Source organism: Paenibacillus sp. JT31N17 (assembly GCF_056269255.1).
This window is the reverse complement of sequence record NZ_JBWDNP010000024.1, coordinates 1-91,139: the sequence shown is the minus strand read 5'-3', so window position 1 is coordinate 91,139 and position 91,139 is coordinate 1. Positions and strand designations below refer to the sequence as shown.

The window sequence follows — 91,139 nt, the reverse complement described above, 5'->3', positions numbered from 1 at the left end:
CTACCCGATTATCTTCCTGCCGTTTATCAGCTCGGCGTTTGTGCCGACCGAGTCGATGCCGAAGGTCGTCCGCGCCTTTGCCGAGAACCAGCCGGTGACCTCGATCGTGGAAGCCATCCGTGCGCTGCTGTCAGGGCAGCCGGTGGGCAATGACATATGGGTCGCGCTTGCGTGGTGCGTCGGAATCATGCTCGTGGCTTATATCTTTGCGATGAGGGCGTATAAGAAGCGGGTGTGAGCCATTCATCATTTAATCGGAACCTTGAATATGATCAGTATTGCAATAGCAAGCGGTATGGAGATCGTGTACGCCAGCAATGGCCGGGAAAAATGCAATCGAAGCAACGGGAACATGATCATATTGAATAAAACGGAAAAAAGCATGGTCCAACCGTTAAAATGTTTAATCGCCTCACAAAACAAATAAAATACCTCGATTAACGAATAAACGATTACCCAAAATCCAATCCATAATACTGACTTGCCGAGTCCGTTTGGGAATAAACCAAGGTATATCAGCGTGGTAGATGCAAAGCACACCAAACAGCATAGTTCGACACCTAAATAACTATGAATTGGCGGCCAGGGCTGATGCTGCCATAGCGGATAATTGCTTGTCAGCACCATATAAATAACGTCCCCAAGCAAGAAATACAAAATGGTCGAATGATATTTTTGCCAATGTCTCCAATCTCCCCAGCGCCATGCCGCAAGTATGAATATTATGTCCAAAGCAATGAAAGGCATTTGAGATCATACTCCATATTTCTGAAATTTAAGTTTAACGTTATAGTAGTTCTCTAATCAATCTGTATGTATACTTCGTTAGTGACACCGCCAAAGATTAAGTTGTAGAGGAGACTTGGTGCTATTAATATAGCTCTGAAAAAAAGCCATGTGTCAGGCTGATGCGCGGCCGTGGCCGTTGCTGCAGGATTTACCATGGGATGCCTTTTTCATGGAATTTTGAGGGTATACAATTCCGAATCATATGATGTATATTATAATTATCTAAATAGATCATATGATTAAAAAGGAGCCAAATGCCATGAAAATTCATTCCATGGAATTATTTAAGGTGCCGCCGCGGTGGCTGTTTCTCAAAATCACGACCGATGACGGAACTACGGGATGGGGAGAGCCCATTGTTGAAGGGCGCGCTGAGACCGTGCGTGCGGCGGTGGAGGAGCTGAGCGAGTATCTGATCGGTAAGGAAGCCGGAAATATTGAGGATTTGTGGCAGGTCATGTACCGCGGGGGCTTTTACCGGGGCGGGCCGATTCTGACCAGCGCGATGTCGGGCATCGAGCAGGCGTTGTGGGATATTAAAGGCAAACGGTTGGGCGTGCCGGTGTATGAGCTCCTCGGCGGTGCGGTGCGCGAGAAGATGAAGGTGTACGCCTGGATCGGCGGCGATCGCCCGGCGGATACGGCGTTGGCCGCCCGGGCCAAAATGGATGAAGGCTATACCGCCATCAAGATGAACGGTACCTCCGATATGGAATGGATCGACTCCTATGACAAGGTGGAGGAAGCGGTTAGCCGTATCGCGGCCATCCGCGAGGCTGTCGGCTACAAGCTGGGGGTAGGCATCGATTTTCACGGCAGGGTGCACAAGGGAATGGCGAAGATCCTGGTGAAGGAGCTGGAGCCGTTCAAGCCGATGTTTATTGAAGAGCCCGTGCTTCCGGAGAATAACGAAGCGCTGCTTGAAATCGCCAAATACAGCAGCATTCCGATAGCAACCGGAGAGCGGATGTATACGCGTTGGGGCTTCAAGCAGCTGCTGGCTTCCGGCGGGGTGGATATCATCCAGCCCGATCTGAGCCATGCCGGTGGGATATGGGAGACACGCAAAATCGCCGCTATGGCGGAAGCCTACGATGTGGCTGTGGCACCGCATTGTCCGCTCGGTCCGATTGCGCTGGCCGCATCGCTGCAGCTTGATTTTTGTACGCCCAATGCGTTCATTCAGGAGCAAAGCCTCGGCATCCACTATAACGAAGGCTCTGACCTGCTCGATTATTTGGCGGATCCGGCTGTGTTCGAATATAAGGACGGTTACGTATCCAGGCTGGATCAGCCGGGACTTGGCATCGAGGTGAATGAGGAGAAGGTCAGAGAAATGGCCAAGGTCGGCCATAATTGGAAAAATCCCGTCTGGCGCAGCGCGGATGGCGTTATTGCGGAGTGGTAAAGCTTTGACAAGCCCGCTTGGAAAATCCGGCCGCGCATGCAAAAATGCCTTAGCTGGTGGCAACCCAAAAAACATTTGTCCTATTAATATTTAATGTTATGGAACACAAGCCTGTTTATGATGATTTTTCAGCTTTCGCCTGGAGCTATATTTCGTCTATGCCAAAGAACCTCCCTCCACTTGTGCAGTGGATTCGGAGGTTCTTTTGTTGTGAAATATGGCATAATTCGTAAGCTGTGTATATCCGGTGAACGGAAGAAACGTTAAACAGGAATCGTAAACAGGATTGAAGTGCACCCTTTAGAACAGACATTGGACAAAACCCCCTAGGAATCCGATGAATTCTAGGGGGTGTATTTGTATGGCTTATAAAAGCTGCAGACATTGCAGAGTCAAGGTTAACGCTGGTCAAGTCAGCTCCCCGTTTTGGGGGCCGGCATGCACCAACTGGGAAAAATTTTTTTTAAAGATACCCCATAATTGCTGCGCCATTATTTCCGGAGAGAGCGGCATTTTATTTTTAATCCACCATTCCACGACTCCGACGAAAGCAGATGCCATATATTGAATGACAACCTCTTTGTTATCCCCATGGTTCACTTCCCCGGTCTCCAATCGCTCGGTTATTCCATTTTTGACCATCAGGATCAACTGCTCCTGAAAACAAGTTATACCTTTATTGCTTAGCATGGAGGAATAGAATAAATAATGTTGTTCAAAATACTGAAACATCGGCAGCGGGGAATTAATAACATCCAATCTTTCCTCGCCAGGCTTCGATAACGTGCAAAACTCCAGCATATGGCTCAAATGATCCTTTATACATTTGTCGAGCAAATCATATTTGTCCGTATAGTGGAGATAAAGTGTCCCCCTGTTAAGATTCGCTTTTTCCGAGATGTCGTTGATCGTAATGTTTTCGAAGCTCTTCTCGGACATTAACTCAATTAGAGCGTTACTGATGGCTTCCCTCGTTTTCATTATTCTTCTGTCTACTTTAGGCATGATGGCGGATCACCTTCCTTTGAATGATTATGAACAGAAACAAATCATATGTTGATTAGTTGACAAAAGCCGGGTTTTTAACGATTGAGATTTTGTTGCGACTCTTTATAATATAAATCAATACATGTTAATTAATCAATTGTTGTTAATTAATCGATGACTGTTGATTAAATGATTCGGCAGCATCTTACATGTAGAGTTATTCCAAATCACAGGAGAGAGGCGAAGGAATGATGAAAATAGAGGTCTGGTCAGATGTCATGTGCCCGTTGTGCTATATAGGCAAGACAAATTTGGAAACAGCCCTTGAACAATTTGAACATAAGGCTGAAGTAGAAATCGTCTACAGACCGTTCCAGCTGTTCCCGAATGCTCCGAGCAACACCGGCAAAGATTATTACACCTGGACAGCCGAAATTCATGGCGGAGGGATGTCCACTGATTATGTAAGAGAAGGAAATAAAACGGTGGTCAAGATGGGCAAAGATGTTGGCCTTACCTATAATCTCGACACATTGATTCCATCAAATACGTCAGATGCTCTCCGCGTGGCCGTTTATGCGCAGGAACAGGGTAAAGCAGGAGAGTGGATGGCTCAGGTTTATAAAGCCTATTTTACCGATTCGCTGGATATCGGCGATCACGAAACACTTGCCAGGCTTGCGGGCGAGAGCGGCCTTGATGCCCAGGAGGTTCTTGATATGCTGTCCAGCGATAAATACAAGGATACGGTAAAGAAAGAGCGGCAGCATGGGTCCGGGATAGGGATTACAGGCACGCCTTTCTATATCATTAACGATAAGTATGCTTTATCCGGAGTAAGGCCAAGCGGCGTATTCCTGGAGCTGCTTGAACAAGTGTGGAGAGAAGAACATCCTTTGCAGATGCTTGACTCAGGTCCAGATGGCGATTCCGAGGGCGGCCTCTGCGGGGACGGAGTTTGCAAGATTTAACTCTGAAACAGAGTCATCTGATGGGGAGGCTCCAGCATCCGTCAGAACTAATTTAACGAAAAGGAGACAACAAAACATGAATCCGGCTTATAAACCCATAGTTGAACCATTTACTTTCCCTTCGGGAGTACAGCTTAAGAACCGCGTATTAATGGCGCCGATGACAAACTCTTCCTCTCTGGAGGATGGAGGCGTGTCAGAGCAAGAATTGGATTATTATCGTGTGCGGTCAGGCGGAGTAGGTGCGGTTATTACAGCGAGCAGCCATGTTTCGCCAGAAGGGAAGGCTTTTATTAACGAAATTGGCGTATATGATGACTCTTTAATCCCTGGACTGAAGAAATTGTCAAGTACGATTCAAGAACAAGGGGCTAAAGCGATTTTACAGATTTACCATGCGGGGAGAATGGCCTCGCCTGAGCTTACAGGCGGCCAACAGCCGATAAGTCCGAGCGCTGTAGCCTCAGAACGTCCGGGTTCGGTTGTTCCAAGAGAAATGACGGAAGAAAATATCAAGGATATGATTAAAGCCTTTGGAGAAGCAACCCGTAGAGCAATCGAGGCAGGTTTTGACGGCGTGGAGATTCAAGGCTCAAATACGTACCTGGTTCAGCAATTCTTCTCCCCTCATTCCAACCGCCGGTCTGACCAGTGGGGAGGTACGATTGAAAAAAGAATGACATTTCCGCTTGCCATAATCGACAGCGTAAAACAGGCAGTTGCCGTTCATGCGAAAAACCCGTTCATTGTCGGATATAGATTGTCGCCTGAAGAAAGAGAAAACCCGGGTATAACCATGGAAGACACGCTTCAATTGGTTGACGTTTTGGCTCAGCAAAAGCTGGACTACCTTCATGTCTCCGTACGAGGCTTTTGGGATGGATCAATGCGGGATGAGACGGATACGAAATCACGTGTTCTGCTCATCCAGGAACAGGCAGGCAGCCGTGTACCCGTAATCGGGGTTGGCGAATTATCTTCGCCGGAAGACGTTAATAAGGCACTGAACGCCGGGGTACCTCTATTAGCTTTAGCGCATGCCATCATTATGGAACCGAAATGGGTTGAAAAGGTTCTGAACGATCAAGAAAACGAGATTAGAACGACCCTGCCTAGAACGGATCAAAAAGACCTGACCATACCGGACGCATTATGGAACATGCTTATTAACGTTCCCGGATGGTTTCCGGTTGTTTAAGGGTTCTGACTGAGCCGGCCTCGGGCAGAAACAGTTTCCAAGCATGTTTTATAAGGACAAGGCCATCCTGCAAAGGATGGCCTTTTTTGAGTGATAAGAAAGCATAAAATTTGACCCGTACTTGCTTATATATTGAGGGAAGCAACTTACTGCGCCACAAAAGGAAGGTGGCTGCCCTTTCTTCTTCATTGCTGTCTATAAAGGAATTAAGCGTCAGACCGCTTTGCCAAGCTGGGTTCTGGACTGTACACGGTGGTGAAGCACATAGTAGACAACGCCCGACAGAATAACCAGAAGTCCGGCGATGTGATACATGGTTTCATAATGGGTATGCTGGGCAACCACGCCAAGGACATAGGAACCGATCCCGTAGCCCAGGTCGAACATGAGGAAGAAGGTACCCGTCGCAAGTCCGCTGCGGCCGCTTGGAGCCGAGCGGAGCGCCACGGTCTGGAAGCAGGGAATAATGGCGCCGTGGCCAAGCCCGATTACAGCTCCCGATAACAGGAAGACGGCCGGAGAATGCGCACTGCCCAGGATCAGCATGCCGATAACGAACAAGGCAATGCCGGGATAAGCCAGCACATGCTCGCCGTAGCGGTCGAATATTTTGCCGATAATGGGGCGGGGAAGCACAATCATAACGGCAAAGACGACGAAAAAGTAACTCGCGACCTCGGTCAGATCAATTTCTTTGGCATAGACGGAAATGAAAGAAGTCAGCGAGCTGTAAGAGAAAGCGAGGACGAATCCTGCAAGCGATACCGGCAGCGCCTTGGCTTCCACAATGGAGGACCAGCTCAAGCTGAAGGGCTTGTTCTTGACTGACGCCTCCTTCGGAGCTTCTTTCGTCAGGAAGCCGAAAAGCAGCGAGAAGGCGGTCAGACATATGCACACGATGAACAGCACCGTGTAATTGGCCTGATGAACCAGCGTCAGCCCAAGGAATGGTCCGATAACCATCGCCAGGCTCATGAACATGCTGAAGTACCCGATGCCTTCCCCTTTGCGTGCGGCGGGAATCAGTTCTGCGGCCATCGCCCCGGTCATGGTGGAGGACATGCCGTAGCTTCCCCCATGTATGGCTCTGAGCGCGAGCAGAAGAAGCAGGCTGTGGATAGCGGGATACAGCAGGGTGCTTGCGAAAAATAAAGCGAGCGAAAGAACAGCGGCAATCTTGCCGTAGCGGTCCACCCATTGGCCGGCGAGTGGCCGCATAATAACAGCCGCAAGAACATATACGGTAATGACCAGCCCCATCTGCTGGCCGCTTGCGGACAGGCGCTCCGACACGTACTGGGGCAGCGTGGTTGCAAGCATGTAGAAATTCAAAAAAATAAAAAAGCTGCTGAGGCAGATGGCTACGAAATCCCTGGTCCATATTTTGTGATGATTCATGCTGTTCATACTCCTTCTTAAGGCTTCATCTATTCAAGATAACTTGGCAACAAGGGCGTCATCATTTTATCTTAACACAGGATCGGGATCGCCTGCCTGATGATTGTGGAGGAAATAAAAACAAACATCCCGCCGCTGCCTGGTGGGCAGTGACGGGATGCCTTGTTTTATTGAACTAGAAGAAAGTATTAAATTCATCATACTTTGCCTATGTTTCTGAGGGAGGAAACTTGCTGTGCCGCCAAAGGACGGCTCCAACCGTCTTTTCTTACAGGAGAATGTTTATTTGAAATCGTCACCCTTCAGGTAACTGTAGAACGGTCTGTCCACCCAGAAGGTCGAGGTAGTGATGTCAATGGCCGGATCAATCGCCTTGAATCCTTGGACAATCGCTGCGGACTGCTCGTTCAGGGAGAAGGACTGCGCATAATAGAAGCCGCTGCCGGTAATTTTGTTGTTGGTGATGAGATCGTAATCTTTCAGCTTGGTTTGGGTATAATAGAGCGGCTGCCACCAGGAAGCGGCAATCAGTCCAGGCTCGTCGTCGCTGTCTTTCTTGGCATAAGCAAGCACGACTGGCTGGAAGCGCTGCTTGTCGGCGGCTGTTGCGAATTCGAACGAAATATCATATTCCTTGGCAGACGCGATATAGTTGCCGTTCTCCAGCTTCTTGTAGTGGTTATCGTGATCCGGCGCAGGCTCGCCCCATTCCAGCAAATGAACAAAGGCGGAGGTTTTAGGCTCGAACTGGACCTTGGCCTGCAGTCCTTCGCTGCGCAGCAGTCCGATCAGCTGCACAGCATGCTGAATATCGGAATGGCCGTATGTAATCGTCAGCGAGTCAATGAAATTCGGATCGTATCGGGAGTCCTTCAGATTGTAGCCGGTTACGAGACCCTTCTCCAGCGCACCGTTAACGATCGTTTCCAGTTCGGGAGCCTCGATTACATCGGAGGTCGAGTAAGCGTCAATCAGCTTCGCATAAATATCCGAATCGCCGGTCAGGCCAATATAGTGTTCATAGAGGCCCTTGCTTACCAGCACTTGACCCAGAAGCTGTTCAAGGAATGTCTTCGATGCCAGTGCGCCGGGCTTGAGCTGGCCATAAAGCGAAGGAGCCACGAGACCGGTGTCCACAGCAGCAGCGATTTCCTGTGCAGCGGTTTCTGACTGGAAAGCATCCGGCTTCAAATGAAGCTTGTTCAGCGCGGCAGCGGTCTTCACTTCCGGATAGGTATAGGCCAACTCCTTCAATCCGGCTGCTTTCAAGGCGATGAATACGGCCTGGAAAACACCGACCGGTTCATCCGGATGAATGGCCGGGCCGCTTACAATTCCTTGCTGGCTAAGCGCAGCTGCAGCTTCATAATACGGGCTCGACGGGTTCAAGTCGCTGAAGGTGACAGCGTCAGCTGTGGGCTTGTAGTTCAAAATCAAGGCGAGATCTTGAAGCAATTCACCCTTCGTCGTTGAATCTCCAATCGTGAGATCGAATTTTTCCTGCAAAAATAATGAATAATTGCCGGTCTGGTCAACCGCTGAAGCCAGAGGGCCGGCAGCAGCTCCGGCTGCGGCGGAGCTTAGCGGAACTGCCAATAATAATGACATGGATAAAGCGGCAGCGGACAACCATTTTGGATGCGAGATTTTTCTGTACATGAATAATTCCCCCCGAGTGTAGTGGCCAATAACCTTAATTCCGATTGATAAGATTGGAATTATTTTTTTCGATTCTATCATTAGAAAAAAACGCTTGTCAACAGAAATTAAATTTTGTGTTTTCCCACAGAAAAAAGCCCCCTTCATGAAAAGGGGGAGATCAATCATTCTGCAGCTGGAAGGAGGCTACGGCTGCTGTTGATTCAATGACATTTTTGCACATTCTGAAGCGATGTCTGCGATCGTCACAGCAGCAAGCTCCGACTCCAGGGCAATCTGCGCTCTTCCGAATGTGTCCTCTAAAGCATGTTCAATATTGTTTCCTACCGGGCAGTTGGGATTGGGGTTCTCATGCAGGGAGAACAGCCCTTCCTGACTGGAATGCTCCACCGCGCAGTATACATCAGCCAGACTGATGTCCTTGGCAGGCCTTAACAGGGTGGCGCCGGGAATGCCCGGCGTGGTGGCAATGATGCCCGCTTTGTTCAATACGCCCATAAGCCGTCTTACGACAACGGGGTTCGTATTGACGCTGCCTGCAATATAGTCGGATGTGATCCGCTTGCCCTCATGCGTTTCGATTAATACTAATATATGCACCGCCACAGCGAGCCGGCTGCTGATTGCCATAAGAAGCACCTCATTTCGTCCTCTATCATCGTCTAACAACGGACATGAATTGTCAACGGGGATACGGGAGCAATAAAGTATTTGACAAAAGTAACCTGTAACAATTATAGTTACAACTATATCAGATATTCTGATAATCATCAACCTGCGAGAGGAGCTTGATTATGAAGATTGCCGTAATCGGAGCAAGCGGCAAGGCGGGCAATGCCATCCTGCTGGAGGCGTTGGACAGGGGCCATGAAGGTACCGCGATTGTAAGAAATCCGTTTAAAATAACCGACAAGCGCGCAGCTGTCGTTCAGAAGGATATTTTCGACCTCACGGCAGATGACCTCAAGGGACATGACGTCATTGTTAATGCTTTCTCGGCTCCGGCAGGCGAGGAGCATCTGCATGTGGATGCCGGAAATGCGCTTATTGAGGCGCTTAAAGACGCGGCGGGCACGAGGTTGATCGTTGTCGGGGGTGCGGGGAGTCTGTTCGTGGATGAAGAGAAGACGACACGTGTGATGGAAGCGCCCGGATTTCCTGAGGAATATTTTCCTACAGCCTCGAATCAGGGCAAGAACCTGGAGATTCTCAAGCAGACAGAGGGCATACAGTGGACTTTTGTCAGTCCGTCGGCTATTTTTGCACTCGGCCGCAGAACCGGGGCCTATCAATCCGGGAAAGATAATCTGCTTGTGAATTCCGCCGGTGAAAGCTATGTGAGCTACGAGGATTTTGCAGTCGCCGTCGTGGATGAAATCGAGAATCCGCAGCATAAGAACGAACGTTTTACCGTTGTTTCCGAATCCAAATAAGCGCGATATGAGAAAAACGCGAAAGAGGTGATTGTAATGTCGAACGCGATTCACCCGGAAACAGGCATCAAGCTTGTCAAGCTGAGGGTCAGCGATCTGAAACGCTCAATCGGGTTCTATCAGGATGTAGTGGGATTAAAGCTGATCAAGGAAGAGAACGGAACGGCCGAGCTTTCGGTGGAGGGCGCGGCTCCCTTGCTGCTCCTGGAGGAAATAGAAGGAGCCGTTCAGCGTCCCAGAAGATCAGGAGCGGGCTTGTACCATTTTGCCATCCTGCTGCCGGACCGCAAATCGCTGGGATTATCCTTGCGCAATCTCATCCGTACAGGCATTCATATCGGCCAGTCCGACCATCTTGTGAGCGAGGCTCTCTACATTGCGGATCCCGACAATAACGGTATTGAGATCTATCGCGACCGTCCGCGGGAAGAGTGGCAGCGCGACGCAGCAGGCCATTATATCATGGCGGTTGATCCGATCGACTGGGATGGCCTGCTTGCGGAAGCGGGCGATGATCCCTGGAACGGTCTGCCCGCAGGGACCACGGTCGGGCATATCCACCTGCATGTATCCGATTTGGCCGCGGCTGAGCGTTTTTATATCGATGTGCTCGGGTTTGCTGTTATGGCGCGGATGGGCAATGCGGCTTTGTTTATATCTGCCGGCGGCTATCATCATCATATCGGACTCAATACCTGGGCTGGCGTGGGAGCTCCGCTAACACCTAAGGATGCGGCGGGACTCGCCTATTATGTGATCGGTCTGCCGGACCAGGCTGCGCTCTCTGCCGTTCTTGGACGCTTGCAGGAAGAAGGAGTTCCTGTGGCGCATCACGGGGATGGGACAGTTGTTGTTCTGGATCCCAGCGGCATTGAAATCCATTTATCGGCTGCAGGGGTTGTTCAACATGTTTAGTCATGATAATCAGCTGGAAACTCCTGTGCGCCAAGCCTTGGGTTCAGCCGGATTTTTAGTATAATTTGGCAGCTCTCCTGTTATCCGTTACTATGAACAAAGGGGGAGTGGAAAATGAAACGGATCGTTCTTGCGCTGCTCATGATATTGGCTGTGGCGACAGCCTGCACCACCGAGGCGGATCTCAATCTGGATGATCTAAAGACCGTATTCGCGGACAAAGGGATAATACTGCTGAATGAGGACGGGACAAAAAATCATTTTGTGCTGAAAGGCCTGAAAGCTACTACCTACAAGCTGGAGAATGACGAATCGGTTTCCTTCTATTTATTCCCCACCGAGAAGAAGCGCGAAGAGGGACTCACGGATTTCAATCAGCAAAAAGCGAAATTTGATATGCAAATCCCGGCCATTTATGAAGTGAAGAATGTTCTTATTCTTTATTGGTACGGCGGGCAGACAGGCTCCCCTACCCGGCATGATACGGATATCAAAGAAGCCGTCAAGGCGCTAAGCGCATTGGCGACGGATAATATTTGAACCTGGGCCACTTCCGGGGTTTACATACGCGCGCGGCTTGTCTCCTGCAACGGGAGCAGGCTGCGTTTATTTTTTTATAAGGCTGTTTGGAGAAATGGGAAAGCGACTTAAATAGAAATTTGATACGAATTGTATATAGAGGACTTTAAAATGATAAGGGATGTGGTGGAATGCAGGATCGGTCCTTAATCACAATGGAAGAAATGATCCTGGAGGCGGAGCTGTTTCAATCCGTTTATCCGGATTTAATAGGAGAGATTGACCGGGGTGAGGTCGCGCATGGCAAGCTGAATGATTTTCAGCTTATGCAGGCGGTGGCGCATGCCAAGAACGGATTGGGGGTTCTGAGCTTCGAGCGCCGCCAGGTGATCAACGCGGTTTTTGATGCGTTCACAACCATTTACCGCAAGGATGGCCGGGGCTCGGCGGAGCGGTGGGCGAAGCAGTCATTTGGATGCTTCAGCAGCAGCTTGTCGGTGAAGGAGAAGGATATCGCCGATATCGTGATGAAAATCGACGAGCTGTCCCGGCTTATACTGGGGAAGGAGTCCGAGCTGCTTCAGCTGTACCGGGAGCTGAATATGCTGCAGAGGTATTTGGCGCAGGAGGAAGGCGTTCAGCCGAATCCTTCCTGACAGCTTTCCCACAGCGGCATATCATGGGCAGCGCGGCTTGGGCTACGGCCCTCCACAAGCGGGCTGTACGCCGCTTGCTGCGCTTGTAAGGATCAAAACCCCGTCCACGCGGCCATGCCGGGGGATGGGGTTTTGATTATTTTTTATTTTCCCGCACCGGTGTAGATGTGGATCGCATCTCTCAGAAATTCTGCCGTTCCCGGCTGAGCGACGTCATAATGGGCCTTGAACCGCTCGTCGTCGACGTACATTTGCGCGAGCCCGGCATGGGCTTCCTTGCTGTAATTGCTCCAATAAAAGGTGAGCCACTGTTTGTGCAGGCCGGCTGCCTTCTGGGCGAGCTCGCCCGCCGGATCGCCTTCTTTGAATGCTTCTGCGAGTGTGACCGTTAATTCTTCCGCCAGGCGGGTCACCTCGGCATGCTCCTCCTGCGTCATGTTCATGAATTTCTGATTGGACTTGTCGATTGCCTCGTTTCCGTATTTCCGGCGAATCTCTTCTCCGTACTTGTCTTCATTGTCTTCAACCATCTTCTGTTTGAAGCCTTCAAATTTCTGCTGATCGGTCATGGTCGTTCTCCCTTCTGCCGCTGAAATGGTTTGTTCCACATTGGCGATGAGCGTATCAAGCTGCCTGCGTCTGTCAAGGAGCTGTGCGTAATGCGTCCGGAGCGCCTCGGCACTGTCGAAGGATGGAGCGGTCACGATCTCCCTGACCCGTTCCAGCGGGAACCCAAGCTCTCTGAAAAACAAAATTTGCTGAAGCCGGTCGACTTCCTCCTGACCGTAGATCCGGTAACCGGACGAATTGATCCGGGCCGGCTTGAGAATGCCGATCTGATCGTAGTAGCGGAGCGTTCTTGTGCTGATTCCAGCGAGCCTGCCAAGCTTCTGTACGGTATATTCCATGCCTTCGCCTCCTGACAGTTCTAAATGTACACCTTTACGCCGCGTCAATGTCAATGCCGTCTTCGCGGATTTATTTCGCAGCAGACTGTTTCTACAAATGGATATTATTGGAGCATAAATAAGCACATATGTTTGCTGCCATCCCGGCTTTTATGGTAAATTAAATTCAATATGAAGAGCATCGCTGGCAAGCCTTCATGCTAGCACTATCATATACCTGTCGGGACCTCCTGATTCATAACATGCATATGCAATAGAACAGACCATGATCCATTATGGGAGGCGCATATATGATAAACCAAGTTAGACTGGTCGAACCATCCCTGGAGTACCGCGATGTATATATGGACTTTTATGAGGACTGGCTTGAGAGCGGTGAGGACATGGTGCCCTGGGTGATTGAGAGGGATCCCTCTGATTTTGAGGCGTATGTTGCATTCTTATATGCGGAAGATAGCGAGGACAAGTTGACAAGAGAGAGCTGGGTGCCCCACTCCACCTATTGGCTGATCAATGAAGCGGATAAGCTTGTTGGCGCAGTCAATATCCGGCACCGGCTGAATCAGAAATTATCCGAAAGCGGCGGGAATATTGGTTATGGCATCCGTCCTTCCGAGAGGCGCAAGGGTTACGCCGGAGCCTTATTGGCCAAGTCCCTGATCATAACCAGAGAGCTTGGCCTGAACCGGGTGCTGGTTGTTTGCGACAAAGGGAATATCGGCTCTGAGAAAACCATTCTCAAAAATGGCGGCATATTTGAATCGGAGTTCATCGAAGCGAATGGGAATATTATCAGGAGATTCTGGATTGAGCTGTAGAGACCGGCGCGAACAGTCATTTGAAAATAGTTGGTGGAGGCTATGAAGGCAAGAATGTATTACATCATAGCGGTATTGATCGCTATGGTGCTGGGCTTCGGCTCCAGAGCATATTCCGAAACGCTGCCCGTTTTCGTGTCCGAGCATTTCGGAGATGCACTTTGGGCGGGTATGATCTATTTTGGCGTTCGTTTCTTTGGGGTCCACAAGCGCTTATCCTGGGCATTCGGGGTGAGCTTGATATTTTGCTTTGCCATTGAGTTCAGCCAGCTCTATCAGGTGGATTGGATCAATGGCATAAGGAGCACACTCGCGGGCTCGTTGATACTGGGAAAAGGGTTCCTGGCTGTGGACTTGCTCCGCTACAGTATTGGAATTCTGGTTTCCTGCATGATAGATGCCGCTCTTCGAAGGAATCAGTCATGACAGGCAAGTGAAATGGAGATGAACGAATGCTATTTTATATCATTTCTATAGTGGTTATCTTTATTGATCAAATATCAAAAGGCCTTATCCGCATGTCGATGGATGTGGGGGAGACGATTTCCATTTGGCCGGGCGTCCTGCGATTTATTCATTACGAAAACACCGGTGCAGCCATGAGTTCCTTTCAGGGCTTTGGCCGTTATTTTGTCATTGTTGCGGTGGTCCTTGCTGCGGCCGTGCTTTACTACCGGCGTCAAGGGGAGCTGCGCGGCGTGATGCTGGAGCTGATTACAGGGCTAATGGTTGGCGGAGCGCTGGGTAATGCTATTGATCGGGCGGTATTCGGCAAGGTGACGGATTTTATCTCGCTCGGGAAAGGGGGAGGAAGCATGAATGTGGCGGATATCGCCATCACGATCAGCTTCTTCCTCATTCTCGCCCGTCTGGCCTTGCATAAAAGAATCTCCTCCCATTCAAGGAGAGTATAATGTACGTCGATTGATGTATGCCATTAAATTTTTGCTTTGCGTTTCAAGCGCGCTCTGACATTTGCACTGCCGGAATACCCAATAACGGTGTAGTTGTGACCGCAAAATTTTAGCCCGATGAACATTCATCGGGATATTCTGCGTGGGCAGATGCAGGATAAAATTTATAAATTCACATATATCCTGGTAAAATAAAATAATGCTCCCACTATTCAATTGGAAAGATGAAGGGTTATAATATTCTATAGATTATAAAGTAACTTAAAGTAATATTGCAGAGGAGGAAACAGCCTTGTCCAGGTTAAATCAAACTTTCTCAATTAAAGGACTGACGCTCCGCAACCGGATTGTCATGCCTCCGATGTGTCAGTATTCCGTCAGCGCCAAGGACGGCAAGCCGAATGAGTGGCATGATGTGCATTATACTTCCCGTGCTGTAGGGGGTACCGGGCTGATCATCATCGAAATGACGGATGTGGAACCGGACGGACGGATAAGCGATTATGATCTTGGCATATGGTCGGATGAGCATGTGCCGGCGTTTGCCCGCGTTATTGAAGGCATACACCGTTTCGGCGCCAAAGCCGGCATTCAAATCGCCCATGCTGGACGTAAGGCGGGGGATGCGGAAGTGCCGGTCGGTCCTTCTGCCATCCGTTTTAGTGAAGACTTCAAGCAGCCGCATGCGCTGACGACTGAGGAAACGCAAGCCATGGTTGTCAAATTCGGAGATGCCGCCAGACGGGCAGTGGAGGCGGGCGTGGACACAATTGAGGTGCATGGGGCACATGGCTATCTGATTCATCAGTTCCACTCGCCGTCGATTAACAATCGAGATGATAAATACGGACAGGACCGTGCTCTGTTCGGTGTTGAAGTGCTGCAGGCGGTTAAGGCTCAAATGCCGTCCGACATGCCGCTCATCATGCGAATATCGGCAATTGAATATATGGATGGAGGATACGGCGTCGAATATGCGCTTGAGATGGCACGCCGTTATCTTGATGCGGGTGTGGATATCTTTCACGTGAGCAGCGGCGGGGATGGCCCTGTCGGCAAGCTCAAGCCGGGGAATTATCCAGGTTACCATCTGCCGCTTGCACGAAAATTCAAGGAAGCGCTGGGCGTGCCGGTTATCGCGGTTGGCATATTGGACGATCCGGAGCTTGCGCTTGCGGCAGTGGCAAATGGCGATGCGGATCTGGTTGCGGTTGGACGGGGAATGCTGAACGACCCGTACTGGGCGGCGCATGCAATTCGCGCTACCGGCGGCGAATGGAAGGAACTGCTTCCGAAGCAGTATGACAGAATCCTGTAAACGGTCTGCTGGATTCGGCCATTTTCCCTGATGCGGCTTGAATTGATGCTGTTAATCGATATATAATGGAACCGTTCCAATATTCCAATGACCTTACGGAGGACCCACGCCGATGAATTAATCACATGAATCCCAAGATAACTTGTCAATGTGCAAGCAGCGTTCGCCTGTAGCGCGAACCGGTCTGGGATACGTGTGTCAACGCGGGGGTACTCCTTTTATATGAAGCAAGGTACGGATGGACTGCGAAAATGCTTGACGCTGTCAGAGGTGTCTATTTCAGGCGCTTAGCTTGCGTTCAGGCATATTAGCGGCATGGTTCATGCTGTTCCTCTGCTTCCCCCGGACACGTATAAGACCGCGAGCTGCTGGCCGCGGTTTTTTGTGTTTCCATTTGGGATCGGGGGAATGACTATGTATATCGTCAAGGCGTCTGGACTAAAACATGAATATGGCGGGGAACCGCTGTTTGAAGATATTGATTTGGAAATCAGGAAGGGCGAGCGGGTGGCTCTGTTCGGCAGCAACGGCATCGGGAAGACTACGCTGCTCCAGGGCTTGTTCGGCCGGATCCATCTGACGGGCGGGGATATTCACCGCGTGCTCCCGCTATCGGATTGGGGCTCGATCGATCAGCTGGTGGAGCAGGGGGATGAGCTGTCCACACTGGAGTTTGTCCAGTTTGGCTCGACCGAGCTATATAATCTTAAGCGCACATTACACGACCTGCAGACGCGCTTAAGTACCGGAGACAAAGAATCTGACGTTATGGACCAGTACAGCCGGACATACGACAGATATATGCAGCTGGACGGGTATGGGTGGGAAGTGAAGACGGAGAAATGCCTGCAGCAGCTGAAACTGGATCCGGCGCTGTGGAAGCTGCCGTTCTGCCAGCTGAGCGGCGGGCAGAAAACAAGAGCGCAGCTGGCGGCGCTGATGGTCCGGGAGCCTGAGTTTATTGTGCTGGATGAGCCGACCAACCATCTGGATGCGGAGATGCTCGGCTGGCTGGAGGAGTGGGTGCGGTCCTATCCGGGCACCGTGCTGTATGTGTCGCACGACCGCGCTTTTATAGACCAGACGGCAACGGCTGTGATGGAGCTGTCCCGTCATGGCTGCCGTCGTTATCCCGGCGGGCACACCGATTACCGCAAGCAGAAGGATCTGGAGCTGCGGACGCAGGAAGCGCTGTATGCGAAGCAGCAGCAGGAGAAGGAGAAACTTCTCGAGAGTATCCGCCGCTACTCGGAGTGGTTTCAGCAATCCCATAAGGCTGCGGGCCAGAATGATTTCTACCGGTCGAAGGCGAAGAAGAACGTCTCCCGCATGCACGCCAAGGAATCCGCGCTCGATAAGCTGGAACAGGAAGGGGTGCAGAAGCCGCGTGAATCGGCCCGCTTGAGCATGCGGCTGGAGGACGCGGGATTCGCAGCATCGACTCTGCTTCGGCTCGAGAATGCGGGCTTTGCGTATGAGGGAGCGCCCGAGATATTCCGGCATCTCCAGCTGTCGGTGAACCGCGGCGACCGGATTGCCATTCTGGGGCCTAATGGAGCAGGCAAATCCACGCTGCTGAAGCTGGCGGCTGGCCTGCTGCCGCCGACTTCCGGGGCCGTGCGTCTGCATCCGCAGACCAGAATCGGTTATTTTGCCCAGGAGCTTGGCAATCTGGATGAAGAGGAGACCATTCTCGGGAGCTTGCTGTCCCTTCCCGATATGACGCAGTCGCAGGCACGGACCATTCTTGGCTGCTTCATGTTCAAGCGCGAGGAGGTCTTCAAGAAAATCGCCGGTCTGAGCATGGGCGAGAAATGCCGGGTAGCCTTCCTGAAGCTGTACTTTGGCCGCGCCAATCTGCTGGTTCTGGATGAACCGACCAACTATCTGGATATCGACACCCGGGAGCGTGTGGAGGAGGCGCTGCAGCAGTATCCCGGAGCGCTGCTGCTCGTTACGCATGACCGGTATTTGATCCGCAAGACGGCGAACCGGCTTATCCTGATGAACAACAAGCAAGCTCCAGCGCTGTTTCCCGGAACATATGAGGAATATGCATCCCGCAGCCGGACTCATCCGCTCAATACGGACGGGCAGGAACGTGCGAATGAGCGCGGACAGCTTGAGCTCCGCCTGGTCCGGTTGATGAACGAGGCGGAGCCGGAGAATGAGCTGCAGCAGAAAAAGCTGATGCAGGAAATTAAAGAGCTGCAAAAGCAGATCGCGCTATTGAGGCAGGTATAGAATCTGCATATGGATTGTCTGAACGAACAGCAATTGCAAAGGAGCCGGAAACGATGAGTTCATCGCTTCCGGTTTCTTGTGCATGGCAGAAATATTGCTTGAGATTCAAAAGCCCGACTAACCGCCGGAGAGCTGAGAGCGGAAATGGTCTGAGCAGCGCAGGCGCTCGCTTTTTTTTGCACATGGCAGAAATATTGCTTAAGATTCAACAGCCCGAATACCCGCGGAGAGCGGAAAGCGGAAATAGTCTGAGAAACGCAGGCGCTCTCCTTCCATGCGCAAGCTGTTTTCTTCGCCGGACTTTTATGTCTCGATGACCACCATTTGATGGCATTCCAGGCGCGGGACCGTATAGGCGACGATCGTTTCATTTTGCCGGAACGGCAGCTCCGTGCCTTGCGGGGCCAGATAAACGCGCTTCGCGGCTTCCGGCAGATTCAGCGCAACCTCCACATCATAAAGCGGAATAATATCTTCGATTACTTCGACGCCATCCCCTCGCTTCACGGGTGAAGCATAGAGAAGATGATTGACATATCGCGCCTGTCCCGGCTGATGCTGCAGCGTCACCACTCCCTGCGCCGGCAGGCTGGTGCGCAGCGTGATGTCAGGGAGCAGCCGGCGCAAGGCCCACAGCACCGTCTCCTTCAGGATCAGGCTGCCTTTGGTCGCGTAATCCTCGAACACATTCCAGGCCAGATAAATGCCGTTCTTGTTTTCAGTCATGCCCGGACCGGCGATGCTTCCGCTGGTTGGCGTATGCTGATGGGAGCAGAACGTGAATACATCGCGGTTGAAATAAGGATCCTCCCGATGTCCAAGCTCCGTTCCTCCGCTGCCCAGAGCTATCCTCTGCCCCTGCGAATAGAAAATATATGCGGCGGAACCGAGTGCAGGCAGCTCGAAGTGCGGACGGAAATAATCCGGTTTGTACGGGTTCTCGCCCAGCCAGGAAGCGCCCAAATCAAGCACAAAGCCGTCAGGCTCCGTCAGGCTGGCGCCGCTGGCCTTCCGCAGCCCGCTCTCGCCGGTTGCGAGCAGCTTGCCTCCCTGGGCCAGATAGGCCTCCAATTTGGCCGTCAATGCCTCCCCTTCCGCAAGGCGTATATGGTCGGGGAGAATGATGACCCGATAGGCACTGAAATCCGCCTCCTGATCGATAACGTCAAACAGCAGCTTGCCTTCCAGAAGCATGCGCACAGCGCCGACATCGGAGATTTTATTCCGGCCGGTATGCTCATTGGCGGCAGCCTCCTCGGAGAGCAGCGCCACATCGGCAACGGCTGTGGCATCGACGCACCAGGCCTCCTTGGCTTCGGCCTCGGAATACGCGGCTCCAATCAAGGAATAGGTGGCCTCATCCATCAAGCCTTCCGGGTGAAGCTGGTCGCCGATGGAGCAGCGCGCTCCGTTGGCAAGATTGAGCGCAACCTCGTAGCGCAGCGCATTGGGATGCTTGTAGCCGCCGAATTCTCCCCATGAGGTGTGGAATTTGCCTGTCATACCGAGATAAGGCATGCCAAGCGTCTGGGCATAGCGGGCGGAGAGCGGGAAGTGGTCATAGCCCCAGCCGCCCGTCGGCAGCGATTCCAGCTCCAGATGGGTATTCATATGCGCCAAATCACGGCGGCCACGCTGGATATGACCCCCATTATGGAAGATCGGCATATCCGGTTTGATGGCATGAATAACGCGTTTGACGGATTCCGTGTAATGGGCATAAACCGTTTCGCCATAGGCCAGAATCACGTTTTCGTCGCGGGGATCGAGACCTTGGGCGCGAATGCCGGCGATGCAGACTTGGCAGTAGCATTTGCGCACGCCCACAATATCCAGGAAGATGCCATCGGCATCATACCGGGTGGCCACTTCCTCAATCTGCTTCAGCAGCACGTCCAGATAGGGCGTATTCATGCAGAATTCGTGATAGCCCGGCACCATGAATCCCTTGACCCACTGCGTCTGGTCGTCCCTGCTGCGGATCAGCCACTCGGGATGACGCCGCGCAAGCTTCTCGTCAAGTCCGGCTGAGATATAGACAGGTGTGTTCACGTTGATCCCATGGGCTGCTTCGATCATGGAGCCTAGCAGATCGAAGGAGAGGCCGGGATGGGTCTCGTTGGCCTCCGAAGGGTGGTACGCCCAGCCATGATGACATTTGGAGAATACCGTGATGGAATCGACATGCCCTTTTTGGAGCATCTGCTGGAACTGTTTTTTGTCAAAGGATTTGCCGATGCCGGGGATCATTTCGGACGTATGGAAATCAAGATGGACCTGTCGGAACCGCATGATACAAACAACCCCTTTACGTTTAATGGCGTTAACCGGTATATATGGTGTAAATGCTGGAGAAAAAGGCGGCTTTCAGCTTTAATCTATCGCATCCGCTCTGTTTGCGTATAGGGACGTAAGCGATTTCAATAGGACGATATCGACTTTTTGGAACAATGGGCAAGGATAGGCTGCATAAGCGTTCCCTGCCGTCGAAGGATGGCGGCAGCAAGTTCCTTCTTACTGCCGGATATAGCGTATAATAACTTTGAACGGAACGTTTTCAAGCTTGAACAGGATCGTTAGGAATACGAACGGCAGGAGCTTGAGGGGAGGTTATAGGCATGGATTGCCTGCAGCTGTTAATACCGCCAATTCCGCAGTTTATGACGATTGGCCATACGGTCTGGAAGCCGGGAGACAGCCATTTTGAACGGACCTTCCAGGTGTACGATATGCTGATTGTGGCCAAGGGAACGATGTATATGGCTGAGGACGGGGTGGAATACGCGATCAAAACGGGCGGAATGCTGGTGCTGGAGGCGGGCAGGACGCATATTGGATACCGGCCGTGCGAGGAGGATACGGAGATCTATTGGCTGCACTTTGTCCATAAGGGACCGGCGATTACGGTAAAGGCCGATGATATCCCCTGGTTCTCGATCCGGCGTAAAGATACGGATACAGATACGGAGCCAACGGCGCATTACATGTTTATTCCGAAATTCGCAGAGGGCCTCGATCTGCTGCCGCTTATTCCCACGCTTCAGGCAATGCTGGATTTGCATCGCAGCCTGCAGCTGTTCGGCGCGCTTCAGCTGCATTCTTATCTGGCCAGGCTGTTTACCCAGCTGCAATTGATTGTGGCTGCCGGGCAGCAGCCGTCCAAGTCGCTGCAGATCAGCCGGGAGGCGGAGAAGTTTCTGCGCCGCAGCATCGAACAGCCCTTCTCCTCAAGCGCCCTCGAGGCCGCGCTGTCCTATCATTTTGACTATATAACCCGCTGTCTGAAGAAGCACACCGGGATGAGCCCGATGAAATATCTCCATTATCTTCGTGTGGAGGAAGCGAAGAAGCTGCTTGTCCAGACCCGCGACTCTGTGCCGGTCATCGCCGGGAAGGTCGGCATACCGGATTATAATTATTTTATCCGCGTGTTCCGCAAGCAGACCGGACAGGCACCCGGGGCGTATCGGCGGGAGCGTCAGGGCTTCGTCTGATGCATGTTGACGGCAATTAATCAAGCGTGGAGCGGGATACGCTCGGCGGCCCATTAACCCGGAAGGGCTTTTTGGCCTGTAGCTCACTAGACCTGCTGCCGCATCGCGTTCATCCGGCTGCCGCTGCGGTAGGAGCGGGGCGAGAGCCCGGCCATTTTCTTGAAGGCTTTGCCGAAATGCGAGAAATTATCGAAGCCGGTTCGAAGCGCGATATCCGTGATTTTCAGATCCGTTTCGCGAAGCAGCCGCTGGGATTCCTTCAAGCGCAGCAGATTAATATATTCACTGAACGCAAACCCTGTCGCGGATTTGAAGGTGCGGCTCAGATAATAGGAGCTGATGGCGAACTGCTTCGCTACGTCTGTTAAGGACAGCGGCTCCGCATAATGCTCATTGAGAAACTGGACTACCTTGATCATTCGTATATGCATGGGTGAACCTTCGTCAGCGGGCGCAGGCTGGCCGTAATCGCCGCTTTTTGCACGGACGGCAATCAGCAGCAGCTCGATAATGGCGTGGCGCAGGCGGATGGCGCATCCCGTTTCCTGCAGCCGCATTTCGTTTATGATTTCGGCAATGACCCGCTTGAGCTCGGGAAGCTGCTGCGCCGGCAGGGAGACAACGGGATATTCGCGTCTAAAAGGCTCCACCAATATGGCGGCATCGTGAGGGTAGGCCTGCTCCAGCCATTCATGCTGATAATTGATCACAATTCGTTCGTGGTCGGGCACTCCGGTATCAGAGGTTTTGTGCAGCACCTGCCGGTCTATAAAAACCATATCCCCCGCCTTCACCCGGTAAGCGCGGTCCTTTACGAAGTACATTCGCTCGCCCTCACATAAATAATACAGCTCATAATAAGGGTGGAAGTGGTTCGCGGTCATCGAGAAATGCCCTTTGCGTTTCAAATTATCGATATCCCATCCGCCGGATGGATCCTGGAAGCTGGTTCGTGTGGAGGCACTCATTCGTTTCGCTCACCGCCCGTTTATGTTTCTCATGATATTATAGCAATAAAAGCGGGGTTTGGGGTGACTTATACATAAACTGCGGTGAAAAATCGTTTTATTTGCGCTAAAGTTAGCTGTGACGAACTCATTCAAATCTTGCATGAAAGCGGTGGCAAAATGGCACAACGTAAAAAATATGTATTAGTCGGCACTGGCGGAAGAGCGGAATTCTTCTATGGAGCGCTTGCCAAGCATTACCGGGCAACTTCGGAGCTGACAGCCTTCTGCGATATTAACGAAACCCGCATGGCTTACGCGAATAAGCTGCTTGTGGACAAATATGATCATCCCGAAGTGCGGACCTACCGCGCCGACGAATTCGAAGAGATGATCGAGCAGGAGCGTCCGGATGCGGTTATCGTCACGACGGTCGACCGCACGCATCACAAATATATTATCCGGGCCATGGAGCTCGGCTGCGATATTGTGACCGAGAAGCCGATGACAGTGGATGAAAACAAGCTTCAGGAGATTCTGGATGCCGTCAAACGCACAGGCCGCAAAATCAGAGTCACCTTCAACTACCGCTATGCGCCGCATCATACGAAAGCGCGCGAGCTTATTATGGAGGGGGCCATCGGCCGCGTAAATTCGATCCATTTTGAATGGCTGCTGAACACCCAGCACGGCGCGGATTATTTCCGCCGCTGGCATCGGGACAAGCGCAACAGCGGCGGACTCCTGGTCCACAAATCGACGCATCACTTCGATCTGGTCAATTTCTGGATCGGCTCGGAGCCGAAGTCTGTTTTCGCATATGGCGACCTGATGTTCTATGGCCGTGAGAATGCCGAGAACCGCGGCGTAACGGAATTCTATGAGCGCGCGACGGGCAATCCTATCGCCGAGAACGATCCGTTCGCCCTCCAACTCGACAAAAACAAGCATCTGAAGGCGATGTATCTGGATGCCGAGCATGAAGACGGCTACCGCCGCGATCAGAGCGTCTTCGGCGACGGGATTTCCATCGAGGATACGATGGGCGTGCTTGTGAAATACAACAGCGGTGCGATTCTGACGTATTCCTTGAATGCTTATTTGCCTTGGGAAGGCTACCGCATCGCATTCAACGGAACCAGAGGACGGCTTGAGATGACCATTGTCGAGAAATCCTATGTCAATTCCGGCGGGGAAAAGTCCCAGGAGGGTGCAGTGGAAGGGATATCGATCACCGTTTATCCCATGTTCGACGCTCCATATACCGTGAAGGTGGATGAAGGCGAAGGCGGCCATGGCGGCGGCGATCCTGTACTGCTCAATGATGTATTTGGCGAGCCGGTGCCGGATAAGTTCAATCGTGCCGCGGATCATCGGGATGGCGCGATGTCCATTCTGACGGGGATTGCCGCCAACCGTTCCATACGAACCGGATTGCCGGTTCAAGTGAGCGATCTTGTCAAGTTCTAGGACAACCGTAAGGGAAGGGAGCAGGTAAAATGAAACCGTTTATGGATGACAATTTTCTGCTGAACAGTGAAACGGCAATCGACCTTTATCACAGCTTTGCCAAGGATATGCCGATCATTGATTACCACTGTCATTTGAGTCCGCAGGAAATATACGAGAATAAGACGTTCCGCAATATTACCGATGTATGGCTGTCCGGGGATCATTACAAGTGGCGCGCTTTGAGAAGCAACGGGGTCGAGGAGCAGCTGATTACGGGAGATGCCGACGATCGGAGCAAATTCGACGCCTGGGCGGCTACGGTGCCGGTAACACTCGGTAATCCGCTTTATCAATGGTCGCATCTTGAGCTTAGACGGTTCTTCGGCATTGAAGAGCTTATTAATACGGGCAATGCGGAAGCGATCTGGGAGAAAGCGAACGCGCTGCTGACCGGAGGAGGTTACGGCGCCCGCGACTTGATCACACGCTCCAAGGTGAAGGTGATCTGTACGACGGATGACCCGGCGGATTCGCTTGAATACCATATCAAGCTGAAGGAGGACAGCAGCTTCGATACGGTCGTGCTGCCGTCCTTCCGCCCGGACAAAAGTCTGGAGATTAACCGCGCCACCTTCAGGCCGTGGATTGCCAGACTGAGCGAGGCTGCAGGGCAGCCGATCGGCAGCTACGGGGAATTGCTCTCCGTGCTCGAATCGCGGATACAGTTCTTCGATTCGGTTGGCTGCAGGGTATCGGACCATGCGCTCGATTATGTGCCATATGCGGATACGACGGAAGAGGAAGCCGCGGAGATTTTCGCCAAAGCGCTGCAAGGTGCGGAAGTGAGCCTCCTGGAGGAGCAAAAATACAAGACGCATACGCTCCTGTTCCTGGGCCGGCAGTACAACAAGCTCGGCTGGGCCATGCAGTTTCATATTAACGCTTCCCGCAACAATAACAGCCTTATGTTCGGCAAGCTGGGGCCGGATACGGGTTACGATTCCATCAACGACAGCCAGGTAGCGTATCCCCTGACCAGACTGCTGGACGCTCTGAATTCGGCTGATGCTCTGCCCAAGACGATTCTGTACTCCCTCGATCCGGTGAATTATCCGGTGCTGGCTACTGTAATGGGCAGCTTTCAGGGCGGCGGCGTTGCGGGTAAAATGCAGCTTGGCTCCGCCTGGTGGTATAACGACACGAAGGACGGCATGCTGGTGCAGATGAACACGCTCGCGAACATTGGCTTGCTGAGCCGTTTTGTCGGCATGCTGACGGATTCGCGCAGCTTCCTGTCGTACACGCGCCATGAGTATTTCCGCAGGCTGCTGTGCGATATGCTCGGCGACTGGGTGGAGAAGGGCGAAGCTCCCCATGACCGGGAGCTGCTTGGAACCATTGTGCAGGATATTTGCTACAATAACGCGCAGCGGTATTTTGGATTTGCGCAGTAGGGATTTTTGTGAAGACGGCTGTCCGGCGGTTTGCGGGCAGCCGTCTTTTTCACATGGAATGCCGCTGACGAAGAAAGCTTCGCTTGTGCGGCTGAAGTGTAGGCCGACGCTGACGGGCGCGTTAACAGTACTCGCTTCTGTGTACGTCCTGCAGCAGCTGCAGCAGATTACGAGTTTATCGAAGCCGCCATGCTGAAAAGTCTGCGGGTTAAAGCTTTTGCAGCCTGCTTAACGTTTCTCCATACAGGAGCTGTTGCAGGAGCGGGGATCGTGGGCTGGAAGCCGGAAATGCCTTGCTGGAGACGGCGGAGAGCGATGTAAACGGGAAGAGCGCGTCTGCAGTAAGGTTATTCCTTGCTGGAGCGGCTGTAGAGCGGGAATGGTGGGCTGGAAGCCGGGAATTCCTTGCTGGAGTCTGCTTCCGTATAGGCAGAAGGCCCATAAGATCGGCTGAAATCCCCCTATCCCGCTGCGGATTATCGCATGTATAATAGTTAACTGGAGGTGTTATTGATGACATTAATCGAAAACAATGCAGTTGTGCTCTTTCAGGGGGACAGCATTACCGATGCAGGACGCAACCGGGAGGATGGAAATAGTCTGGGCAGCGGCTACGCCAATATTGCCACGGCTCTGTTTACCAGCAAGCACCCGGAGAAACAGGTCCGCTTCCTTAACCGCGGCATCGGAGGCGACCGCGTGGTTGATCTGGAACGCAGATGGGAGCGGGATTGCCTGGAACTGAAGCCGACCTGGTTGTCGATCTATATCGGGATCAACGATACCTGGCGCAGGTATGACAGGGGCATTCCGATGAGCGCGGAGGAATATGAAACCACCTACCGCAAACTGATCAAGCAGGCGAAGGAGCAGCTGAATGTCAAACTGATCCTGGTAGAGCCCTTTGTGCTTCCGGTCAACGAGGCCCAGAAGACCTGGAGAGAGGATTTGGACCCGAAGATTCAAGTGGTCCGCAAGCTCGCCAACGAGTTCCAAGCCCTGTATGTTCCGCTCGACGGGTTGTTCGCTCAAGCGGGTACACAGACAGGCCCCGCTTATTGGGCACCGGACGGCGTTCACCCATCGCCTGCGGGGAGCGCGTTGATCGCCCAGGCCTGGCTGAATGCTGTGAAAGCTTAATAGAACTTATTATCAATGACGTGAATATAAGGCTGGTGTCCGGGAAGTCAGGCGCCGGCTTTTTTGTCGTTTTCCTCGCTTCAAAGGGGAAGATCTTCCTTAATGCATTCTGTGCTCTTCATTTCATTTCATTAAAAATTAAATCACCCAAAATTGTAACTTTTTTCTTTTTTTCTCGTCCATATATTTGGAAATGTTATGCGAATCATGAAAACCGGAATTTATAAATGATAGATGAGTAAAAATCCGCAGTCGTAAAGGAGCTTCACGAAAATGAATACGAAAAAAAAGACACTGCCTCGCGTCCATGAAAAAGAGACATCGAATACTTCGCTCATTCAGTGGGCGATCGTAGCGGCAGTGACGCTTTTCCTGTTTGTTTTTCCATTCAAGTATGCGCTGTTTAATGGAGCCGTATTGAATTTTGAAGCGCCCCTGTTTGAATTCCTGATGTATTCGTCCGTCATCATCTTTCTTCTCGGCATTCGCTTTCTCTACAATTGGAGACTGGATGACTACAGGTTTCTGTTGTCCCTGGGGGTGCTCATGCTCCCGCTTATGTATGTGCTGTCTTCCTTCCAGGCGGCTTCCGCCCATAATGCGAAGCTGATGGTTCAGCTTGAATTTATGACCGCGGCTTTCTTTATCGTCGGTCTGTATATGATGGAGAATAAGCTTCACAGGAACATGATGGAAGCGGCCATTCAAATATCCGGCTACACGATTGTCATCTATGGATTCATGAATTGGTTCGGGCAGGTGTATTATCCCAATGCACTGTGGCTGGCCGATACCTCTTACCGTCTGACCTCGGTTTTTCAGTATTCCAATTCCTATGCCGCATTTCTTACCGCGATTTTCCTGGGCGGACTGTTCTCAGCTATCCATACCAGGCCGTGGTACCTGCGGGCAATACATAGTTTCATGCTTGTCCCGATCTGGTTGTCTCTCATGCTGACTTACTCGCGGGCGGCGCTTGTTCTGCTGCCAGTCATCGTCTTGTTCATTCTTCCTTTTCTGAAAATAGGCAGGCAGCTGCTTTATTTGATTTATATGGTTCTGGCTGTTCTGTTTTCTTTCGTGATCCTGAGCCATGTGACGCGAATAGGCACCGATATCTCGGTTATACTGGAGCCCGCCTCCGAGCTTGGGAAGACCATGTCCCTCTGGAATCCGCTCCCCTTAAACGGCTGGAGCTTCGTTCTTGGCGCTTCTGCCGTACTTGCAGCACTGATTATTTTCATTCACCCGCGGTTATCCGGCTTTCTCGAGGCCAAAACCGTCAGGCTGGAAAAGTCCAGGCTGTCTATTGCCGCTGTACCTGCGCTCTTCATCATCCTGGGGACGCTGGCCGTTACTCTTGTTCTTACAAGCAGCGGAATCAGAAGCTTGCTGCCTGTGAGTATCGCGAACCGCCTGGAAAATATCAATTTGCATCAGCACAGCGTCCTGGAGCGCGAGACCTTCTACAGAGATTCATTCAAAATCTCGGCTGACTATCCCATCCTGGGCGGCGGAGGCGGTGCCTGGGCAGCGCTTTACCAGAAATATCAAAACAATCCGTATGGCAGCCAGCAGACGCACAGCTATTTATTACAAACCATGGTTGAAATCGGCTGGCTGGGGCTCCTCGTTCTGCTCGGATTCCTGATTACCGTTTACGGCCTGTTTATCCGGTTCTATATCAGAAATCCCGTGCTTCGCGGCGGCGACGGATTTTATTTCTTCATCATTTCCCTGTCCATTCTGGCGCATAGTGTAATCGACTTCGATATGAGCTTCATGTTTCTTTCAGCACTTGTGTTCCTGTGCCTGGGCGCCATGCTGGCACCTTATCACAAGACATTTCTCATACCGGCATGGCAAGCATTTCAAAAGGTCAATTGGCGGTGGGCCTTTCCCTCTTCGATTTCTTTGCTGGCGCTCGTTCTATTCATCGGGGCGTACAGGGAATACGAGGCACGCGCTAGCTTCGACCATTCCTTGAATATGGCAGTCGCAGAGAGGAAGCCGCTTAATGAGCTGCTCACCTACATCGACCGGGCGATTGCGATTTCACCGGAGCATCCCGATTATACGCTGCTCAAGATAGACTGGATGAAGCAGGCGTTCAGCTCAACCCGGGATGAGCAGTACCTGCAGGAGCAGGGACGGCTGATCACTCAGTTAAAATCCTATTCTCCTTACGACTATAAGTTATTGAGAGAAGAATACCAATATTACAAAAGCATAGGAGACAATGACCGTGCCTTGAGGACGATCGACGAAGGTCTGGACAGGTTCCCGTGGGATATGTATTTCTATGAAGCGGGGATGATGGAGTATTATTTGTCCGGGATGAACGGGAAGCAGACGGATGAACAGGCGGCAAACGCCAAGTGGGATCACTCTTTTGCCTTGTATCAGGAAGTGCTGGACCGGATCGAACGCCTCAAATCGCTTCCGGAAGGACAGCTTCAGGGCAATGAGTTTATTGTTACCCCGACGATGAGGCTGGCTCTGGGCCAAATTTATTACAACCGGCATGATTATGAGCAGGCTGTTAATATGCTTAAGGAGGATATTAATGGTAATTTTGAAGATCCGATCATACGCTCCGGGGTTCATGCCTATCTATCCGCTCTTGAAGCTGCAGGACGGAAGGATGAGGCCTTGCAGGCTAAATTAGTGGAGGCCGAGGAGAAGGCCAAGGCGGAGCAAGAGTTAATGGAACAACAGAAGATTGCGGCAATAGAGAGCTAGTCGCAATGGGGTCCCCTTCTGCCGGAGCATACGAGAGTCATTTCATAAGCATGCTGCCGATAAAAGATCGGAACGACAGAACCCATTCGGGTATATGATAAAGCATCGAATATTTCTGATGGAAAGCACTGCCTGCCCAGTGAGGATGCGCCTTTCGTTTTTCTGGGCAATCCAGCGTCCGTTGTCCAACCGCCTGAGTGTAGCAATGAAGAGGGCATAGAACGCTTGATTAATGGTTTCATCATTGAAAGTAGCATCTCGGTTAATCGTAAACGGTTACGGAGGGACGGGACGTATGCTGCTACAACAAACGAAGGTTCAAACCTGCAGGGACCTGCTGCAGCAATTTGGTAATCATGAGCCTGCAACGGGCGGAGAGCGGATCCGCTTCGAAGGTATCGGGGGCCAGGATGTGTATAACATATCGGCTGCTTTTGCCGACCGGGAAAGTCTCGTTATCGCAGGGCGAGTGGAAGGACGCAGCACGGAATTTTCGGAGGTTATTTTTTTTCGCAAGGAAGGCGAGGTCTGGAAGCCCCATCCGGATTATCCGGTTTATGGGCTGCAGGATCCCTTTTTTACACGAATCAAAGGGGAACTGATCTTCGGCGGTGTACGGGTTATTGCCGATCCGCTGCATCCGCACTGCATCGTGGCTTGGGTGACGGAGTTCTATCGCGGTGCGGATACCGCCGGCCTACGGCATTTTCTCAGCGGTCCATACCATATGAAGGATATTCGTCTGATCGAGCTTGCGGATGGAGAAATCGGTGTGCTGACCCGTCCCCAGGGGTACAAAGGCGGCAGAGGACAGATCGGCTTCGTCAAAGTCGGCCGGCTCGAAGATGTAACCGCTTATCTGATTGGCGAGGCTCCCGTATTCGAGGATCAGTTTGCCGGTACGCAGTGGGGCGGCGCCAATGAGGCGCATCTGCTGGCCAATGGCCTTGTCGGTGTACTCGGTCATATCGCCTCTTTCGATGAGGAGGATGGCAGCCGCCATTACTATGCCATGACCTTTGCCTTCAACCCGGACACCCTGGAGAAGACACCGATGAAAATCATTGCCCGGCGGGGGAGCTTCCCCGCAGGCCCCGCCAAGCGCCCCGATCTTGCCGATGTCATCTTCAGCGGCGGACTGGTGCGCAGGGAAGGCGGGTTGGCGGATCTCTATGTGGGAGCGGGGGATGCCGCAGCGTACAGGATTGAAATCGCGGATCCTTTTCTGGAATACGAGCAATTGTAAGCTGCGGCCGGTCTGGGCGGCATCTGCCCTGCCCTGAATCAGCAGACCGGATAACAGCTGTTTATCCATTCATGCGCTTGATGATTATCCATGTTGAACGATTTCCGCGATGCGATGACCCGTAAGACGCATCTGAAAGCCCCTTTTCCTCAGTCGGAAAAAGGGGCTTATTCCGGGAATAATCCGGATAAGGATTGTTCATGGCTCTTGTACAAGGGTATAATGTAAGGGTATTCAAGATCCGAATCAAAGGAGGAATACCGACAATGGAAAAAGCATTGCTTGGCCGGACGGGCCTGCAGGTGACGAAGCTTGGTTTTGGAGCCATGGAGATTCGCGGTCCCCGGGTATGGAACGGACGCCCCGTAGCCGATGAGGATTCCGAGCGTATTCTGAACGCTGTGCTGGATGCCGGCATTAACTTCATTGATACCGCGTACGACTACGGCAGGAGCGAGGAGCTGATCGGCAAGTATATCAGCCATCGCCGGAATGAGTATTTCCTTGCAACCAAATGCGGATGCACCTTGGTGGACAAGGGTGATCACGACGAGACGCCTCATGTATGGACACGCGATAATATCCTACATAATATTGAGACCAGCCTGAAACGGATGAAAACGGACTATGTCGATCTGCTGCAACTGCACGGGCCGACAGTGGAGCAGACGGAAGAGGGCGGACTCGTCGAGGCATTGAAGGAAATCCAGGCCTCGGGCAAAGTCCGCTGGATCGGCATTTCATCCTATTTGCCCCATCTACCGGCCTACATAGATACCGGTGCGTTCGACACCTTCCAGATTCCATATTCCGCCCTGGAACGTGAGCATGAGAATCTTATTGCCAAGGCAGGGAAAGCTGGCGCGGGCATTATTATACGCGGCGGCGTAGGACAGGGCGAGCCTGGAGCAGGACGCGGTTCCCAGGACCGCTGGTCGGCATGGGAAGCGGCGAAGCTGGACGAGCTTCTCGAAGAAGGAGAGAGCCGGACAGGCTTCCTGCTGCGTTTTACTTTGTCCCACCCGCAGCTCTCGACGACGATTGTAGGCACCAAGAATCCGGAGCATCTGAAGGAGAATCTGCGTTTTGCCCAGCAGGGTCCGCTTGCGGATGATGTCTATGAGGAAGCCAAGAAACGTTTGACTGAGGTAGGGCAGGCCGCGAAGGTTTAAACGGAATGGATGACGGTCCGGCAGCGCCGGTAAATATAGGAGAAATAACCGGTCTAAACACAGGATTAATGTGTCAGACCGGTTATTTTTTGTCTAGTTTGCCTGCCCGGCAGCAATCTCCCGGATCAAATTCGGCATCCAGCCGCGGAGCTGCTGGAACGAAAAGCCGGCAGCTTGGGCTTTGGCCGTGTCCATATACCAGGGCTGGGGGATGCCAAAGGGCGACATATGCATGTTATCAGTCTCGCTCAGGATATTCGCCTGTTTGCCCGCGGCCTGCGATATAAGCGTCATGATTTGTCCAGGGGACAGCTCCCCGCGCGAGCAGGCATTGACCGGCCCTTCCAGATCGGAACGGCCAAGCCAGGCGAGAAAGGAGGCAGCCTCATCCGAGTTGATGAACGACATTTGCGCATTCAGGTTTGGTATTCCGACGGGCAGCCCCTGCTCAACATGCTCAATGTGAAAATGCAGCCGCCGCGTGTAATCATCATGTCCCAAAACAATGGGGAAACGTACAGCCGCCACCGGAAACGGCGCTTTTTGCAGCAATACCGCTTCAACCATCCGTTTTCCTTCAGCATAGTCCGCGTTCGCAGGATAGGGCTCCGGAATAGGATAGGTATAGGGATCAAAATCACTCTCTTTTTTTCCGGGTTCTCCGAAAGGATACACACTTAATGACGAAGTTACGATATATCTTCCTGTGCGCCCGGCAAACAAATTCACAGCTTCCTCCGCCTCTTGCGGCGTGAAGCAAATGTTGTCGTAAACAACATCATAATCCGAGGTACCCAGTACAGCGCGCAGAGCGGCCGGGTCTGTACGATCAGCCTGGAGCCGCTTCACCGAGCTTCCGAATGAATCGGGAGTAAGCCCTCTTGTTACGATGGTCAGGTCGACCTGATCATGGATCAACTGTTCCACTAACTTTTTGCCGAAAAATCGTGTTCCGCCCAAAATAAGCGCTTTTTTCATCGTCGAGACCTCCTGTTATCAAATTTATCCGTGCAGCCAGTCGTTTTCATAGATATATCGTTCAGCCCATCATGACTCGGAAGATTATATCGATTTCTCTTCCATCACTTGCTTGAACAGCCGCTTGGGCGCGGCGCGCAGATAAGCTTCCTTAAGCTGAATGCCCATCTCTTCCCAGTCCTCGGGATTGCTGATGGATACCCAGCCGTGATGCCCGATATAGGGAGGTCTCGTGAAACGCTCCTGCTGGATCAGAATCTCCTGATTCTCCAGATCCGACTTGAAGGTGATCCCGTAGTCGCTCATGATGATAAACGATTTGTTGGCTACCTTGAACGTCGTATGCCCGTGCCCATCGATCAACTCGGCGACCTCAGGCAGCGTCTTGCAGATCTTGCGCACCTGCTCCAGCATTCTTACTCCCCCAGGCGTTTTCATCCCGCTCAAATCATGCTGCATCATAGCCCTCCTCGTATAATTGCTGTTCCCGCTCCTAATACATGCTGCCGTATCTGCGACTCGTTCTACGCAAGCAATTCGGAACCGTACCGTTCGAATAGCTGTTTCATGGATTCCGGATCCCGCTTGTCTGCAGCGTGGATGGCATCAATCAGCCTGCTAATCTGTGCAGTCATGACAATGAGGTAACGGGCAGGCTCAGGTCTTGGATTCCAATAAGTGTGCGCTGTCCCCCGCGGGACCATGACAGCTTCATTGGCGGACGCCTCAATCGCCGCATCGCCAATCTGGAAGCCAAGCGTGCCTTCGAGGATGTACCACGCTTCATCGTCGTAATGATGCAGATGGAGCGGAGCGATGAGCTGCGGCCGGGTCATGTCTGGCGAAGTGCCTGAAGCTGTCCACTCGGCAAGTACCAGATTGGAGCCGGATGGCGCCAGAGCTTGTCCGGCAAGAGGTGCGGCAAGGAAGTCAAATTTTGAGGAATGGGACAACATGATGCCTCCTTTTGATTGATCTATGGATATCCATGAGCTTTCTGTTGTTGTTCGTCAGATCATCATGAACCGGTTTCTAACTATAATTTACCAGAGAAGGTGAACGAACTCTACCCGTTTGCCGGCCGGCATTGTAATTAATGTCGTTATTGACACAATACGATATATCGTTTATTTTTATATTACGATATATCGTATTCGCTGACAAGGGAGAGATTGAACGATGCGGAATGAGCGGTTTAATCATTTTTTTGAACATAGGGGCAGGAGATACGAAGAGCATGAGGGGCGTGGAGGCAGGGAGGATGGCGGCGAAGGCCGTTTCCGCAGCTCCAAACGGTATTTTGGCCGGGGAGGCGTCAAATATGCGCTGCTCCAGCTGCTTACGAAGGAGCCGATGCACGGCTATCAGATGATGAAAGCTCTGGAGGAGCAATCCGGCGGCTTGTATATTCCGAGTGCAGGATCGATTTATCCTACCCTTCAGATGCTTGAGGACCGCGAGCTGATCGCGGCGGCGGAGAGCGGCGGCAAGAAGGTGTACCGGATTACGGAGGAAGGCCGCACGATGCTCAGCGAAAGCCCCGAGCCGGAGCGGGGCGCATGCGGCAAGGGCCGGGAAGGCGAAAGAGGGGAGCGGCACAGGGGAGAAGAAGAGGATCTGCACCGGCATGAGCGGTTCCGCAGAAAGCTGGGTCTAAGTATAGAATCGTATGAAGTGCTGCGGCAGCTGATGAGGGCGGAACGATCCGCAGCCGGCAGTGAGACGAGGCGGCAGGAGCTCGCCGGAATGGTAGCGGACATGAATAATCTGTTAAAAGCTTATCTGGACTCTGGCGCGACAGATGCCGGGCCCGCCGATACGGAGTGATGGAAAGAATGGACAATCTGGCAAGACGACGAATAAGCATGCAGCCTGCCAAACCGAATCCCGGCAGCATCTGGAGCATGTATAAACGGATGTTTTTCCATATTCGCGGTCAGCGTGGGCTTATCCTTGTGGCCTTCTTCTCGATCCTGGCCGTTTCCCTGCTGGCTTTTGTGATTCCGCAGATTACGCAGTATACCATTGACCACGTCATTCCCGGCAAGCATTATATGACGCTGGTATGGATTGCATTGGGTATCCTGGCTGCCGCAATCCTGCAGGGAATCTTTAATTATTCGAGCGGCATGGCGATGGCTTCTATCGGCCAGAAGGCCGTACTTGATTTGCGTCAGCAGCTGTACCGGCATTTGCAATCGCTGGATGTCGGCTTCTTCGACCGCAGCCGGACCGGCGATCTGATGTCGCGCGTAACCAGCGACGTAGGGATGCTGCAGCAGCTGGTATCGTCCGGCATGATGTCGATCGTAACGGATTTGTTCACCTTTGTGGCCGTTCTTGCTTATATGCTGTGGGTGGATTGGCAGCTGACCGTCATCATTATGATTACCTTCCCTGTGATGATTCTGACGACGCGGTTCTTCTCCAAGCGGATTCGCGCCGCATCCAAACGGATTCAGGAGTCGGTTGCCGAGGTGACCAATCATCTGCAGGATACCCTGTCCTCCATCCGGCTGATGAAGGCCTTCTCCACGGAGGACTACGAAACGGAGCGCTTCGCCGTTCGTACCCAGGCGAATATGGGGGCGAATCTGGCCGCCGTGAAGCTGCGTTCGGTCTATGAGCCGATTATCGATATGATCAACTTCGTCGGGATGGCGGCCGTCCTGATTTATGGGGCCAAGCAAACGATGGACGGGGCTTTGACCGTAGGGAACGTTGTTGCTTTTCTCGCTTATCTGCGGCTCCTGCAAAATCCGGTCCGCCGCTTCAGCCGGACGCTGAATACCATTCAGCAATCGGCGGCAGCTTACGAGCGGATAGTGGAAATCCTCGAGACGAAGTCCCAGGTGGTGGAGGTTGATCATGCCCGGGAGCTTGACCGCGTTCATGGCCATGTTCTGTTCGATGATGTAAGCTTTGCCTATCAAACAGGTCCGAAGGTGCTGGAGCATTTTAATTTCGAGCTGCTGCCCGGCAAAGTTACCGCCATCGTCGGTTCCTCGGGAGCGGGCAAATCCACCATCACCCATCTGATCACCCGTTTCTACGATCCGCAGCATGGGACTATCAGCATTGACGGGCATCCGCTGACACAGCTTAGCTTGAGCTCGCTGCGGCGCCAAATGGGAATTGTTTCCCAGGACATCGTCCTGCTGAACGGGAGCATTCGCGACAACATGGTGTACGGGAAGCCGGAAGCGACGCCGGCCCAGATCGAAGCGGCTGCTCGCGCCGCCAACGCGCATGACTTCATCATGTCGTTCCCGCAGGGCTATGATTCGCAGATCGGGGAACGGGGAGTGAAGCTCTCCGGGGGCCAGAAGCAGCGATTGTCCATCGCCCGGGCGATTCTGAAGGATCCCCGGCTCATTATTCTCGATGAAGCGACCTCCTCGCTTGATACGGAATCGGAGAAGGCCATTCAGGACGCGCTGGAGCATCTGCTGGAGAACCGCACATCGCTTGTTATAGCCCATCGCTTATCGACCATTCAGCGGGCAGACCGGATCTATGTCCTGGACAAAGGAGAGGTCGTCGAGGTGGGTACGCATCAATCGCTGCTGGAGCAGGGCGGCAGGTATAAACAGCTCTATGAGCTGCAGTTTCCGCAGAAAGAGGAGCCGCAGCAGCCCGTGGAGCACCGCGGCAGGAAATTATCCCGGACATGACAGGATAGTCGGACCGGTGGTGTCGTTATAAGAGAACCTTCTGCGGAAAAGCGTTCTGCTGCAGGGCTGTATAACATGCGGTATTACTGCTGTAAGCTCAAAAGAAAGGCTGTATCCTCTGGCGGGTCGATTACCCGCTTGAGGATACAGCCTTTTGTCAGCTGCCGCGTATAAGATCAGGCTTGTGCCGCTCCGACTTTAAGCTCTACGTCAATGTTCCCGCGTGTAGCTTTGGAGTATGGGCACATTTGATGCGCCGCTTCCGCAAGCTCCATCGTCTGCTTCTCATCGAGACCCGGAACAGTCACGGCAAGAACGGCGGAGATCTTGAAGCCGTCATCGTCCTTATGAAGCTGGACAGTTGCGGTAACCTCCGATTTTTCCGTTTCGATTCCTTTGCCCTTGGCAATGGCTTTCAGCGCGCTGTGGTAGCAGGCCGAATATCCGGCTGCAAACAGCTGCTCCGGATTCGTTCCTTCAGCACCTTCCTTGGGCTGAGTGGTTTTCAAATTCAAGTGACCATCGGAGGAGCGGACAACGCCTTCCCGGCCTCCGCGTGATGTGACATGCGCAGTGTAGATAACGCTCATAGCAATTCCTCTCCTTTCATTATGTAAGCACGCTTCTATATTACCCTACTTGTCCGTTGTGCAAACCTTTGAGCCGCACTCTTCATATTTATTTAATATCCTGAATTAATCATGGGATTAAGATCTTTTCTTTACATCGGATTAACAGTTTATCGGTTTAGAAATTTAACTTTAAAGGAGCCTAAGGTTTGCTCCCCGCCTGCAGCAGCAGAGTCCAATCCAGTGAGCCTCAGCTCCACCGAATCCCCATCATGGATTGCGCTGACGCCGGCCGGCGTGCCAGTATAAATAATATCCCCCGCATCCAGTCCATAGGTGCCGCCGATATAGGTAACCAATTGCTCCACAGAGAAGGTCATATCATTCGGGTTGCCCGTTTGGACGGCTTGTCCATTGATATGGAGACTGAAGCGCAGAGCAGCGATTTGCTCCAGACTGGAGACGCTGTGGAATTCGGAAAGAATAGCGGAGCCCTTAAAGCCTTTGGCCAGCAGCCAGGGATGCTGGTTGGCTTTTAAACGGGACTGCACGTCTCTTGCCGTCCAGTCGATGCCAAGGGCGATACCGTCAATAAGCTCGCCAACAGGCTTGCCTGGGTCGTAAGCCGAAGAGATCCGGAGCACCAGCTCGGCTTCATAATCGATAATGCCGATATGGCCAGGCAGCTCAGCCGTTCCATGGGCCGGTCGAAGGGCATGCGTCGGTTTGGAGAAGAGGATGGGCTCTTTCGGCACATCATTGCCCAGCTCCTTGGCGTGAAGGGAATAATTGCGCCCCACACAATAAATATTGCGAATCCAGTCAAACTCAGACATGGTTCATTCTCTCCTTTGCATAAACACGATTTGTTTCATTATACCTCAAGGAGAGGCTGTTTTCATCGCAATATCCGCCATCCTTACATAAAAGAGGTTAATTCTGTAAACCCTATCCGCGAACAATAGAGTGGGGATGCCCATAGACCGGAGTGATGACAGATGTTAATTACAAACAAGCCATTAAGAGAGCTGCCGCAGCTACCCGAATCGTATTGGCGCCATTCCGTACAGCTTCCCGATTACCCGAGGCTGGAAGAAGATACATCGACGGATACCGTCGTTATTGGCGGGGGAATCGCAGGAATAACGACCGCTTACCGGTTGGCTGAGGCAGGCGTCAACGTGGTGCTGCTTGAAGCGGATTCCCTTCTTGGCGGAACCACCGGGCATACGACAGCCAAGCTGACCGCCCAGCATGATCTGATCTACGCTCAATTGATCAAGGATCTGGGCGAGGACCAGGCTAGATTATATTATGAAGCCAACCGCGACGCTCTCGATTTTGTCAGGCATACGATCAAGTCGCTGGACATAGATTGCGGCTATTCCGAACAGGATGCGTACCTCTATGCGCAAACGGTCGATACGCTGACCAAGCTGCATGACGAAGCCGAGGCATATGCCAAGCTGGATATTCCCGGCGGCTATATCGACAAGATACCGCTCGATGTGCCGACCCATGGCGCCATTGTGATGCATAATCAGGCGCAGTTCCATCCCCTGCAGTACTTGAGCGCTCTGCTTCCCCGTATAACAAAGGCGGGGGGACGCATTTATGAGCATACCACGGCGGTGGATGTGGAGAATGGAGAGGAGCCTGTTGTCATCACCAAAGAGGGGCATCGGGTGAAAGCATCCCATGTGGTCGTTTGCTCGCATTATCCCTTTATCGACCGGCATGGTTTTTATTTTGCCCGGCTGCATGCCCAGCGTTCCTATGTGCTTGGAGTACGTATGGCGGATGAGGAACCATTCCCGGAGGGCATGTATCTGAGTGCCGACGATCCGAAGCGTTCAATCCGTACAGCCTCTACGATGAATGGTGAGAAGCTGGTTCTGATCGGCGGGGAAAACCACAAGACGGGACAGGGTCTGTGCACAATCCAGTATTATGAAGCGTTGCGGGATTATGCGGTAAGGCATTTCAACGTGGCCTCGATACCGTACCGCTGGTCCGCCCAGGATTTGCTGACTCTCGATAAGGTGCCGTATGTGGGAGCTGTCACCTCGGGCATGCCTAATGTCCAGCTTGCCAGCGGCTTTGGCAAATGGGGAATGACCGGCGGAACGGCTGCGGCGATGATGCTGAGCGACAGCATCGTCGGGCGCGGCAATCCCTATCTGGAGCTGTATACGCCTCAGCGTTTTCACGCCCGTGCCAGCATGAAGAACGTGATATCGGAGAATGCGAACGTGGCCAAGTATTTGATCGCCGGAAAGCTGGAGATGGTCCATAAGCATGTCGAAGAGCTCCCGCAGGGGGAAGGCGGAGTCGTATCGTTCAATGGAAAGCGCGCAGGCGCCTACAAGGATCCGGACGGGATACTTCATCTGGTTGATACAACCTGCACCCACATGGGCTGCGAGCTGGATTGGAACAATGGCGACCGAAGCTGGGATTGCCCCTGCCACGGCTCGAGATTCTCCTATGACGGAGAGGTTATCGAAGGACCGGCGACCAAAGCGCTTAAAAAGCTTGGCTCCGATTAAGGATTAAAGCATACCGCTGGGGGTTAAACTGCTGCTCCCGTGCAATATCGACTTAACATTACCCCCATCACAGGTTCTTGACTTCAACCCGGGTCAAGAACCTTATGTTATAACAAAAGGCCGGGAATCTTCCCGCAGCACTCTTGAAAGATGATCCTCATCGACATCAACCGTTATTCCGAATGGACAGCCAGGTACGTTCACCCTCATGAGTCAAATCACTTTCCCTTGGCAATAACCCCTGTTCGCCCCAATTTACGTCTCTGCCGGGATACAATATACTATAAGGTGAAACCTATCAAGGTTGTTCATGCAATAGGTTTCCATTTTCCAATAAGGAAAATTAAAACCAATCCATAAAGTAAACTCTACCAACGAAATAAGCACATAAACGCATCTCACTCCCACCAACGTTATGATGGGACGAAGTCCACCGGCGGCACGGGAGCGGTAAAATGAAAGTGTGTCCCGCAAGGGACGAAAACGATCCATGCTGGTTGCAGCTAACAAGCGATTCTCTGTAACACAGACGTTATGCCATTCCGGGTGTCCAGAGGGCCGGGACCCTTGGGGTCCCTCCTCAGGAGGGATTTAGGGAGGGAATTAAACTCTACCAACGAAATAAGCACATAAACGCATCTCACTCCCGCCAACGTTATGTTGGGACGAAGTCCAGAGGTCGGCACGGGAGCGGTAAAATGGAAGTGTGTCCCGCAAGGGACGAAAACGATCCATGCAGGAAGCAGCTAACAAGCGGTTCACTGTAACACAGACGTTATGCCATTCCGGGTGTCCAGAGGGCCGGGGCCCTTGGGGTCCCTCCTCAGGAGGGATTTAGGGAGGGAATTAATCGTGTCAAAAGCCGACAACATGCTGTCGATCCTGTGGCTGCTCAAAACAAAGAAGCGGATTACGGCCAGGGAGCTCGCGGAAAAGCTGGAAATCCATATACGCACCATCTACCGTTATATTGATGCTCTATGCGCAAGCGGAGTTCCCATCATCTCGGATTCGGGACACAATGGCGGCTACAGCCTGCTCACCGAATTCAATGAGGCTCCGCTGCTTTTTGACATGAATGAGCAGAAAGCCCTCATCCATGCGGCGATCTTCGCGCAGGAGGCGGGGTATCCGTTTGGCGATTCGCTGACAAGCGCAATCGCGAAGCTGAAGAAGTATACGAACGAGGACCAGTTGAATCTGATCAACCGCCATGAAGCGGGAATCGATGTGATCAGCACGCCCTACAATGGTTTATTGGAATCCGTGCTGCAGGAGCTTGAGCTATCGGCGGCAGGCGGCTTTACGCTGCTGATGCTTTACAGGAAATCGCACGGCAAGCAGCCCGAACCGCGATCGCTTGATCCATACGGCCTTGTCCTGTGGAAAGGCAAATGGTATATCGTCGGCTACTGCCATCTCCGCCAGGTTGTCCGCAGCTTCCGGGTGGACCGGATTCACGGCATTTCCCGGACCGGAGCTGTGTTCAAGCGTCCGGAGGATTTTTCAGCGCGGGCCTTTCTTCTTCAGGATCTGCTTCCCCGCTCCGGGCATGAGGAAAATCTGGTTTCCGTCCGGATCGAAGGGATAGAGCAATCCATTAATGATTTATGTGATCATTGGCTGTTCGGGCATATGCTCGTCGACCGTTCGGAGCGCCATGTCCATGTGAGGATGGAAGAGAAAGCCCTTGTGATGGTACCGCATCTGCTCATGCTGTATGGGCGGTCAGTCCGGATCGTGGAACCGCGCTCCCTGCACGAGAGGCTGATTGAAGTCACCTCGGAGCTGCTGGATTATTATAAAAAACAGTAGACTCACGGTTTCGTGCGCATGCTTGTGCAGGGTGCCATCCTATAGCATTTACGTTTGTCGAACCGGCAAACGTTTATTCGTTGTGGCTTTCGGGGTATTCATAATCAAACCGTAATTTTCCTTATTTATCCTCTATTAGGTAAATGATATGGTGAATAAAATGTTACTTACATGTCATATTTATGCATCGAGTTCTCAAGAGGCTTAAACAGATACGATTTGTCCCGCCTAAATTCCTTCAAATTCGACAGTGAAAAATAAATTTTATATGTAATATTAGTTTACAAATAGTGTGATGAGTTTTATATTTAATACAGATCAAACAAATGGCAAATTCGCGATTTTACAATTGTTCAATCATGAGGGAAGGGAGATTAGAGAAGAATAAGAAGCAAGGCCCGTGAAAATTATGAGATGGGGAGTAGAGACAATGAAAAAAAGTTTATTTACTTTGGTTCTGGTTATGATAGTGGCTGCCTTTGCGGCCGGATGCGGAAACGGCAATAACGGGGGCGGCACGGATACAAACGCGGGAACAAATGCAGGCAATGGCGGAAACGCGGCCGAGCCGGCTGGATTTAAGGTAGGCATGGTAACGGACGCCGGTACGATTGACGATAAATCGTTTAACCAGGGCTCCTGGGAAGGAATTTTGCGCGGAGGCGACGAGTTCGGACTGGAAACCAAATATTTGCGGCCAACGGGAACAACGGAAGCGGATTATTTGAAGGAAATGGGCAATCTCTACGATGCGGGCTACAAATTTATCGTGGCGCCGGGCTTTAAATTTGAAACAGCGATTTTTGCCGCTCAGGACAAGTATAAGGATGCCAAATTCGTCATTGTCGACGGAACGCCGCATACGGCTGAGGATCCGACTCCGGTAGTGAAGGAGAATACCGTGTCGATCTTCTTTGCGGAGCATGAGTCCGGATTTATTGCCGGCGTGGCAACAGCGCTGCAGCTCAAGGAAGCGGAAGCGGGCTTTATTGGCGGAATGGAGATTCCGTCTGTTCAGAAATTCAACTGGGGCTTCCAGCAGGGCGTCAAATATGCCAACGACAATCTGGGCACCAAGCTGACGATCAAGCCGGAAAATGTGGTTTATCAAGGGAGCTTCGACGACGTAGCTGCCGGCGGCCAGCTGGCTGCACAGATGTATGACCGTGGCGTTAAAGTCATCTTTGCCGCTGCCGGCGGTGTTGGCGTGGGCGCCATTAACGAAGCAAAGACCCGTGTCAAAGCCGGTTCTGACGTATGGGTTGTCGGAGTAGACGTGGATCAGTTTGCCGATGGCGTCTATGAAGGGGAGAAATCGGTCATCCTGACTTCTGCCATGAAGAAGATTGACCAAGCCTCCTATGACATGGTCAAAGCGGAGAAGGAAGGAACATTCCCGGGTGGACAAACCCTGACCCTCGATATCAAAAACGACGGTGTAGGGCTTCCGGCCGAGAACCCGAATCTAAGCGATGACACGATTGCGAAGGTCAAAGATGTAACGGACAAACTGAAAAGCGGTGAAATTACAGTAGCGGCCGAGCAGGGCAGCTTAATCAAGTAATGGCCGCATTTGCCCAATAGACCGGAAAAGAGACGGGAGACTCCGTCTCTTTTTAAATTATTTAGCCTGTTTAAGTTTCAAACCTGACCTTTTCTGCTATCTTTGAGGGAAGAAGCATTTTTCAAACGATCAGAAGGTATAAATTTTCGGTTTCTTCTTGAACGCTCTTCGAATTAACGGAATTACGCCGCTTTGTTGCATTTACGTGTAATTTTAGGAAAGGAGTCGTGCGGTATGGATTTTGTCGTGGAAATGATCAATATCCGTAAAGAGTTCCCCGGCGTGGTAGCCAATGACGATATTACGCTGCAGCTCAAGAGGGGCGAAATTCATGCGCTGCTTGGCGAGAATGGGGCGGGGAAATCCACGCTCATGGGCATTCTGTTCGGCATGTATCAGGCGGATCGCGGGACAATCACGGTTAATGGCAAGAATGCGAAGATCACAAGCCCCAATGTGGCGAACAGGCTGGGCATCGGTATGGTGCATCAGCATTTCAAGCTGGTCGGCAATTTTACGGTAACCGAGAATATTATACTGGGCAATGAGCCCTCCAGGGGCTTCGTGCTGAACATTGCCAAAGCTGCCCGCCGGATCGAGCAGCTGTCAAAGCAGTATGGGCTGAACGTTGATCCGCATGCGCGGGTCGAGGATATTTCGGTTGGCATGCAGCAGCGGGTGGAAATCCTCAAGATGCTTTATCGCGATGCGGATGTATTGATTCTGGACGAGCCGACGGCGGTTTTGACGCCGCAGGAAATCCAGGAGCTGGGCCGGATTATGCTGAATCTCATTGCAGAGGACAAGTCGATCATTCTGATCACGCATAAATTGAAAGAAATCAAAGCCGTGGCCCATCGCTGTACGGTAATCCGCAGGGGCAGGACGGTCGGGACGGTCGATGTCCGCTCGACCAGCGAATTGAAGATGGCAGAGATGATGGTCGGGCGCAATGTGAGCTTCCAGGTGGAGAAAGAAGCGAGTACTCCAGGCGATGTCCTGCTGAAGCTTGAGGATCTCTCTGTTTATAATAACAAGAACAGTCAGGCTCTAAAGGATTTCTCGCTGGAGGTGCGCGCCGGTGAAATTGTGGGCATTGCGGGAGTCGAGGGGAACGGCCAAACCGAGCTGGTGGAAGCCATTACGGGACTTCGCAAGGTGCGCGGCGGGACGATCACGGTTCAAGGGCAGGATGTTACGAACCGGACAATCCGGGAGCGGATCCACAGCGGAATCGGCCATATTCCGGAGGACCGGCAGAAGCGGGGACTGATTCTCGATTATACGCTGGAGGAGAATATGATTCTGGAGATATATAACGATGCTCCATACTCCCGCAGGGGAATTATGAACAAGGCCGCCATCCGCAAATATGCTGCTAGCGTCCTAGCAAGTTACGATGTCCGGTCCGGCAAGGGCCCTCTCTCCCTGACCCGCTCGCTCTCCGGAGGGAATCAGCAGAAAGCGATTATCGGGCGGGAGATTGAACGTAATCCTTCGCTGCTGATTGCCGTACAGCCTACACGGGGGCTGGATGTCGGCTCCATTGAATATATCCACAAGCGATTGATTGAGCACCGCGACAAAGGAAGAGCCGTTCTGCTCATCTCTCTGGAGCTGGATGAAATTATGAATGTCTCGGACCGGGTGGCGGTTCTGTATAACGGTGAGCTGATGGGTATCGTGAAGCCGGAAGAGTCCAATGAGAATGAAATCGGGCTGATGATGGCAGGCTGGAAAGAAGGGGATGACCAGTGAGAAAAATCATCATATCCCTGCTGGCCGTTCTGTTCGGCTTATTGGCAGGCGCGCTGCTGATGATCCTGACCGGACATCAGCCGATGGAAGGCTACAGATTCCTGTTCGAAGGCGGACTGAAGAACCCGGAGCGGATCGGGAATACGCTTGCCACGGGAACGCCGCTGATTTTTACGGGATTGTCGGTTGCCTTTGCATTCCGGACAGGCCTGTTTAATATTGGAGCGGCCGGACAGATGCTGTTCGGAGGCTTTTGCGCGACGGCTGTCGGATTGAATCTCGATGTCTCGAGACCGCTTCTGCTGCTGCTCATGATTATCGCCGGATTCCTGGGCGGAGCCATCTGGGCGTTTATTCCCGGCTTGTTGAAGGCGCGGTTCAATGTACATGAGGTAGTCTCGACCATTATGATGAACTGGATCGCCTATTGGACCATTTATTATGCCGTGCCTTACTACTTGAAGGCGGAATTTCTGGAGACGGAATCAAGGCCTCTGCCAGCGCATGCATCCCTGCAGGCGCCGTTTCTCTCCGATATGTTCGGCGGTTCCTATGTGAACCTGGGTCTGTTTCTTGCTGTCATCGTCGTGATCGTCATTTCCTTTATCATCAATAAAACTACGCTTGGCTACGAATTGAAAGCCGTAGGCTTCAACCGGCATGCGGCTGAATATGGCGGGATGCCGGTTAAACGGAGCATTATTTTGTCCATGGTCATCTCCGGCGGATTGGCCGGCCTTGGCGGGGTTGCGCAGTATGCGGGCAACAGCTCGAATATTCAAATCGGGGTTCTGCCCACGCAGGGGTATGACGGCATTGCAGTTGCTCTCTTAGGCGCGAACTCCCCTGTCGGTGTGCTCGTGTCAGCCCTCTTCTTCGGTCTGCTGTATTCGGGAAGAGGCTTCATGAACGCCATGACGGAGATTCCGCCGGAGATCGCGGATTCCATCATCGCCATCATTATCTATTTTGCGGCGACTAGCGTGCTGATGGACCGGCTGATCAGCTGGCTGAGGGCGAGGCGCCGCGCGCCTGCCGATGAACGGAAGCTGGATAGAAAGGAAGGGGGATAAACGATGTGGACCACGATTGAACAAATTTTTCCCTATGCGATTATGTTTACGATCCCCCTTCTGATTACGGCCTTGGGCGGATTGTTCAGCGAGCGGAGCGGGATTGTCAATATCGGCCTTGAGGGGCTGATGGTCATCGGCTCGTTTATGGGCGCCTTCGTGATTTTCAAGCTGCAGACCGCATGGCCGGATCATCCGGTTGCCGCGATCTGGGTGGGTCTGGCTGCGGCACTGGCGGCCGGCGTGCTGTTCTCTCTGCTGCATGCCTTCGCCAGCATTCACCTGAGCGCGAATCAGGTCATCAGCGGAACAGCCATCAATATGATCGCCGGGGCGCTCACGGTTTTCCTCGCCAGGAATATAACCGGAAGCGGCAATATCCGCATTACAAGCGGATTCCAGCCGTTTAATGTGCCCCTGTTGTCCAAAATACCGGTTATCGGCGACTTGTTGTTTACCAAAACCTATCCCACCACCTGGCTGATCCTGCTGCTGGTTCTGTTCGGCGGTTTTGTATTGAAGAAAACGGCGTTTGGCCTCAGGCTCAGAGCCTGCGGGGAATATCCGCAGGCCGCGGAGGCTGCAGGCATCAACGTGAGAAGGATTCGTTATATGGGCGTGATGATCTCGGGCGCATTCTCGGGACTTGGCGGAGCGGTCCTGCTGGTGACGATCGCAGGCGAGTTCACCGGAACGGTTGCGGGGCTTGGCTTCTTGTCCCTGGCGGCTTTAATATTCGGGCAGTGGCGTCCGCTCGGCATCCTTGCGGCTGCGCTGTTCTTCGGTTTTGCCAGCACGGTAGCGAATGTGTCGCAGGTTATACCGGCCTTGTCCGTATTCCCGCCTGTCATTCTGAAGGTATTTCCTTATGTGGTGACATTGATCGCCCTGGTGCTGTTCTCCAAATCCTCGCAGGCTCCGAAGGCCGCGGGCGAGGTGTTTGATTCGGCCAAGCGGTAACGGGCGGCGCCAAGCGGTGCCAATGGAGGCGAAAATAAAGAGTAGCGGCCGGTGATGGACTGGCGGAGCAGGTGGAAGCAGCAGCGGTCAAAAAGACAGTTCCGCTTGGGCGAGCAAGGCCAGTTCACCGGTCTTCTGAAGAGAACAATAGAGGAAGAGTTGAGGTGCAGTGACTGAAGAACGATTGCAGGATAAAAGGGGCAAAATGCTTGATGCGGCGAGAATGTACTATCAATTGGACTACAGCCAGCAGGAAATAGCCCGGCAGTTCGGGGTTTCCCGGCCGACCGTAAGCCGCTTCCTGCAGCAGGCGAAGGAAGAGGGGCTTGTGCAGATCCGCATTGTGGATCCGCTGGAAAGCCATGATTCTATGGCCAGGCAGCTGGAGAAATCCTTCGGCGTCGAGAAGGCGGTGCTTGTGTCCGTACCGCGTTATGACGATGCCATCGTCAAGAAATATCTGGGGGAGGCAGCGGCGGAATATCTGGATTCCATCATCAAGGACGGGGATGTGATCGGCACTACATGGGGCACAACGCTGTATGAGGTCGCGCTCAATCTGAAGGACAAGCATGTGCGGAATGTGAAGGTTGTCCAATTGAACGGAGGCGTCAGTCATTCGCAGACCCAGACCTATGCGTATGAAATCGTCAGCCTGTTCGGCCAGGCCTTTCATACGGCCCCGTATTTTATTCCGCTGCCTGCTATTGTCGACCACCCCGTGGTGAAGCAGACCATTGAGCAGGACCGGCATATCCGCAATATACTGGAGCTGGGCAAGCAGGCGAATATCGCCATCGTAACGGTTGGCGCGCCAACCGAGGATTCGGTGCTGATCCAGGCTAATTATTTTACCGAGTCTGACCTTCGTCTGATCGGAGAGAAGGGCGCAGGCGATATATGTTCCCGTTATATTGATCAGACAGGCACGCTCTGCTCGGAGGAACTGAATGAGCGGACGATCGGAATCGACCTGGAGCAGCTCCAGATCAAGGAGAAATCGATTCTTGTCGCAGGCGGTCCAAGCAAAGTGGACGGCATATACGGAGCGCTGCGCGGCAAATATGCCAATATCCTCATAACCGACATCTTCACGGCGAAGCATCTGCTGGAACGGGACGGTTCCGCCTGAGCCGCAATGCGGAATGGGAAGGCGGCTGCAGCACTTTTTTTCCCCGGCTGGATAGACTTTCATAGTATAATAATCCTAACCATTCCTGCGGATGCTCTCTTGTCTCTTAATCTGCCATACGTTAAGACAGGGACAAGGCGAAGCAGCCGAAGGAAGCTTTAGGAGGACTTGCCCGATATGACGCTTATTAAAGAACTGAATTCGCAAGACGAGTTTGTCGGCTTCTATTTGCTGAAGGAGCTGGAGGTCAAGCAGACGAACGGCTCGCCCCCCAAGGATTATTTTGATATTGTGCTTTGCGACTCCAGCGGCCAAATGCCGGCCAAGTACTGGGATGTCACCGGCACGGACAAGGAAACCTTCTTCCCGATGGGGCTGGTCAAGGTGCAGGGCACCGTTCTGACGTACCGGGAGAGGCTGCAGATCAAGATCTCGCGCATCCGCAAAACAGAGCCTGATGACGGCGTGAATATCACCGATTTTATCCGTTCGGCGCCGATCCGGCCGATTGATCTGGTTTATACCATCAAGCAGGCTATGGAGAGCATCGGGGATCCGGAGATCAAAACCATTGTCGCCTTCTGTATTGCCAAAGTGGAAGAGAAACTGATGCATTATCCGGCGGCCAAGACGCATCATCACGCCTATTTCGCCGGACTTGCCTATCATATGGTTCGAATGCTCGAATTAGGAGAGTTTATCTGCAAGCAGCGCCCGTTCCTGAATCCCGATCTGCTGCTCGCCGGCATCATTCTGCATGATATCGCCAAGCCCGAGGAGATGATTGCGCAGCTTGGGATCGTCTCCGATTACAGCGTACGGGGAAAGCTGATGGGCCATATCTCGATGGCATCCAGCTGGATTACGGAAGCGGCTATCCTGAAGGGAATTGCGCTCGACTCCGACCGCGTTCTGGCTCTCCAGCATCTGGTCCTGTCCCATCACAATCTGGGAGAGTGGGGGAGTCCCGTTCAGCCCCAGACGGCAGAGGCGGTTGCGCTCCATCATATCGACGCTCTGGATGCCAAGCTGCAGATGGTTGAGGATGCGCTCGATACGACGCCGGAGACGGAGCCATGGACGCCGATGATCAGAGGGCTGGAGAATAAAGCCGTCTATCGGACGAACATTCCGCGTGCTGTGCTGGAATCCTGATATTTCTTGTCTAAAGGTGAAACAAGTCCGGTGCTTCCGGTCAGGTTTCACCTTTTTTTTTGACCTTATAGCAGCGAAGAAAACTTGATCTGTCGTCAAAGGACAGGCATAAACCGTTTTTCTTGACCTGTTTTTCAACTGGCGGGTGGCGAAATCAGGCATAAAGGGTAATGTTTTGTAAAACCGCCATTTCGTGTGCTGTCGAATTTTGGGTGGGTCTGAAACAAATGCAGCTGTATATGCGTAATAGACTATAGTCAGATTTTACAAGTTTACTTGAGAGATTGTGAGATTGATAGACGGTTTTGCTGTTTCGATTACCATGGTTTTTGCGAATGCGTTGGAAGGGAGGTCTGCCGTGTGGGCGTTGTGAAATGGGGCTTGTCGCTATGCTGTGCCGTTCTGCTTGCATGCGCTGTCTCGAATGTTGCGTATGCCGGCTTTATGGAGAATGTGAAAGGGATTTTTCAGCTGCCGGATGAGGTGGATGAGCTGCGCGAGCAGTATGACAGCACGAAGACGCAGCTCGATGAGGTTACGAAGCAGTCGCAGGAAACCATCGAGCAGTACCGCCAGGCGGAGGAACGGCTGCATGAGGAGAATGTGAAGCTGATTGAGCAGAACGAGAATCTCGCCAAACGCAATGACGAGCTCTCGCAGGCCGTTATTTCCCTTCAGGCTTTGGAAGAAGCGCGGACCGCCAAATCCAGACGCATATGGCTCTTTATTTATTCCGGTATCGGCTTGCTGGCGCTCTACTTCCTCTCCGGCAGATTGCTGCGGCTGCTGCTGCGAAGCAGACAAGCTTAAGAGGGGGCGCGGATGGAAATCATATCTCGTATGGGGGGCGCGGCTGCCAGCCAGCAATCAGCGGTCGAACTGCAGCTCCGCGAAGGGGATGCGGTTCATGTGCTTCACCCCCAGCAGATTGCGGCGTTTCAGGGCCTCTCGCGTCAGCGTGAAGACAAGTTTATGAATATGCAGGGGATTTACCGGAAGAAGAAGCTCATCAAATCAAAGCTGTCCGGGCCGTCCAGCCTTATTCTCGGCCTGCCCGGCGGTTATATGCTGCACTGCATGGAGCTTGACGGCGACAGCAGCTTGCTGTTTGATTTTCGCCATCTGCTGTTTTATACGGAAGGCATCGAGATGAAGAGCGTGCTGCAGAGCTTCAAGAATGTCGTGGCCACCAAAGATATTATGCGCATGAAGTTTCAAGGCCATGGCGCAATCGGACTTATTTCCTGCGGTCCCGTGATCGAGATGGAGCTGGATCCGGTTACGCCTTCTTTTATCGACAGCCGCGCATTGATCGCTTTTCCAAGCCATGTCGGGATCGATCTGAGCGTGTACGGCAACCATCTGGCCAGCCAGCATATGAGCTACCAGTGGAAAATGACCGGAACCGGCAAGGTTCTGCTGCAGGTCGGCTGGCCGGATGCGGGCCTGGAGCAGTTCATCGGCCAGGATAGTCTGGTCAAGCGGCTGCTGCGGGAAATTGTTCCGTTCGGCGGCATTTGGTTCAAGTAATTGGGAGGATCCGAAGCTGATGGATGATTGCACCTTCAGCTCGCTTTACATAAGGAGGGAACGGCTATGGATATTCTGACCAAAGCGATCATTCTTGCCGCACAGGGGCATGACGGCCAAACGGACAAGGGCGGTGAGCCTTATATTCTGCACCCGCTTCGGGTAATGCAGGCGGCAAAGGGGGAGGATGAGCGGATCGTGGCTGTGCTGCATGATCTGGTCGAGGATACCGGTTATACGCTCGCTCATCTTGCCGGGGAGGGCTTCCCGGACGAGATCGTTCAGGCTGTGGATTGTTTGACCAAAAGAGATGGCGAAGCCTATGATGCCTTTATCGATCGGATACGGGCGAATCCGTTGGCTTCGAGAGTCAAGATCCTGGATATTAGCGATAACATGGATCTGGGCCGGATTGCTTCCCCGACGCAGGAGGATCACGATCGGCTGGACAAATACCGCCGCGCGCTTGTTGCGCTGAATCAGAGTGAATAGAATATCCTCATAAAACGCCAAAAAACTGTTGCTGAGTAACAACAGTCGGGATCTGGTGTGCTTTATCATGCCTGGAGCCGTTGATTATTCTTGTTCTTGCTTGCCAGCATCATCGCTGGAGGATTCGGCGGAAGGCGGGTTGGTCTCGCCGGCTGCAGCTGCGGGTGCGGGTTTCTGCTTCTGAGGCTGCTGACTTTCAACCACTGTATCAAAATAGGCCTCAAGCTCGGCAGCCTTACGCGGATCGGTCAAGGTTACCTTGTCTTTCAGAAAATGCTCGACGATCAGCTCCCACTGGGGAACCACCCGCTGCGCTTGCATGGTGCGGACCGCGTTCTTGACCATACGCCGTTCCTTGGCATTGGAATAGACATCCTTGAAGTGCTGGGCTTGTGAGAAGTCCAGCCTTGGGGCAACCGCCCTGAATACCTCCGCGGTCATACGGGCATCATCAAGGGCGCGGTGCGCCGAGCCTTCGGGGGTAATGCCCAGCTGTGCCAGCGCGGCTTCGACGCTGACATCGTTGGTGAGCTTCTGATCTCTCAGGAAACCCTTCAGCAGATCGAAGGCCAGCGCCTTCATCCAGTAGGAATCATCCAGCTTGTGCATGCGCGTATCGTATATAATCCGTTTCAAATCCTCGCCGCCCCAGGTAAGGAGCATATACATTTCGCTGCGGTCCAGCCAGCGGATAAAGTCGGCAATTACCGTCCGGAAGCCTGAGGCCGCATCGATATCTTCTTGGGGAATGCCGGTCTTTCCCTTGATAAAGCTGTTCAGCTTGGAGAAGTAGACGGGTTTGATCAGCGCAGAAAATTCATCCACCTGCCGGTAATCCGCAGTAAGCCGCACCGCGCCGATTTCAATTACCTCCATCGGCTTGTCGCTGGCGAATTTCCGCCCGTTGAATTCAATATCCAAAATAATGTAGTCCGTAATGCTCGCCTCCGATTTTATTGAGCGCATAATCCCTTGACAGCTTGTGTTTTTCGCTTCTCAAGGAACTTATGCGTGCTTACTCCACAATAGCATGTTTGGATGCCTCCGTCGAGAATCGGGCGGGAAGGCAAAAAGAAAAACGGGCGGCAAGCGCCCGTTTCGGTAGTGGCTGATCCATCAGCAGATGAATCGGCTATTACATTTATGATGAGTGAAATTATGGCATTCGTTGAAATGGGTCATACCCCGGAATAAGCCATGAAGCCGCCATCGACAGGAATGGTTGTCCCGGTAATAAAGCCGGACATGCTCTCATCCGTCAGCCAGAGCAGCGTGCCGAGCAGATCCTCGGGCTTGCCGAAGCGGCGCATCGGCGTATGGGAGATGATTTTGTGGGAGCGGGGAGTCAATGAACCGTCCTCATTCGTGAGCAGCTTCTCATTCTGCTTGGTCAGGAAGAAGCCGGGAGCGATCGCATTCACGCGGATGCCGGATTCCGCCAGATGGACCGCCAGCCACTCGGTAAAGTTGTTGATCGCCGCTTTGGCGGCGCTGTAGGCGGGAACCTTGGTCATCGGCGAGAATGCGCTCATGGATGAGATATTGATAACCGTCGCACCCTGCTTGCCAAGCATCTGGCGGGCGAAGGCTTGTGTCGGAATGAGGCTGCCGATAAAATTCAGATCAAGCACGCTGCGGAAACCCGTTACGCTCAAGTCAAAGAAAGAAGTCACGCCGGGTGCGTCCACGTCCTCGGGATTAAACAGCTCGTTCGTCGTGATGGCTGCCGGCTGGTTGCCGCCTGCGCCGTTGATCAGAATATCGCAGGAGCCCAACTGCTGCTGTACAGCCTCGGCGGCCTGGCGGACGCTGTCGCTGTCGGTCACATCGCAGGAGAGAGCGATCGCTTCCCCTCCGGCGGCCGCAATCTCCGCGGCAACGGCTTCTCCGCTTGACAGCGTCCGGTTCAGCACGGCGACCCGCGCTCCCTGACGGCCCAGCTCAAGCGCCAGAACCCGGCATAATACGCCGGCTCCGCCTGTAACGACGACGACTTTTCCCTGCAGGGAGGGGTGAATAGGTAATTGGTTCATGAGTAGATCTCCTTTTCCTGTTTTTGGCTGGAAGCGCTCTTGACGTATGCGTCCCATAAGCCCCATAGATACATGATGCCGAGCGCGCGGTCGTACAGACCGTAACCGGGTCTGCATTGCTCGTCCCAGAGGTGCCGGCCGTGATCCGGACGGCAGTAGCCCTCATAATTATTTTCGTGATAGGCCTGCACCACACCTGCAATATCTACGGTCCCATCCTGGGTGCGGTGCGAGGTTTCGATGAAATCGCCGTTCTCGAATACGCGCACGTTGCGGATATGGGCGAACGGAATACGGTCGGCAAATTCGTGGATCATGGCGATGATATCATTGTCCGGATTGGCCCCAAGCGAACCGCTGCACAGCGTCAAGCCATTATAGTAGCTGTCGTGCAGCTTAAGGTAGCGGCGCAGATTGTCCCGGCTTGTAATAATGCGCGGCAGTCCAAAGATAGGCCACGGCGGATCATCCGGGTGAATGGCCATCCGGATGTTATGCTCGGCGGCGAAAGGTATGATTTCGTCCAGGAAGTACTTGGCGTTATCCCACAGGTTCTCCTCCGTTACGTCCCTGTAGGCTTCGAACAATCCTGTCAAATACTGCAGCCGCTCTGGCTCCCAGCCCGGCATGGTAAAGGCCGAATTCTCATTGATCCGCTTGACCAGCTCGAAGGGGTTGATGTTGTCGATCTTGCTTTTCTCATAGAACAGCGCCGTAGAGCCGTCAGCCGTCTGCTTGTGCAGATCGGTGCGCAGCCAATCAAATATCGGCATGAAGTTGTAGCAAATCACCTCAACGCCGACCTGTGCCAGCCTGGCGATGGTTTTCTTATAATTCGCGATATACATATCGCGGCTTGGCAGTCCGAGCTTGATATCCTCGTGAATATTAACGCTCTCCACGACCTTGATATGCAGACCGGCCGCATCGGCTGCCTCCTTGACCTTCATAATGCCTTCCATGGGCCATTCTTCACCTGCAGGGACGTCATGCAGCGCCCATACAATGCCCTCTGTCCCCGGAATTTGCTTGATATAATGGAGCGGGACGGTATCATTGCCTTCGCCGAACCAGCGGAATACCATTTTCATCGTGCAGATTAGCCTCCGTTCATTTGAAATAGGATGGAAATTTCTCTTTCAGCAGCGCCTGATCGGCAATTGTGAGACTCAAGTGATCCTTCATGATCCTCTCGGCCCGGTCGGCATCATGCTCCTGGATGGCCTCTACCATATGCAGATGCTGCTCGTAGAGGTGATCCCAGTGATGGTCGGCAGCCAAACGCAGCATGCGGCTGCGGTTCAAATGGATGTTGATTTGCTGGATAACCGCCCAGGTGTTGCTTTTCCTGCAGCCTTCGAAGATGGTTCGGTGAAAGGCCTCGTCAAGCTCGAACATGGTGCGGTAATCCTGCTTGTCGATACAGGCCTGCTGCTTGGTAAGATTCTTTTGCAGCGCCTTCAGCTGTTCATCCGGAAAGCTGTCCGAGCAGGCCAGCCGGATGACGGCGCGCTCCAGCTGCTCGCGCATAAACCGCGCTTCCTCTACAAGCTCAAGATCGATCAGCGAGACGAAGGTGCCGCGCTGCGGGAGAATCTCCAGCAGTCCCTCCTGGGCCAGACGCACGAAGCTTTCACGAATCGGCGTCCGGCTGACATTGAATTTAAGGGAAATTTCCTTCTCCGAAATACCGGTGCCGGGAACAAGCTCCAGCATCATAATTTGCTCCCTCAGCGCATGGCTTACGGCATCGCGGGTGGAGGTAGTTTGAGGCTTCATCGTAAAAGTCATGGGTTCACCTCCCTGGATTGTAAGTTAATGCTTCCATACTACCATACAAGTATGGTAGTATGGAAGCGGATTCTTTAATGCGGATATTAACTTTAGGAGGTCTACGATGTCATTTATTCATGAGGATTGGCTGCTTCAGAGCAACAGCGCAAAGACGCTGTACCACGATTATGCAAAGGATATGCCGATTTATGATTTTCACAGTCATTTGAGCCCGAATGAAATCGCTGTCAATAAGAAATACCGCAATATGGCCGAGATCTGGCTCGGAGGCGATCATTACAAGTGGAGAGCGCTCCGCTGGCTGGGCGTGGAGGAACGCCTCATTACCGGAGATGCTCCAGACGAGGACAAATTCATGGTTTGGGCCCGTTCGGTGCCGGATACTGTCGGCAATCCGCTTTATCACTGGACGCATCTGGAGCTCAGCCGTTATTTCGGCATAGACGAGCTGCTGACGGGCGATAATGCGCGCGATATCTGGAACCGGTGCAATGAGCGTCTGCAGGATGAGGATATGCGGGCAAACGGGATCCTGAAGCGGTTCGATGTCAGAGTCGTCTGCACCACCGATGATCCCATCGACGAGCTGGCGGATCATCAGCAGATCCGCAGTGATAGCGCGATTGAAACGGCTGTTGCGCCAACCTTCCGTCCTGACCGTATTCTGAATGTCGGGGACAGCGGATTTGCGGATTACGTGAACCGGCTGAGCGTGATTACACAGCTTCCGATTACGCAGTATGACCAATTCCTTGAAGCGGTCGCTTCAAGGGTCGATTATTTTCACAGTCATGGCTGCCGCATGTCGGATCATGGCTTCGAGATGCTTCCGTTTACACTGCCTGACGAGCGGGAAGCGGCGGCGATCTTCCAGCGGGCTCTGCAGGGCGAGGCGGTATCGCAGGAGGAAGTCATCCAATACCAGACCTATACGCTTGTACAGCTTGGCCGGTTGTATAACCAGCATGGCTGGACGATGCAGCTTCATATCGGAGCGATACGCAATAATAATGCCAGAATGTTCGCGCAGCTTGGCAAGGACACCGGCTACGATTCGATACTGGATTTTCAGCTGGCAAGGTCGCTTAACGGGTTTCTGGGTAAGCTTGATAGCAGCGGCGAGCTGCCGCAAACGATTGTCTATACGCTGTATTCCGCGCAGTACGAAGCGATTGCTTCCGCTATCGGCAACTTTCAGTCGCCCGGCGTAAGGGGCAAAATCCAGCTCGGCTCAGGCTGGTGGTATCATGACCAGAAGGACGGCATGCTGCAGCAGATGAAGGTGCTTTCGAATGTCGGTCTGATCAGTACTTTCGTGGGCATGCTGACCGACTCCAGAAGCTTCCTGTCGTTCACGAGACATGAATATTTCCGCAGGGTGCTGTGCAACCTGCTTGGCACATGGATCGAAGACGGCGAGCTGCCGCGCGATTATGCTTTTATCGGGAAGCTGGTCCAGGGTATCTGCTTCAATAATGCCGATAGATATATCCGCATCCAATAAGACTTTCATTCAACCGGCCTTGAGGCATCACATATGCCAGGGGCCGGTTTTGTTGACCTTATAGCATGTATAAGTTTCACGTATGTACATATGTCTATAAGGTCTAAGGGAAGAAACGAACTGCGCCGCCACAAGGGCGGCGACAGCCGTTTCTTCTTGAATTTAAGAGAGTATAACATTCCTCCATACCTTGATTATATTTCTGTGGGAAGAAACGTGCTGTACCGTCATAAGGATCAGCGATAACCGCTTCTTCTTATCTGGACTGTAAGCGCAATAATTGGGATAATAGGTTGAAGATTGAGAAGGTACTACCTGGAGGTGCGAGAGATGACAGTTGAACAATTGCCCGCAACCATGAGGGCGGCTGTGATGACGCAGCCCGGCGTCATTATAATGGAGGAACGCCCCGTACCGCAGCCGGGACCGGATGAAGTACTGATCAAGGTTATGGCGGTCGGGGTCTGCGGCTCGGACGTCCATTATTATGAACACGGGAGAATCGGCCGCTACGTCGTGGAGAAGCCGATGATATTGGGCCATGAATGCGCCGGAATTATAGCGGCTGTCGGCTCGGCCGTCACCCGTGTCAGCGAAGGAGACCGGGTAGCGATAGAGCCTGGAATCACCTGCGGCCGCTGCTCCGCCTGCAAGGAAGGGCGGTATAATCTGTGCCCTGATGTGCAGTTTCTGGCGACGCCTCCGGTGGACGGGGCATTCGTGCAGTACATGGCCATGCGCGAGGATATGGTGTTCGCGATCCCGGATCATCTGTCGTTCGAGGAAGCGGCGCTCAACGAGCCGTTCTCCGTCGGTATTCATGCAGCCAAGCGCTGCAATCTGCAGCCTGGCTCGACCGTGGCCATTATGGGCATGGGGCCGGTGGGGCTGATGGCGGTCGCTGCCGCCAAATCCTTCGGAGCGGGCCGCATCATCGTGACGGATCTGGAGAATGTCCGTCTGGATGCCGCGCTGCGTCTCGGCGCAACGCATGCCATCAATGTCCGCGAGGAAGATCCGCTGGCGAAGATCAAGGAGCTGACAGGCGGAATCGGCGTTGATGCGGCCTGGGAGACGGCGGGCAGTCCAAGAGCGCTGCAATCCGCGCTCCATTCCATCCGCCGCGGCGGCAAGCTGGTTGTCGTCGGTCTGCCTGCACAGGATGAAATTCCCCTCAATGTGCCGCTTATTGCCGATAATGAGATCGATATTTACGGCGTGTTCCGCTATGCGAATACATACCCGATGGGGATCGGGTTTCTCGCATCCGGCATGATCGACGCCAAATCGCTTATTACGGACCGCTATCCGCTTGCAGAGGCGCGGGATGCGTTGGAGCGTGCGATTCATAACAAGAGCGGCAGCTTGAAGGTTATGGTTTATCCCAACGAGTAATAGCCAATAGGACAGATTCGGAAAAAACGTCAGGATGAGCATCCTGGCGTTTTTTGTGCGCTATATAGCGTTTATAAGTTTGACCTTTACAAAAAGGTCTGAGGGAAGAAACCTGCTGCGCCGCCGGATGGCGATAACCGCTGCTTCTTGAAATACCCGGGAGCATAAAATATATCTTACCTTTTTTTGATATTTTGAGAAAGAAGCTAATGCTGCCGCCGGATGATGATAACAACTCATTCCTATTCTTGCCTGCCCGTTATTATTCTATCAACTTCATCTTTCATGTATTTTTACAAAACCTTAAAAAAAGAAGGGCGGCTGCGTTAACAAAAGACTACTACAATAAATGGGATTATTAAATATAAATGGGGAGTGATAGTCTTTTGAAACAAAGAGGAAAGAAATTACTTTCGCTACTGCTAGCAGCCGAAATGCTTGCCGGTTCCGTATTCGCTGGCGGCGCTGCCATGGCTGCAGAGGGCCCAATAGCAGGGACGCCTTATACTGCAACAGGTACTTATGATGTTACTGTGCCTCACGTCATTATCAATCAAATTTATGGCGGCGGACGTGAATTGGATGACGAAATCGTGGTTTCCAATGGTTTTGTCGAGCTTTATAATCCGACAAATATCGAAGTGTCCCTGAATGGCTGGTCGCTGCAGTATGCCGATAATGGAATTTCTGGCACCACCGATAAAAGCGACACGGCTGGCGGCGTAACAGGCGATTGGGAAGTGCTTAATCTTACGGGTGCGATTCCGGCACATTCTTCTTATTTGATTCAAGCCAAGAACACAGGCTCTGCTGAGGCGAAGCTTGATATTACCGATAAACAAGATTTGATATTTGACCGTTTTCTTAACAATAAAGGCATGAAGGTTGCTCTGATGAGCGATAATACTCCGCTTACTGCCAAGAATCCTTTTGAAGCAAAGCCCTCCGGTTATGTGGATATGGTAGGAACCGGAAGCAACGATTCCAACAGCCAGATTGATGGCTATGAAACGGAGCATCCAAGCGGAGATGCGGAAGGAACGTCCAAGAAAATTGCCCTCCGCCGGATTAACTTTACCGACTCGGATCACAACAACATCGATTTCGAGCAGGTTAATTATGATAAAGTTAATGAAGCAACCATCACGGCCAAAGGCCCGCGCAGCAGCGCCGATAATGCCTGGGGCATATCACCGCTCGTATTCACGGCGTTATCGCTTCCGGAAGCAAATGCCGGTTCGCCGTATACAGCGTATTCCGTAACGACAGCTGTATATGGAGGCACGATCCCTTATCATTACGCTGCGGACGGATTGCCTTCCGGCCTTAGCATCAACCCTTCGAATGGCAGCATTACGGGTACGCCTGGCGAAGCGGGTACAGCTTCGGTAACGATCAAGGTAACTGACAGCGCAGAATCGCCGGTTACCATCGAGAAAGAACTCCCGCTTATGGTTAATGCGGCTCCGGCTCCTGCAATTGAGGACAAGCTGAGTGTTGAGAAAATCGGCGAATACCAAGTCGGAGAATCGAATGAAGACGGCGGCGTAGCCGAGATTGTGAAATATAATAAAGACAACGGCAAAATGTATGTCGTCAACGGCTCCAGTACGCCGCCAAGCCTGGATATTGTGGCCCTTACGAACGATGAGGAACTGACGAAAGAGAAATCGGTGCTCGTCAAGAACCTCTCGGAAGTAGATGGGTTCGAATATGGCGACTTGACCAGTGTAGATGTCAACACGGCGACCAAGCGTGTGGCGGTAGCGATTCAGGAAGCTGATTCCATGAAGCCGGGCAAGATTCTTGTGCTTGATTATGACGGGAATTTGCTGACCAGCTACCCGGCGGGCGTACAGCCGGATATGGTGAAGTATACAACCAACGGTAAATACCTGATGACGGCGGATGAAGCCGAACCCCGCAATGCACCTGACGATCCGAATGGCAGTGTGACAATCGTCGACACAACGACGGGCGTATCGACACAAGTTGCATTCGACAAACCTGATGTCATTGACGACAATGTGCACATTCGGGGCGAATCCGGCCCAGGCGGCCTGATCACCGGCAGCGGAACAAAAGAAGATGCAATCTTCGATCTGGAGCCGGAATATATCGCACTTTCGGCGGACGAGACCAAAGCCTATGTCTCCTTGCAGGAAGGCAACGCCATTGCAACGATAGACATCGCCGGCAAATCGGTTGATTCCATCAAAGGCCTGGGACTTAAGGATCTTAATGATCCCAAGAACGCTCTGGATTTGGTGGAGGATGGCGAGATCAACCTGGAGAACGTGCCTTTCTCGGGCATGTATATGCCTGACGGCATTGCCACCTACAGTGCGAACGGCAAGCAATACCTGTTCACAGCGAATGAAGGGGATGCGACAGAATGGCCTGTCGACGCTGATGAGCTGACCAGAACAAATGCAACGAAAATTGAGGATATCAAAGACAGGCTGAATCCTGGCTCAGCCGCAGCTAAATTCCTCGATGGAGAAGATAAATACGATGACGTTGAAGTCGTCAGCGACATGGGCAATGACGGTGTTTATTTGTATGGCGGACGTTCGTTCTCCATCTGGGATACAACTAACATGACGCAAGTCTTTGACAGCGGCAGCGATTTCGAGAAAATCACCGGACAGCGCGTTCCGGATAATTTCAATGCAAGCAACAGCAAGACCGATATGGATGACAGAAGCCCTAAAAAAGGTCCTGAACCGGAGTATGTGTCTGTTGGCCAAGTGGGCAGCAAAGCCTTCGCCTTCGTGGGACTTGAGCGCGTCGGCGGCATCATGACCTACGATGTGACGGACCCTACGAAGCCTGCTTTCGCCAATTACATCAATACGCGCGACTTCTCCAAGGGGATCGAAACGGATGCCGGTCCTGAAGGTCTGGAATTCATTCCGGCTACGGAAAGCCCTACAGATCTTCCGCTTCTGCTGGTCGCGAATGAAGTAGGCGGAACGGTGGCTGTTCTTCAATTGAACGTGACCAAAGTGACGCTGGACAAGTCCGAGCTTGCATTGGCGCCGGGCGGAGAAGGCGCACAGTTGACTGCTGCTGTAACGCCAGTGGGCGATAGCGCACCAACGGTAACCTGGACCTCCTCTAATTCAAGCATTGCCGAAGTAGATGCGAACGGATTTGTAAAACCGGGCTCCAAAGAAGGCACGGTCGTCATTACCGCGCTTAGCGCTGACGGTTACGGCGTTGCCGAAGCGACAGTGACGGTGAGCGACGGTTACTGGAACCTGACCGTTATGCATACGAACGATACGCATGCACATCTGGCGGACGTTGCCAGACGCGCAACGCTTGTGAACCAGGTGCGCAGTGAAGGCGGCGACAGCCTGCTGTTCGACGCGGGCGATGTATTCTCCGGCGATCTGTATTTCACCAAATGGTTTGGTCAAGCGGATCTGTCCTTCATGAATTACATGGGCTATGACGCCATGACCTTCGGCAATCATGAATTTGATGCCGGCACAGATACTCTGAAGGATTTCGTGAGCAAAGCCAATTTCCCGCTGCTCACATCGAATATTGATTTCAGCAAGGATGCCAACATCAGTCCGCTGCTCAAAGCGCCGGCAACGATTGACGCCAGCGCAAAGAAATCAACGGATAACGCAGGCGTTTATCCTTATATCATTCTGAATGTTAGCGGTCATAAGGTCGGCGTATTCGGCTTAACTACCGAGGACACCAAGGAAACCTCAAGTCCCGGCAAGGATGTTGCGTTCAACGATGCAACCAAGTCTGCCAGGGATACGGTTGACGCTCTTAAAGAGCAAGGCATTGATGTTATCTTCGCCTTGTCCCATCTGGGCTACAACCGCGACAGAGATCTGGCTCAGGCTGTCGAGGGCATCGATCTGATCGTTGGCGGACATACCCATACGCTGCTGGATAAACCAGTTGTCGTACAAGGTGATCATGCGGCGCCAACGGTTATCGTACAGGCGAACGAGTGGGGCAAATTCCTCGGACGTGTCGATCTGGCTTTTGATGAACAGGGTGTAGTCATGACGGGTGAAAATCTGCTTAAAGGCGGTCTGTTGACAGTTGACGCAACCGTAACGGAGGACGAGGCTGCCAAAAACATGCTCGCTCCTTACAATGCGGATCTTGAAGAGCTGAAGAAGCAGGTTATCGGCAAGACGACGGTCGTTCTGAACGGCGAACGCAATGATGTCCGCGCGAAGGAAACCAATCTGGGGAACTTCATTGCAGACGGCATGCTGGCCCGGGCGAAAGAACTCAAAAATGCCGATGTGGCCATCATGAACGGCGGCGGTATCCGTACGTCAATCAAACTCGGCGATATTACGATGGGCGATTTGCGTACGGTTATGCCTTTCGGCAACACCTTGTATGTGCTTGATGTAACGGGTCAAGAACTGAAGGACGGGCTGGAGAATGGAGTCAGCGGCGCGAAGCTTGGCGATCTGCCGGGCAAATTCCCGCAGGTGGCAGGCATGCGCTTCAAATGGGATCCGAACCAGGCCGCAGGAAGCAAGGTTTTTGATTTGCAAATCAAGACAGAATCGGGCTACACCGCGGTTGATCTGACGAAAACGTACCGTTTGGCAACGAACAGCTTTGTCGCTCTTGGAGGAGACGGATATGCATCCTTCGCCAAAGCGATTGAAGAAGGCGCGTATCATGAGGATCTGGGCTATCCGGATTATGAAATCTTCATCCAATATATGGATTTGCTTGGCGGCACCATCTCCCCTGTGGTCGATGGCCGTATTACGGAGCAGGCGAAGCCGACAGACGGAAACGGAGGTTATTATCCTCCAACGACACCTCCTGTAACGGAAGAGCCGGATCAAGAGCCGGCTGCAGGAACGACTGAATTGCCTAAAGCTGCCCTGCAGGTGACCAAAGGAACGAATGAAGCAGGTCAAGCGCTCAATCAGGTAACAGTTAAGGCAGAGGATCTGCAAGCTGCCCTTACGGCTGCATTCACGGCAGCAGGAACAGGCAAGCAGGCGGAGCTGGTCATCAACATGCAGGATCTGAGCGGAGCAACGGAAATTACGCTGCCTGCGGAAGCGCTGAATGTTGGGGCCGACAAAGCCGGTCAAATGACGATCAGAATTGAGACAGGAGCAGCAGCCTATAACCTGCCGCTGAATGTTCTTAAACTGTCCGAAGCCGGCGCGCTCGGCAATGTGAGCGTCCGCGTATCCATTGCACCGTTAAGCGATGCTGCCCTTGCCGCGCTGATCAGTAAAGCAAATTCCATGGGAGCGCAGCTGGTCAACAGCACTTCGCTGGAATTCGAGGTTGTACTGGTTACGGGCAATGAAGAAGAAGAGCGGAACGATTTTGGCACCACCTATGTATCCCGCATCATTTATCTGCCGGCCTCAACGGATTTGAACGGCGGAACGGCTGTTATGGTTGACCCGGTTAGCGGCGAGCTCGTATTCGTTCCGAATGTCGGGACGACGCTGAACGGCAAACCGGCGGTTGAAATGAAGCGTCCGGGCAACAGCACCTATACCGTCATCAAATACAGCAAGAGCTTCGCTGATTTGAACGGACACTGGGCCAAGAATGAGATTGAGGACATGGCGTCCAAGCTGATTGTCAAAGGTATGGACGACACTCATTTTGCGCCAAACAACGCCATCACCAGAGCGGAATTCACTTCCCTGCTCGTTCGCAGCCTGGGGCTGACAATGGGCAAAGGCTCGGCTTCGTTCGAGGATGTTGCTTCGGATGCATGGTATGCAGGAGCGACAGAAGCGGCGGTTAAAGCCGGACTGGTCAATGGCATGGAGCCGGGCAAATTCGCGCCAACTGCGAATATTACCCGTGCAGAGATGGCCGTAATGATCGCCCGCGCAATGGAGATGGTCGATAAGGCCAATGCTGCAGGCAATGCGGCTTCGCTGAGCAAGTTCATCGATGGCGCCTCCATTCCGGATTGGGCGTCTGCACAAGCGGCGCTGCTCGCGGACAAAGGCATCATGCAAGGCGACACGAAAGGCGCTTTCGCTCCTGGAAACAAAGCAACCCGCGCTGAAGCGGCACTGATTTTGGAGCGGACGCTGAAAGAATTGAATTTCATCGACTAAGTGATTCCGGTCCGGCTGGTGCCGGGTGGGGAAAGCTTATAGGGTAATATGGGAAAAGGGATACTGCGGCTGTGCCGCGGTATCCCTTTTTTTAATCTGAGAAAGACGGGTTTCCCGCTTTCTCAATTACCACTGCTACCCGTCTCATCCAACCTTCAATTCCGGCATAAGCAACAACCTGTTCAGCAGCCGATGACCTTGCCGGCCGATCTCACATCAGCCTCTACACGGTGATCAATTAATTCTAATCATCCCCGAATCAGCGATTCCGCCCCGTCGATATAAATCTCCGTACCGCTGATATGGGACGACTCGTCCGAGGCCAGGAACAGCACCAGATCCCCACACTGCTCAATGCTCCCTGCGTGACCTTCCAGCGGCTGGCTGCCTTCAGGGAACTCCACCTCCATTTTGACATCATCCAGCGTAGGCGAGATATCGGTATTGTCGTTAATATTCGTATCGATAGCCCCCGGGCAGATTGCGTTGACGCGAATGCGGGATGGGCCAAGCTCAAGCGCTGTCATCTTCATCATGGCCACCTGGCCCGCTTTGCTGGAGCTGTAGGCGGTTGCGCCGGTGTTGGAGAAGATTCGGTTGCCATTGACGGAGCTGGTAATAATGATGCTGCCGCCGCCGTTTTTCTTCAGGTAGGGCACAGCGTATTTCAAGGTCAGAAAGGTGCCACGGAGATTGATCGAGAGAGTCTGATCCCAATCGTCCACGCTGAGCTCCTCCAGCGCCGCCCATTTGCCGTTAATGCCGGCATTGGCGAATACAATATCGATTTTGCCGAACTTCTCCGCCGCCTGCCGCATCCCTTTCTCCACCATCTCGGGTACGGAAACATCCGTCTCAAATACCTCTGCCCGGCCGCCCATCGATTCAATCTGTTTCTTGACTTTGTTGGCGTTCTCCGGAGTCCGGTCCAGCATGCAGACCACGGCGCCATGCTTGGCGAGCTTCAAGGCCGCACCTTTGCCGATACCGGAGCCACCGCCAGTAATAACAGCTACTTTTCCCTGCAAACGTTGTTCAATCGTCATGGGTACAGCTCTCCTTTGCTTCTTGCGGATTGATTTACTTTTGTTTACACATGGGGCAAATGCTTGAACCAGTCGGGGCGGTTCTTCACCAGCAATTTATAATCGGCGAGGCTCCTTCCCGGAAGGGAAATAACGAAAATTGTCGAATAAGAAGAGAAGTGATTTTTGCAGATATTTGCTGGAGAATAAACGCGAATTTGCTATAAGGCACAAAGGCCTACGCCTTCATGCACAGATAAGGAGATTGAAGACCACTATGCTCACAGATATGCTCGATGTCCAGCATTTGCTGCGCTCCCGCGGCATCCTGATCAGCTTTACCGGTAAATTGTCGCAGGCGCTTATTGTCGAATATGGAGAAGCGGTCAAGTCATATCTGGAGACGGAAAATCGCCCCAAAAATGAAGTGTTTAATATTTTCTCGCTATTCATCGAACAAACGCAAAACATCAACAATTATTGCGCGGTCAAGACGGAAAGCTCCAACTATGAGGAGATCGCCCACTCCAGCATCGTCACCATTGGCAAAACCGGCAGCGGAAGCTTCGTATGCTCTGGCAATTTGATCGAGAATGCGAACAGCGAAGCCCTTCAGACGTATCTGGATACGATTATATCCCTGGACAAAACAGGTCTTAAGACCCTATATAAAACCGTGCTGAAACAAGAGGTCCCCGAAGGCAGCAGAGGAGCGGGACTGGGTCTGATCGATATGGCCAGAAAAGCCTCCGCCCCTCTCGAATACTCGATTGTCAAACAGGACGAAGCCCTGTCCTTCTTTACTCTGAAGGCCATCGTATAGGAGTGTAATCATGGATAAATTAGCAATCGCAGGCACCAAAAGCACGCCGGAGGTTTTATTCGATCCGGTTACCGGCAAGCTCTCGCTGACAGGCCAATCCTACCCCGAGAATGCTTTCAAATTCTATGAACCGCTGCTGCACTGGCTGGACGAGTATCTGGTTGATATGCAATCCGATACCGTGTTATCCATTATGCTGCACTTGCCTTATATTAATACAAGCAGCACGAAGTGCTTCATGATGCTGCTGGAGAAGCTGGACGGAGCCTTCCTGTCAGGCAAAAGTATAAGTATTGAATGGCATTATAACGCCGATAACGAAAGCGAGCTGGAATGCGCGGAAGAGTTCCGGGAAGACTTGAGCCTTCCATTTCAGCTCATTGCAAAAGAAGACCGGGAGTGACGAATCAGGTGGAGAGTCCGACCAGGCAGCCTAAAGCTGCCAATTCCTTATCCGCTCCGGATTCAGGAGTGACCAGGGTTATGATTTTGGCCAGCGTGCTGATCGTCTTCTCCACTCTGCTAATCGGCACCTTCGGCTACGTGACGACGGAACGGGAGGCTGTCAAGAAGCTGAAAGGCAGCGATCTGCCGACACTGGCCCAGTCGATCTCGGCCAAGGTGGACTCCCGGATCGACAAAGCGCTGGAAACCTCCAGGCTGCTTGCCCATGATCCGGCTCTTCTGGAATGGCTGGAGGGAAAGGAGCAGGATCAGAAGCTGGGTTCTATGATTTTTGAGAAAACCGGTTACCTGAAGCAGCATCTGGATTACAGCACGACCTTCATTGTCAGCTCGCTGACCGGGCATTATTGGGATGAAGCAGGTAAGCTTCTGGAAACCGTTTCACAGGAGGACCCTTCGGACGACTGGTTTTTCGACGCGCTGGCATCCGGGCAGGAGGTCGCGGTCAACTTCGATTATAACAAGGCTCGGGGAGATACCTTCGCATTCGTCAATACACTGGCTGGTCCGGTCGATCATCCCGCAGGCGTCGTCGGCGTCGGCATGAATCTTCACGAGCTGTCCGCCGATTTCTCCTCCTATAAGGAAGACGACAGCACCATGCTGTGGCTTATTGACAGCAAAGGGATGATCTATCTCTCCGATCAATACAGCAATAACGGGAAGCATATCAGCGATGTGCTGGCGGATTCCGCCCAGCGCCAGGTGCTGTCCGATTACGGCCATGGCATCCGCACGATTGATTACAAGTCGCGGTCGGGAGAACGGATGGACCTCATCAGCTATCCGCTGCACTCCACCGATCTTCAGCTCCTGGTAGAGGTGAGACGCAGCCGGACGGTAGCTTTCCTGCAGACGATTCGATGGAATACGATACTAGCCGCGGCGATCTCTATTATTTCCATTGTTTTCTTCTTTTATTATGTCTCCCGCAAGCTGGCGAACCCCTTCAAGCGCGCCATTGCCATGAATATGGAGCTGGAAACGAAGGTGGAGGAGCGGACCCGGGAGCTGTCTCAGCGTAATTCGGAGATTATCGACAGCATTAGTTATGCCAAGCTGCTTCAGGAATCGGTGCTTCCCGATGAAGATCAGCTGCGGAAGCTGCTCACCGGGCATTTTGTCATATGGCGGCCAAGGGATGTGGTGGGAGGGGACTTCTACTGGAGCAAGCAGTCAGGCAGCAAAACTCTTGTCGCTGTTGGCGACTGTACAGGGCACGGAGTTCCCGGCGCTTTCATGACGCTGCTCGCGATCTCTGCGCTTGACCGCATCGCCGATGGGGGAGAAACCGATCCCGCAGCCATCCTTGGCCGGTTGAACGAGCTGCTGAAGCAGACTCTTCATCAGGAGGACCGGAGCGGAACGACCGACGATGGACTGGATATCGGGCTGTGTCTGATGGATGGGGAGAACCTCACTTTCGCCGGAGCTTCAAGCTCCCTGCATCGGGTCGGGGACGACGAGCTGCAGATATGGAAGGGCGACAAGCGCAGTATCGGATACCGCAGGACCCCGGCGGATTATGCATACACCAACCACCGGATACCGGCAGGTGAAGCCAGCTGCTACCTGACAACGGATGGCTTCTATGATCAGAACGGCGGCGACCATGATTATTCCTTTGGCAAGAAGCGTTTTGCCGAGATGCTGGTTCGTCACAGGAATCTGGCTGTCCCGGAGCGGAAAGCGGCGCTGGAGAGGGAATTGGAAGCCTATATGGGCGGTGAGAGGCAGCGGGACGATATAACCGTGCTGTCTTTTCAGACGGAGTGGCCGTCAAACAGTGGAGAAAGAGGCAGGGGAAACCAGTGAGTACAGAGGTAAAATACAATCCGGTGTACAACAGCGAGCTCGCGGTCATAACGGAAGGACATAGACAGCTGAACAAGCCAAACCAATCGATGGCCGAGCTGCGTGACGAGTACAGGACGCTGCTGAACCAGTATGAGCGGTTGTTCAAATCATCCCGGAAAATATCTGCGATCAGCGATGTGCAGGGCAATATGCTCAAGCAGCGGGAGAACGATATCCAGAACCTGCTCGATCATGCCAATCAGGGCTTTCTGACGGTTGGACCCAATCTGCGTGTGAACAAATCGTACAGCCGGGAATGCGTGAGGATCTTCGGCCGCAAAATAGGCGGCGCTGATATTACCGAGCTGCTGTGGGACAGTGATCCGGCTCTTCAAGCAGTGGTTCGGGAGCGGCTTATCCGCCTGTACGAGCTGCCTGCAGAGCAATCAATGAGCCAGATTATCGAGCTGCCGCCTCTGGTTGATGTAGGGGACAGGCGGATTGCGATTGAATATAAACGGATTAGCAGCACGGGCAGCGGATTGGCCGAGGATCGCCTGATCATGCTGATTATGACCGATGTGACCGCGCGGCTGGCGACCGAGGAGCGTATTCGATATCTCAGCTCGCATGATTCGCTCACCTCTCTCCATAATCGTTCCTATATGGAGCCGCTGCTGGACAAAATGCCGCGAAGCGACCAGTTTCCCGTCAGCGTCGTCGTGATCGATATGAACGGGCTTAAGCTTTCCAACGATGTGTTCGGGCACCGGGCGGGAGATAATCTGCTCGTTCGCGCCGCGGAGCTGCTCAAGCACGTGTTCGTCCGTCCTGCCGTTATCTCCCGTTGGGGTGGAGATGAATTCGTTGTTCTGCTGTATCAAACGGATGAGGCGGCTTGTGAAGCTTTTCGAATGAGTCTCGAAGCAGGGTGTATGTCATCGGAGGCCGATCCCATCAAGCTGAGCATGGCCGTCGGCTGCGCAACGATTTATCGGCAGGAAGATACCGTGAATGTCGCCTTGGTCACGGCCGAGAAGCTGATGTACAAGCATAAGCTGCTGGAGAGCAAGAAGGTGCGTTCCGAAATGCTGGACGGCGTCACGCAGGCGCTGCTTGCCAAAGGCATCGAGAATGAACGGAATATGGAGAAGCTGCATGAATGGACAGCCGGTTTCGCACGGCATCTGGGCATCGCGGAGGGTTCCCCGGATATGAGGCTGATTAAACTGCTGGTCCAGCTGCATGATGCCGGAAACCTGGCGCTTCCCTCCCCTATCCTGAGCAAGCCGGGTCCGCTGGATGCGGAGGAATGGGAAATCGTCAAGAGCCACAGCGAGATCGGCTACCGGATGGCGCAGTCCATCGGAGAATATGCCCTGGCGGATGCCATTCTGGGCATGCATGAGCATTGGGACGGATGCGGCTACCCCTATGGGCTTGCCGGCGAGAAGATCCCGTACTTTTCCCGAGTGCTGGCCATTGTTGACGCTTATGATGTGATGACGCATGATCAAGTATACAAGAAGTCCGTTTCCCATACGGAAGCGCTCCATAAGATCAGGGATGGCGCGGGCAAGCAGTTTGACCCTGAGCTTGTGGAGGCTTTTCTGCGGTTCATGGGTAGTGTGAGCGATGCGGGCGGAGGGACGTGAACTACAGAGAGCGGCAGAAGAAAAAGCTGGAGACGGCGGCCGACTTGCTGGAGTGAGTGGTGATACTAATTTATATATTAAAGAGCCGTCCGTTTAGGGCGGCTTTTTCTGTATGGTTTGGTGGACTTATAGTGCGTACAGCAGGTGTGAAATAGACTATGTAGCGTCTTCCGAGAGATAGTCATAAGGTAAATGGAGGGAGTAATGATCAAAGCTTTTGGCTTCATTCGGAGTCATCACGCGAATTTTCCCAAGTGGATCAATGAAGTCCTTTAAATTAGAAGTTACGATTAAATCAACCCCGAACTGCAGTGCAGTTGCCATAATTGGATAATCGTAAGGATCACCCATGATGCCAAGTTCTTGAACAGGATGACGCAGCCGCCGTTCAATGAAGGCTTGTCCAAAATCGGGCCAGCCGTATTCATGCTCAATCAATTGACGATAAATTTCCTTGTAATCATTACCTTGGGGCCACGAGACGGTGTTCAGGAAAGTCATATAATCTAAATTGAAAGTTCAAGATAAGGGCCTAATAAATATAAAATATCTTCATGATTCAAATATAAGGATTGTTTGTTTTTCTGTACACTACCAGCACGGAGGATGGCATAAAATTCTCCTTGGACTGCTTTTGGCACGATCAGTTCAATGAATCCCTGATTCTGTTGATCGATAAGATCGTCCAGATAGTCCAGCAAAGTTACAGATCCAAAAAGGAAGGCTGAGACGAAAACGTTTGTGTCCCATAAAATCCGGATAAGCGGTCCTTCCAGAGGCTCATCCGGTTTTCGGTTTACAGCAGGGTTAGATCTCATTGGGGATCCTCATTATTTCGGAATACATCGCTTGGATTTTTCAGGGTAATCTCCGCATCCTCCCCGAAAAGCTGTTTGCGGCGTTGAATAAATTCCTCACGCCGTGAGTTTTTCTCTTTAAACTGTTCCTTCGGGATACGATATCCCCGCCCACCGGGCGAAGGTTCAAAAAAATCGATTTTTCGTTCTTGTATCCACTTATATACTGCTTGCGGCGTTACGTTAAAACGTTTGGCTACTTCTGCTACAGAGTAACAATCATCAGTAGGCATTGGCTTGCGAAGCTTAGAGGAAAGAACTACACGCCGAGCATGTAAAACCGAATATGAAGAGTGCTTAAGCTGCAGCATCAGGTCTTCAAGTTCAGTCGCGGTCAAAGTGACGGTTACACTTCCTTTAGAATTTGCTTCCGGCATCACCTTCTGCAGTTTTTCCAACACTTTGGTTTGCATTGATTTCACCTCCAAAAAGTTCTCCTTAATAAGTATATCACTATTCAACTTATTCAACCATAAGACAACTTATTCAACTGAAGAGTAAATTGATTTAATCGTGTTTGATACTCTTGACAGTGAAAAGGGCGGAAATCTGAAGAAGAGTAGCCTTCGCCTTTGTTCTCCGAATTTAACAGCTAAGTAACAAAGCTCTCCACAGACAACCGTGGAGAGCTTTGCACCGAAGTATCTCTTAATCTGGCTACCCTAAGACCCTTCGGCAAGTGGAGCAAGCGGCTAACACCCGCTTGCTCCACTTGCGGGTACCGTAAGACGTTCCCGCCTGCGAAGCCAGGTTTCTTACCGGACTTCCGTCCCTCATTCCGGAATCACAAACGAAACCATCGTCCCCGCCCCCACTTGGCTCTGAATCTTCAACCCCTGACCATACCGCTGCGTCAACCGCCGGTTCGTATTCAACAGCCCGATCCCGCCCTTAGGCCTTCTATCGTGATCAAGCAGCCTATTGACCTCTTCTTCGTCCATGCCCCTGCCGTCATCCTTGATCTCGAAGAGTACGGAGCCCGTCTGGCGGGTGATCCGGATGTGCACGGTGCCGTTTCGGCTGCTTCGGCGCAGTCCATGCTGGACGGCATTCTCTACCAATGGCTGCACCGTGAGCGGCGGCAGGAGCAGGTCAATATCCGGCTCAACCTCCCACACCACGGACAATTTCTCTCCGAAACGCTCCTGCTCGATATACAGATAAGCGCGGACAAGCTCCAGCTCGTGGGAAAGCATGACCAGCTGCTCTGCATTCAGAGAGTCAATGCCGATCCGCAAATACGAGATAAAGGCATCTCCGAGCCTGCGCATTTTCTCGGTGTCGATTTCGCTTAAGGCCATGATTGAATTCAATGTATTGAACAGAAAATGAGGATGGATCTGCGCCTGCAGGTACGCGGCCTCCATACGCAGGCTCTCATTGATCGACTGCTTCAATGTCGTGAGCGACCAGACGCGGTATTTGAGCTCCAGCGAATCAACGGGCTTGGCGACGTAATCATTGGCTCCCGACAGGAAGCCGGCATAGATGTCCTCCGGCTGGTTGCGCGCGGTCAGAAGCAGAATCGGCAGCTCCGATATCGTGAAGCGCTCCCGTACAGTGCGCGTCAGCTCATAGCCGGACATATGCGGCATCATGACGTCGGCGATCAGCAGGTCCCACTGCTCGGTTCCGAGCAGGTCCAGTGCTTCATGGCCGGACATAACGGTCCGGATATGATAAGGATCCGAGGAGAAGATGCGGACCAGCACCTTCAGGTTGACCGGATCGTCATCCACCACGAGAATGTTCAGATTCCCGGCAGCGGAGGAACGCAGCGCAGCAGGAAGCGCGTCCTTCATGACGGCTGATTCTGCCGACGCTGCAGCCTCCGGGATGAGCAGCCGGACGGCCGCTTCCTCATACTCGATATTTCCTTGAACGGACCTTTGCCGGGAAGACGAGATATTCGAATTCTCGGCCAATGGAAGCGTGAAGCTGAACACGGTGCCTTCTCCAGGGGTGGACCGGACCGTCAGCTCTCCGCCAAGCAGCTCGACAAGCTGCCTGCAAATACTTAAGCCAAGCCCGATGCCGCCGCCGCTTGTTCCCTGCTGTCCCTGCTCGTAGGGCAGAAATATACGCTCCTGGGTCTCCTCATCCATGCCGGACCCGGTGTCGCTGACATGGATTATAGCCTGGCCGTCTATCACCTCGGACGTTATGGAAATCATTCCTTCATCGGTGTATTTGATCGCGTTATGCAGCAGATTGAACAGAATTTGTATAAGTCTGCTCTCATCGGCCAGAACGAAAGGCATGGATTCCGGAATGTCCAGCTTCAACCGGACGGGCGTGCCCTCGGTCATGAATTCGAGCATGTCGATGACGCCTGAAGTGACCGACTGGATGCAGAGCGGCTCCGGCTCGATGACGATCTGCTTATCCTGCAGCCGGACGACGTCAAGCAGATCGTTAAGCATCCGCGACATCCGGCGGCTGATGGTAACGAGCAGTTCCATATCCCTGAAGCTTTTTTCGCCTATGGCATGCTTCTCGTTGGTTATGACGGTCTGGGCGATGTTGATAATGCCATGCAGCGGGGTTCGCAGCTCATGCGACGTATTGGCAAGAAACTGATCCTTCAGTTTGTTCGCCGCCTGCAATTGCTCATTAAGCTTGATGTTCTCCGCAGTATTGCGGAAATACCGCTTGAACCAGTAGGCCGAGAACCCGACAATGGCGGCAATGATATCGATCGGGTAATAAATGCTGTTGGACGTGCCTTCATGGACGATTGAACCCCAGATGACACTGGATAAGATGCTGGCCGCGGCGAACAGGAGAAACACGGCGTCCTTATGATTATGGATTACCATGCGTCCGATCAGGCAGAAGAACCAGACCACTGGAAAAATATAAAGGACGGCAAATATTCTGGCATCGGTTGTGTAATAAACGAACGGTGCAGACATGGGGACGAGACTCGCCGAATAAAGGCCAAGTGCGGTTATATACGCATAGAACAGCTTGCCCCGTCCGGTATTTCCGGAGAAACTCCTGCCCATCAGCAGCAGGAAGAAGGAGAGCCACATATACGAGAGCAGCCTGATTTTCAAAGCCCAGGTGTAATTAACAGGGAACCAGGTGAGCAGCAGCAAATCATGGTCGGCGATAATGGAAATACCAACGGTGACAAGCATCATGAAAAAAACGAGAAATGCCTTCTGGCGGATGTTGAACACAAACAGAATGAGGGCATACAAACCATGCAGCAGCAAAATGACAAAGGTCACAAGCTGGAATCCGATGGAGTACCAGTGCTCCGAGTCTATAGCTGCCTGCGAGCCGAAGCGGATGGATCTGGCAATCCCTCCATGAGTCGGGTTATCGAAGTTGGCCGCCCGTATAAGCAGTTCAATGCTCTCCTGATTGCCAGCCTCGTAAGATACGGTGTAATTAGCGACTCCCATCGGCTTGTAGTCTTCTGCCCGCGCCGCCAGCTTGCCGAATTCCGTCGCCTCCTGGCCATTGATCTCCACCTGGGACGAGGTCTGGATTTCCGGAACCGAGATTTCATAAGGCTGATCCAGGGGATCGACCAGAATACGCAGCCTGTACGTTCCGTAGCCGAACGACGAGTGGCCGTCTTGAGGAAAAGCCTCGCTCCAATCGCCCGGCACCTGCACGAATGAGCGCTTGCCGTCGAATTGGCGCTGAGGGTCTGTATGTGTGATTAAGGCATCAGGGTAAAACTCCCATTCGCCGTCCAGCGTGATTGGACTGGAATTCCCGAAGTCCCAGCCGCGCAAATCCAGCACGCCTTGCTCCGCGCGGGGATGCTCCGGCGTGCTGAGCGCGTACGACCACAGCAATCTCAGGCCAATAAGAACGGCGAGAGATAGAAGGATAACAGCTGCAAATTTCAGCATAGGCTTGCGTCGATTCTTCATCATAGTTCGTTTAAATTCGACATGACAGCTGCATTTCCTTTTCCAGCGGATTACGTTTCGTTCAATCACAAAATGGGAATGACGGCTTCTTCTGTCCGGATCCTGAAACAATGCCGGAAGCTGACGGAGGTTGTCAGGGAAATATCATCAGGAGCGGATATAATGATAGCAGAAGGCCAATTTGTTATTGGCAGGAGAGGTGACGAGAATGGGATTTGAGATCATTGAAGCGACCATTGCGGATATTCAGGCGGCGCTGGCATCCGGTGAGTTGACCTCCAGGCAGCTGGTGCTGCTGTACATGAACAGGATCGCGGATCATGACAAGAATGGCTTGACGCTTAATTCCGTGCTGGAGATTAATCCCGACGCCCTGTTCATCGCGGATGCCCTGGATGCGGAGCGGCTAAGGGGCGAATCCCGTGGGCCGCTGCATGGCATTCCCATCTTATTGAAGGATAACATCAATACAGGGGACAAAATGCATACGAGCGCCGGCTCGCTTGCCCTGGCGAATTCTTATGCCGCGGAGGATGCCTTCATCGTGAAGAAGCTCCGGGAAGCGGGAGCCATCATAATGGGCAAGGCCAACATGACGGAGTTCGCCAATATGATGACAGAAGGGATGCCGTCCGGTTACAGCTCGCGCGGCGGTCAAGTGCTCAATCCGTACAATATCTCCACGCCGACCGGCGGCTCCAGCGCCGGCTCGGGTGTTGCGGTAGCGGCGAACTTCTGCGCGGCGTCGATCGGGACGGAGACGTCCGGTTCGATTCTGAATCCGGGCAATCTGAGCTCGACGGTCGGGATCAAACCCACGGTGGGGCTGATCAGCCGCACCGGAATACTTCCACTGTCCAACTCGCAGGATACCGCCGGGCCTATGGCCCGAACGGTGAAGGACGCCGTACTGCTGCTGCAGGGAATTATCGGATTCGATGCAGAGGATGCGGCAATGGGCGGGGGGATCGGCAGGCAGCACGCGGATTATACGGCTTTTCTGGATAAGAACGGGCTGAAAGGCGCGAGAATCGGCATTCCCCGGGATTATTATTTTGAGGAATTGACGGACGAGCAGCTCGGCATCTTCAACCGTGCGGTGGAGATTATGAAGGAATTGGGTGCGGTTATCGTGGACCCGGCGGATATTAAGACGGCAAGGAGCATCGTCTATTCCACGGTGATTCTCAATGAATTCAAAGCCTCGCTTAATTCGTATCTGGCCAAGCTTGGCCCTCACGCTCCGATGCACACGCTGAAGGATATTATCGAATTCAATAATCAACACCCTATGGAAACGTTGAAATACGGCCAGAAGACGCTTATCGATACGGAATACACGACCTCGGGCACCTTGACCGAAGCCCGGTACATCCGGGATCGTACGACAGACCTCAGGCTCTGCAAGGATGAGGGGATCGATGCGACGATGAGGGAGCATCATTTGGACGCGCTTCTGTTTCCCGCTGATTTCGGCTCCAGAATCACTTCCCGCGCGGGATACCCGTCAATCGTCGTTCCGGCCGGCTACACGCAGGCAGGTCCGCCGTTCGGGGTCACTTTCTCGGCACGGGCCTATGAGGAGCCGGTGCTGATCAGGCTGGCTTATGCTTTCGAGCAGCATACGAAGTTCCGCAAAGCGCCGTCATTGAAGAGCTATATCGAATAAAAGAGGTTAAGAAGAATAAACTTTGCTGCCCAGTGTGACGGTATAGGTAGTTTCCTCTCCTCGGAAATAAGGGAAATGGATAGGCGTACGTACTGCCTGTCATTTGTTATCGTTCCAATTAATCAGGCTGCAACAGTTCTTTCGACAAGTGACAAGCGGTTAGCCCGCTTATAACATCCCACGTATATCGGAAAATAGTTTCGCATGCGAAATCCATCTTTTTCACCAGACTCTTAGAAGCACAGGGGTATTCCAAAAAGCCGTTCATCCGGCTGAAGGATAGCCCTGTTTGCTTTGCCAACTATCCTTGTATAATGCCCAGCCTGCTATTTTACGCTTTTCTCCGAAGCGCAATCTAATCTAACAAGAGAATGACATGCAAAACAATTTGCGGCAAATTAATGCATGTTTGTTTTTCGGGACTACTCAGTTGAAATCGCCTTCATTTTGTTGGGAATAAAAAATAGTCATAATCGGGGCTTTACTGCGCTTAGAGAGCTGTTATCAAGAAAATTGCCGCAAATATAAATAATTTATAGCCAAAAATGTTTGACAATAACGTAAATTTGCATTACTATCAAAACATGCTTAAGTGTTGGTTAGCTTACCTGACATCAAACCCGCAGTATAAATTGGCGCAAAATTCATGACAACGGAGTGTGCACGCATGGGAAAGATAAGAATGGCATTTATTGGTGTCGGCGATATGGGCTCGCACCACTGCATCGGCTTTGATCTGCTGGACGAGTGCGAGGTCCGGTACATATGCGATATGAACGAAGCGAATGTAGCCCGAACGCTGGCGGAGCTTGCGAACAGCAAGCCGGTCATCTGCACGGATTACCGCGAGCTGCTGGATAAAGAGGATCTGGATGCGGTCGTCATCAGCGTCCCTAACTACAAGCACAGAGAGGTAGCGGTCGCCTTTCTGGAGGCGGGCAAGCATGTTTTCCTGGAAAAGCCTGTCGCCCACACGCTGGAGGATTGCGATGCGATCATTGAAGCCGCAGAGAAGCATGAACGGATCCTTCAGATCGGTCTCGTCTACCGCTACTCCAACCTGTACCGCCGGATGGCGAAGGAAGTGGAGAATGGACGGCTTGGCGATGTGAAGCTGATGTGGTGCAAGGAATTCCGCGATCCTTTTCCGCCGACGGACTGGTTCTATGACAAGAGCAAGTCGGGCGGAGCCATCGTCGAGAAGGACTGCCATCATTTCGATATTTTCAACTGGATGATCAAGGCCAATCCCGTCCGCGTATTCGCTTCAGGCGGGCAGCATGTCATGAAGCAGGGACAGGAGAATCTGATCACCAACTCCTACAGCCATTATCCCGCCAAGACGATTTCCGATACGTCCATCGTCGATCATGCCTTCATTACGGTCGATTACGATAACGGAAGCAAAGCGAATTTAGGCCTCTGCATGTATTTGAAACCAAGAAATCTGATGGGCGAAGGGCTTGAGATCGGCCTGATCGGAGAGAACGGCGGACAGATGGTGGCGAGGAACGACAAGGCGATCGACATCGTGGGCGGAGCGGATTTTACAAGAGAGCATCTGGATATGGATGTGACCTCGGACTCCATCATGGGCGGCCATACCGGCGGCCAGACCCAGCGGATTGATTTTATCAAATGCATCACAGAGGGCAAGCAGCCGTTTGCGACAGGGCAAGTGGGCAGAAACGCCTTGATGATTGCCTTGGCCGCAGAGAAATCCATACTGGAAGAACGGTATGTATATTTGGATGAGCTATCCAATTAAGGGGTGTCATGATGAATAGGTTGAGGAAATATGACACATTGTTATTTTTCTTGTTTATTATGCCGTGGATTATCGGCTTCATCACCTTTTTCCTGATTCCGTTCGGAACCTCAATCTTCTATGCGTTCACGGATGCCAAGCTTCCTGGCGCGGTCCATTACAATTTTATCGGCTTCGATAATTTCGCTCACATGATCGACGATCCGATCTTCATGAAAAGTCTCTTTAATACGCTGTATTTCGTTGTGCTGGGTGTGCCGATTGTGACGGCTGGCATGCTGCTGCTGGCGATGCTGCTTAATTTCAACGTTAAAGGTATTGCCATATTCCGTACATTTTATTATCTGCCTACGCTGGTGCCGATCGTGGCGACGGTCATTATCTGGAGGCTGGTGTTCAACTCGGAGTTCGGCATACTCAATGCAGGGCTTGGCCTTCTTGGAATTGACAAGATCGATTGGCTTGGCGGAGAGCATACGATTAAACCGGTCATCATTTTGCTGCAGGTATGGATATCCGGAAGCGGCGTGCTGATTTTCCTGGCGGCACTCAAGAATGTTCCGAGTCATCTGTATGAAGCGGCCGAAATTGACGGAGCGGACAGAGTCCGCAAATTTTTCTCCATTACGCTTCCCATGATCAGCCCGTCCATTCTGTTCGTCGTCATTATTCAGACCATGTACAATTTTCAAATGTTTACAGAGGCCCTGCTGCTGTCCAAGGGCGGACCGAATTACGCTTCGTACACGTTCGTGTACAACATTTATAAATCCGCTTTCACGGATCTGAAGTTCAGCATGGCGATGTCACAGTCTATTTTCCTGTTTGCCGTTATCGCATTGGTCACCTTGGTGCTGATGAAATTATCCAACCGGTTTGTTTATTACGAGGGTGAGAAATAGGGGGGAACAACTATGAATGGTGGACACAAGAGCGGCGCCGCTGGAACCGTATTGAAATATTTCCTGCTATGCGCGGTCTTCCTGCTGTTTGCGGGGCCGCTGGCCTGGATGCTCTCAACCATGATGAAGACCAAAGCCGAGACTTATAAGGTTCCTCCCGCGCTGCTGCCGGAGCAGTTTACCTTCGAAGCGTTCGAGCGATTATTCGCCATACAGCCCTTGATGTGGAAGTGGATTCAGAATTCGTTCACAATATCGATCTTCGTCGCGGCGGGGGCTGTCATCTCCAGTTCCATAGTCGCTTATGGATTCTCAAGATTCCGGACAAAATACCGGGACAGGCTGTTTCCGATTGTACTGATCACCTTGATGATTCCTCCTTCCATCATGATGATTCCGTCGTATGTTTTATTCGCGAAGCTGGGATGGATCGATACCTGGCTGCCACTGATCGTCCCCGCCTGGCTGGGGGGAGCGTATTATATTTTCCTGTTCCGGCAGTTCTTCCTGACGATACCGCAGGAGCTGGATGAGGCGACTTATCTCGACGGCGGCAATCGATGGACTGTCTATGCCAGAGTCATCATGCCCTTATCCAAACCGATCATCATTACGACGATCATCTTCGCTTTCGTCAACTCCTGGCTCGATTTCCTCGGTCCGTTCCTGTATATCAAGAACAGTGAATTGTTCACGCTCAGCGTGGGGCTGCAGCTCTTGATCGGACAGACCAGCCAGGATTTCCCGGCGCTCGCCGCCGGAGCCTTCATAAGCATCATCCCGATCGGCCTGCTCTACTTCTTCGCGCAACGGTATATCGTTGAGGGGGTGGTGCTTACGGGCTCCAAGGGATAGCTCGAATTGCCGGATAGTATATAGGGTGGTTAAGGAAAAAAACTAACTCCGCCGCCAAAAGGACGGCGATGCCGTTTCTTCTTAGGCTGAGGCTCCTGCTTGTTTTCTACATTATGTTAAAGGGGAACTGACTATGAAAACGAAGAGCAAATGGTTGTTCAGCGCTATGATTCTGGTGTTAACGATGGCAATTGTCATAACGGGATGCGGAAAAAGCAACAACACCGGCGGTGAAACAAATTCGGCCAATAATCCTGGAACGGGAGGGAGCAGCAATGCCCCATCCGATGAGCCCGTAACGATCACGTACTCCCAGTGGGGAACAGCCGAGGAGCTGCAGCGTACGCAGGAGCTGCTGGATAAGTTCACGGCAGCCAATCCGAACATCACCGTCAAGCTCGAAGGCAAGGACTGGGCCAGCTATTGGGATGGTCTGACGGCCAACGCTGCGGGCGGAACGCTGCCGGATGTTCTGAAAACAAGCTATGCGTATATTGATAAATATGCTGACCTCGGAATTTTCAAAGAATTGGACGGCCTGCTGTCCGAGAACTCATTCGATCTTAGCAATATCGATGACAGCCTGCTTGGCCTGCATAAGTATCAGGACAAGCAGGTATCGCTCCCGATCGATGCCAATGTTATTGTATGGTACTACAACAAGGCGCTGTTCGCGGATCCTAAAACAAATCCGAAGGGTGCGGCTGTTCCTACCCTGGAGCCGACCTGGGATGAGATTGTCGATATCGCGACCAAGATGACGCTGGACAAGAACGGCAAAAGCGCTGACGATCCCGGCTTTGACGCCAAAAATATCGTGCAGTGGGGCTTGTCCTTGTCCCCCGGCTCTTCGATGGACTGGTTCCTGGAGCCGGAATTGTGGTCGAATGGAGCCAAGCTGGTCAATGACGACGATACGCTTGCGCTTGATACGCCTGAAGCGCAGGAAGTGCTGAATTTCTTCATCGATCTGACCAAGAACAAGAAGATCAACACCACACCTGCCCAAATCGAGGGACTTGGCGGCGATGTGAACCTGACGCTCACGACCGGCAAGGTCGCGATGAATCCGGGCGGCAGCTGGAACACCACCAACTACCAGGAAGCCAAAATCGATTACGGCATTACGTTCCTGCCTAAATTCAAAACGAACCAAACCGTTGTTCAGCCAGCCGGACTTGCGATCAGCTCGAGCACCAAGCATGAAGAGGCTGCCTACAAATTGCTAGCCTGGCTGGCCGGTCCTGACGGACAGACGGAGCTTGCGAAGCAGGGCTATTCCATTCCGGCCAACAAAGCGGCAGCGGATGCCTATGTTCAAACCGTGGGAGAAGCGAACAAGATCTTCCTCGACGCCCAGCAGTACGGCATTGTTTCGCCATTCACCACCAAGAAGACCGACCTTGTATGGACTTACGGCGAGCAAGCCTTGAAGCTTCCGCTCTCTGGCGAAGGCGACCTTCAGGCGGCGCTTAAGGATTTGGCTTCGAAAATGCAATAGTGCAGCAGCGTTGAAACCAGGAAATTCGTATAAGCCAAATACAGGACAAGCGTGATCGCGCTTGTCCTGTATTTTTCCGTATGGAAGACGGCATTAACGGTATCTTTACTGGGAACGTCCTTTAAATTCTTGACTTACTCCTGCAAGAACTATAAAATTAGATTTGCCGCAAATTTTTGTTGAGCGATTAATAATTGCCCCAATAAAGTCCGGGCTCGGTTCTATTAGATATGGTTTTGTGAAAAGAGGAATGGGAGAATGGCTAAACTGAAAGATATCGCGGAGCGGGTAGGTGTATCCATTTCAACCGTTTCACGGGTTATGAAGAACGATACCAACCGTTCGGTGAGCGATGAGACACGCAAAAAAATATGGGAAACCGCTGAACAAATTGGCTACAAAACATCCCGCCCGGCCAAGATAAAGAAAAATGAGCCCAAAGGCACGTATCATATTGGCTGCGTTGTGGCGATGCCTCAGAACAAATATAACAATCCGTATTTCTCGGTTATTTTGGAAGGAATTGAGAAGGCGCTTACCGAAGCGGGAATGCGTCTTGAATTTGTATACAGCATTGAGAAGCAGTCGGATATCGAGCAGCTGAAGTCGCTTGTGAAGGAGCATCGGATCGACGGCATGCTTGTGGTCGAGCGTATCGACGGAGAGGCTTATCAATGGATCAAGGCCAATGTGCGGAATATTGTCGGGGTGGATATATCGGATAAGGATGTGCCGGTTGTCAGCTATGACCGCGCCGCCGCAGCGAAGGAAGCCGTCAACCATCTGATTGAGCAGGGCCACCGGCAAATTGCGTATATCGGAGGAGCGGAGCTCGACGATAATTTCCGCGATGAGAAGCGTTTCCTCGGCTATCGGAGCGCGATGCAGGAGGCGGGTCTGACGGTCCACGATAACTGGGTTATCGATGTGAAATGGGATGTTTCCTTGAGCTATGAGCTGACGAAGCAGGCGTTTGAGAATAGCGCGCATACGCCGACCGCTATTTTTGCCGCGAGCGATATGATGGCCATTGCCGCGATGCGCGCCGCCACGGAACGCGAGCTCAAAATTCCGGATGATATCGCTTTTTTTGGCGTTGATAATATTGAAATTTCGGAATTCACCTCGCCGCCTTTGTCGACCATTCATGTGCCCAAGCTGGAAATGGGCATGTTCGCCGCCAAGCTGCTGCTGGATTATATGGAAAATCAGTATCCCATCCCAGTCAAAATGATTATCCCCTACAAAATGATGCTCAGACATTCCACAAGAAGCAAAATAGAACGCGATGCCCGACAAATGGCATTCGAACAAAGAGCAAACAAATAAGAAATCCCCTCAGCCCATGATCGACAGGGCGGGGGGATTTGTCGTTTCTAACGTTGCAGGAAGGATAAGCTTTTCGTCGACTGCGCCAAAGGATGGCGATATCCGTTACGCCTCAGCCTTTATGATCATAACGCTCGAAAATCTCCAGCAGCACATTTTTGGCCGTATTGAGATCGCGCGAATCGCGATTTTTCAGCATGGATAAAATCTCCTTGAGGCGGGACTCGCTTTCCGCAAGATCCTCGTATTCCCGGACATAGGAGAATAAATCAGAAACGCCAACGCGGAGCGCGACTGCGATTTTTTCGAGATTAAGAATGGAGATGTTTCGTTCCGCTCTTTCAATAAACCCGATATAACTGGAATTAAACCCGGCCAATTCGGCCAGAGCCTCCTGGGATAATCCTTTGGATTTTCGAATGTCCCGGATTCTCGCGCCCACCAGCTTAAGGATTTCCGACATAATGACTACACCTCTCTTCTGCTAAAAGTGTAGTGAAATATAGCAAGCTTCATAACATACCGATAATAAGTTTTTTGGATAAACAACTACTATACGGTAATAAAATGGTGTATAATGACAGGACATGACGGAATAATCTTACTTTTTCCGACTTCGAAAAGAGGCTGGCATGGCAGAGCGACTGGATGAATCGTCCGTATTGTCCCACAGCTTGTTGTTGAATCCTCAATACTGGCATGACACCTCCCGGCGATATATGGAGAGCGCGCTTATTTTCTGGAATAACGGAATGGCGGAGCAAAGCCTGACGGTTGCGGTTATGGCTGTTAATGCCATGCTGCGGGCTTACTGCCTGAAGGTGGACGGGAAGCTCCCGGCTGCTGCTTCGCCGTCTCTCGACGATGTTCTGATCAGTCATGTCCAAATCCTCACAGGCGTAAACGTGAATATTGAGCTGCTTTCTAAATTCGGCTATCTGCCCGGTCATGGAATGACCCATCAGCTATCGCAGGAGCAGGCTAGAGCTGTATTGGAGCAAATCGATGAGTACCTGCTGCGGCTGTCACCAGATGCAGCCGCTGCGGGCGCTGAGCCGTACAGCCTGGTTTTTGCAGAGTATCGGCACGGTTAAGCCTGAGCTGAAGCAAGTCCTGGGCGGGGAACCCTGGGCTTGACGGATGATACTATCCGGCTAAAGAACGAGAGGCCTCATTCCAAACAGGAATGAGGTCTTATTTTTGCTGCCTTTCTTTTACCTTCCCTTCGATTGGGGTAATCATTAGTATTTGCTCATATTGGCTTGGCCGTATTGCAAAAAAGCATACAATAGTGGGCATAAGCTGCTGTGAAGGGAGGAGAGCATAACGAATACCATCTGGCAAATCCGCACCGGAATCCGGGATTGGCTGGAGGCGGTTTACCGGTTATGTAAAGGCTGGATCGCGAGGTATCCCTTGATCCGTACGGCATATACGGTTTTTTCATGGATTTCGCTGGCCGTGCTTGTGCTCAGCCTGATTTTCTTCGAAGAATCCCGCAAGATGATGGTCCAGTATTTATGGTCTTTTTATGTACTGCTGCAGTTCTGGGTCTTGTGCCGGGGCAAAACGCTGCCATGGAAACCGGCTGCTGCGTTCGTAATGGCGGGTGCCCTCTTGGTGGTGCCGTTTACGGCCCTTACGGTCAATACTGTTCATGCGGTTATCGGGGGGAGAACCTCGGACACCTGGTCGATGGCGGTTCTGACACCGGTCGTGGAGGAAGCGTGGAAGCTGATTCCACTGGGAATCTTTTTGCTATTCTCGCGGCGTGCCTCGGCCCTCAGCCTGAGCGATTATACGCTGATTGGAGCCGCATCCGGCACGGGGTTTCAGCTTGTGGAGGAGCTGTCCCGCCGCTGGGCTAACTCCGGGATCATCTCGGACACTTACGGCTACAGCTATACCATGTTCGGCGGGGAGACGATCCATTGGGATTTCTGGACGCTGTTTCCGGGACGCTTCGAGGAGAGCTTCCTGCCATCCATGATGACGGTCAGCCATCCCGTACATACGGCCATGATCGCTCTCGGCTGCGGCATTGCCTACCGTCTCCGGACCAGGCTGAACAAGTGGATTTTCGTGTTTCCCGGGCTGCTTCTGCTATGGGCGATCCTGGATCATGCCGCCTATAATGGTCAATACGGGCTGCCGGGCTGGTTGCTGCATATCCACGATTGGACTGGCAGCGGCTACAAGACGAAGGACGTATTTCTGCTGATGCTGGCAGGTTCGCTGGTCGCCGATTATTGGACGCTTAACCAGGTACGGAGCAAGCTCCCGCTGCTTGCGCAGGAGTCCATCATCAACCCATTCTCCGAAATATGGAATATGGGCGAAGCGCTCTTCCGAAGGCGCGGCAGGTTCGCTTATCTGATGGGATTCTACCGGGAGCGGCGGGAGCTTGGCTTCATTTTACGCTATGGCAATGAGGAAGCGGCAGGCAGAGAAGACCGGGTCCGGGAACGGATGAAAATATTCCTCGGGGCGGCGGCGGGGCTTGCAGTAGTGCTGCTTGCAGCGGGGTTGTGGGCAGGAATGGAGGCGTATGCTTCGGGAGGCTCGGGTGATGCCTGCTTCGCTTGTCTGTTCGATTCCCTGCAGAACTGGTGGGACCGTCTGAGCGGATTCGAGAAAGGCGCGATTATACTGGGGGCGCTTGCGCTGTCCCTGCTGTTCTTCGAGTTCTGGCCGGCGCTCGGCATTGCGCTGACGATTCCCGGCATTGCCGGAAGCGGGCATGAGATTGCCAGCGATATCCGCAATCCCAAGCGGCTGCTGACGCCTGAGAATGCCATCGCCGCAGGTCTGGCCATCCTGCTTAGCCGGATTCCGTTTGGCAAAGCCCTCGAATGGGCGGCGAAGAAAGGGCGCAAGCCGATACAACGCATCCTCGACAAGCTCAAGCGGCGGAAGCCTGACGGGCATGAACCGGAACAACCTCCGAAGAAAGACGGTGCCGGAGGCCATAAAACCGATGATCCTGAGCAGGATAAAGGCAACGGTGAAAATAAATCCGACGAAGAGAAGGACGATACAACCGCAGCGGCAGGGAAATCGTATCATGAGGTCGAAATTGTCGACCAACGTGGCAACCCGGTCGGCGAGTTCGATGGAATCGATTTGGATAAGGGTATTTTCATTGAAGACAAGACAGCCAAGGGGCTGGATATTATCAATCCAAGGACCGGCCTGCCGGCCCAGACGCCGCAGCAGTTCGCCGATAAACAAATCCTGGCGAAGACCCGCAACCGCATATTGAATATGCAAACCAAAGCGGTCGCTACCCGTCCCACTGCGCATGGTTCAGCGGAGGTGCCGTCACTTGAGGAGATCAAATCGATCCGTCAATTCGTTTTCCGGCTGGATGGCGATACGCCTGCGCTCAGAAGCGCCGTGGAGAACAGTCTGAACCAGCTGAGGACGGAATTTCCGGATCATACATTCAACGTTCTGTTTAGGGGGAAACCATAATGTCCATTAGCGCTTTTATACCTGAGCCTGAAAATGAATTCGAGCGTTTCTTTAACGTGCCGGTCGCAACCGAGGCTTTTTTCCAGGAATGCTGGGAGCCTGCCGTGAAGGAGCTCGGGCTGCAGTGGGTGCCTGTCTTCTCATCCGGCATCGATATTACCAAAGAGGACCTGCCTGCCGTGCTGGATGAGCTGGAGCGCTTGAAGCAGTGGGCCGAGCAGGAGCTGAGCGGAGAGCGCCGCGGACAAATGCTTGTCCGGATTGAACGCCTTGCGGCAGAGCTGCCGAAGGCGCTGGAGCGGGATGGGGCCGTTGTGTTTATTGGGTGAGTTGGGGGATGACAGGCGACTGCGGAACAGATATTCAAAAGAGCGCATACCTAGAAAATGGGAGAAGCGTTTCATTGGTAAATATTTTCAATAGTAAATAATGAAGAAGCGTTGGCCGATGAGGTGCCAACGCTTCTTTTTTTGAATTTGGGATTAGCTTTTGAAACAAAGGATCTCGCAAGGAAATAACGGGCTGAAACAGCCGCTCTGTTCCAGTCTCATACTTCAAGAGACACGGGTTACTGGCGATTTTCCTAACTCCTGATTCATAGCAGCCTTCTTCTCGAAATTAGGAATAATTCTTGAGGAAATAAAAGCGACAATCGGTACGGTCAATACAACGCCAAAGCAACCGGTTATTCCTTGAATCACTTCAATGGTTACCATATTCATATTAAGCAACTGGGTAAGGGGCGCTTTAATCGCATATAGGATCATGAGCGAAGCGAGGGTCGTTCCTGTAAGGGCAAGGATCAACGTATTCGCCATTGTGCCCATCATGTCGCGTCCCACATTGATACCTGATTTAAACAATGCCTGCTTGCTCAGCTTAGGATCCGTCGTATAAACCTCATAAATGGATGCGGCAATGGAGATGCCCACATCAATAATGGCGCCAAGGGAGGAGAGTAGTATTCCTGCGAACAGCAGCCCTCCGAGTTGGAGTCCGGTCTCATCGGCAACGACGACCAAGACTTCGACCTCTGCGGTATTATAGCCTGAAATATGGGCTAAATTTCCGGCAATAAAAGCAATAATCCCCGAAATCGCCACTCCGCTAATAGTGCCTAATATAGCTGCCAACGATCTCGAACTCCAACCGTTCAATAACAGCAATGTGATACAAGTGGCAAGGATAACGACCAACACGGATGCAAGAACCGGAGAATAGCCCCTATATAACATCGGGATAAATAAATAAACAACGCAAGCAAAAGTGAATATGATGCCCAGAACCGACATCAAGCCTTTCTTTCCGCCAATCCACCACAGAACCCCGAAGAACAGCAAAGCCATCCCATACATAATAGGTGCCCGATAATAACTGTAAACCGTTATCAAATAGTACGTGGGGTCAGCAGTGTCAATGTTTACAATCAGGGTCTGCCCTTTTTTAGCAATAACGTTTAGATATACGCTCACATTGTTTGTAATGGTATGAACTTCACCTTTATGCTCACCGGACAGAATTTTAAGCTCTATCTCCTGGGAACCGGTATAAAAATTCCCTCTTTCCGGATCCTTTTGTAAATTTTCGCTGACAATCTTCAATACTTTTGCTTTTTCATATTTTTTGTTAGATGAACTGCCTTGATCATTATACTTTGGCTCGGGAGATTGATTGAAAGCATACATTGATCCGGATATGAGCAGCAATATGGCAATGAAAAGAATGACTCTGACTTTTTTTGATGCTAACATATCTTAACCTCCATGAAGTTTGTGACCCAAATCAGTACGATTGATTATACCAATAAAGCCTATTTTTTGGACTTGCTTTACATAAACAACACAATGACATCTCTTTTCAGTTGATTAGATTTAGAAGATAGTATTTAAGAGGCGTGATTTTCTTAAGAAAGCTATTCAGGAGGACATGAAGATGATGACAAGATGGATTCTGTTGGTTGCAGCATCGTTAGCTCTGTTTGGATTATGGGTGCCGGTTACAATGGCCCATGACAATAACAGCTTAGCCTATTCGGATATTACATTTGAAAATGGCGCCATTAAATATGTATTGAAGATAGATATGTACGATCTGAGAGCAGCGACGGCTCCGGATGATCCTGATATAGCTTCAACAGCTCCAGAGGTTTTGGACCGCTTCGTCAACAATTCGCGGGAATCAGTAGAAGCCTATATGCTTTCCAAAATCCAGTTATATTCAGATGATTTGCCGCTTAAGGGAAAGCTGACCAAGCTTTCTCATATAGAGAAGGAGAACGAGGTTCAACCATTTGCCGAAGCGGAGCTGTCGTACCCGGTAAGGAATATCCCGAAGGATTTTGTTTTGGATTATGATCTGGTTTTTGAAAGTGATCAATGGCATGTTAACTATGTGTCGATAAACCTTGGAGATTTGAAAAAAGAAGCCGTAATTGTGAACGAACTCCGGGAGCTACAAGTAGGTCAAATGAGCTTCCAATATGCGATCCAGCATTTTTTCCTGATCGGTCTGGAGCATTGGTTAACCGCAGTTGAAGCTATTTTGCTCCTATTGGCTCTTATTATAGGAAGCAAAACGATAAAGCAGACCCTTGCGGTTGTGGCTGTGTTTGCCGCAGCGCATTCTTTAACCTTGATCTTGGCTGGCTTGCACGTTATATCGTTGCCTGATCGATTTGTCGAATCGGTCATCCCCCTGAGTGTTCTGTATGTGGCATTGAACACCCTGTTCAACAAGAATATGAAGTATCATATATGGCTGGCTGGCCTTTTTGGTTTAATCCACGGGTTCGGGTTTGCTGGAGTATTGTCAGGGATGAGAGAGGACGGCGGGCATTCTGTCTCTTCTCTAGTAGCCTATAATGCGGGGATTGAAGCCGGTTTGATAATTATTGCGCTGATCCTTTATCTCGTAATCTATTATTTACGCAAGCTCCAGCGGGTGATTCCGGGAATCCTTACAGCAACTGCGCTTTTCGGATTGGTCTGGTTTATTATGAAAGCCTATTTGTAAAACCAATTTCCTGCCGTTTTCCACAAATGAGGGCAGTCAAAATGTTGCCACATTTACATAATTTTCATGTAATTGAACATTTCATTTTACAAACTTAGGCTATATTGATGCAGTTGCTCTTATGGGTGAGACACCCGGGCAAACATTATTTAAGAGGTGATTTTTTTAATGTTGAAGAGATTCAGTCAGAAGGAGCAAAGAGTTTACAAGATTAGTATAATGGCTCTGTCATTGCTGCTTGTCATATCTCTGCTCCCGTCGAGAATCCCGGGCTTTAATAACAAGCTTAGTCCGGTAAACGTCGTCCAAGCTGATGCAGTTCCTTACTCTGTCAAGGACATCGCGCTTAATACTGGTGCAGATGAGACAAAACTGAATTTTACTTGGTATACACCCGGTCAACCGGCTGCCAGTATTGTTCAGATGGCTAAAAAATCAGATATGACTGGAACTGACTTTCCCACTGCCAACGCTGTGACAGTAACAGGAACGGCAACTACAGCAGCGACAGTTACAGGAGTAGTCTATTATTCCAATAAGGCAACTGCTATCAACCTTGCTCCAAAAACTCAATATGTATACCGTGTAGGTGACGGCAACGATGCCAACTGGAGCCCGGTTTACGATTATGCCACTCAAGATCCGACAAACTACACCATCATGTTTGTAGGAGATCCGCAAATTGGCGCTTCAGGCAGTGTGCCCAATGATACAGCAGGCTGGACGAATACGTTGAACCAAGCGGTCAGCAAATTCCCCAACTTCAGCTTTATCATGTCTGCAGGGGACCAAATTGAAACTAACAGCAGCGAAGCGCAGTATGATGCCTTTGAAAGCCCTGCGGTTCTTAGAAACCTGCCTATGGCAACAGCTGTTGGTAATCACGACACCAATGTGAATTACAAATATCACTTTAATGTTCCTAATGAATCAACGCTGGGCGCGACCAATGCTAGCGGTGACTACTACTACACCTATGGCGATACCTTGTTCATGGTATTGAATACCAACAATATGAACGGTGCCGAGCATGGCAAATTCATGGAAGACACAGTTGCTGCAGTTCCAGACACCAAATGGAGAATCGTAACGTTTCACCATGATATCTATGGAGCTGGTCCACACTCAACGGAAACAGCAATTACCGGCTTAAGACAAGCTTTGTTTCCATTCTTCGATAAACTGGATGTAGACATGATCTTTATGGGTCATGATCACTCTTACGTTAGAACATTTGTTATGAACGGTGACAATCTCCAAGGAAGACAGCTTGTTGACAGTCAAGGAAGAGATGTTAACCCGACAGGTTCAACCTACGTTACAGCGAACTCGGCGAGCGGAAGTAAGTATTATGAATTGCAAACAACGCCGGAAGTATATTCCGAAGTCAGAATGCAGCTTCATACACCAACCTTCTCCTCCATCAGCGTTACCCCGACCAGCATTACGGTTGACACTTTCCGGTCGGATACATTGGAAAAACTTGATACTTATGGTTTGGTTAAAGAGCCAGAGAAAGTAAAAGTGTATGCTAAAGCAAATCAACAAGACGATGCAACTGCAAACGTTGATTATTACTACGCAATGAGCAATGCTACCGCAGTACAGAAACTGGATACAACATTCAATTACGACAGCACAAAAATCAAGTATGTAGGTGCGGAACTGGTAACAGCAGATACTGGTGATTTCGCTGCTACTGAAGTGAGCCCTGGAGTGGTAAACATCAAGGCTGACCTTGACGAAGCAATCCGCTTTGAAGAGTATGACACGTATAAGGATGTCATCAAGCTTTCTTTTGAGCTTGTAGATAAGCAAAATCCTGTAACAGCAACTTTAGATCTTGGAGAGTCTGCCCTTACTACCCTAAACAAACATAGTGATGTAGCATCCACTGTAGAAGTGAGTAAGGCTGATGTTACGGTCGGAGTTCCAACCACCGGAGTTGTGCTGGATAAAACCACGCTCAATTTAACAGAAGGCGACACAGCAAACCTGACCGCAACGGTACAACCAACGAACGCTACGAACAAATCGGTGAGCTGGAGCACAAGCAACGCATCGGTTGCCACGGTAGATTCGACGGGTAAAGTAACGGCAGTATCGGCAGGAACAGCCACGATTAAGGTAACGACAACGAACGGCAGTTTCGAAGCAACAAGCGCGGTGACAGTAACCGCTGGAACTACAACCGTTCCGGTAACCGGAGTTGTGCTGGATAAAACCACGCTCAATTTAACGGAAGGTGACACA

Annotated in this window: 75 protein-coding genes; 51 read left to right on the top strand and 24 right to left on the bottom strand. The window is 52.0% G+C overall.

Annotation, left to right across the window (positions count from 1 at the left end; all coding sequences use genetic code 11):
- Positions 1 to 238: ABC transporter permease (locus AC0YOB_RS36400; RefSeq protein ID WP_475796963.1), on the top strand; the 238-nt coding region annotated here is incomplete at its 5' end.
- A gap of 8 nt (positions 239 to 246) precedes the next feature.
- Here the strand turns inward: AC0YOB_RS36400 and AC0YOB_RS36395 are convergent.
- Entirely contained in the window at positions 247 to 747 is a 501-nt protein-coding gene (locus tag AC0YOB_RS36395; protein WP_475796962.1) for a CBO0543 family protein, read from the bottom strand.
- 301 nt (positions 748 to 1,048) lie between these two features.
- Here AC0YOB_RS36395 and dgoD point away from each other — a divergent pair, with 301 nt between their 5' ends.
- On the top strand, positions 1,049 to 2,197 hold the full coding sequence (gene dgoD / locus AC0YOB_RS36390; protein ID WP_475796961.1) for a galactonate dehydratase: 1,149 nt from the start codon (positions 1,049 to 1,051) through the stop codon (positions 2,195 to 2,197).
- A gap of 408 nt (positions 2,198 to 2,605) precedes the next feature.
- Here dgoD and AC0YOB_RS36385 read toward each other — a convergent pair whose 3' ends face one another.
- Entirely contained in the window at positions 2,606 to 3,202 is a 597-nt protein-coding gene (locus AC0YOB_RS36385; RefSeq protein ID WP_475796960.1) for a TetR/AcrR family transcriptional regulator, read from the bottom strand.
- 230 nt (positions 3,203 to 3,432) lie between these two features.
- Here AC0YOB_RS36385 and AC0YOB_RS36380 point away from each other — a divergent pair, with 230 nt between their 5' ends.
- Positions 3,433 to 4,155: a DsbA family oxidoreductase gene (locus AC0YOB_RS36380; protein WP_475796959.1), complete on the top strand. Its 723-nt coding sequence runs from the start codon at positions 3,433 to 3,435 to the stop codon at positions 4,153 to 4,155.
- Positions 4,156 to 4,231: 76 nt separating this feature from the next.
- Positions 4,232 to 5,353 (top strand): NADH-dependent flavin oxidoreductase, encoded by a 1,122-nt coding sequence (locus tag AC0YOB_RS36375; RefSeq protein ID WP_475796958.1) that lies wholly within the window; start codon positions 4,232 to 4,234, stop codon positions 5,351 to 5,353.
- Between the two features lie 213 nt (positions 5,354 to 5,566).
- Here AC0YOB_RS36375 and AC0YOB_RS36370 read toward each other — a convergent pair whose 3' ends face one another.
- The 3 genes from AC0YOB_RS36370 to AC0YOB_RS36360 form a co-directional block, all read right to left on the bottom strand.
- Positions 5,567 to 6,751 carry an MFS transporter gene (locus tag AC0YOB_RS36370; RefSeq protein ID WP_475796957.1) on the bottom strand — a complete coding sequence of 395 codons (1,185 nt, stop codon included), beginning with the start codon at positions 6,749 to 6,751 and terminating at the stop codon, positions 5,567 to 5,569.
- Positions 6,752 to 7,033: 282 nt separating this feature from the next.
- Positions 7,034 to 8,410, bottom strand: a complete 1,377-nt coding sequence (locus AC0YOB_RS36365) for an S-layer homology domain-containing protein (RefSeq protein ID WP_475796956.1) — start codon at positions 8,408 to 8,410, stop codon at positions 7,034 to 7,036.
- A 186-nt stretch (positions 8,411 to 8,596) separates the two neighbouring features.
- Complete coding sequence (locus AC0YOB_RS36360; RefSeq protein WP_475796955.1) at positions 8,597 to 9,040, bottom strand: Rrf2 family transcriptional regulator; 444 nt, start codon at positions 9,038 to 9,040, stop codon at positions 8,597 to 8,599.
- A 164-nt stretch (positions 9,041 to 9,204) separates the two neighbouring features.
- Here AC0YOB_RS36360 and AC0YOB_RS36355 point away from each other — a divergent pair, with 164 nt between their 5' ends.
- The 4 genes from AC0YOB_RS36355 (at position 9,205) to AC0YOB_RS36340 (ending at position 11,933) form a co-directional block, all read left to right on the top strand.
- Entirely contained in the window at positions 9,205 to 9,843 is a 639-nt protein-coding gene (locus AC0YOB_RS36355) for an NAD(P)-dependent oxidoreductase (protein ID WP_475796954.1), read from the top strand.
- A 36-nt stretch (positions 9,844 to 9,879) separates the two neighbouring features.
- A complete protein-coding gene (locus AC0YOB_RS36350) occupies positions 9,880 to 10,758 on the top strand; it encodes a VOC family protein (protein WP_475796953.1) in 879 nt (292 codons plus the stop codon).
- 114 nt (positions 10,759 to 10,872) lie between these two features.
- The gene (locus AC0YOB_RS36345) at positions 10,873 to 11,298 is read left to right on the top strand and encodes a hypothetical protein (RefSeq protein ID WP_475796952.1); all 426 of its coding nucleotides are present in this window, start codon (positions 10,873 to 10,875) and stop codon (positions 11,296 to 11,298) included.
- A 170-nt stretch (positions 11,299 to 11,468) separates the two neighbouring features.
- A complete protein-coding gene (locus AC0YOB_RS36340; protein ID WP_475796951.1) occupies positions 11,469 to 11,933 on the top strand; it encodes a hypothetical protein in 465 nt (154 codons plus the stop codon).
- A 143-nt stretch (positions 11,934 to 12,076) separates the two neighbouring features.
- Here the strand turns inward: AC0YOB_RS36340 and AC0YOB_RS36335 are convergent, their stop codons facing one another.
- Positions 12,077 to 12,841 (bottom strand): MerR family transcriptional regulator, encoded by a 765-nt coding sequence (locus AC0YOB_RS36335; RefSeq protein WP_475796950.1) that lies wholly within the window; start codon positions 12,839 to 12,841, stop codon positions 12,077 to 12,079.
- 290 nt (positions 12,842 to 13,131) lie between these two features.
- On the opposite strand from AC0YOB_RS36335, the gene AC0YOB_RS36330 reads away from it, so the two are divergent.
- From AC0YOB_RS36330 to abc-f, 5 genes are all read left to right on the top strand, one after another.
- Entirely contained in the window at positions 13,132 to 13,659 is a 528-nt protein-coding gene (locus AC0YOB_RS36330) for a GNAT family N-acetyltransferase (RefSeq protein WP_475796949.1), read from the top strand.
- Between the two features lie 42 nt (positions 13,660 to 13,701).
- Positions 13,702 to 14,085 (top strand): ribosomal maturation YjgA family protein, encoded by a 384-nt coding sequence (locus tag AC0YOB_RS36325; RefSeq protein WP_475796948.1) that lies wholly within the window; start codon positions 13,702 to 13,704, stop codon positions 14,083 to 14,085.
- Positions 14,086 to 14,111: 26 nt separating this feature from the next.
- Positions 14,112 to 14,573, top strand: coding sequence for a signal peptidase II (gene lspA / locus AC0YOB_RS36320; RefSeq protein ID WP_475796947.1), 462 nt, complete (start codon positions 14,112 to 14,114; stop codon positions 14,571 to 14,573).
- A gap of 292 nt (positions 14,574 to 14,865) precedes the next feature.
- On the top strand, positions 14,866 to 15,891 hold the full coding sequence (locus tag AC0YOB_RS36315; protein ID WP_475796946.1) for an NADH:flavin oxidoreductase/NADH oxidase: 1,026 nt from the start codon (positions 14,866 to 14,868) through the stop codon (positions 15,889 to 15,891).
- A 414-nt stretch (positions 15,892 to 16,305) separates the two neighbouring features.
- Positions 16,306 to 18,135: a ribosomal protection-like ABC-F family protein gene (gene abc-f, locus AC0YOB_RS36310; protein WP_475796945.1), complete on the top strand. Its 1,830-nt coding sequence runs from the start codon at positions 16,306 to 16,308 to the stop codon at positions 18,133 to 18,135.
- 303 nt (positions 18,136 to 18,438) lie between these two features.
- Here abc-f and AC0YOB_RS36305 read toward each other — a convergent pair whose 3' ends face one another.
- Positions 18,439 to 20,427, bottom strand: coding sequence for a beta-galactosidase trimerization domain-containing protein (locus tag AC0YOB_RS36305; protein ID WP_475796944.1), 1,989 nt, complete (start codon positions 20,425 to 20,427; stop codon positions 18,439 to 18,441).
- A 326-nt stretch (positions 20,428 to 20,753) separates the two neighbouring features.
- On the opposite strand from AC0YOB_RS36305, the gene AC0YOB_RS36300 reads away from it, so the two are divergent.
- Positions 20,754 to 21,629: a helix-turn-helix domain-containing protein gene (locus AC0YOB_RS36300; protein ID WP_475796943.1), complete on the top strand. Its 876-nt coding sequence runs from the start codon at positions 20,754 to 20,756 to the stop codon at positions 21,627 to 21,629.
- Positions 21,630 to 21,715: 86 nt separating this feature from the next.
- On the opposite strand, the gene AC0YOB_RS36295 is transcribed toward AC0YOB_RS36300, so the two are convergent.
- Positions 21,716 to 22,597 (bottom strand): AraC family transcriptional regulator, encoded by an 882-nt coding sequence (locus AC0YOB_RS36295; protein WP_475796942.1) that lies wholly within the window; start codon positions 22,595 to 22,597, stop codon positions 21,716 to 21,718.
- 159 nt (positions 22,598 to 22,756) lie between these two features.
- Here AC0YOB_RS36295 and AC0YOB_RS36290 point away from each other — a divergent pair, with 159 nt between their 5' ends.
- The 6 genes from AC0YOB_RS36290 (at position 22,757) to AC0YOB_RS36265 (ending at position 31,782) form a co-directional block, all read left to right on the top strand.
- Entirely contained in the window at positions 22,757 to 24,046 is a 1,290-nt protein-coding gene (locus AC0YOB_RS36290) for a Gfo/Idh/MocA family oxidoreductase (RefSeq protein WP_475796941.1), read from the top strand.
- Between the two features lie 29 nt (positions 24,047 to 24,075).
- Complete coding sequence (gene uxaC / locus AC0YOB_RS36285; protein WP_475796940.1) at positions 24,076 to 25,482, top strand: glucuronate isomerase; 1,407 nt, start codon at positions 24,076 to 24,078, stop codon at positions 25,480 to 25,482.
- 513 nt (positions 25,483 to 25,995) lie between these two features.
- Complete coding sequence (locus AC0YOB_RS36280) at positions 25,996 to 26,622, top strand: SGNH/GDSL hydrolase family protein (RefSeq protein WP_475796939.1); 627 nt, start codon at positions 25,996 to 25,998, stop codon at positions 26,620 to 26,622.
- A gap of 273 nt (positions 26,623 to 26,895) precedes the next feature.
- Positions 26,896 to 29,364 carry an O-antigen ligase family protein gene (locus AC0YOB_RS36275; protein ID WP_475796938.1) on the top strand — a complete coding sequence of 823 codons (2,469 nt, stop codon included), beginning with the start codon at positions 26,896 to 26,898 and terminating at the stop codon, positions 29,362 to 29,364.
- Between the two features lie 295 nt (positions 29,365 to 29,659).
- Complete coding sequence (locus AC0YOB_RS36270) at positions 29,660 to 30,610, top strand: DUF1861 family protein (protein ID WP_475796937.1); 951 nt, start codon at positions 29,660 to 29,662, stop codon at positions 30,608 to 30,610.
- Positions 30,611 to 30,876: 266 nt separating this feature from the next.
- Positions 30,877 to 31,782 (top strand): aldo/keto reductase, encoded by a 906-nt coding sequence (locus tag AC0YOB_RS36265; RefSeq protein ID WP_475796936.1) that lies wholly within the window; start codon positions 30,877 to 30,879, stop codon positions 31,780 to 31,782.
- Between the two features lie 93 nt (positions 31,783 to 31,875).
- Here AC0YOB_RS36265 and AC0YOB_RS36260 read toward each other — a convergent pair whose 3' ends face one another.
- From AC0YOB_RS36260 to AC0YOB_RS36250, 3 genes are all read right to left on the bottom strand, one after another.
- Positions 31,876 to 32,760: an NAD-dependent epimerase/dehydratase family protein gene (locus AC0YOB_RS36260; protein ID WP_475796935.1), complete on the bottom strand. Its 885-nt coding sequence runs from the start codon at positions 32,758 to 32,760 to the stop codon at positions 31,876 to 31,878.
- An 84-nt stretch (positions 32,761 to 32,844) separates the two neighbouring features.
- Positions 32,845 to 33,219, bottom strand: a complete 375-nt coding sequence (locus AC0YOB_RS36255; RefSeq protein WP_475796934.1) for an MmcQ/YjbR family DNA-binding protein — start codon at positions 33,217 to 33,219, stop codon at positions 32,845 to 32,847.
- Positions 33,220 to 33,284: 65 nt separating this feature from the next.
- Positions 33,285 to 33,716 carry a cupin domain-containing protein gene (locus AC0YOB_RS36250; RefSeq protein ID WP_475796933.1) on the bottom strand — a complete coding sequence of 144 codons (432 nt, stop codon included), beginning with the start codon at positions 33,714 to 33,716 and terminating at the stop codon, positions 33,285 to 33,287.
- 223 nt (positions 33,717 to 33,939) lie between these two features.
- On the opposite strand from AC0YOB_RS36250, the gene AC0YOB_RS36245 reads away from it, so the two are divergent.
- Both AC0YOB_RS36245 and AC0YOB_RS36240 read left to right on the top strand, forming a co-directional pair.
- Positions 33,940 to 34,587 (top strand): PadR family transcriptional regulator, encoded by a 648-nt coding sequence (locus AC0YOB_RS36245; protein ID WP_475796932.1) that lies wholly within the window; start codon positions 33,940 to 33,942, stop codon positions 34,585 to 34,587.
- Between the two features lie 8 nt (positions 34,588 to 34,595).
- Entirely contained in the window at positions 34,596 to 36,434 is a 1,839-nt protein-coding gene (locus AC0YOB_RS36240; RefSeq protein ID WP_475796931.1) for an ABC transporter ATP-binding protein, read from the top strand.
- Between the two features lie 176 nt (positions 36,435 to 36,610).
- Here the strand turns inward: AC0YOB_RS36240 and AC0YOB_RS36235 are convergent, their stop codons facing one another.
- The gene (locus tag AC0YOB_RS36235) at positions 36,611 to 37,024 is read right to left on the bottom strand and encodes an organic hydroperoxide resistance protein (protein WP_475770298.1); all 414 of its coding nucleotides are present in this window, start codon (positions 37,022 to 37,024) and stop codon (positions 36,611 to 36,613) included.
- A gap of 149 nt (positions 37,025 to 37,173) precedes the next feature.
- Entirely contained in the window at positions 37,174 to 37,839 is a 666-nt protein-coding gene (locus AC0YOB_RS36230) for a fumarylacetoacetate hydrolase family protein (RefSeq protein ID WP_475796930.1), read from the bottom strand.
- A gap of 162 nt (positions 37,840 to 38,001) precedes the next feature.
- Here AC0YOB_RS36230 and AC0YOB_RS36225 point away from each other — a divergent pair, with 162 nt between their 5' ends.
- The 11 genes from AC0YOB_RS36225 to AC0YOB_RS36175 all read left to right on the top strand — a co-directional run bounded on the left by AC0YOB_RS36225 (position 38,002) and on the right by AC0YOB_RS36175 (position 51,031).
- Positions 38,002 to 39,552: an FAD-dependent oxidoreductase gene (locus AC0YOB_RS36225; RefSeq protein WP_475796929.1), complete on the top strand. Its 1,551-nt coding sequence runs from the start codon at positions 38,002 to 38,004 to the stop codon at positions 39,550 to 39,552.
- An 852-nt stretch (positions 39,553 to 40,404) separates the two neighbouring features.
- Positions 40,405 to 41,367, top strand: a complete 963-nt coding sequence (locus AC0YOB_RS36220) for a helix-turn-helix transcriptional regulator (RefSeq protein WP_475796928.1) — start codon at positions 40,405 to 40,407, stop codon at positions 41,365 to 41,367.
- Between the two features lie 430 nt (positions 41,368 to 41,797).
- Entirely contained in the window at positions 41,798 to 42,931 is a 1,134-nt protein-coding gene (locus tag AC0YOB_RS36215) for a BMP family lipoprotein (RefSeq protein WP_475796927.1), read from the top strand.
- A 234-nt stretch (positions 42,932 to 43,165) separates the two neighbouring features.
- A complete protein-coding gene (locus tag AC0YOB_RS36210) occupies positions 43,166 to 44,689 on the top strand; it encodes an ABC transporter ATP-binding protein (RefSeq protein ID WP_475796926.1) in 1,524 nt (507 codons plus the stop codon).
- Complete coding sequence (locus AC0YOB_RS36205) at positions 44,686 to 45,762, top strand: ABC transporter permease (RefSeq protein ID WP_475796925.1); 1,077 nt, start codon at positions 44,686 to 44,688, stop codon at positions 45,760 to 45,762. Before AC0YOB_RS36210 ends, AC0YOB_RS36205 begins: the two co-directional genes overlap by 4 nt.
- Before the next feature lie 3 nt (positions 45,763 to 45,765).
- Complete coding sequence (locus AC0YOB_RS36200; RefSeq protein WP_475796924.1) at positions 45,766 to 46,722, top strand: ABC transporter permease; 957 nt, start codon at positions 45,766 to 45,768, stop codon at positions 46,720 to 46,722.
- 205 nt (positions 46,723 to 46,927) lie between these two features.
- Positions 46,928 to 47,854: a sugar-binding transcriptional regulator gene (locus AC0YOB_RS36195; RefSeq protein WP_210038919.1), complete on the top strand. Its 927-nt coding sequence runs from the start codon at positions 46,928 to 46,930 to the stop codon at positions 47,852 to 47,854.
- Between the two features lie 177 nt (positions 47,855 to 48,031).
- On the top strand, positions 48,032 to 49,009 hold the full coding sequence (locus tag AC0YOB_RS36190; RefSeq protein WP_475796923.1) for a 3'-5' exoribonuclease YhaM family protein: 978 nt from the start codon (positions 48,032 to 48,034) through the stop codon (positions 49,007 to 49,009).
- 360 nt (positions 49,010 to 49,369) lie between these two features.
- A complete protein-coding gene (locus tag AC0YOB_RS36185) occupies positions 49,370 to 49,819 on the top strand; it encodes an SH3 domain-containing protein (RefSeq protein WP_475796922.1) in 450 nt (149 codons plus the stop codon).
- A 12-nt stretch (positions 49,820 to 49,831) separates the two neighbouring features.
- Positions 49,832 to 50,539: an AIM24 family protein gene (locus AC0YOB_RS36180; RefSeq protein ID WP_379113482.1), complete on the top strand. Its 708-nt coding sequence runs from the start codon at positions 49,832 to 49,834 to the stop codon at positions 50,537 to 50,539.
- Between the two features lie 66 nt (positions 50,540 to 50,605).
- Positions 50,606 to 51,031: a GTP pyrophosphokinase gene (locus tag AC0YOB_RS36175; protein ID WP_475796921.1), complete on the top strand. Its 426-nt coding sequence runs from the start codon at positions 50,606 to 50,608 to the stop codon at positions 51,029 to 51,031.
- Positions 51,032 to 51,115: 84 nt separating this feature from the next.
- Here the strand turns inward: AC0YOB_RS36175 and AC0YOB_RS36170 are convergent, their stop codons facing one another.
- The 4 genes from AC0YOB_RS36170 to AC0YOB_RS36155 all read right to left on the bottom strand — a co-directional run bounded on the left by AC0YOB_RS36170 (position 51,116) and on the right by AC0YOB_RS36155 (position 54,855).
- On the bottom strand, positions 51,116 to 51,997 hold the full coding sequence (locus tag AC0YOB_RS36170; protein ID WP_475796920.1) for a 3'-5' exonuclease: 882 nt from the start codon (positions 51,995 to 51,997) through the stop codon (positions 51,116 to 51,118).
- Between the two features lie 212 nt (positions 51,998 to 52,209).
- The gene (locus tag AC0YOB_RS36165) at positions 52,210 to 53,064 is read right to left on the bottom strand and encodes an SDR family oxidoreductase (RefSeq protein WP_475770285.1); all 855 of its coding nucleotides are present in this window, start codon (positions 53,062 to 53,064) and stop codon (positions 52,210 to 52,212) included.
- Positions 53,061 to 54,155 (bottom strand): mannonate dehydratase, encoded by a 1,095-nt coding sequence (gene uxuA, locus AC0YOB_RS36160; protein ID WP_475796919.1) that lies wholly within the window; start codon positions 54,153 to 54,155, stop codon positions 53,061 to 53,063. The genes AC0YOB_RS36165 and uxuA overlap by 4 nt, the downstream gene beginning before the upstream one ends.
- 19 nt (positions 54,156 to 54,174) lie before the next feature.
- A complete protein-coding gene (locus AC0YOB_RS36155; RefSeq protein WP_210038639.1) occupies positions 54,175 to 54,855 on the bottom strand; it encodes a GntR family transcriptional regulator in 681 nt (226 codons plus the stop codon).
- Positions 54,856 to 54,961: 106 nt separating this feature from the next.
- Here AC0YOB_RS36155 and uxaC (AC0YOB_RS36150) point away from each other — a divergent pair, with 106 nt between their 5' ends.
- The 3 genes from uxaC (AC0YOB_RS36150) (at position 54,962) to AC0YOB_RS36140 (ending at position 63,861) form a co-directional block, all read left to right on the top strand.
- Entirely contained in the window at positions 54,962 to 56,362 is a 1,401-nt protein-coding gene (gene uxaC, locus AC0YOB_RS36150; RefSeq protein ID WP_475796918.1) for a glucuronate isomerase, read from the top strand.
- A 330-nt stretch (positions 56,363 to 56,692) separates the two neighbouring features.
- Complete coding sequence (locus AC0YOB_RS36145) at positions 56,693 to 57,757, top strand: NAD(P)-dependent alcohol dehydrogenase (RefSeq protein WP_475796917.1); 1,065 nt, start codon at positions 56,693 to 56,695, stop codon at positions 57,755 to 57,757.
- 386 nt (positions 57,758 to 58,143) lie between these two features.
- Complete coding sequence (locus AC0YOB_RS36140; RefSeq protein WP_475796916.1) at positions 58,144 to 63,861, top strand: choice-of-anchor I family protein; 5,718 nt, start codon at positions 58,144 to 58,146, stop codon at positions 63,859 to 63,861.
- Between the two features lie 248 nt (positions 63,862 to 64,109).
- Here AC0YOB_RS36140 and AC0YOB_RS36135 read toward each other — a convergent pair whose 3' ends face one another.
- On the bottom strand, positions 64,110 to 64,907 hold the full coding sequence (locus tag AC0YOB_RS36135; RefSeq protein WP_210038642.1) for an SDR family oxidoreductase: 798 nt from the start codon (positions 64,905 to 64,907) through the stop codon (positions 64,110 to 64,112).
- Between the two features lie 256 nt (positions 64,908 to 65,163).
- On the opposite strand from AC0YOB_RS36135, the gene AC0YOB_RS36130 reads away from it, so the two are divergent.
- From AC0YOB_RS36130 to AC0YOB_RS36115, 4 genes are read left to right on the top strand one after another with little or no spacing between them, the layout of a single operon-like run.
- Complete coding sequence (locus AC0YOB_RS36130; protein ID WP_475796915.1) at positions 65,164 to 65,709, top strand: SiaB family protein kinase; 546 nt, start codon at positions 65,164 to 65,166, stop codon at positions 65,707 to 65,709.
- Positions 65,710 to 65,719: 10 nt separating this feature from the next.
- Positions 65,720 to 66,112, top strand: coding sequence for a DUF1987 domain-containing protein (locus AC0YOB_RS36125; protein ID WP_475796914.1), 393 nt, complete (start codon positions 65,720 to 65,722; stop codon positions 66,110 to 66,112).
- Positions 66,109 to 67,989, top strand: a complete 1,881-nt coding sequence (locus AC0YOB_RS36120; RefSeq protein WP_475796913.1) for a SpoIIE family protein phosphatase — start codon at positions 66,109 to 66,111, stop codon at positions 67,987 to 67,989. Before AC0YOB_RS36125 ends, AC0YOB_RS36120 begins: the two co-directional genes overlap by 4 nt.
- Entirely contained in the window at positions 67,986 to 69,626 is a 1,641-nt protein-coding gene (locus AC0YOB_RS36115; protein ID WP_475796912.1) for a bifunctional diguanylate cyclase/phosphohydrolase, read from the top strand. Before AC0YOB_RS36120 ends, AC0YOB_RS36115 begins: the two co-directional genes overlap by 4 nt.
- 156 nt (positions 69,627 to 69,782) lie before the next feature.
- Here AC0YOB_RS36115 and AC0YOB_RS36110 read toward each other — a convergent pair whose 3' ends face one another.
- The 4 genes from AC0YOB_RS36110 to AC0YOB_RS36095 all read right to left on the bottom strand — a co-directional run bounded on the left by AC0YOB_RS36110 (position 69,783) and on the right by AC0YOB_RS36095 (position 74,379).
- On the bottom strand, positions 69,783 to 70,064 hold the full coding sequence (locus tag AC0YOB_RS36110) for a hypothetical protein (protein ID WP_475796911.1): 282 nt from the start codon (positions 70,062 to 70,064) through the stop codon (positions 69,783 to 69,785).
- Positions 70,065 to 70,132: 68 nt separating this feature from the next.
- The gene (locus AC0YOB_RS36105; RefSeq protein WP_475796910.1) at positions 70,133 to 70,444 is read right to left on the bottom strand and encodes a hypothetical protein; all 312 of its coding nucleotides are present in this window, start codon (positions 70,442 to 70,444) and stop codon (positions 70,133 to 70,135) included.
- Complete coding sequence (locus AC0YOB_RS36100; protein WP_475796909.1) at positions 70,441 to 70,896, bottom strand: helix-turn-helix domain-containing protein; 456 nt, start codon at positions 70,894 to 70,896, stop codon at positions 70,441 to 70,443. The genes AC0YOB_RS36105 and AC0YOB_RS36100 overlap by 4 nt, the downstream gene beginning before the upstream one ends.
- A 360-nt stretch (positions 70,897 to 71,256) precedes the next feature.
- Positions 71,257 to 74,379 carry a hybrid sensor histidine kinase/response regulator gene (locus AC0YOB_RS36095; RefSeq protein WP_475796908.1) on the bottom strand — a complete coding sequence of 1,041 codons (3,123 nt, stop codon included), beginning with the start codon at positions 74,377 to 74,379 and terminating at the stop codon, positions 71,257 to 71,259.
- Positions 74,380 to 74,584: 205 nt separating this feature from the next.
- Between AC0YOB_RS36095 and AC0YOB_RS36090 the strand changes: the two genes are divergently transcribed.
- From AC0YOB_RS36090 to AC0YOB_RS36065, 6 genes are all read left to right on the top strand, one after another.
- Positions 74,585 to 76,045 (top strand): amidase family protein, encoded by a 1,461-nt coding sequence (locus AC0YOB_RS36090; RefSeq protein ID WP_475796907.1) that lies wholly within the window; start codon positions 74,585 to 74,587, stop codon positions 76,043 to 76,045.
- Positions 76,046 to 76,712: 667 nt separating this feature from the next.
- Positions 76,713 to 77,813 (top strand): Gfo/Idh/MocA family protein, encoded by a 1,101-nt coding sequence (locus AC0YOB_RS36085; protein WP_210038650.1) that lies wholly within the window; start codon positions 76,713 to 76,715, stop codon positions 77,811 to 77,813.
- A gap of 11 nt (positions 77,814 to 77,824) precedes the next feature.
- A complete protein-coding gene (locus tag AC0YOB_RS36080) occupies positions 77,825 to 78,715 on the top strand; it encodes a carbohydrate ABC transporter permease (RefSeq protein WP_475796906.1) in 891 nt (296 codons plus the stop codon).
- 12 nt (positions 78,716 to 78,727) lie between these two features.
- Complete coding sequence (locus AC0YOB_RS36075; protein WP_475796905.1) at positions 78,728 to 79,570, top strand: carbohydrate ABC transporter permease; 843 nt, start codon at positions 78,728 to 78,730, stop codon at positions 79,568 to 79,570.
- A 133-nt stretch (positions 79,571 to 79,703) separates the two neighbouring features.
- Positions 79,704 to 81,071 (top strand): ABC transporter substrate-binding protein, encoded by a 1,368-nt coding sequence (locus AC0YOB_RS36070; protein WP_475796904.1) that lies wholly within the window; start codon positions 79,704 to 79,706, stop codon positions 81,069 to 81,071.
- Between the two features lie 258 nt (positions 81,072 to 81,329).
- On the top strand, positions 81,330 to 82,400 hold the full coding sequence (locus AC0YOB_RS36065) for a LacI family DNA-binding transcriptional regulator (RefSeq protein ID WP_475796903.1): 1,071 nt from the start codon (positions 81,330 to 81,332) through the stop codon (positions 82,398 to 82,400).
- A gap of 112 nt (positions 82,401 to 82,512) precedes the next feature.
- Here the strand turns inward: AC0YOB_RS36065 and AC0YOB_RS36060 are convergent, their stop codons facing one another.
- Entirely contained in the window at positions 82,513 to 82,863 is a 351-nt protein-coding gene (locus tag AC0YOB_RS36060; RefSeq protein WP_475796902.1) for a helix-turn-helix domain-containing protein, read from the bottom strand.
- 169 nt (positions 82,864 to 83,032) lie between these two features.
- Here AC0YOB_RS36060 and AC0YOB_RS36055 point away from each other — a divergent pair, with 169 nt between their 5' ends.
- The 3 genes from AC0YOB_RS36055 (at position 83,033) to AC0YOB_RS36045 (ending at position 86,203) form a co-directional block, all read left to right on the top strand.
- Positions 83,033 to 83,494, top strand: coding sequence for a hypothetical protein (locus AC0YOB_RS36055; protein WP_475796901.1), 462 nt, complete (start codon positions 83,033 to 83,035; stop codon positions 83,492 to 83,494).
- A gap of 322 nt (positions 83,495 to 83,816) precedes the next feature.
- Entirely contained in the window at positions 83,817 to 85,874 is a 2,058-nt protein-coding gene (locus AC0YOB_RS36050) for a PrsW family intramembrane metalloprotease (RefSeq protein WP_475796900.1), read from the top strand.
- Positions 85,874 to 86,203 carry a hypothetical protein gene (locus AC0YOB_RS36045; RefSeq protein WP_475790724.1) on the top strand — a complete coding sequence of 110 codons (330 nt, stop codon included), beginning with the start codon at positions 85,874 to 85,876 and terminating at the stop codon, positions 86,201 to 86,203. Before AC0YOB_RS36050 ends, AC0YOB_RS36045 begins: the two co-directional genes overlap by 1 nt.
- Before the next feature lie 225 nt (positions 86,204 to 86,428).
- Here the strand turns inward: AC0YOB_RS36045 and AC0YOB_RS36040 are convergent, their stop codons facing one another.
- The gene (locus AC0YOB_RS36040) at positions 86,429 to 87,625 is read right to left on the bottom strand and encodes a YibE/F family protein (protein WP_475796899.1); all 1,197 of its coding nucleotides are present in this window, start codon (positions 87,623 to 87,625) and stop codon (positions 86,429 to 86,431) included.
- 181 nt (positions 87,626 to 87,806) lie between these two features.
- On the opposite strand from AC0YOB_RS36040, the gene AC0YOB_RS36035 reads away from it, so the two are divergent.
- On the top strand, positions 87,807 to 88,886 hold the full coding sequence (locus AC0YOB_RS36035) for a HupE/UreJ family protein (protein ID WP_475796898.1): 1,080 nt from the start codon (positions 87,807 to 87,809) through the stop codon (positions 88,884 to 88,886).
- Positions 88,887 to 89,054: 168 nt separating this feature from the next.
- A partial coding sequence (locus AC0YOB_RS36030) for an Ig-like domain-containing protein (RefSeq protein ID WP_475796897.1) occupies positions 89,055 to 91,139 on the top strand: 2,085 nt, incomplete at its 3' end.

Excerpts from the sequence above, each read along its gene's own strand:
- AC0YOB_RS36365 (WP_475796956.1), bottom strand. The coding sequence starts at position 8,410 with ATGTACAGAAAAATCTCGCATCCAAAATGGTTGTCCGCTGCCGCTTTA.
- AC0YOB_RS36065 (WP_475796903.1), top strand. The coding sequence starts at position 81,330 with ATGGCTAAACTGAAAGATATCGCGGAGCGGGTAGGTGTATCCATTTCA.
- AC0YOB_RS36175 (WP_475796921.1), top strand. The coding sequence starts at position 50,606 with ATGGATATTCTGACCAAAGCGATCATTCTTGCCGCACAGGGGCATGAC.
- lspA (WP_475796947.1), top strand. The coding sequence starts at position 14,112 with ATGCTATTTTATATCATTTCTATAGTGGTTATCTTTATTGATCAAATA.
- AC0YOB_RS36225 (WP_475796929.1), top strand. The coding sequence starts at position 38,002 with ATGTTAATTACAAACAAGCCATTAAGAGAGCTGCCGCAGCTACCCGAA.
- AC0YOB_RS36360 (WP_475796955.1), bottom strand. The coding sequence starts at position 9,040 with ATGGCAATCAGCAGCCGGCTCGCTGTGGCGGTGCATATATTAGTATTA.
- AC0YOB_RS36170 (WP_475796920.1), bottom strand. The coding sequence starts at position 51,997 with ATGCGCTCAATAAAATCGGAGGCGAGCATTACGGACTACATTATTTTG.
- AC0YOB_RS36190 (WP_475796923.1), top strand. The coding sequence starts at position 48,032 with ATGACGCTTATTAAAGAACTGAATTCGCAAGACGAGTTTGTCGGCTTC.
- AC0YOB_RS36325 (WP_475796948.1), top strand. The coding sequence starts at position 13,702 with ATGAAGGCAAGAATGTATTACATCATAGCGGTATTGATCGCTATGGTG.
- AC0YOB_RS36305 (WP_475796944.1), bottom strand. The coding sequence starts at position 20,427 with ATGCGGTTCCGACAGGTCCATCTTGATTTCCATACGTCCGAAATGATC.
- AC0YOB_RS36270 (WP_475796937.1), top strand. The coding sequence starts at position 29,660 with ATGCTGCTACAACAAACGAAGGTTCAAACCTGCAGGGACCTGCTGCAG.
- AC0YOB_RS36210 (WP_475796926.1), top strand. The coding sequence starts at position 43,166 with ATGGATTTTGTCGTGGAAATGATCAATATCCGTAAAGAGTTCCCCGGC.
- AC0YOB_RS36055 (WP_475796901.1), top strand. The coding sequence starts at position 83,033 with ATGGCAGAGCGACTGGATGAATCGTCCGTATTGTCCCACAGCTTGTTG.
- AC0YOB_RS36195 (WP_210038919.1), top strand. The coding sequence starts at position 46,928 with ATGCTTGATGCGGCGAGAATGTACTATCAATTGGACTACAGCCAGCAG.
- AC0YOB_RS36180 (WP_379113482.1), top strand. The coding sequence starts at position 49,832 with ATGGAAATCATATCTCGTATGGGGGGCGCGGCTGCCAGCCAGCAATCA.
- AC0YOB_RS36130 (WP_475796915.1), top strand. The coding sequence starts at position 65,164 with ATGCTCACAGATATGCTCGATGTCCAGCATTTGCTGCGCTCCCGCGGC.
- AC0YOB_RS36330 (WP_475796949.1), top strand. The coding sequence starts at position 13,132 with ATGATAAACCAAGTTAGACTGGTCGAACCATCCCTGGAGTACCGCGAT.
- AC0YOB_RS36340 (WP_475796951.1), top strand. The coding sequence starts at position 11,469 with ATGCAGGATCGGTCCTTAATCACAATGGAAGAAATGATCCTGGAGGCG.
- AC0YOB_RS36255 (WP_475796934.1), bottom strand. The coding sequence starts at position 33,219 with ATGCAGCATGATTTGAGCGGGATGAAAACGCCTGGGGGAGTAAGAATG.
- uxaC (WP_475796940.1), top strand. The coding sequence starts at position 24,076 with ATGAAACCGTTTATGGATGACAATTTTCTGCTGAACAGTGAAACGGCA.
- AC0YOB_RS36090 (WP_475796907.1), top strand. The coding sequence starts at position 74,585 with ATGGGATTTGAGATCATTGAAGCGACCATTGCGGATATTCAGGCGGCG.
- AC0YOB_RS36200 (WP_475796924.1), top strand. The coding sequence starts at position 45,766 with ATGTGGACCACGATTGAACAAATTTTTCCCTATGCGATTATGTTTACG.
- AC0YOB_RS36240 (WP_475796931.1), top strand. The coding sequence starts at position 34,596 with ATGGACAATCTGGCAAGACGACGAATAAGCATGCAGCCTGCCAAACCG.
- AC0YOB_RS36375 (WP_475796958.1), top strand. The coding sequence starts at position 4,232 with ATGAATCCGGCTTATAAACCCATAGTTGAACCATTTACTTTCCCTTCG.
- AC0YOB_RS36165 (WP_475770285.1), bottom strand. The coding sequence starts at position 53,064 with ATGAACCAATTACCTATTCACCCCTCCCTGCAGGGAAAAGTCGTCGTC.
- AC0YOB_RS36135 (WP_210038642.1), bottom strand. The coding sequence starts at position 64,907 with ATGACGATTGAACAACGTTTGCAGGGAAAAGTAGCTGTTATTACTGGC.
- AC0YOB_RS36260 (WP_475796935.1), bottom strand. The coding sequence starts at position 32,760 with ATGAAAAAAGCGCTTATTTTGGGCGGAACACGATTTTTCGGCAAAAAG.
- AC0YOB_RS36080 (WP_475796906.1), top strand. The coding sequence starts at position 77,825 with ATGAATAGGTTGAGGAAATATGACACATTGTTATTTTTCTTGTTTATT.
- AC0YOB_RS36230 (WP_475796930.1), bottom strand. The coding sequence starts at position 37,839 with ATGTCTGAGTTTGACTGGATTCGCAATATTTATTGTGTGGGGCGCAAT.
- AC0YOB_RS36265 (WP_475796936.1), top strand. The coding sequence starts at position 30,877 with ATGGAAAAAGCATTGCTTGGCCGGACGGGCCTGCAGGTGACGAAGCTT.
- AC0YOB_RS36245 (WP_475796932.1), top strand. The coding sequence starts at position 33,940 with ATGCGGAATGAGCGGTTTAATCATTTTTTTGAACATAGGGGCAGGAGA.
- AC0YOB_RS36370 (WP_475796957.1), bottom strand. The coding sequence starts at position 6,751 with ATGAATCATCACAAAATATGGACCAGGGATTTCGTAGCCATCTGCCTC.
- AC0YOB_RS36070 (WP_475796904.1), top strand. The coding sequence starts at position 79,704 with ATGAAAACGAAGAGCAAATGGTTGTTCAGCGCTATGATTCTGGTGTTA.
- AC0YOB_RS36235 (WP_475770298.1), bottom strand. The coding sequence starts at position 37,024 with ATGAGCGTTATCTACACTGCGCATGTCACATCACGCGGAGGCCGGGAA.
- dgoD (WP_475796961.1), top strand. The coding sequence starts at position 1,049 with ATGAAAATTCATTCCATGGAATTATTTAAGGTGCCGCCGCGGTGGCTG.
- AC0YOB_RS36040 (WP_475796899.1), bottom strand. The coding sequence starts at position 87,625 with ATGTTAGCATCAAAAAAAGTCAGAGTCATTCTTTTCATTGCCATATTG.
- AC0YOB_RS36290 (WP_475796941.1), top strand. The coding sequence starts at position 22,757 with ATGGCACAACGTAAAAAATATGTATTAGTCGGCACTGGCGGAAGAGCG.
- AC0YOB_RS36100 (WP_475796909.1), bottom strand. The coding sequence starts at position 70,896 with ATGCAAACCAAAGTGTTGGAAAAACTGCAGAAGGTGATGCCGGAAGCA.
- AC0YOB_RS36105 (WP_475796910.1), bottom strand. The coding sequence starts at position 70,444 with ATGAGATCTAACCCTGCTGTAAACCGAAAACCGGATGAGCCTCTGGAA.
- AC0YOB_RS36345 (WP_475796952.1), top strand. The coding sequence starts at position 10,873 with ATGAAACGGATCGTTCTTGCGCTGCTCATGATATTGGCTGTGGCGACA.
- AC0YOB_RS36045 (WP_475790724.1), top strand. The coding sequence starts at position 85,874 with ATGTCCATTAGCGCTTTTATACCTGAGCCTGAAAATGAATTCGAGCGT.
- AC0YOB_RS36395 (WP_475796962.1), bottom strand. The coding sequence starts at position 747 with ATGCCTTTCATTGCTTTGGACATAATATTCATACTTGCGGCATGGCGC.
- AC0YOB_RS36380 (WP_475796959.1), top strand. The coding sequence starts at position 3,433 with ATGATGAAAATAGAGGTCTGGTCAGATGTCATGTGCCCGTTGTGCTAT.
- AC0YOB_RS36095 (WP_475796908.1), bottom strand. The coding sequence starts at position 74,379 with ATGATGAAGAATCGACGCAAGCCTATGCTGAAATTTGCAGCTGTTATC.
- AC0YOB_RS36275 (WP_475796938.1), top strand. The coding sequence starts at position 26,896 with ATGAATACGAAAAAAAAGACACTGCCTCGCGTCCATGAAAAAGAGACA.
- AC0YOB_RS36075 (WP_475796905.1), top strand. The coding sequence starts at position 78,728 with ATGAATGGTGGACACAAGAGCGGCGCCGCTGGAACCGTATTGAAATAT.
- AC0YOB_RS36250 (WP_475796933.1), bottom strand. The coding sequence starts at position 33,716 with ATGTTGTCCCATTCCTCAAAATTTGACTTCCTTGCCGCACCTCTTGCC.
- AC0YOB_RS36215 (WP_475796927.1), top strand. The coding sequence starts at position 41,798 with ATGAAAAAAAGTTTATTTACTTTGGTTCTGGTTATGATAGTGGCTGCC.
- uxuA (WP_475796919.1), bottom strand. The coding sequence starts at position 54,155 with ATGAAAATGGTATTCCGCTGGTTCGGCGAAGGCAATGATACCGTCCCG.
- uxaC (WP_475796918.1), top strand. The coding sequence starts at position 54,962 with ATGTCATTTATTCATGAGGATTGGCTGCTTCAGAGCAACAGCGCAAAG.
- AC0YOB_RS36085 (WP_210038650.1), top strand. The coding sequence starts at position 76,713 with ATGGGAAAGATAAGAATGGCATTTATTGGTGTCGGCGATATGGGCTCG.
- AC0YOB_RS36145 (WP_475796917.1), top strand. The coding sequence starts at position 56,693 with ATGACAGTTGAACAATTGCCCGCAACCATGAGGGCGGCTGTGATGACG.
- AC0YOB_RS36035 (WP_475796898.1), top strand. The coding sequence starts at position 87,807 with ATGATGACAAGATGGATTCTGTTGGTTGCAGCATCGTTAGCTCTGTTT.
- AC0YOB_RS36385 (WP_475796960.1), bottom strand. The coding sequence starts at position 3,202 with ATGCCTAAAGTAGACAGAAGAATAATGAAAACGAGGGAAGCCATCAGT.
- AC0YOB_RS36060 (WP_475796902.1), bottom strand. The coding sequence starts at position 82,863 with ATGTCGGAAATCCTTAAGCTGGTGGGCGCGAGAATCCGGGACATTCGA.
- AC0YOB_RS36280 (WP_475796939.1), top strand. The coding sequence starts at position 25,996 with ATGACATTAATCGAAAACAATGCAGTTGTGCTCTTTCAGGGGGACAGC.
- AC0YOB_RS36335 (WP_475796950.1), bottom strand. The coding sequence starts at position 12,841 with ATGGAATATACCGTACAGAAGCTTGGCAGGCTCGCTGGAATCAGCACA.
- abc-f (WP_475796945.1), top strand. The coding sequence starts at position 16,306 with ATGTATATCGTCAAGGCGTCTGGACTAAAACATGAATATGGCGGGGAA.
- AC0YOB_RS36295 (WP_475796942.1), bottom strand. The coding sequence starts at position 22,597 with ATGAGTGCCTCCACACGAACCAGCTTCCAGGATCCATCCGGCGGATGG.
- AC0YOB_RS36155 (WP_210038639.1), bottom strand. The coding sequence starts at position 54,855 with ATGACTTTTACGATGAAGCCTCAAACTACCTCCACCCGCGATGCCGTA.
- AC0YOB_RS36125 (WP_475796914.1), top strand. The coding sequence starts at position 65,720 with ATGGATAAATTAGCAATCGCAGGCACCAAAAGCACGCCGGAGGTTTTA.
- AC0YOB_RS36355 (WP_475796954.1), top strand. The coding sequence starts at position 9,205 with ATGAAGATTGCCGTAATCGGAGCAAGCGGCAAGGCGGGCAATGCCATC.
- AC0YOB_RS36300 (WP_475796943.1), top strand. The coding sequence starts at position 20,754 with ATGGATTGCCTGCAGCTGTTAATACCGCCAATTCCGCAGTTTATGACG.
- AC0YOB_RS36350 (WP_475796953.1), top strand. The coding sequence starts at position 9,880 with ATGTCGAACGCGATTCACCCGGAAACAGGCATCAAGCTTGTCAAGCTG.